This is a genomic window from Shewanella sediminis HAW-EB3, from assembly GCF_000018025.1.
In the GTDB taxonomy this organism is placed as follows: Bacteria; Pseudomonadota; Gammaproteobacteria; order Enterobacterales; family Shewanellaceae; genus Shewanella; species Shewanella sediminis.
In genome coordinates this window covers 3,229,601-3,344,943 of sequence record NC_009831.1, presented here as the reverse complement: position 1 = coordinate 3,344,943, position 115,343 = coordinate 3,229,601, and the positions used below count along the sequence as shown (strand labels likewise).

General features: G+C 45.3%; 101 protein-coding genes, 1 pseudogene and 1 riboswitch (2 of these 103 running past the window's edge). Of the genes and pseudogenes, 68 read left to right on the top strand and 34 right to left on the bottom strand.

What is annotated here, in order from left to right; translation table 11 throughout:
• The 3 genes from SSED_RS14515 to SSED_RS14505 all read left to right on the top strand — a co-directional run.
• Positions 1–16, top strand: the final stretch of a protein-coding gene (locus SSED_RS14515) for a methyltransferase domain-containing protein (RefSeq protein ID WP_012143111.1). It extends 785 nt beyond the left edge of the window; 16 of the gene's 801 nt are visible here — the last part of the coding sequence; the start codon falls outside the window, past its left edge; it ends in the stop codon at positions 14–16.
• 10 nt (positions 17–26) lie between these two features.
• Entirely contained in the window at positions 27–707 is a 681-nt protein-coding gene (bioD, locus tag SSED_RS14510; protein WP_012143110.1) for a dethiobiotin synthase, read from the top strand.
• 544 nt (positions 708–1,251) lie between these two features.
• Positions 1,252–3,246 carry a bifunctional metallophosphatase/5'-nucleotidase gene (locus SSED_RS14505; RefSeq protein ID WP_012143109.1) on the top strand — a complete coding sequence of 665 codons (1,995 nt, stop codon included), beginning with the start codon at positions 1,252–1,254 and terminating at the stop codon, positions 3,244–3,246.
• A 71-nt stretch (positions 3,247–3,317) separates the two neighbouring features.
• On the opposite strand, the gene pepE is transcribed toward SSED_RS14505, so the two are convergent.
• Complete coding sequence (pepE, locus tag SSED_RS14500; RefSeq protein ID WP_012143108.1) at positions 3,318–4,061, bottom strand: dipeptidase PepE; 744 nt, start codon at positions 4,059–4,061, stop codon at positions 3,318–3,320.
• Positions 4,062–4,340: 279 nt separating this feature from the next.
• Here pepE and htpX point away from each other — a divergent pair, with 279 nt between their 5' ends.
• The 9 genes from htpX (at position 4,341) to SSED_RS14455 (ending at position 15,809) form a co-directional block, all read left to right on the top strand.
• Positions 4,341–5,204, top strand: coding sequence for a protease HtpX (gene htpX / locus SSED_RS14495; RefSeq protein ID WP_012143107.1), 864 nt, complete (start codon positions 4,341–4,343; stop codon positions 5,202–5,204).
• A gap of 393 nt (positions 5,205–5,597) precedes the next feature.
• On the top strand, positions 5,598–5,945 hold the full coding sequence (gene cctA, locus SSED_RS14490) for a tetraheme c-type cytochrome CctA (protein WP_012143106.1): 348 nt from the start codon (positions 5,598–5,600) through the stop codon (positions 5,943–5,945).
• 353 nt (positions 5,946–6,298) lie between these two features.
• Positions 6,299–7,159, top strand: coding sequence for a uroporphyrinogen-III C-methyltransferase (cobA, locus tag SSED_RS14485; RefSeq protein WP_012143105.1), 861 nt, complete (start codon positions 6,299–6,301; stop codon positions 7,157–7,159).
• Entirely contained in the window at positions 7,156–8,328 is a 1,173-nt protein-coding gene (locus SSED_RS14480; protein ID WP_012143104.1) for a glycosyl transferase, read from the top strand. The genes cobA and SSED_RS14480 overlap by 4 nt, the downstream gene beginning before the upstream one ends.
• Positions 8,329–8,400: 72 nt before the next feature.
• Positions 8,401–8,997, top strand: a complete 597-nt coding sequence (locus SSED_RS14475; RefSeq protein ID WP_012143103.1) for an ANTAR domain-containing response regulator — start codon at positions 8,401–8,403, stop codon at positions 8,995–8,997.
• Between the two features lie 430 nt (positions 8,998–9,427).
• Positions 9,428–12,100 carry a nitrite reductase large subunit NirB gene (gene nirB / locus SSED_RS14470; protein WP_012143102.1) on the top strand — a complete coding sequence of 891 codons (2,673 nt, stop codon included), beginning with the start codon at positions 9,428–9,430 and terminating at the stop codon, positions 12,098–12,100.
• Entirely contained in the window at positions 12,097–12,432 is a 336-nt protein-coding gene (nirD, locus tag SSED_RS14465) for a nitrite reductase small subunit NirD (RefSeq protein ID WP_012143101.1), read from the top strand. Before nirB ends, nirD begins: the two co-directional genes overlap by 4 nt.
• Positions 12,433–12,435: 3 nt before the next feature.
• Entirely contained in the window at positions 12,436–13,902 is a 1,467-nt protein-coding gene (locus SSED_RS14460; RefSeq protein ID WP_041422192.1) for a NarK family nitrate/nitrite MFS transporter, read from the top strand.
• An 86-nt stretch (positions 13,903–13,988) separates the two neighbouring features.
• Complete coding sequence (locus SSED_RS14455) at positions 13,989–15,809, top strand: bifunctional protein-serine/threonine kinase/phosphatase (RefSeq protein ID WP_012143099.1); 1,821 nt, start codon at positions 13,989–13,991, stop codon at positions 15,807–15,809.
• 187 nt (positions 15,810–15,996) lie between these two features.
• Here the strand turns inward: SSED_RS14455 and SSED_RS14450 are convergent, their stop codons facing one another.
• A complete protein-coding gene (locus SSED_RS14450; protein ID WP_012143098.1) occupies positions 15,997–16,428 on the bottom strand; it encodes an SRPBCC family protein in 432 nt (143 codons plus the stop codon).
• A gap of 309 nt (positions 16,429–16,737) precedes the next feature.
• On the opposite strand from SSED_RS14450, the gene SSED_RS14445 reads away from it, so the two are divergent.
• The 4 genes from SSED_RS14445 (at position 16,738) to SSED_RS14430 (ending at position 19,816) form a co-directional block, all read left to right on the top strand.
• On the top strand, positions 16,738–17,916 hold the full coding sequence (locus tag SSED_RS14445; RefSeq protein ID WP_012143097.1) for a tetratricopeptide repeat protein: 1,179 nt from the start codon (positions 16,738–16,740) through the stop codon (positions 17,914–17,916).
• A 320-nt stretch (positions 17,917–18,236) separates the two neighbouring features.
• A complete protein-coding gene (locus tag SSED_RS14440) occupies positions 18,237–18,872 on the top strand; it encodes a LuxR C-terminal-related transcriptional regulator (protein ID WP_012143096.1) in 636 nt (211 codons plus the stop codon).
• Positions 18,873–19,105: 233 nt separating this feature from the next.
• Positions 19,106–19,459 carry a hypothetical protein gene (locus SSED_RS14435; RefSeq protein ID WP_012143095.1) on the top strand — a complete coding sequence of 118 codons (354 nt, stop codon included), beginning with the start codon at positions 19,106–19,108 and terminating at the stop codon, positions 19,457–19,459.
• A 9-nt stretch (positions 19,460–19,468) separates the two neighbouring features.
• On the top strand, positions 19,469–19,816 hold the full coding sequence (locus SSED_RS14430) for a hypothetical protein (protein ID WP_041421712.1): 348 nt from the start codon (positions 19,469–19,471) through the stop codon (positions 19,814–19,816).
• A 389-nt stretch (positions 19,817–20,205) separates the two neighbouring features.
• Here SSED_RS14430 and SSED_RS14425 read toward each other — a convergent pair whose 3' ends face one another.
• Positions 20,206–20,619, bottom strand: coding sequence for a TetR/AcrR family transcriptional regulator (locus SSED_RS14425; RefSeq protein WP_012143093.1), 414 nt, complete (start codon positions 20,617–20,619; stop codon positions 20,206–20,208).
• A gap of 571 nt (positions 20,620–21,190) precedes the next feature.
• On the opposite strand from SSED_RS14425, the gene hinT reads away from it, so the two are divergent.
• The 9 genes from hinT to SSED_RS14375 all read left to right on the top strand — a co-directional run bounded on the left by hinT (position 21,191) and on the right by SSED_RS14375 (position 29,229).
• Positions 21,191–21,547: a purine nucleoside phosphoramidase gene (gene hinT, locus SSED_RS14420; protein ID WP_012143092.1), complete on the top strand. Its 357-nt coding sequence runs from the start codon at positions 21,191–21,193 to the stop codon at positions 21,545–21,547.
• A gap of 16 nt (positions 21,548–21,563) precedes the next feature.
• Complete coding sequence (locus SSED_RS25180; protein WP_012143091.1) at positions 21,564–22,568, top strand: PaaI family thioesterase; 1,005 nt, start codon at positions 21,564–21,566, stop codon at positions 22,566–22,568.
• Between the two features lie 53 nt (positions 22,569–22,621).
• Positions 22,622–23,014 carry a YcfL family putative periplasmic lipoprotein gene (locus SSED_RS14405; RefSeq protein WP_012143090.1) on the top strand — a complete coding sequence of 131 codons (393 nt, stop codon included), beginning with the start codon at positions 22,622–22,624 and terminating at the stop codon, positions 23,012–23,014.
• A 137-nt stretch (positions 23,015–23,151) separates the two neighbouring features.
• Positions 23,152–23,271, top strand: a riboswitch (TPP riboswitch).
• Between the two features lie 65 nt (positions 23,272–23,336).
• Complete coding sequence (locus tag SSED_RS14400; protein WP_012143089.1) at positions 23,337–25,547, top strand: TonB-dependent receptor; 2,211 nt, start codon at positions 23,337–23,339, stop codon at positions 25,545–25,547.
• Positions 25,548–25,654: 107 nt separating this feature from the next.
• The gene (locus tag SSED_RS14395; protein ID WP_012143088.1) at positions 25,655–25,915 is read left to right on the top strand and encodes a hypothetical protein; all 261 of its coding nucleotides are present in this window, start codon (positions 25,655–25,657) and stop codon (positions 25,913–25,915) included.
• 102 nt (positions 25,916–26,017) lie between these two features.
• Positions 26,018–26,659, top strand: a complete 642-nt coding sequence (pnuC, locus tag SSED_RS14390) for a nicotinamide riboside transporter PnuC (RefSeq protein ID WP_012143087.1) — start codon at positions 26,018–26,020, stop codon at positions 26,657–26,659.
• Positions 26,660–26,777: 118 nt separating this feature from the next.
• Positions 26,778–27,815, top strand: coding sequence for a phosphotransferase (locus tag SSED_RS14385; protein WP_012143086.1), 1,038 nt, complete (start codon positions 26,778–26,780; stop codon positions 27,813–27,815).
• Positions 27,816–27,954: 139 nt separating this feature from the next.
• A complete protein-coding gene (locus SSED_RS14380; RefSeq protein WP_012143085.1) occupies positions 27,955–28,551 on the top strand; it encodes an HvfX family Cu-binding RiPP maturation protein in 597 nt (198 codons plus the stop codon).
• 129 nt (positions 28,552–28,680) lie between these two features.
• Positions 28,681–29,229, top strand: coding sequence for an NAD(P)H nitroreductase (locus tag SSED_RS14375; protein WP_012143084.1), 549 nt, complete (start codon positions 28,681–28,683; stop codon positions 29,227–29,229).
• Between the two features lie 92 nt (positions 29,230–29,321).
• On the opposite strand, the gene SSED_RS14370 is transcribed toward SSED_RS14375, so the two are convergent.
• Complete coding sequence (locus SSED_RS14370; protein WP_012143083.1) at positions 29,322–30,056, bottom strand: oxygen-binding di-iron domain-containing protein; 735 nt, start codon at positions 30,054–30,056, stop codon at positions 29,322–29,324.
• 75 nt (positions 30,057–30,131) lie between these two features.
• Positions 30,132–30,761, bottom strand: coding sequence for a hypothetical protein (locus tag SSED_RS14365; protein ID WP_012143082.1), 630 nt, complete (start codon positions 30,759–30,761; stop codon positions 30,132–30,134).
• 58 nt (positions 30,762–30,819) lie between these two features.
• On the opposite strand from SSED_RS14365, the gene SSED_RS14360 reads away from it, so the two are divergent.
• The 10 genes from SSED_RS14360 to SSED_RS14310 all read left to right on the top strand — a co-directional run bounded on the left by SSED_RS14360 (position 30,820) and on the right by SSED_RS14310 (position 41,957).
• On the top strand, positions 30,820–31,347 hold the full coding sequence (locus SSED_RS14360; protein WP_012143081.1) for a GNAT family N-acetyltransferase: 528 nt from the start codon (positions 30,820–30,822) through the stop codon (positions 31,345–31,347).
• A gap of 101 nt (positions 31,348–31,448) precedes the next feature.
• Positions 31,449–32,048, top strand: a complete 600-nt coding sequence (locus SSED_RS14355) for a GNAT family N-acetyltransferase (RefSeq protein ID WP_012143080.1) — start codon at positions 31,449–31,451, stop codon at positions 32,046–32,048.
• 285 nt (positions 32,049–32,333) lie between these two features.
• A complete protein-coding gene (locus SSED_RS14350) occupies positions 32,334–32,705 on the top strand; it encodes a hypothetical protein (RefSeq protein ID WP_041422186.1) in 372 nt (123 codons plus the stop codon).
• A gap of 990 nt (positions 32,706–33,695) precedes the next feature.
• Positions 33,696–34,382: an ABC transporter ATP-binding protein gene (locus SSED_RS14340; protein ID WP_012143077.1), complete on the top strand. Its 687-nt coding sequence runs from the start codon at positions 33,696–33,698 to the stop codon at positions 34,380–34,382.
• Positions 34,372–35,403 carry an HlyD family secretion protein gene (locus SSED_RS14335; protein WP_012143076.1) on the top strand — a complete coding sequence of 344 codons (1,032 nt, stop codon included), beginning with the start codon at positions 34,372–34,374 and terminating at the stop codon, positions 35,401–35,403. Before SSED_RS14340 ends, SSED_RS14335 begins: the two co-directional genes overlap by 11 nt.
• Positions 35,400–36,599, top strand: coding sequence for an efflux RND transporter periplasmic adaptor subunit (locus SSED_RS14330; protein ID WP_012143075.1), 1,200 nt, complete (start codon positions 35,400–35,402; stop codon positions 36,597–36,599). Before SSED_RS14335 ends, SSED_RS14330 begins: the two co-directional genes overlap by 4 nt.
• Entirely contained in the window at positions 36,596–37,858 is a 1,263-nt protein-coding gene (locus SSED_RS14325; protein ID WP_012143074.1) for an efflux RND transporter periplasmic adaptor subunit, read from the top strand. Before SSED_RS14330 ends, SSED_RS14325 begins: the two co-directional genes overlap by 4 nt.
• Positions 37,855–39,111 carry an ABC transporter permease gene (locus tag SSED_RS14320; RefSeq protein WP_012143073.1) on the top strand — a complete coding sequence of 419 codons (1,257 nt, stop codon included), beginning with the start codon at positions 37,855–37,857 and terminating at the stop codon, positions 39,109–39,111. Before SSED_RS14325 ends, SSED_RS14320 begins: the two co-directional genes overlap by 4 nt.
• Before the next feature lie 370 nt (positions 39,112–39,481).
• A complete protein-coding gene (locus SSED_RS14315) occupies positions 39,482–40,546 on the top strand; it encodes a hypothetical protein (protein ID WP_012143072.1) in 1,065 nt (354 codons plus the stop codon).
• 346 nt (positions 40,547–40,892) lie between these two features.
• Complete coding sequence (locus SSED_RS14310) at positions 40,893–41,957, top strand: M43 family zinc metalloprotease (protein ID WP_012143071.1); 1,065 nt, start codon at positions 40,893–40,895, stop codon at positions 41,955–41,957.
• 152 nt (positions 41,958–42,109) lie between these two features.
• Here SSED_RS14310 and SSED_RS14305 read toward each other — a convergent pair whose 3' ends face one another.
• The 4 genes from SSED_RS14305 to SSED_RS14290 all read right to left on the bottom strand — a co-directional run bounded on the left by SSED_RS14305 (position 42,110) and on the right by SSED_RS14290 (position 46,763).
• Complete coding sequence (locus SSED_RS14305; protein ID WP_012143070.1) at positions 42,110–43,342, bottom strand: iron-containing alcohol dehydrogenase; 1,233 nt, start codon at positions 43,340–43,342, stop codon at positions 42,110–42,112.
• Between the two features lie 533 nt (positions 43,343–43,875).
• Positions 43,876–44,781 carry a SphA family protein gene (locus SSED_RS14300; protein ID WP_012143069.1) on the bottom strand — a complete coding sequence of 302 codons (906 nt, stop codon included), beginning with the start codon at positions 44,779–44,781 and terminating at the stop codon, positions 43,876–43,878.
• Positions 44,782–44,842: 61 nt separating this feature from the next.
• Positions 44,843–46,366 carry an FAD-dependent oxidoreductase gene (locus SSED_RS14295; RefSeq protein WP_012143068.1) on the bottom strand — a complete coding sequence of 508 codons (1,524 nt, stop codon included), beginning with the start codon at positions 46,364–46,366 and terminating at the stop codon, positions 44,843–44,845.
• Positions 46,367–46,403: 37 nt separating this feature from the next.
• Entirely contained in the window at positions 46,404–46,763 is a 360-nt protein-coding gene (locus SSED_RS14290) for a cytochrome c3 family protein (RefSeq protein WP_049772122.1), read from the bottom strand.
• Between the two features lie 289 nt (positions 46,764–47,052).
• On the opposite strand from SSED_RS14290, the gene SSED_RS14285 reads away from it, so the two are divergent.
• The 11 genes and pseudogenes from SSED_RS14285 to SSED_RS14240 all read left to right on the top strand — a co-directional run bounded on the left by SSED_RS14285 (position 47,053) and on the right by SSED_RS14240 (position 60,437).
• Positions 47,053–48,660: a sigma-54-dependent Fis family transcriptional regulator gene (locus SSED_RS14285; RefSeq protein ID WP_012143067.1), complete on the top strand. Its 1,608-nt coding sequence runs from the start codon at positions 47,053–47,055 to the stop codon at positions 48,658–48,660.
• A gap of 121 nt (positions 48,661–48,781) precedes the next feature.
• Positions 48,782–49,345: a phosphodiesterase gene (gene yfcE, locus SSED_RS14280; RefSeq protein ID WP_012143066.1), complete on the top strand. Its 564-nt coding sequence runs from the start codon at positions 48,782–48,784 to the stop codon at positions 49,343–49,345.
• 115 nt (positions 49,346–49,460) lie between these two features.
• Positions 49,461–50,153, top strand: coding sequence for an aspartate/glutamate racemase family protein (locus SSED_RS14275; RefSeq protein WP_012143065.1), 693 nt, complete (start codon positions 49,461–49,463; stop codon positions 50,151–50,153).
• A 719-nt stretch (positions 50,154–50,872) separates the two neighbouring features.
• Positions 50,873–52,696: an ATP-dependent nuclease gene (locus tag SSED_RS14270; protein ID WP_012143064.1), complete on the top strand. Its 1,824-nt coding sequence runs from the start codon at positions 50,873–50,875 to the stop codon at positions 52,694–52,696.
• Between the two features lie 93 nt (positions 52,697–52,789).
• Positions 52,790–52,915 (top strand): annotated as a pseudogene (locus SSED_RS24995) (transposase); the annotation flags it as partial.
• Between the two features lie 279 nt (positions 52,916–53,194).
• Complete coding sequence (locus tag SSED_RS14265) at positions 53,195–53,731, top strand: ribonuclease H family protein (RefSeq protein WP_041421709.1); 537 nt, start codon at positions 53,195–53,197, stop codon at positions 53,729–53,731.
• A gap of 262 nt (positions 53,732–53,993) precedes the next feature.
• Positions 53,994–54,671, top strand: a complete 678-nt coding sequence (locus SSED_RS14260; RefSeq protein WP_012143061.1) for an ABC transporter ATP-binding protein — start codon at positions 53,994–53,996, stop codon at positions 54,669–54,671.
• Positions 54,671–57,154 carry an ABC transporter permease gene (locus SSED_RS14255; protein WP_012143060.1) on the top strand — a complete coding sequence of 828 codons (2,484 nt, stop codon included), beginning with the start codon at positions 54,671–54,673 and terminating at the stop codon, positions 57,152–57,154. Before SSED_RS14260 ends, SSED_RS14255 begins: the two co-directional genes overlap by 1 nt.
• A 64-nt stretch (positions 57,155–57,218) precedes the next feature.
• Positions 57,219–58,355: a type 1 glutamine amidotransferase domain-containing protein gene (locus tag SSED_RS14250; protein ID WP_012143059.1), complete on the top strand. Its 1,137-nt coding sequence runs from the start codon at positions 57,219–57,221 to the stop codon at positions 58,353–58,355.
• A gap of 119 nt (positions 58,356–58,474) precedes the next feature.
• The gene (locus tag SSED_RS14245; protein ID WP_012143058.1) at positions 58,475–59,176 is read left to right on the top strand and encodes a response regulator transcription factor; all 702 of its coding nucleotides are present in this window, start codon (positions 58,475–58,477) and stop codon (positions 59,174–59,176) included.
• Positions 59,166–60,437 (top strand): sensor histidine kinase, encoded by a 1,272-nt coding sequence (locus SSED_RS14240; RefSeq protein ID WP_012143057.1) that lies wholly within the window; start codon positions 59,166–59,168, stop codon positions 60,435–60,437. Before SSED_RS14245 ends, SSED_RS14240 begins: the two co-directional genes overlap by 11 nt.
• A gap of 4 nt (positions 60,438–60,441) precedes the next feature.
• Here the strand turns inward: SSED_RS14240 and SSED_RS14235 are convergent, their stop codons facing one another.
• Positions 60,442–61,185: a hypothetical protein gene (locus SSED_RS14235; protein WP_012143056.1), complete on the bottom strand. Its 744-nt coding sequence runs from the start codon at positions 61,183–61,185 to the stop codon at positions 60,442–60,444.
• 709 nt (positions 61,186–61,894) lie between these two features.
• Between SSED_RS14235 and SSED_RS14230 the strand changes: the two genes are divergently transcribed.
• Entirely contained in the window at positions 61,895–62,320 is a 426-nt protein-coding gene (locus SSED_RS14230; protein WP_041421708.1) for a GNAT family N-acetyltransferase, read from the top strand.
• A 121-nt stretch (positions 62,321–62,441) separates the two neighbouring features.
• Positions 62,442–62,855: a nucleotide triphosphate diphosphatase NUDT15 gene (locus SSED_RS14225; protein WP_012143053.1), complete on the top strand. Its 414-nt coding sequence runs from the start codon at positions 62,442–62,444 to the stop codon at positions 62,853–62,855.
• Positions 62,856–63,201: 346 nt separating this feature from the next.
• Here the strand turns inward: SSED_RS14225 and SSED_RS14220 are convergent, their stop codons facing one another.
• Complete coding sequence (locus tag SSED_RS14220) at positions 63,202–64,221, bottom strand: adenosine deaminase (protein WP_012143052.1); 1,020 nt, start codon at positions 64,219–64,221, stop codon at positions 63,202–63,204.
• Positions 64,222–64,814: 593 nt separating this feature from the next.
• Here SSED_RS14220 and SSED_RS14215 point away from each other — a divergent pair.
• On the top strand, positions 64,815–65,300 hold the full coding sequence (locus SSED_RS14215; RefSeq protein ID WP_012143050.1) for a VOC family protein: 486 nt from the start codon (positions 64,815–64,817) through the stop codon (positions 65,298–65,300).
• Between the two features lie 673 nt (positions 65,301–65,973).
• Complete coding sequence (gene ltrA / locus SSED_RS14210) at positions 65,974–67,446, top strand: group II intron reverse transcriptase/maturase (protein ID WP_012141785.1); 1,473 nt, start codon at positions 65,974–65,976, stop codon at positions 67,444–67,446.
• A 331-nt stretch (positions 67,447–67,777) separates the two neighbouring features.
• Here ltrA and SSED_RS14205 read toward each other — a convergent pair whose 3' ends face one another.
• The 3 genes from SSED_RS14205 to gloA all read right to left on the bottom strand — a co-directional run bounded on the left by SSED_RS14205 (position 67,778) and on the right by gloA (position 70,394).
• Positions 67,778–68,680: a DMT family transporter gene (locus tag SSED_RS14205; protein ID WP_012143049.1), complete on the bottom strand. Its 903-nt coding sequence runs from the start codon at positions 68,678–68,680 to the stop codon at positions 67,778–67,780.
• Between the two features lie 212 nt (positions 68,681–68,892).
• Positions 68,893–69,993 (bottom strand): alkene reductase, encoded by a 1,101-nt coding sequence (locus tag SSED_RS14200; protein WP_012143048.1) that lies wholly within the window; start codon positions 69,991–69,993, stop codon positions 68,893–68,895.
• A gap of 17 nt (positions 69,994–70,010) precedes the next feature.
• A complete protein-coding gene (gene gloA / locus SSED_RS14195; protein ID WP_012143047.1) occupies positions 70,011–70,394 on the bottom strand; it encodes a lactoylglutathione lyase in 384 nt (127 codons plus the stop codon).
• 659 nt (positions 70,395–71,053) lie between these two features.
• Here gloA and SSED_RS14190 point away from each other — a divergent pair.
• The 4 genes from SSED_RS14190 (at position 71,054) to SSED_RS14175 (ending at position 74,902) form a co-directional block, all read left to right on the top strand.
• Positions 71,054–71,464: a cytochrome c3 family protein gene (locus SSED_RS14190; RefSeq protein WP_012143046.1), complete on the top strand. Its 411-nt coding sequence runs from the start codon at positions 71,054–71,056 to the stop codon at positions 71,462–71,464.
• A 20-nt stretch (positions 71,465–71,484) separates the two neighbouring features.
• Positions 71,485–72,714 carry an NADH:flavin oxidoreductase gene (locus tag SSED_RS14185; protein ID WP_012143045.1) on the top strand — a complete coding sequence of 410 codons (1,230 nt, stop codon included), beginning with the start codon at positions 71,485–71,487 and terminating at the stop codon, positions 72,712–72,714.
• 94 nt (positions 72,715–72,808) lie between these two features.
• The gene (locus SSED_RS14180) at positions 72,809–73,906 is read left to right on the top strand and encodes a putative porin (protein WP_012143044.1); all 1,098 of its coding nucleotides are present in this window, start codon (positions 72,809–72,811) and stop codon (positions 73,904–73,906) included.
• A 93-nt stretch (positions 73,907–73,999) separates the two neighbouring features.
• Positions 74,000–74,902: a LysR family transcriptional regulator gene (locus SSED_RS14175; RefSeq protein WP_041421706.1), complete on the top strand. Its 903-nt coding sequence runs from the start codon at positions 74,000–74,002 to the stop codon at positions 74,900–74,902.
• A 69-nt stretch (positions 74,903–74,971) separates the two neighbouring features.
• On the opposite strand, the gene SSED_RS23675 is transcribed toward SSED_RS14175, so the two are convergent.
• Positions 74,972–75,910, bottom strand: coding sequence for an eIF2B alpha/beta/delta subunit family protein (locus SSED_RS23675; protein WP_012143042.1), 939 nt, complete (start codon positions 75,908–75,910; stop codon positions 74,972–74,974).
• Positions 75,911–76,395: 485 nt separating this feature from the next.
• On the opposite strand from SSED_RS23675, the gene SSED_RS14165 reads away from it, so the two are divergent.
• Together SSED_RS14165 and SSED_RS14160 are read left to right on the top strand one after the other, a co-directional pair.
• The gene (locus tag SSED_RS14165; RefSeq protein ID WP_012143041.1) at positions 76,396–76,911 is read left to right on the top strand and encodes a DUF2087 domain-containing protein; all 516 of its coding nucleotides are present in this window, start codon (positions 76,396–76,398) and stop codon (positions 76,909–76,911) included.
• Positions 76,912–77,021: 110 nt separating this feature from the next.
• Complete coding sequence (locus SSED_RS14160; protein ID WP_012143040.1) at positions 77,022–77,444, top strand: GNAT family N-acetyltransferase; 423 nt, start codon at positions 77,022–77,024, stop codon at positions 77,442–77,444.
• A 147-nt stretch (positions 77,445–77,591) separates the two neighbouring features.
• On the opposite strand, the gene SSED_RS14155 is transcribed toward SSED_RS14160, so the two are convergent.
• From SSED_RS14155 to SSED_RS14135, 5 genes are all read right to left on the bottom strand, one after another.
• Positions 77,592–78,893 (bottom strand): anaerobic C4-dicarboxylate transporter, encoded by a 1,302-nt coding sequence (locus tag SSED_RS14155; RefSeq protein ID WP_012143039.1) that lies wholly within the window; start codon positions 78,891–78,893, stop codon positions 77,592–77,594.
• 317 nt (positions 78,894–79,210) lie between these two features.
• On the bottom strand, positions 79,211–79,531 hold the full coding sequence (locus tag SSED_RS14150; protein ID WP_012143038.1) for a YdbL family probable chaperone protein: 321 nt from the start codon (positions 79,529–79,531) through the stop codon (positions 79,211–79,213).
• A gap of 27 nt (positions 79,532–79,558) precedes the next feature.
• Complete coding sequence (locus tag SSED_RS14145) at positions 79,559–79,720, bottom strand: YnbE family lipoprotein (protein WP_398355961.1); 162 nt, start codon at positions 79,718–79,720, stop codon at positions 79,559–79,561.
• Positions 79,721–79,937: 217 nt separating this feature from the next.
• A complete protein-coding gene (locus tag SSED_RS14140) occupies positions 79,938–83,555 on the bottom strand; it encodes an intermembrane phospholipid transport YdbH family protein (protein ID WP_012143036.1) in 3,618 nt (1,205 codons plus the stop codon).
• Between the two features lie 539 nt (positions 83,556–84,094).
• A complete protein-coding gene (locus SSED_RS14135) occupies positions 84,095–84,943 on the bottom strand; it encodes a D-hexose-6-phosphate mutarotase (protein WP_012143035.1) in 849 nt (282 codons plus the stop codon).
• A gap of 267 nt (positions 84,944–85,210) precedes the next feature.
• Here SSED_RS14135 and SSED_RS14130 point away from each other — a divergent pair, with 267 nt between their 5' ends.
• Positions 85,211–87,001 (top strand): acyl-CoA dehydrogenase C-terminal domain-containing protein, encoded by a 1,791-nt coding sequence (locus tag SSED_RS14130; RefSeq protein WP_012143034.1) that lies wholly within the window; start codon positions 85,211–85,213, stop codon positions 86,999–87,001.
• Positions 87,002–87,150: 149 nt separating this feature from the next.
• Here the strand turns inward: SSED_RS14130 and SSED_RS14125 are convergent, their stop codons facing one another.
• The 4 genes from SSED_RS14125 to SSED_RS14110 all read right to left on the bottom strand — a co-directional run bounded on the left by SSED_RS14125 (position 87,151) and on the right by SSED_RS14110 (position 94,120).
• Positions 87,151–88,404 carry a YibE/F family protein gene (locus SSED_RS14125; protein WP_049772121.1) on the bottom strand — a complete coding sequence of 418 codons (1,254 nt, stop codon included), beginning with the start codon at positions 88,402–88,404 and terminating at the stop codon, positions 87,151–87,153.
• A gap of 93 nt (positions 88,405–88,497) precedes the next feature.
• A complete protein-coding gene (locus tag SSED_RS14120) occupies positions 88,498–90,633 on the bottom strand; it encodes a bifunctional metallophosphatase/5'-nucleotidase (RefSeq protein ID WP_012143032.1) in 2,136 nt (711 codons plus the stop codon).
• A gap of 584 nt (positions 90,634–91,217) precedes the next feature.
• A complete protein-coding gene (locus SSED_RS14115; protein WP_012143031.1) occupies positions 91,218–91,823 on the bottom strand; it encodes a DUF938 domain-containing protein in 606 nt (201 codons plus the stop codon).
• A gap of 116 nt (positions 91,824–91,939) precedes the next feature.
• The gene (locus SSED_RS14110) at positions 91,940–94,120 is read right to left on the bottom strand and encodes a M3 family metallopeptidase (protein WP_012143030.1); all 2,181 of its coding nucleotides are present in this window, start codon (positions 94,118–94,120) and stop codon (positions 91,940–91,942) included.
• Positions 94,121–94,399: 279 nt separating this feature from the next.
• Here SSED_RS14110 and SSED_RS14105 point away from each other — a divergent pair, with 279 nt between their 5' ends.
• Positions 94,400–95,914: a dipeptidase gene (locus SSED_RS14105; protein WP_041421705.1), complete on the top strand. Its 1,515-nt coding sequence runs from the start codon at positions 94,400–94,402 to the stop codon at positions 95,912–95,914.
• Between the two features lie 288 nt (positions 95,915–96,202).
• Positions 96,203–97,777: a methyl-accepting chemotaxis protein gene (locus SSED_RS14100; protein ID WP_012143028.1), complete on the top strand. Its 1,575-nt coding sequence runs from the start codon at positions 96,203–96,205 to the stop codon at positions 97,775–97,777.
• Between the two features lie 69 nt (positions 97,778–97,846).
• Here the strand turns inward: SSED_RS14100 and ggt are convergent, their stop codons facing one another.
• The 3 genes from ggt to hppD all read right to left on the bottom strand — a co-directional run bounded on the left by ggt (position 97,847) and on the right by hppD (position 101,643).
• Positions 97,847–99,595 carry a gamma-glutamyltransferase gene (ggt, locus tag SSED_RS14095; RefSeq protein WP_012143027.1) on the bottom strand — a complete coding sequence of 583 codons (1,749 nt, stop codon included), beginning with the start codon at positions 99,593–99,595 and terminating at the stop codon, positions 97,847–97,849.
• Positions 99,596–99,856: 261 nt separating this feature from the next.
• Entirely contained in the window at positions 99,857–100,474 is a 618-nt protein-coding gene (locus tag SSED_RS14090; RefSeq protein ID WP_012143026.1) for a LysE family translocator, read from the bottom strand.
• 128 nt (positions 100,475–100,602) lie between these two features.
• A complete protein-coding gene (hppD, locus tag SSED_RS14085) occupies positions 100,603–101,643 on the bottom strand; it encodes a 4-hydroxyphenylpyruvate dioxygenase (RefSeq protein ID WP_012143025.1) in 1,041 nt (346 codons plus the stop codon).
• 222 nt (positions 101,644–101,865) lie between these two features.
• Between hppD and SSED_RS14080 the strand changes: the two genes are divergently transcribed.
• Both SSED_RS14080 and SSED_RS14075 read left to right on the top strand, forming a co-directional pair.
• Positions 101,866–102,759 carry a LysR family transcriptional regulator gene (locus SSED_RS14080; RefSeq protein WP_012143024.1) on the top strand — a complete coding sequence of 298 codons (894 nt, stop codon included), beginning with the start codon at positions 101,866–101,868 and terminating at the stop codon, positions 102,757–102,759.
• A gap of 426 nt (positions 102,760–103,185) precedes the next feature.
• The gene (locus SSED_RS14075; RefSeq protein WP_012143023.1) at positions 103,186–103,542 is read left to right on the top strand and encodes a DUF6508 domain-containing protein; all 357 of its coding nucleotides are present in this window, start codon (positions 103,186–103,188) and stop codon (positions 103,540–103,542) included.
• Positions 103,543–103,635: 93 nt separating this feature from the next.
• On the opposite strand, the gene SSED_RS14070 is transcribed toward SSED_RS14075, so the two are convergent.
• Positions 103,636–104,628: a cytochrome-c peroxidase gene (locus SSED_RS14070; RefSeq protein WP_012143022.1), complete on the bottom strand. Its 993-nt coding sequence runs from the start codon at positions 104,626–104,628 to the stop codon at positions 103,636–103,638.
• A gap of 230 nt (positions 104,629–104,858) precedes the next feature.
• Positions 104,859–105,086 (bottom strand): PGPGW domain-containing protein, encoded by a 228-nt coding sequence (locus tag SSED_RS14065; RefSeq protein ID WP_049772120.1) that lies wholly within the window; start codon positions 105,084–105,086, stop codon positions 104,859–104,861.
• A 237-nt stretch (positions 105,087–105,323) separates the two neighbouring features.
• Here SSED_RS14065 and SSED_RS14060 point away from each other — a divergent pair, with 237 nt between their 5' ends.
• Entirely contained in the window at positions 105,324–106,031 is a 708-nt protein-coding gene (locus SSED_RS14060) for a substrate-binding periplasmic protein (RefSeq protein ID WP_012143020.1), read from the top strand.
• Positions 106,032–106,090: 59 nt separating this feature from the next.
• Here SSED_RS14060 and SSED_RS14055 read toward each other — a convergent pair whose 3' ends face one another.
• Positions 106,091–106,498 (bottom strand): YccF domain-containing protein, encoded by a 408-nt coding sequence (locus SSED_RS14055; RefSeq protein ID WP_012143019.1) that lies wholly within the window; start codon positions 106,496–106,498, stop codon positions 106,091–106,093.
• Positions 106,499–106,703: 205 nt separating this feature from the next.
• Between SSED_RS14055 and SSED_RS14050 the strand changes: the two genes are divergently transcribed.
• Positions 106,704–107,624, top strand: coding sequence for a 1-aminocyclopropane-1-carboxylate deaminase (locus SSED_RS14050; protein WP_041422171.1), 921 nt, complete (start codon positions 106,704–106,706; stop codon positions 107,622–107,624).
• A gap of 328 nt (positions 107,625–107,952) precedes the next feature.
• Here SSED_RS14050 and SSED_RS24465 read toward each other — a convergent pair whose 3' ends face one another.
• On the bottom strand, positions 107,953–108,126 hold the full coding sequence (locus SSED_RS24465; protein WP_012143017.1) for a hypothetical protein: 174 nt from the start codon (positions 108,124–108,126) through the stop codon (positions 107,953–107,955).
• Between the two features lie 988 nt (positions 108,127–109,114).
• Here SSED_RS24465 and SSED_RS14040 point away from each other — a divergent pair.
• Complete coding sequence (locus SSED_RS14040; RefSeq protein WP_012143016.1) at positions 109,115–110,053, top strand: chemotaxis protein CheV; 939 nt, start codon at positions 109,115–109,117, stop codon at positions 110,051–110,053.
• A 35-nt stretch (positions 110,054–110,088) separates the two neighbouring features.
• Here the strand turns inward: SSED_RS14040 and SSED_RS14035 are convergent, their stop codons facing one another.
• Together SSED_RS14035 and SSED_RS14030 are read right to left on the bottom strand one after the other, a co-directional pair.
• The gene (locus SSED_RS14035) at positions 110,089–110,754 is read right to left on the bottom strand and encodes a hypothetical protein (protein ID WP_012143015.1); all 666 of its coding nucleotides are present in this window, start codon (positions 110,752–110,754) and stop codon (positions 110,089–110,091) included.
• A 117-nt stretch (positions 110,755–110,871) separates the two neighbouring features.
• Positions 110,872–111,231, bottom strand: a complete 360-nt coding sequence (locus tag SSED_RS14030) for a DUF2750 domain-containing protein (RefSeq protein ID WP_012143014.1) — start codon at positions 111,229–111,231, stop codon at positions 110,872–110,874.
• A gap of 308 nt (positions 111,232–111,539) precedes the next feature.
• On the opposite strand from SSED_RS14030, the gene SSED_RS14025 reads away from it, so the two are divergent.
• The 4 genes from SSED_RS14025 (at position 111,540) to SSED_RS14010 (ending at position 114,591) form a co-directional block, all read left to right on the top strand.
• A complete protein-coding gene (locus SSED_RS14025; RefSeq protein WP_012143013.1) occupies positions 111,540–112,673 on the top strand; it encodes a lytic murein transglycosylase in 1,134 nt (377 codons plus the stop codon).
• 171 nt (positions 112,674–112,844) lie between these two features.
• Positions 112,845–113,717, top strand: coding sequence for a WYL domain-containing protein (locus SSED_RS14020; RefSeq protein ID WP_012143012.1), 873 nt, complete (start codon positions 112,845–112,847; stop codon positions 113,715–113,717).
• An 83-nt stretch (positions 113,718–113,800) separates the two neighbouring features.
• A complete protein-coding gene (locus SSED_RS14015) occupies positions 113,801–114,283 on the top strand; it encodes an FKBP-type peptidyl-prolyl cis-trans isomerase (RefSeq protein WP_012143011.1) in 483 nt (160 codons plus the stop codon).
• Positions 114,284–114,369: 86 nt separating this feature from the next.
• Entirely contained in the window at positions 114,370–114,591 is a 222-nt protein-coding gene (locus SSED_RS14010) for a DUF3389 domain-containing protein (RefSeq protein ID WP_012143010.1), read from the top strand.
• Between the two features lie 72 nt (positions 114,592–114,663).
• Here the strand turns inward: SSED_RS14010 and SSED_RS14005 are convergent, their stop codons facing one another.
• A protein-coding gene (locus SSED_RS14005) for a glutathione S-transferase family protein (protein ID WP_012143009.1) crosses the window boundary here: on the bottom strand, positions 114,664–115,343 show its 3' portion. 334 nt of this gene lie beyond the right edge of the window; the window shows 680 of its 1,014 coding nt (coding positions 335–1,014); its start codon lies off the right edge, out of view; the stop codon is at positions 114,664–114,666.

The window sequence follows — 115,343 nt, the reverse complement described above, 5'->3', positions numbered from 1 at the left end:
CGCAGTAAAGAGATAAAAGGTAAATCATGATCTACTTTGTCACGGGGACCGATACCGATTGCGGTAAAACATTCATCAGTGCTGCGCTGCTTAATCGGGCCAAAGAGATGGGGAGCCATACTCTGGGACTTAAGCCCATCGCTTCTGGCTGTGAAAGAACTGAACATGGGCTTAGAAACAGTGATGCGCTGAGTTTAATGGCAGAGTCGACTATCGAGCTCGATTATGCCTTGGTTAACCCCGTTTCATTCGAGCCGGCGATTGCCCCCCACATTGCCGCCAGCCAAACTGGCGTCGATATCGGCCCCGGGTCGGTACTCAATCGATTGAGTGGTGCACTGGAAGGCTTGAATGGCAGTGAACTATGTATCATTGAGGGAGCGGGAGGTTGGCGCTTACCCTTAGGTGAGGGGCACTTTCTCTCTGAAGTGGTTCAGCAGCTTTCGGTGCCTGTTATCTTAGTGGTTGGAGTTAAGCTTGGCTGTTTGAATCATGCTGTACTCACACAGGAAGCAATAAAGGCCGATGGATTAGAGATGGGGGGCTGGATTGCCAACATCGTCGATGGCGACACCAGTTGCCTTGAGGAGAACCTGGCCAGCTTACAGTCATTGATGAGTGGACCCTGTTTAGGTGTGGTGCCTCACCTGAAGGAACTGAGCATAGAGACGGCCGCAAGCTATCTGAATATCGACTCTCTGATATGAGCTCATCGAAGGGATTCAACGCCATATCGAACTCTGCTATCTGGGAGTAAGCTAACTGTATAGCGCTCACCCCTGTAATACCTTTGCTAGTTCTGCAACCATATACGGTGATGCCTCCGTCGCATTAGATTGTTAATGTTATTAACACTGATGAGGTAAAAAGTTGAATTCTTATAGTGTGATGGACTTTGCTGGATAGAATTCGTTAACTATTTATCATTTTTGCGATATGGCTAGTGAATAATGAATAAATTAATTGTTACCAAATCAGCGGTTGAATTCCTTTATTAGAAAAACAAGAAAAACATTTATATGCCTTTTGAGTATAATTAAATTTGTTTTTATTTCTCTTTGATTTTAAAAATCATTTCTTTGATACTAAATATTATATATGTTGCACAGGGTTGATCATTTGTGGTTTGACTTGTGCGTTTCTCGTTATCGGTATTGTGATTAAGTTGCTGGTTGTTAAGGTTTTTTGTTGTGGCTCACTCTTTTTTATTCTGATATTTTCATTTCGGGTCTTAATAAAGAAGAAATAACAATGAAACTACAGAAAACGATATTAGCTGTTGCTTTACTTACTGCATTATCTGCGTGTTCGAGTGACGATGATAATAATGCGGCGTTTAGCCTCACTATTGCACATGTCAACGATACTCACTCCAACTTCGATCCGGTCAAATCCAGCTTTTCCATGGGAGAAGAGGGCGACGTTGTATTTAACGAGTTTGGTGGCTACCCAAGAGTGCTCGAGGCAGCCAACGACATAAAGGAAGATGCTGCAGAAGCTAAGGAACCCTTGCTATTCCTGCACGGTGGTGACGCTTGGCAGGGAACCGCTTATTTCAAACTAAATGACGGTATGGCCAATGCCGATCTGCTATCACAGATGGGCATAGATGCGATGGCTCTGGGTAACCATGAGTTCGATCTGGACACCACTAAGCTGGCTTCATTTATCGATGCGGTAAACTTCCCGCTGCTCGCCAATAACATGAATGCAGACAACGATCCTGCACTCAGTGGCTTGTCTAACCTATTACCCTATCAGCTGTTCGCATTTAACGGTGCCGTAAAACGTAAGATCGCTACGATTAGCGATGCAACGGCGAGTGAGCAAGTGGTTGCCGTCGTCGGTGTAGTACTCGAAGATATGCCTACGATTGCAACAGGTACCGGTGAGGCGACATTCTCAAGTGAGATTGAAACCACTCAAAAGACGGTCGATCAGTTAAAAGAGAAAGGGGTTAACAAGGTTATCGTCTTGTCCCATATCGGCAATGCCCGAGATGTTGAGCTGGCGGCCGGTACAACGGGTATCGATGTGATCGTTGGTGGTCACTCACATACCTTGCTGGGGGATTTTACCGAGCTTGGACATGGTGATAATGGTCAGTATGCTCAGCTTGTCACTCAAAAAGATACAGTGGGTAAGACCTGTATCGTTCAGGCCGGACAATACGCACAAGCCATAGGTCAGGCGAGTGTAAGCTTCGATGATAAGGGTGAACTCCTGACATGTAACGGGCAGAATACGCTGCTCTCTAATGAAACCTATTACAGCGATGCCATGCGTGAGCCTGGTAGCCTGCTTACCGGAGATGCCCATCAGAAGGTTGAGAGCTTCATCGACTCCAGCATTCAGATCGATGATGTAGACGAAGATGTGGCTCTTCGAGCGCATATTGACGCGACCTATAAGCCGGCGGTTGAAGAGGCTTATGGTGAAGTGGTTGCTACTGTGAGTGAAGATATCATTCATGAGCGCCGCCCGGGCGATAAGGGCACCGACATGCATGGCTCTGATGTCGCACCGCTTATCGGTGAAGGCATGGTTTACTGGGCAAACCAGGAAGGCGTTAAGTCGGTCACCGGTAAGACGGTTCAAATTGGCCTTGTCGGCGCCGGTGGTGTCAGAACCAATATCGATGCCGGTGAGTTCAGAGAAGGTAATGCAAGTCTTGAGATGTTACCGTTTTCTAACTACCTTTCTGTCTTGACCATTAACGGTGTGGTGCTGAAAGATCTGTTAACCACGACCATAGATGCGACACTGCCCGAAGGCAGCCATGCCGGTAAATTCCCTTATGTGGGCGGCATGCGTTATACCTTCACCGAAGATGTGAAACAGCAAAGTGGCCACATCAGTCAGCTTGAGTTAAATACCGGCACCGAAGTCGAGCCTAGCTGGGAGGTGATTCAGGACTCGGGTGAATATGTCGTTATCGTTAATAACTACAATGCCAGCGGTAACGACGGCTGGAATGCCTTGGGTGAGGCACAGCTTAAGTCAACCGATCGTGTCGACATAGTGATAAGTGGCGATAACTACAAGTCTTATGCGGTCGATCATCTGACCTTCGATGAGGCCAGCGGCAAATTCAGTGTCGTCTATGAGGGCGCTGAGCCGAGCTGTGATGATGGCGGAGCAGATATCTGTAATACCGATGCACGCTCTTTCATCGATTATGCCGATCATAAGAAAGTGTTAGAGGCGCTTCCATTCGAGTCGACGACTGTGATCTACAAAGACTAAACGGGTTCTGAACCACTCAGAAAGCCTCTAAAGCGCATTCATCCGAATGCGCTTTTTTATTTCCGGTTAATTCATTTATGAGGCATCAATAGGTGGGAAAGCTCACTACCGATGGGTATCGGTATCTCCTGCTGCAGGCCGCAAAACAGGAAGGCTTGTTTGTCGCCGATAAGGGATAGCTTGTCTCCCTGTCTCCATAATGCCGTTCCCTCCTGAATGGCGACGATGGGAGTGACAGGATCGACACAGGTAAATTCGAGTAATCGCTGCGCTCGAGTCTCACCATTGTGACCCGGGGCCTGGAAGTTGGTGTAATGTGGATTGAGTTGAAAGGGGAGTATCCCCAGGCTATTAAAGGAGCTTGGCTCAACGATAGGCATATCATTGGTGGTTCGAATGCTTAGGCCGGCAATATTTGAGCCAGCACTCCAACCTATATATGGCTTACCTTCACTTACCTGATTAGCTATGAGTTTTACGAGATCGTGCCTGTACAGCTGATGCAGCAGATTGAAGGTATTCCCCCCTCCAACTAATATTCCATCGGCTTGCTGAACCGCCTGTCTGGGATCTTCATATTGATGGATCCCGCTTATTTCAATATTGAGCTCACCTAAGCTGGATATCACCCTTGTCAGATAAGCGTCGTGGCTGATACTGACGCCTGCATAGGGGATAAACAGCCACTTTTGATTTTGCGGTTCGATCTGGTTCGCCAACTCAGCGATCAAGGGCTTAATAAAGGGGATGGCGTGGGCAAGATACGGCGTGTCTCCAACACGTGAGCTGGAGAGAAGTAAGGCATTCATAGTCATATTCAGTCCCTTGTTAGCTAAATTTAAGTCATATTAACAAAGATTAATGCCTATCTGCATCTGCTGCCAGTGTAGAGCTCAAATTTTTAAGATTAGCTTAATGTAAGCCTCCTAGACTGCACACTCTTTAAATTTATGGTTTTGTCGTGAGTCCGAATTGAGTTGAATTTGTTCAGTTATACATATTCTTACTCTTCATCCCTTGAATTCTCGCTTTTTGGACATATTATGTCTTTAAGAACGCAAAATCTGGTACTCAGGTACTCTACAGGAGCTTAAATGAAGCGTATTTTTTTATTGATTGCGACGAACATGGCAATCTTACTCGTGGCCTCTATCGTGATGTCGATTCTAGGGGTTAATACATCGACCATGGGCGGCTTACTCGTGTTTGCTGCTATTTTTGGTTTTGGCGGCGCATTTATCAGTTTGGCTATCTCAAAGTGGATGGCGAAGAAAACCATGGGTTGTGAGGTTATTACCACACCTCGTGATAACACCGAGCGTTGGTTAGTTGAAACCGTTGCCCGTCAAGCGGAGCAAGCCGGTATCAAGATGCCTGAAGTGGCCATCTATCAATCTCCCGAGCTTAATGCTTTTGCTACCGGCCCGAGTAAAGATAACTCGCTGGTCGCTGTGAGTAGTGGTCTGCTATATGGCATGAGCCAGGATGAGATCGAAGGTGTCCTCGCCCATGAAGTCAGCCATGTCGCTAACGGTGATATGGTGACCCTGACCTTAATTCAGGGCGTAGTTAACACCTTCGTTATCTTCGCTGCACGTGTCGTTGCCGGTATCATCAACAACTTCGTTTCCAGTAACGATGAAGAGGGTGAAGGCCTGGGGATGTTTGCTTACATGGGCGTCGTGTTCGTGTTGGATATGCTATTTGGTATTCTCGCGTCTATGATCGTAGCCTACTTCTCCCGTATTCGAGAGTTTAAAGCCGATGAGGGTGGTGCTCGCCTGGCGAGTAAAGAGAAGATGATTGCTGCACTCGATCGTCTACGTCAGGGCCCGGAAACCGGTGCGATGCCGGCTCAGATGGCCGCATTTGGTATCAACGGCAAAAAGTCGATGGCCGAAATGATGATGAGTCACCCACCTCTTGAAAAGCGCATCGCTGCATTGAGAGCGAGCTAATTCTTGAGTCAATAAGGACCGGCATAAAACCTGTCCAATAAAGAATAAACGGGAGCCTTGGCTCCCGTTTTCTTTGGCCATAACTGCATATTTATTGATTAGTCTGTGCACTGATATAGAAATGTTACGCTTACTGACATTATTCAGAATTGCATAGTGATAGCGTGATCAAGGTCACTTTAATGGCTTTATTGTTTGATTAAGCAAGGAGTTATTTGATTAAGCGCACATTTTCTTCTGAGGGCACTTGCTAAAGTATTATAAGCAGAAAAGTTGCGGTTTTGCAGTTCCTTAGCTATTTTATGCAAGGTCGTGCTAAGACTTTTGATAGCAAGATGGGGTTAGATCAAGAATAAAACTCCACTATGTTGTCTCTTAAAGAGGATATTTATAGTGAGCAAGAAAATTTTAAGTGCGTTATTTGGTGCTGGTTTAGCCGCTTTGGCTTTATCTCCGGCGGCTATGGCTGAATCACAAGAGCTTGCAGAGATGCACGCTGAGATGGATGGTTGTGAAGCATGTCATGCCGATGGTGAGCCGTCTGCAGATGGTGCATATGAGTTTGAACAGTGTCAAAGCTGTCACGGTACTCTAGATGAGATGGACGCCGTTCATCAGCCACACGAAGGCAACCTTATGTGTGCCGATTGTCATGCTCCACATGACATGAACGTGGGTGACAAGCCAGCTTGTGATAGCTGTCACGATGATGGCCGTACTGCAGAATCAACACTTAAGTAATATACTTAAGTCGTTTTCTACGGAAATTATTTAAAACGCCAGCCTGGAGCTGGCGTTTTTGTATCTGGGATCCGGTAAAACTCTTCTGTCTTCTGTTGTTTTTGTCGATATTTTAAATTCTGCCTGTACTGTTTTGGTGCAAAGGCATGCGCTTTTGTTGTTCAATCTATCTAGCCTCCTTCCTCTCTCGATTCTTTAGTTGATATAAAACAGTTGTTTAACTTTTGGTATACCGGTTGCAATACTCCCTTTATCGAACTTGTAGATAACACTTTCGTCGACTGAATGAATCTTTATACCGATTGGTATTAAATGTTCAGCGAATGAGGGGAATGCATTAGCGGAGGCCTGTTTTGAAAACTGCTGAAATCCTTGAACTGACTGGTGTACCTAAGGCGGAAACCCGGTTGCAGCGCACCTATAAGCTGGCTATCGTCGGTGCGGGTTGTGGTGACATCGAGTTGCTGACACTTAAAGCGGCACGGTTAATTTCATCGGCCGACGTCATCGTCTATGACGCACTGGTCAGTGACGACATTCTGAGTTTGGCACCCGAAGCGTGTGAGCTACATTTTGTCGGAAAGCGCTGTGGTCAGCCCAGTGCGAAGCAGGATGATATCAATGAACTCCTGCTACGGTGCGCCGTTAGAGGCTTGAGTGTGGTGCGCTTAAAAGGGGGGGATCCTAATGTCTTTGGCCGAGGTTGTGAAGAAGCGCTGTTTTTAGCCAGAAATGGCTTCGCCAGTGAGTTCATCCCTGGTGTGACCGCAGCGCTTGGGTGCGCCGCCAGTGCGGGGATCCCGTTGACACACAGAGGGGTGGCCAGATCTGTGACCCTGGTGACCGGCACTGTTTTTGATGACAGTGCTGTGTGCTGGCAATCTTTGCTGTCGGCTCAAACCAGTTTAGTCTTTTATATGGGCAAAGAGCAGGCAGCAAAGATAGCCCATGGTTTGTTGAATGCCGGTGCGAATGTTCAACTTCCCGTGGCATTTGTCAGTAATGGCGCACGGGCCAAGCAAATATTAACCTATACCAACTTAGGCAATATGGCCGACACGGCGAGAAAAATAGGGGTTGCCGGGCCCACGTTAATTATTGTTGGCGCAGTGGTCTCTGTGGGTAAAGAGCTATCCGGTTTAATGGATAGCATTAGCGATACAAGAGCTGAACCTGCTCTTGGACGCTTGGCGGAAGCCGGGAAACCGGTATGAAACAAGCATATCAGGCATTGATAAAAGCCTTAGGCCGTGGAGCGAAGGGTGCCAGATCGTTAAGCTTAAAAGAATCAATATTTCTTATCTCAGGTTTTCATACCGGCATAGGGAGCCAGGCACAGCTGGCTGCGGCGTTAATGTTAATGCGGGTTAGGGGTGAGAGTGCGACAGAGGTCGCCGGCGCCGCAATCGGTATCAAGTCTACAACCTGTGAACAGTGGCGTGAAGTTAAACCAACAATAGATTGGCCCTGTTATGCCGGTAAGCGTGAGTTGTTGCCCTGGCTATTGTTGGCGGCCAAAGTGTTGGCCGCTCAAGGTGAGCGGATACTGCTTCATGGCGATCCAAAATCACTGAGTCACCGCAAACATATTGCCGCCTTTGTCTCTGATTTGGATATCCCAAGCGTATCGACAGCGGATGAAGCCAAAGATGCGTTGGACCATGGGGGGATCTGCTATGTCGGTGCTGATAGTTTCTCGCCTCTGGTGGCTAAGTTTCGAGATTTGCATCAAGAACTTGGCTTGCGCAGTCTTTTCCAGACGGCGATACGCTGCATAAATCCGTGTAACGCTCCCATTAGCGTGAGAAGCTACTTTCATCCGGGCCTGGACGAGTTACACGCTGAGATAGCCAAGCTGATGGCCAGACACTCAGCTAATCAAGACTGTGACTACGGGCTAAGTTCTCTACATGAAAGCGTGGTTCAGGAGCGAGTCGGAGTTTTTAAAGGGGTGCAGGGTGAAAGCGAAGTCAATCCAAGGATCACGACTGAGTTGACGATTGTCTCTACTCATATCGGAGAAAATCAGAGGAGGGAGAAAGTTTCAATTCCTACCCTGTTAGAAGGGGTTATCGGGCTCAACACCTTAACTTCACATATTCAGTTGGAGTCAGGGCAAGCCTCCGCACTGCTTGCCGATGTGTGGTTATCGAACCCGGGAAGTGATGAAGTTTGTCTGTCTGGGTTTGAGCAACAAGAGAGCACAGAAAAGCTGATGCAGATAGCAAGTGCGAGTGTGATCGGGACCTTAGCTATGGTGTATCTGCTAAAGGGACGATGTGAGCATTTCAGTGAAGCCGAAGAGTTAGCGAGGACTAGCTGGTCTAGCCGTCATGGTGTTTTGATTAAACCTGCAGTGCATACGTGTGCTGAGCTTTCTTAACCGGCTTTATTGAATTAAGGGCTGCTTGAAAGTTTAGTTTGATCCATGTACTCACTTGATAAGGAAAGCGAGATGCGAATTTTCACTTTGTTCGATTCAACCTTTTGCCAAGGGCTTGAATCGCGTGGCCTGACACTGGCTAACTATCTGTATGCTTTGCAACCAGTTCTTGAGGTGAGTGTAAACAGTGAGCCTGATGAAATCATTCCACTGACTTCATTGCGAGCCTTGGAAAGTATCTCTCTTTCCCCTGAAGGTGATCAATTGCTGTTTTTCACAGCGAGTCTGACGGAGAAAGATATCTGTTTCTTACTCAGGTTGTTGCGTTTTTCCGCGATCCCTTTGATAGTGAACACTGCCCATTGGGAGGATGCGGGGCTGGCGAGATTACTCGAGTGCGGACGTGTTACTTTTGTTCCCGGAGAGCTGGACCACCTGAGAATATTGAGCATCATTCAGCTTTCCCGTCTGAGGTTTTCGCTTGCAACTATGCAGGTAAATAAAGTGTTGGCGCTCGAGTCATCTCTGGAAGCACAAAAGTTGTTGGCGAAGGCAAAAGCTGAGCTTCAGCGTCACGGCTTGAGTGAGTCAGAGGCACATAAGACCTTGCAGAGACAAGCTATGGAGAAGGGCATCTCCATAGAAAAACTCGTTTATCAGTTATCTTAATCTCGACTCGCTTCCTCGCTTCCTCGCTTCCTCGCTTCCTCGCTTCCTCGCTTCCTCGCTTCCTCGCTTCATCAAGTGTATCCCTCCATTTATGTAATTGGAGTACCAGCACCAAAATGGTGCTCCGGGGCTTTTTCAGTGCGGGATATTTTATAGCTTTGTGTAGGGTTATATGTTTAGTCGATTTTAATCAGTTAGTTATGGCATTTCCCTTTCTGGCATAGTCACTGCAAGTCTCTATATAGGTTACGACATAGTGTATCTTTAGCTGCAATCTAGCTTTGGTTGCATCGTACCTTTAGTTGTAATGCAAGTAGCGGCTGCAACCAACAACAATTCAGATCTTACCGGCAATGGCGCCATGTTCTCATAGAGGAGCATGGCGCCTTTTTGTTTTTAACGATCATCACTGAATAATGGAGAGTGCTTTATGGGGTGTATAAAAACTGAGCTAAACCTAAAACCAAAATTACTCGTTATAGGTAATGGCATGGTCGGTCATCACTTTATCGAGCAACTGTGCGATCAAGGGCTGAATGAGCAGTTTCAGGTGGAGGTGTTTGGCTGTGAGAATCTCCCGGCCTATGACAGGGTTCAGCTGTCAAAGTACTTTGAGACAGGCAGCCCTGAGGCGTTGATGTTGGCCAGTGTGGATGAATATGCGAAGCAGGGAATAATGCTTCATCTGGGTAAAGAGATCGTTCGTCTGGACACCGAAAATCGAACGGTCTACAGCTCTGATGATGAGATTTGGAGTTATGACAAACTTGTACTCGCCACAGGATCCTACCCTTTCGTTCCGCCAATCCAAGGTAAAGAACGTCCACAATGTCTGGTTTACCGCACTATCGACGACCTCGAGCAGATAAGTCAGGCAGCGCAGAGTGCCAACTCCGGCGTGGTTATCGGTGGAGGTTTATTGGGTCTGGAGGCCGCGAATGCGCTGTTAACCCTGGGGTTAGAGACTCATGTCGTGGAGTTTGCGCCACAACTGATGCCCGTTCAACTCAATGATAAGGCGGGTGAGCTGCTGTGTGAAAAAATTCAGGCCCTGGGTGTGTCGGTGCACATCAGCAAGGCGACGACCGCCATCATTGACGGTGAACATGCCCGCCATCGAATGACGTTTAACGACGATAGTTACCTTGAAACGGATCTCATCGTCTTCTCTGCAGGCATTCGTCCGCAAGATACCTTAGCGCGCCAAAGTGGCATTGAAGTGGGTGAACGCGGTGGTATTAGTGTGGACAACCACTGCTTAACCTCTGCACCGGATGTGTATGCCATCGGCGAATGTGCACTCTGGCAGCAGCGCATTTTTGGCTTAGTGGCGCCGGGTTACCAGATGGCGAGAGTCGCGCTGTCCCATATAGCAGCGGGCATTTCAGGCTCAGTGGCAACTCAGTTTAAAGGCGCTGACATGAGCACTAAGCTTAAGCTTCTGGGCGTTGATGTGGCTTCAATCGGTGAGAGTCGTGGGTTTGAAAATGCACAATATGTGGAACTCAATGATAACCAAAGTGGTACCTACAAGAAGCTCTGGTTGGATGAAACAGGACAATACCTCAAAGGCGCCGTGCTCGTCGGCGATGCCAGTGATTATAGTCTGTTGTTAAACCAATATCTGTCCGGTGAAAAAATTGAAACGCCGGCGATATCACTGCTGCAGCAAGATAGTGATGCACCTATGACGTTAAATGATGATGCCATCATCTGCTCCTGTCATCAGGTGACCAAAGCGGACATCGTTGAGAGAGTCGTCGCAGGTGACCACAGCCTAGCGGCCATCAAGGCATGTACTAAGGCCGCATCGGGCTGCGGTGGCTGTGGTGCTTTGGTTCAAGAGATCATCAGCCAGACCATGGAGGCGCAGGGTTTAGAGACGCAAAAGGGCATATGCAGCCATTTCGAGCATGACAGGCAGGCACTGTTTCACCTGTGTCAGGTCGACGGCATCTCAAATTTCTCCAACCTGATCGGTAAACATGGAACGGCTGACGCTGCCAAGTTGGGTTTAGGGTGTGATATCTGTAAGCCGCTGGCGGCATCGATTTTCGCATCATTAGAAAACGAGTACGTCCTCGTTGTTGAACATGCCAACCTTCAAGACAGTAACGATGCTTATCTGGGTAACCTTCAAAAAGATGGCTCTTACTCTGTCGTGCCCAGAATTGCCGGTGGTGAGATCACCCCGGATAAGTTGATCGCTCTGGGGGAGATCGCCAAGCGCCATGATCTGTATACCAAGATCACCGGTGGACAACGTATCGATCTGTTCGGCGCCGCCCTGTCTGACCTGCCCACAATTTGGCAAGCATTGATAGAGCAAGGGTTTGAGACGGGCCACGCCTACGGTAAATCACTCAGAACGGTTAAATCCTGTGTAGGAAGTACCTGGTGTCGTTACGGAGTACAGGACTCAGTGGGTATGGCAATAGAGCTTGAGAATCGCTACAAGGGGCTGCGGGCACCCCATAAGATTAAGTTTGCCGTTTCCGGCTGCACTAGGGAGTGCGCCGAGGCGCAGAGTAAGGATATAGGGGTGATTGCAACGGACAAGGGGTGGAACCTTTATGTGGGCGGCAATGGGGGTATGCGTCCACGCCATGGTGATCTGTTTGCAACCGATCTATCAACCTCTCTGTTGGTGCAATACATAGACAGGATATTGATTTTTTATACAAGAACGGCCTCGAGACTGCAGCGCACCTCTGTTTGGCTTGAGTCTTTAGAGGGGGGATTAGATTACCTTAAGTCGGTGATCATCGATAACAGCTTGGGTTTAGCTGATGAACTTGAGATCCAGATGCAAAAGGTGATCTCGACCTATCAATGCGAGTGGAAAACCAGTCTGGAAAGCCCCGAATTTCTGACCCGATTTAGCGAATTTATTAACCCCGCGCAGGAACCCAATGCAGATGTAGAACAATACCGATATTCGAGAGGGCAACGCTTTCCCGTCGATGCAAAAGGGGGAGCGGGGATTATTCCTGTGATGAATATCGGTCTCTGCACCGTCGATAAAGATCTGGATGGTTTAGCCGTTCAAGTCAGCTCGGTAGCTCTTGTTGAAGAATCGGCCCAAAAGGAGTGTGAAGTATGAATTGGTTAGCTATTTGCGAAGAGAGTGCGCTGCCGGTGTTTGGCGGGATCGCAGCATGGGTAGAGGGTAAAGCCGTTGCCATTTTCAATCTGGGCGAGCAGGGCATATTTGCCATGGATAACACAGACCCTGCGACTGGCGTCGGCGTGCTGTCACGGGGCTTAATCTGCGATCTGCAGGGGGATATTTTTGTCGCTTCACCTCTGCATAAACAACATTACAGCTTAACAAACGGGCAGTGTATGGAAGATGAAAGCTTAAGTGTTGAGCTGTATTGGATCAAATGTGAACAGGGCAAGGTGTTAATCTGCACCGCAATTGTAGGGGAATAAATGATGAGTAATGAAAAATTTAACCTATTTTCCTTCTCCGGAAAGATGAAAATCATGCATCTGAGCTGGATGGCATTTTTTATCTCGTTTGTGGTTTGGTTTAATGCGGCGCCATTGATGGGTGTGATAGCCGAAAGTCTGGGTTTGAGCAATGGACAGGTAAAGACCTTATTGATCCTCAATGTGGCTTTAACCATTCCGGCGCGTGTGATAATCGGCATGGTGACGGATAAATTTGGCCCCAGACTCACCTATTCCATCTTATTGGCCGTCTGTAGTCTGCCCTGCTTTATGTTTGCACTGGGAGATAGCTTCGAGCAGTTGGCGTTAGCCCGGTTCCTGCTTGGATTTATCGGTGCGGGCTTCGTGGTTGGTATTCGCATGGTCAGCGAGTGGTTTCCGGCAAATGAGCTGGGTACCGCGGAAGGAATTTATGGTGGCTGGGGCAACTTCGGCTCTGCGGCCGCGGCCTTTACTCTACCTGTTATCGCCATCTTCTTTGGTGGTGAAAATGGTTGGCGATACGCCATAGGGCTCACGGGATTACTGAGCTTAGTGTTTGCCTTTATCTATTATTTTAATGTCACCGATACTCCTAAGGGCTCAACCTACTTCAAGCCTAAGAAAATCGGTGCTCTGGAGGTGACCAGTAAAGGTGACTTGCTCCTGCTGATCATAATGAAGCTGCCCATGTATGCCACGCTGGGCCTGCTGGGATGGAAGTTATCGCCCTCGGGTATCAATATGCTTACTCAGGAGGCGGTGAACCTGATTTACGCCGGCCTCGGTGTGGTGCTGCTGATAGACCTTTATCAAACTTATCAGATTAATAAGCACCTCTTCGATGGACCGGTACCTGAATTCGAGCGCTACGCCTTTAAGCAGGTTGCGGTACTTAATGTGCTCTATTTTTCGACCTTTGGGTCTGAGCTCGCCGTGGTCTCTATGTTGCCGCTCTATTTTGCCGAGACCTTCGAGCTTGGTCTGGCGCAAGCGGGGATGCTGGCCTCTACCTATGCCTTTATGAATTTGGCCTCTCGCCCGGGGGGCGGCTGGATTAGCGACCGTTTCGGCCGTAAACCTACTTTGATGCTCTTAACAGCAGGCTTGGCGCTGGGCTATTTAGGCATGGCTCAGATCACCAGCGAATGGTCATTACCCTTAGCCGTGGTAATGGTGATGGGATGCTCCTTCTTTGTGCAGAGTGGTGAGGGCGCCGTGTTTGCTGCCGTACCTCTGATAAAACGTCGCCTTACGGGGCAGATAGCCGGGATGACGGGGGCCTATGGTAACGTCGGCGCGGTATTTTTCTTAACGGTTTACTCTCTGGTATCGACTCAGGCATTTTTCTATGTCATTGCTGCGAGCGCCGTATTGGGGCTGATAAGCTTGCTGTTTTTGACTGAGCCCAAAGGGCATATATCCGAGGTGAACGATAAGGGAGAGGTGACCCTGATTAGTGTGAGTTAAGTTCAGCGTAAATCAGTGCTCAGTGTGAATTGGCGGGCAGTATAAATTAGCGGTCAGTGTGAATTCAACAGTACATCGGGAGTGATATGACAGCATCGGTACCAGTAAAAGCCTCCTTATATGACGCTGCCTTGCCACTTAATGGAGCATTATCTATCGCAGCGGGTCAATATTCATGTCGAGGCGTGAAGCCGAGAAATGAAGATGCCATCGGGATCCGTATTCCCGATGGTTTGATGCTAACCACCAAAGGCGCCGTGACGGTTATCTGTGATGGTGTGAGTGCTGCAGAGGCCGCTGAGCAAGCCAGCTCGATCAGTGTGAGTAACTTTATCACCGATTACTATTCCACCCCCGACAGCTGGAGTGTAAAAAAATCCAGTTCACAGGTGATCACCGCATTGAATCGCTGGTTATTCGGTTTGGGACAAGATTATCGAGAGGCGCACCGGGGCTATGTCTGCACCTTTACCTCGCTCATCTTCAAGTCTTGCACCGTGCACCTGTTACATGTGGGAGATTCGAGAGCCTATCGCTTTCGAGCGGGAAAGTTTGAGAGATTGAGTCGCGATCACGTCACCGTGCTCGGCTCTGATAAGCGCTATTTGGCAAGGGCGTTGGGTTTAGATGTGAAACTCGATGTTGATTATAGAAAACTGGATATGAAGGTGGGCGATCTCTATTTGCTGACCACAGATGGTATTCATGATGTGGTCAATGATATGGAGATCAGATCCCGGATAACGGCTTTTAATCGACAATGGCAACGAGTGAGTGAGTCAGTTGCCCCTGCGGACTCGAGTCACTTCGATGAGTTTTGTCGGCAACTTAGTCATGATGCGGTCACACTTGGCAGCACGGATAATGTCAGCTGTCAGCTGCTCTCAATTGAACGCTTGCCGACTCAAAACATCGATGATCTCTATCAGTACCTCTCAGCATTGCCTTTTCCACCGCCATTGAAAGAGGGGATGAAGTTAGACGGCTACCTTATCGAGAAAATACTGCATCAGAGCCAGCGCAGTCAGGTCTATCTGGTGACTAACGAGCAGGGTGAATGGCGTTGTATCAAAACCCCTTCGGTGAATTACTCAGATGACGCCGCATACATAGAGCGTTTCATGCTGGAAAGTTGGATTGGACATAGGATCAATAGCCCCAACGTGGTCAAATTACTCGATAGGGACAGGCCGAAGTCTTCGCTCTACTATGTGACGGAATACCTTAAAGGTATGCCATTGAGCCTCTGGGTTGACCGCAACCCTAATCCATCGGTACAAGAGGTGTTGGTGTTATTAAAGCAGATAGAGGCTGGTGTCAGGGCATTTCATCGCAAGGAGACGATACATCAAGACCTTAAACCGGATAACATCTTATTGACCTATGAAGGCCAGATTAAAGTTATCGATTTTGGTTCCTGCCATATCAAGGGGATTGCCGAGATATCCACCCCATTGCAACGAGATATCATTCTTGGGACGGCCGATTACTCTGCACCGGAAAGTGTTTTGGGTTACAGAGTTACCAATAGTGCCGATCTTTTCTCTTTGGCGGTGATAGCCTTTGAGATGTTAACAGGACAGCTGCCATTCAAAGGAAAATTAGCTCAGTGTCGCAGCAAGCGTGATTACCAAAAATTACGTTACATTCCCTGTTATGAGCTCAACCCTATGATCCCGCTGTGGATGGATCCTGTGATAAAGCAAGCCTTGAGTATCGACCCCGACCAGAGACAAGGTGATACCAGTGAATTTTTATATGAGCTTAGTCAGCCCATCAATTCGATGAGTAAGAGGGCGGCTAAATTTGATCTGTCTTTGTCTCTGCTCGATAGAAATCCGCTTCGTTTCTGGCAAGGGTTAACGGTCTTTTTTGGTTTGACCAGCTTACTGCTGTTATTAATATAAGGATGCTAGATTCGAGCTGCCTGAGGTTCTAGAGTGTAGGAGTGGCTTCAGCCGCGAAGCTGTTTGATGCCGTCTCGAGATGATGCCGGAAGTTATAAGGCTCAATGTTGAATGCAGCCACCCAGGCAGGCAATGCCTGAGTGTAGGAGCGGCTTCAGCCGCGAACCCTGCTAAATACCGGTTATGATCAACTGGACGATAAGGTGTCTTTAAGTCCTGCCAGTAGCGCCCCATAAATAGGGTTACAGAAATCGGCGACCTCATTTTCATTTTCAGACTCGTAGGTCGAGCTCCACTCAACCTGCGTGCCTTGTTCGGACTCGGTGAGTTTCACAACACCGACATAGTTATTCACCGCAGAGCTGGATACTGGGCCTGGTCCATCATCGATACTGTAAGAAAAAGTAAATGCATCGGCATCGAGACTGAGTAAAGTTTCATGAAACAACTCATTCAGCACTCTTTTTGCGCCTACTTCATCTCCATTTTTATCGCCAACTTTAGCCACTGAGGTAATAACCTGTGGGGCCCAGGACATATCATGAAAATCGCAGATCGTTTTCCATACTGTTTTGATTGGGGATTTTATCTCTATTTTGTTGTAGCAAGTTCCCATCATATTTTCCTTTGCGTATCTCGAAACTAAAAGGGTACTTTTAAATATAGATGAGATTTTATTGAAGCTAACGGCTTTAGGGATTGATAAGGGAATAATGGTTGGCTAAATTTGAATCAATCTTGCTTTTACTATACTGTAATAAATCTAATATTAGTCAATGCTTTACTAGTGATAAGTGATAAGTGATAAGTGATAAGTGATAAGTGATAAGTGTATAAACCACTCGATGGCGGCTATTTTAGAGTGAGCACTTATCTCTTTGTGAAAAAGAGCTTGCATGAAAAAGAAAATATAATCAGGAGTTGTATCATGAAACGGATTTTTCATCGTGTCGTTCCGGCCATTGCCGCTTTAATGTTAATGACAGCGTGTTCGAGTCATATTTCATCCGTTAGCTCGGCTACACCCGTTATGCCGCAGATGAATGATAATCTGTTTGTATCGGGCAGTGATGTCACATCTACACCCATACCTGGATTCGAGCGTTTAATGGCGTTGACGCCGGAACAGATAGAAGATCTTCACCAGTTTGTTAGTCGTGACGATATTGCTCAGTTACCCAAAAATAAGCAAGTGCGTGAGTATCTGTTCACTAAGTTGGTCAATTTCAATTATGAGGGAGAGAATTACTCGGCAAGTGTAGCACTCGAGAAAGGGAGCGGTAACTGCATGACATTGGCGCTCCTAACCTATGCGGTAGCGAGAGAGTTGGGGGTTAAAGCCGTGTTTCAGGTGATGCATACCCCGCCTATGCTGCTGGAGGTCACCTCAGATCTTGCTGTTACTTCGGACCATGTCCGTACTTTTCTTTATGAAGATGATACCGACAATAAAGGATTTTATTTTTCAGGACGTACATATGTCATTTTGGATTATTTTCCGGATAGATACGATAGGGGGGGGAGGAAGATAGGTGAGCAGCAATTTATCGGTATGCTCTATCGAAATTTTGCAGCCGATGCGCTGTTGGATGGAGATCTGAATCGGGCCTTCTCTCTGCTAAAAACCGGAACGCAATACACTCAAGAGTATGCACCACTGCTGAATATGTTGGCAATCATTCATCGCCGAGCTGGGGATGATGAAACGGCTAAAGAGTTTTATCGATACGCGCTCAATGTTTCAGAATCTAAGATCACTCTTTTGAGTAACTACCACTATCTATTAACCCTGAACGGGGAGGTGGAGGCCGCCCATCGCGTTAAGTTGCAGCTATTGGCTCTGGAAGACTCGAGCCCCTATAGTTGGTACGTGATGGGAAAGGAGGCCCTGGATGAGGGAGATAATCAGAGTGCTAAAATCTACCTAAAAAAGTTTCTACAAAACACGCCCTATTACCACAGGGCATATTTTGATCTGGCCAAGGCACAATATGCGCTTGGTGAGTCAGTCGCCGCAAGAAGCTCATTATCTCAGGCACTCTCTTATGCCGAGTTACCTGAAAGCCAAAGGCAATATCAAGCCAAGCTCGCCTGGTTAAATCAATAACGATTGATTACCTCTTTTGGTATAGCGCTTTAGTCTAGTCCATTGGTCGAGATCGATCCTTTCGGCTACTTTGCTTTCATACTCCCGATGGATGCTCTCTCCCTTAGTTCAAGGGATAATTACTGACAATCAATGGCATTGGTCCAAGAGAGCTCGTTGAAAAGCGGTTGGATTACCGAATAAGAATGAGATTATTAAGTTGGCCAAAGTATCTACTTATCATGTGAAAGTAGTAGCTAGATTTGTTGCCTTAATGTAGGTTGTATTGTTGCTGGTCTGGTTTGTGATAACTGCCTATTTCGTAGCATGGAGTGCGATTAATGTTCAAAGTTACCCATTGGGTTGTCGTTTCCCGTTCTCAACTTTTATGTGACCTACTCGAAACCCGCTGGCCCCAGGAATTTTTAATCAAATTGTATAGTGTCAGGCCCGAGTCGCTCGAGTGTCAGTTGAGAGAGACGCAATCATCCTTAGTCATTTTCGACCTTGCTTCGGTAGATGTGCAAGTCGCTTATCAACTGCAGCGACATATCGAACGTGAACACGCAGGATTAAAAGTCGTTTTTATTCATTTCCCGAAACAGGTCGATATTAAATTTTTAATTAACCCCTCGGTGACGGCGGGTGTTTTTTATAATGATCTCTCTCTCGAGGTTATTGGCAAGGAGTTAAACAATATCCTCAGGGGCAGGAGCTATATTCCTGCTGAGCTCAGCGTTGGCAGCAGTGACGAAGAGTTCAATCATGAAGAGAGTGAAAGTTTGACGATCCGAGAGCGAGAAGTGCTACAGGCGTTGCTCTCGGGCAGTACCAATGTGGATATTGCCAATCAACTCTTTGTTAGTGAAAGCACAATTAAGACTCATCTGTATCGAGCATTTAGAAAAATTGGTGTGTCCAGTAGGGGACAAGCTATTGCCTGGGCTCAGACCCACCTCCATGAGGTTCATGCTTGATATAGTGTGTATTAAGCAGAAGAAAGCAGGAAAGTGATGACTTTCCTGCTTTTTTTTGTCTTAAAAAAAGTGATAACGATTAATGACGAAATGAAAAAGGACAAGCAATAAAGGTTGAAGGGGGAACTGGTGATTACGCACTGCGCTATACAGTTGTGTATGCGTTGTGTATACTTGCACTCTATCATTTACTCTCAGGGTAAATATTCATCGTTTAAGTTGAGGTTTTTAAGATGGTTAAGTCACTAACGGCTATTTTAAGCATGTTTATATTATATTTTGGCACCACTGTTTCTTTTGAATCTAATGCCGCGACAGTCGGCTGTGAACGCGCCGGTGGGGTTAAGTGTCAACATGTCAGCCCTAAACGTGTAAAAAGAGGGGCCGTGATTGTTGTTCCTAAGACTCATCGCCATTATCGCTCTTATCATTCTCCTATGTTAACGGCTTTGGGAATTGCCATCATTTTGGATGCTGCGGGTAATGCGGTAACTGAGAAGGGACAGCAGGTTGTTGTACTGGGTGAGGGTAATGAAGTCAGTAATGTGTATGAGAAAGATGGCACTGTTTACTTGATTAAAGCCTAGGATACGGTGATGAAAAGTATCAATGAGTTTACGCGTAATCTCGGGACTCTCGATACGCTGCTCACGATTTCATTGGCTATTTTGACTATGGGTGGTGGATTTACGCTACTGACCATCTATGGTTATCAAGATTCCCTATGGGGCATATTAGCTCTGCTAACCCTATCCTTTAGTTTGTACATCATAAAGGTCACACTCTTTGGTATGGCGGCAACGTTAATCACCATCGCAAATAATTCGGCCCCGGAGAGTGATGGAAGAGATGATACGTCGAAAGATGAAACCAGATTGAAGATCATCAAGGTCAAAAGTTTTGGTCTATGTTCATGTTGTGATGAATTATACCAATCGGTATAAGAAAGTGATCTACTCAGAGCTTTTTTGGCAAACTAATTCAAGGCGAATGGATGAGAGAATGGTGATCCCTTCTGAAGTCATTCAACGCAGAAGTAGGCAGCCAAAAACACTCCTGAAAGGCAAGTTTTAGCGCATCCGATGCTGTGTTAACGAGCTTAAACGTAGAGTAACTATGCTCCTCACTCGCTGCCTTGCCTCGAAAGCGCTAAATTCTAGCTGAGCGATCACATCTTTATACTGATTGGTATATACAAAAATACTCTGGATGGAAAATATGTTTGCTCTGCATGCCAACATATTTTGATCAAATTAAAGGGTATAGATTCTATTATTTAGAGTTTGGGCAAGATAAATGGGCGAGTTTCAAACTGCGCCCAGAGATGTTGGTGCTAGGCTTTTTGAATTCTTTCGGTATTTAAGAAATCAAACCCTTGCTTGAGGAAAGAGAACTCTTCTACATCAGGCAGACTCTGTACTGATTTGAACATCTGCTCAAAGGCGGAATCAATCATGAGTCTATCGGCCAGTTTCAGGTAGTTGTAGACCACAGGCCTGAGTACAACAGTAAAATCACCGGTTAACTCTTTATATCTTTGCTCTTCAATCGCACATGTATTTTGCACCAGCTCACGCATGCATAATGCGGCAAGCAGAGAGTTTTTATCGCTGAAGGATTGATATTGAGCCGCTCGTGAATACCCAGCCTTCTTATGAACATCTGACATGTTCAGTGCTATCATTCCATGTTCTCTAATCAGATCGGTAGCGGCATTAAGTAACGCGGTTTCTTTATCGGTAAGCATGATGTTATTCCGGAAAAATTTTATCTATTAAATGCCTATCCACAACTCTTGTCAATATATATGTATACACAATTGTGTAATTGTTGTTTTTCTGTTTGGTTGCCGTTGTTTTTGTGGGGGGGCTGGTTGTAGTTGATTGTAATTAGTTGTTCGTTTAGCCAACAAGTTCAGTCAGATATAATACCAAATCCTGGATTCGCATAATAATACCAATCGGTATAAGAAAGTGATCTACTCAGAGTTTTTTTGGCAAACTAATTCAAGGCGGATGGATGAGGGAATGGTGTTCCCTTCTGAAGTTATTCAACGCAGAAGTAGGCAGCCAAAAAGACTCCTGAAAGGCGAGTTTTAGCGCATCCGATGCAGTGTTAACGAGCTTAAACGTAGAGTAACTATGCTCTTCACTCGTTGCCTTGCCTCTGAAGCGCTAAACTCTCGCTGAGCGATCACATCTTTATACCGATTGGTATAAGTGGATGCTTTTAAGAAAGATGAATCTAGTGTGCTATCGATCATAAACCCATAAATATAGGTATACTTCTATTATTCCCATCGAGTCGAGGACATTATAGTGGCCGAAGAAACCATTTTCAGTAAAATTATTCGTCGTGAAATCCCTGCAGAGATCTTGTTTCAGGATGATTTAGTTACCGCTTTTCGTGATATCAGTGCGCAAGCACCGAGCCACATTCTAATTATACCCAACCATCTGATCCCGACCGTGAATGAAGTTAAGGCATCAGATGAGAAAGCGCTTGGCCGTATGGTGACCGTTGCTGCTAAGTTAGCTGCGGAAGAGGGGATCGCAGAAGATGGCTATCGCTTAATTATGAACTGTAATAAACATGCCGGACAGGAGGTGTTTCATATACATATGCACCTGCTTGGCGGTGAGCCCTTGGGGCGTATGTTGAATCCTGACAGATAATGGTGAGTACGGAGTCATGAAGGTTAACCCTGAGTTTTTCCCCTTAACACAAATAGCGACTCGTTTCGTCGATCAGCTTGCGCAGTGTCGTCGGCTGAATTTGACTGTACATGAAGCGAGTGAGCACCATGTATTGATAGAGCTGCCCTATAGCAGTGAATTGATTGGTTATCCCGATACCGGCGTTATCCATGGTGGTGTGATCACTACCTTGATGGATACGGCGAGTGGCAGTGCTGTAGTCTGTTCTATCTATGATCACTATCATAGTTTAGAGCTATCACCGACTCTGGATTTGCGTGTCGATTACATGAAACCGGCACAGCCCAATAAGCCTGTCTATGGGTTTGCCGAGTGCTATAAAATATCGTCGAGCGTGGCCTTTACACGCGCTATCGCGTACCAAGATTCAATCGATGATCCGATTGCTCATGCCGTCGGTTCATTTATGCGGATAAGCCCTGAGATGATTGGCGATAATTTTCGTCAGGCGTTGCTGGGCAAGGCAATTGAGCAGCCTAGGAATGTTTCGCTCTCGACTGAGTGCCAAAGCCAGAACCAAACACACACTCCCGAACGTTCAGCCTTGTTGGACGTAAAAGAGATAGTTAAACAGGCCACCGAGCTCAATGACTTCAGTCACCTGTTAGCGCATGTCCCCTATACCAACTTTATCGGTATGGCTGTCGAGCGTTTCGGTGACGAGTTGGTATTCAGGTTACCCGCGAAGGATGACAATATCGGTAATCCGACCCTGCCTGCTATTCATGGTGGCGTGATTGCCGGATTTATGGAGATGTCAGCCATCGTTCAATTGATGGTGTTTATGAACACCTCAAAAGTCCCTAAGGTTGTTGATTTTTCAATCGATTATTTAAGGGCTGGTTACCATAAAGATACATTCGCCGAATGTAAGATCACGCGACAGGGTCGCAGGGTGGCTAATGTTAGTATCGATTGTTGGCAGACAAGCAGGAAGAAGCTTATCGCCACGGCGCGGGCACACTTCTTGATTGATTAATTTCGAAATCGGTTACTTCGATTGGAACCATTTCTGTGACAGAGAGAAAATTTATGAAGAAAAAATTAGTACTGGCATTTGCCGCAGCACTTCTAATTACCGCCTGCGCTCCACATACCTCAGGTATCATGGGAAGCTCGACCGGTGAGGTAAGAGTCGATAACCGAAGCTTTGGCAGTGAAGTCAGTGTCAATCAGATACAGGCCCGTCAACAGGGCGACTTACTGCAGGGCTCAGGGATCATACAGAGCAAAGTTGCCACCGATCTGCGTCTTCAATATAAATTCACCTGGTATGATGTCAGCGGGTTTACCATAGAAGATGAAGCGAGCGCCTGGAAATCGTTAAAACTTCACGGAAAGCAACGTATGCAGGTGACGGCGCTTGCCCCGAATGCGAATGCGGTCAGGTATGAGCTCTATGTGAGAAAAGCTTTCTCTAACTAATCTCTGTTTTTGACTGGTTTTACTTGTGACTGGTTAAAATTTTTACAAAAAACGTCAGCTATGCTGACGTTTTTTTATGAAAATTCACTTAATGATGACATAAGTATGTCAATCACTTGTTTAACTCATGTATACTTGCCGGCGCCAAGGGGTGATGCTGTGCTGATAATATTAGTGCCGTGTCTGAGATGTCATAAGACAAACCCTTTGAACCTGATCCGGCTAATACCGGCGTAGGAATGGGCCAATAAGTACAATTGTATTTGTACCACCTTTCTCGCTTTTCCAGTTGCCGGATCTCAAAATATTAATTTGGGGTCCTATGTCTATTTTTAAACCGTTTACTTTTAAACCATTTACTTTTAAATCACTTAGTTTCAGATCTGATACGTTAAAACGCGTATCACCAGTCGCACTTGCCATCTCTACGGCATTGACCAGCGGCTATGCCTTCTCTGCCGAACCAGCCAATGAACCTACCACCTCCGATGAGATGGAAGTGATTGTGGTTACTTCCGATTTCAGAGGCGCTTCCTTAGACAAAATGCCGTCGAGTATTACCGTTATCGATCAACAGCAGATTGAGGATGAGGGGGCTCAGCATTTTGAAGAGGTGCTCAACTCGATTGCTAACTTCAACTGGTCCGGTGGAAGTTCGAGACCTAAATACTTCCAGATCCGAGGTGTCGGAGAGCAGGAGGAGTATCAAGGGGCACCTAATTCTTCGGTCGGTTACATCATCGATGATATCGATATGTCCGGTCTTGGCATGATCTCCAGCATGTATGATCTTCAGCAGGTTGAAGTGCTTCGCGGCCCTCAAGGAACGCGCTACGGTGCTAACGCATTAGCAGGCTTAATCTACCTTAAGAGTAATGATCCCACCGATGTCTTTGAGCATGGCGCCGAAGTGTCGATGGGTGATGATGACCTCACTACATTCAGTGGTTTTAGCTCGGGTCCATTGACTGATTCGGGCAAGTTACTCTATCGGGTATCTTTGCAGCAACATAAACAAAACGGCTATAGAGATAACCTCTACCTGGGCCGGGATGATACCAATGGGCGTGATGAGTTTACCGGACGTGCCAAATTACGCTGGTATGCGACCGACCATCTTGAGCTCGACCTTACCCTGCTTCATGCCGATTATGATAATGGCTACGATGCCTGGACATTAGATAACAATGGCTTCGATACGCTCACCGATGAGCCCGGTGTCGATAAACAGCGCACCACAGGTAGCTCGCTGAAGATGACCTATTCCGGAGCCGAGTCATTCGAGCTCGTCTCTTTGACCTCTTATGCGCAAACTCAGCATCATCATGGTTACGATGGCGATTGGGCTAACCCGGATTATTGGGGGGATCTGACCTGTTATGGCGAGGCTTGCCAATATGACTACACCTGGAACAAAGAGGGTGAACGCAAATCCGTTAGCCAGGAGTTCAGACTGAGTTCAACCGAAGCCGGACGGATCTTTGCCGGGAGTACCGACTGGTTAGTGGGTCTCTATGGCATGAAACTCGATGAAGATAACGACACATTAGAGATCTATAACGGTTGGGAAGATCCGTTAACGGCAGAATATGAGGCTGAAAATCTGGCCGTCTTTGCTCAAATAGACTCAGACTTAGGCAATGATTACTCCCTCTCTGTTGGTGCCAGAGTCGAGAGCCGTGACAGTGAGTATGCCGATAGTGCCGGCGATGCGTTTAACCCGAGTGAAACGATGTGGGGCGGGCATATTGCTCTGAGTAAGGCTATAAGTCTCACTCAGCAGGCCTATGTCAGAGTCGCGCGTGGTTATAAGGCGGGTGGCTTTAATATGTCGCTGCCAACCGAGCTGTCGGACAAGAAAGAGTACGATACCGAGACCCTATATAACTATGAAATAGGACTTAAATCCAACTGGTTAGAGGGGCAGGCGTCAACCAATTTATCATTTTTCTATATGGACAGACGTGATCAACAGGTGTCGGCCTCACAGCAGAACCCTGATGAGCCACAGAAATTCATCTTATATACAGAGAACGCGGGAAGCTCGCACAATTATGGAGCCGAGTTAGAGGGGAACTGGTACGCGACTGATAATCTAAAGCTTTATGCCACTCTGGGCTGGCTTGAAACTGCCTATGGTGATTATGAGTATCAGGATAAGTATGGCGGAACCGTCGACCTGTCGGGCCGTGAACTCGCTCATTCTCCTAACTTTACCTATAGTGCCGGTGCCACCTATCGCACCGATTCAGGCTGGTTCGCTAACCTGACGACCAGTGGTAAGAGTGATTTCTACTACTCAGACAGCAACGAGTCTAAGTCTGATGCCTATACTATCTTTAATGCGCGTATGGGTTATGAGACCGATCTCTGGTCAGCCTACCTGTGGGGGCGTAACTTGTTTGATGAACAATATGGCACCCGTGGCTTCTACTTCGGGAACGAGCCGGATCAGGATTGGGCCGATAAGCAATATATTCGTTATGGGGATCCGCGCCAGTTAGGATTAACCGTTAACGTCAAGTTTATGTAATTTACTACCTGCGGGATTAAATTGCTAAAACATGTGCAAGCAAACAAGAAATTAACTTAATTGTGGCGGTTTTCTTCTTATAAAGAGGGCTGCCTGAGGTCAATGAAATGAAATTAACTGCCGAGATAAGCTGTTACCCTTTACAAGATAACTACCTGGATCCGATCAGATGGTTTATCGGTCGGGTCGATAGTTATTCAAATATCGAGCGTAAAACCAATGCGATGGCGACTCAGGTCTGTGGTGAGTACAGCGATGTGATGTCTATGCTTGCCGTTGAGATGCAGGCCGCCCATGAGAAGTGGGGCAAGGCCGTATTTGTGTGTAAGTTTATTGGTGGTGAGCTGGATCTCTCTCACAGCGAATAACGGGTATTACCCAAGATACGCCATGATAAACTCATATTTACTCAGGTAAATGTGAGTTTATTTTTTTAGATGACTAATCAGAAATAGAAAGCGGATAGCGTAATGACAGATTTTTGGGCTGCATTGTTGAATACGATCAGCGGTGCCTTGATTGAGGCAAACGCCTTAACGGCGTGGGAGGCCGTCGCGGTCGTTCTTGCGGCGGGATACTTAGTACTGGCGATGAAAGGCAGTATATGGTGTTGGTTTGCTGCATTTTTCAGTACAGCCATCTATACGGCGCTTTTTTGGAAGGTATCGCTGCTGATGGAGTCGGTGCTGAATGTCTACTATATGGCCATGGCCGTGTATGGTTTTCAGCAATGGTCGAAGGGGAAACAGGATGAGCTTGGCAGCGCGGTTGTCTCCTGGAGCCTTACCCGCCATACCCAGATAATCCTTGTGACGGCAGCAATCTCTGGTGTGGTCGGCTACCTGATGTCTAACCATACTCAGGCTTCTTACCCTTACCTCGATGCGGCAACGACCTGCTTTGCGGTGATGACGACCTACCTGGTGGCCAAAAAAGTGCTAGAGAATTGGCTATACTGGGTCATCATAGATCTCATCTCTATCTATCTGTATTTACAAAAAGGGCTGATGCTAACGTCATTGCTGTTTATTCTCTATGTCGGTATGGCTATCGGGGGATATTTTTTATGGAAAACGACGATGCGAGAGCAGAGTCGGGCACTCTCATATTAGACAGGTATATTAAGTCGTTTTATAAATAGTCTTATTGATTGGCTTTAACCTGAGTCAGTATGATGGCAGTTTTGCACAGAGGGCGTGATTGCCTGGAGCGTGAGAAGATGAGTAAACCATGAACCCAGAAAAACGCCTCCATGCAGTGCTGTCAGCATCGGTTATCGATGAACTTAAGCTTGCGGGTTTGAACTTTACTTCCGAGAGTGTGGTGACGCCTCTCGTTCATGGCTTGAGTAATCAAAACTATCTCATTAATGACGGTGAGCGAAATTGGGTTCTCAGGGTCAACTCATCGGCGAGCAGCCAACTCTGTGATCGTCAATCTGAAGTGAGAAACTGGAACATTGCCGCAAAGCAGGGGTTAGCACCAAAACTGATTTATGTCAGTCCAGATCATGCTTATTACCTTAGCGAATATATTCAGCAAGCCCATCAAGCACAGTGGGGCAGCCTGTTAACGGCAAAACCGGCGCACCCTTTGATTGATGATGCGACACTATGGCCTGATGCCGAAACCCTGTTGTTACCATTCTTAAGAGGGGTTTCCCGCTTACCTGTCCCCAAAAATAATATTGGTGTAACTAAGCAGTGGGCGATCTACCGAGAAAAACTGGCGCTTATCGCTGCTAATCAGTCCACACTCTCCAATTCGGTGCAGGCAGTGCAATGGCAAGAGAGTCACATGGAGTTGTTGGCATTAGAGAATGATATTATTCTCTGGCTCGAACAACTCAATGCCTGTTCGCACTCAGACCAATACAGTCACAGGGATCTCAACCCCCATAATCTACTGTATAAAGAGGGGAGGATTTATTGTATCGATTTTGAGTATGCATGCAGCTCTCATCCTCTGTTCGATCTGGCGGGGGTCCTGTCGACCCATGCACTTTCCACGGCGCAGCGTCATTATTTGATAGAGGGCTATCTGGACGGTCACCCCAACTTAACCTCCGCTGCGAAGGCGGCCCTGCCCGGCGCAATAAACATCTATTGGGTCTTCGCCGCCTGTTGGTCTCTGTTGATGGCCGCCGACAGTAGCGATATTACCGGTATCTCTCTAAATAATGAAAAAAATGATGAAACTGGGGTTAATCCTCATAGTTCCCAGGAATATCTGGATTGTTTCGATAATTTTGTTGCGTTAATCGGCTGAGCCTAATCCTGTATTTCCTAAATCAAATTGGCTGCAACCCCCAGTTGTTTCGTAGGTGTTGTTATAAAGTTGGTGTTAGGTGAAAGATATTTTGTCTCGTGATGGTCTATTCTGACAATAGTGATAAAAAGGATTAGATATGCCACTCGTTAAACTATATCAAAAATTTGTAGGGTTACTTCAATACGTTGAAGGTCTGGCTCCTTTGGCGCTCAGACTCTATCTTGCGCCAGTGTTGATGCAGGCTGGATACAACAAGTTATCGCATTTTAGTGATACTGCCGCCTGGTTTGGTAATCCTGATTGGGGGCTTGGCCTGCCTATGCCTGAGGTGATGGTGGGACTCGCTGCCGGCACCGAATTTTTCGGTGGAATACTCCTGATCCTGGGATTAGCCACACGCCTGATCTCTATTCCTTTAATGGTCACTATGTTAGTCGCCGCATTTTCGGTTCACTGGGAGAACGGTTGGTTGGCCATCGCTGATGTTAACTCCTGGCTTGCCAACGAGCAGGTTCTCGCTGCGGGAGATAAATTGGCTAAAGCCAAAGAGCTGTTACAGGAAAATGGTAATTATGAGTGGCTGACGAGCTCGGGGAATTTCGTGGTGTTAAATAACGGAATTGAGTTTGCTATTACCTATCTCATCATGTTGATGGCGCTGCTCTTTATGGGCGGAGGACGTTACACCAGCCTGGATTATTTTGTCGACAGGTATTTTAATAAGAGAAATTAAACTTCCTTTTTCTCTGTCATGATAACATTTTTGTAAATCCCACCATTTTGGTGGGATTTACGTTTAAACCTTTGTTATTCTGTTTTTAAATAGACAACCGATACCAATCGGTATAACAAGGACAGCATCTTGGACGCTATCGAATTACTGCTAACCCGTCAGTCATCTCCTCGTCTTGTAGCACCTGGTCCCGACGAGACTCAATTAAAAAACATTTTGGATGCGGCCGTGAGGGTTCCCGACCATGGGGGCCTCACGCCATGGGAGTTTATTATCGCTCAGGGAGAAGGTTTATCCCGACTGGGTGAGGCCTTCCTCAATGCCGTGATAAAAAAAGGGGGGGATGAGACCCTGCAAGGTAAGGTGAAAGGGATGCCGCTACGTGCGCCTATGGTTATCGTGGTGGTGGCCAAACCAAAACCACACCCTAAGGTGCCTGAGTTTGAGCAGCTACTTGCAGCGGGCTGCGCGACGATGGCCATGCAACAGGCGGCTTTTGCTCAAGGGCTTGGTGGCATATGGCGTACCGGCGATATGGCATTCGATAAGCATCTTCATCAAGCGCTGGGCCTCGAGGGGAGTGATCAAATTGTCGGCTTTCTGTATCTGGGGACTCCCGCACTGAAGGCACCGATAAAAGCGAAACGAGAGGGGGCACATTTTGTTCGTTATCTCTGATTTTTATTTCGGCTGATAATTAGGCAATAAAAATGCCCGGTTGATTCTCATAAACCGGGCGTTTTTATTGCTAAGTTTGGTGTTGTATCGCGTTAAGAGCCCGCTTTCCCTACATCCAGTTGTTCAAACCAATCCAGAAATTGAGTGACCTGCTCCCCTCTGAATATGCGCCCATGCTGAGGGCACATAAACTCAATGTCGAGCTTTCTGACTCTCTCTATCCACTCATTTTTTGCACGGTTTGAGGGCATCCAGCGTTGATGGAAGAATTTCATCTTCTTGGTATGGGCCTCGAAGTCATCGACGAAGATATCGACATCGTGAGCTTCCAGTGCGGCACCAACGTCACCACACATCAAGACTCTGGCGGCAGGATCATATACATGCATATTTCCGGAGGAGTGCAGATAGTGTGCGGGGATAAAATGTATTTCAACTTGATCCAACGCTAAACGACTTCCTTCATCGGGTATCGGTTCATAACTGATATTACTCATGCCAAAATGTCTGATAAAACTCTCCCAAAGCCAAGGAGAATAGAGCTTTGCGTTGGGTAGAGTCTGATCCCAGAGCCCGAGGGATGAGATGATGTCAGGGTCCTGATGGGAAGCAAAGAGGTGGGTGAGCTGCTCGAGCGGAATATGTTTAACGATATTGGCTAACATGGGGGCAAATAACTCGACCCCTCCAGGATCCATCAACAGGGCTTTCTTGTCAGTGACTAGCATATACTGATTTGTATCTATGATTTTTTCCGACTTTTCCGGATCCCGGCCAAAGTAGATCCATTTATGAGTGGGTGTTTCAACGATAAGCTGACTCTTCATCTATTATGCTTCCCTGTCTGTGTGACTGAAATCGAGTTGATTACTTTGTTTATGAGCTTAGTGTATGAACTTAGTTTATGCGGCTTCTTGTCCGCTTGAACCATCGAAAAGTGCGATGGCATTATCGACTCGTTGCCGGATCAGGTTGGCAACATTGTCGACGCGATTGGCGACATCGTTAAAGGTTGCCTGATTGGCGACATCGACCCGACACGCTTCAATTCTGCATATGGATGCGAGTATGTTGGCGGTTCTCAGGTTTCTCTTTAATTCATGGAGCTGCACCTCCATTTGGTTGATGAGATGCTGAAATGAATGTTGCAGTTGTTGATAATTTTTTGATGTCTTCTCGACGGCAGGTGCGATGGTCGATGCAAATTTTGCCTCATGAGCATTTTTCTTCGCTTTCTCAAAGTGCTTAAGTGCTGTCGCTGCTCTAGCGGTATCGGCAGCTAACTTACTGGCCTTGTGAGCCAGATTGTTAATGTCAGTTGCGGCTTTCATCGTGTAACAGGCCAGGTCATCGATGAAACCGGTTAAGGCCTTAAACCCCAACGCGGCGTTACCTACCCGGGATGATGCAGCCTGGGCATTGCTCGCGGTAAGATTGATCTGTTTGCAGTAGGTTAATGTATGGTTGAGTTCGGCAGCGACAACGGCTGCAATGACGTAATATTGGCTGACTTGAGTGCGTTTCCTTGACATAGTTCGCTGCTTCCTCTGCTGGACTGAACAAAGTATAGTCTAATTATTTCATGTCAATATGTTGGAAATTCATTTGATTGTATTGGAAACATCCAGGTTAATTTTGCGCCATGTAGAGATTGCAGATGCAGATTTTATTTTGAGTTTACTCAATACTCAGGGATTTCTTGAGAATATTGGTGATAGAGGAGTCAGGGACCTTTTACAGGCTGAAACCTATCTACTCGATGGTCCACTGGCCAGCTATCATCAGAATGGTTACGGCCTCTATCTCGTTGAGCTAAAAGAGAGTGGTGAACCGATAGGTCTCTCCGGCTTGGTGAAAAGACCACTGTTTGACAGTCCCGACCTAGGCTATGCACTCTTGCCTGCGTATTGGGGGAAAGGCTTTGCGGTAGAGTCAGCTAAAGCCGTACTCCTTCATTGTAAAGTACTAGGGCTCAGGCGGGTGCTGGGTATAGTGAGTCCCGGTAACGAGGCATCACTTTCGGTGTTAGAAAAAGTCGGAATGTCTTATAAAGAGAACATACTCTGGGAGGAGGATAATTCGGAAGTACTCATCTATGAGATCGCTATCGACTCGTGAAGTCAGTCGTCAATTGTGTTAACTTTATTGATATAAATCAAAGTTGTTGTTTTTTTAACACGGTTTTTCAATTTTTGCCTAATCGAAACAGGGAGAGTGTTGTGAAGAGTGAAGTTCATGCTGAGTGTTTATCCGGAGAACATATTCTGCTCGAACCATTGAGTTTAGAGCATATTCCCGCGCTTTCTCTGGCGGTCTCAGACGGAGAACTTTGGCAGTTATGGTACACGAGCGCCCCTCATCCTGATGAGATGAAAGAGTATATTGAAACGGCATTAGCCGCAGAGGAAAGAGGAGAAGCATTATCTTTTGCCGTACGGGATAAACTTTCCGGTGAGATCATCGGCTCGACGCGGATCTGCAATTGGGATCAGGCAAACAGGCGTTTGGAAATAGGTTATACCTGGTATGCCAAGCGCGCACAAAGAACCAGTGCTAACACAGAGGCAAAGCTGTTAATGCTGGAGTATGCTTTTGAAACGTTAGATGTCATGGCGGTGGAGTTTAGAACCCACTGGCATAATCAAGCCTCAAGAGAAGCCATCACGCGTCTCGGTGCTAAACAAGATGGTGTACTGAGAAATCATAAATTGCTAAGTGACGGTACCGTCAGAGATACGGTGATCTATTCGATCATTGATAGCGAATGGGCTGCGGTGAAACAGAATTTGAAGTTCAGGATGCAGAAATATCAAATGTGATTGGTATTGTGGTTATCGCGCCTCTTCTAAGCCTGCTCTATTCGATCCTTAAACTGGATCAGCGACTCCATCAGACAACTTTTAATATCCTCACCTTGAAATTAAGTGAGGACTAAAGTAAAAATATTAACAATAAGTATTATCAATAACTGTCATCAATAACTGTTATCAATGATAAATAACAATTGCAGCAAGGGATCCTAAATGCAAACTTCAGCTTCTTACTTACAGACGGCAAACAAATCCGGAGTCAGGAATGGCTTACTCCTTCTCTCTCTATCCCTTATGGTTCAACTGCCGGCGGTTGCAGCGCCAATGGCTTCAGAGGCCGAAATTGCGTTTAATCATGAAGTGCTCGAGTGTGCATCCTATTACCAAATTAGCTCGGATGCGATCTCACAGATGAATGCCCCACAGATGAAAGTCGTCGGTGAGCGTTTGTTGCACTCTTCACAGGATGCGATAGCGCTGGCAGAGAAATATCAGAGTAAAGATCAAGTCGCAGATACCCTATCGAGTATCAGAGAAAAGCAGCTGGCATCACTACCCAATAGTAAAAGTTTAGGGGGCTTGATGGGGAAATATAAAGACAGATGTAAGTCTCTGCTCGCCGAACCTCAAAAACGACTCGATTATTGGACCATGGCCACCATGTAGAGTTTGCTTGTTCTCCCACCTATAGATATAGGCGGCCTTATTAAGCATTACCTTATCTGATAGACGATAAAATTTATTTGAAAGATTTAGATTCACTCTCCTGTCTATTAGGCAAGGTCAACCAATTAATGAGCGAAGGGAAGGTTAGATAATTTCCATGAATCTATATTTTATAGCTGCTGCGGGGATGGGGCTTCTTGCCTGTATTGGACATTTTACTTATGGTGTTAAACATTTTTTAACCCCCATGTTGAATGCTCAGTTTGAACTTGTGGCTAAAACTGTTTTACATTGCTTTTTTCACTATTTATCTGTTTTTCTTGTGTTATCGACCTTGGTGCTAGCATCATGTGGCTTCGAAATAGTGTCTAAAATGCAAGGGTTGAGCCTTGTCTTGTTTGTGGCGTTAAACTTTGGCATATTTGCCATTTGGCAGATCTATATTGCCTTTGTTAGCGATATAAAAGCACCATTCAAACACCTTTTTCAGTGGGCCCTTTTTTTAGGGATCGCGACTTTGAGCCTGATGGGAGTGTACCTCTAACTGTTCACCTGGTTAATCAATCTGATTAACCTTTGCAACATCCTTTCTTTATTTATTGCAGTTAGTTGAGAGTCATTCTTAACTAATTGCAAATTAATTAAATTCAATTGCTATTTCATTCACATGTCTGTCAATCTGTTGTTCAATTTCTCTGATACATTTTCTATTTATCCTGAACTCCGATGCCTATTTTAGGTCGAAACTGGGTTGGCAGATATTCGTATCTGTGAAGGCCCTAATGCAGGGGCTAATGTTGGATCAAGGGTGGATGAGTCATTTTCAAGATTTGAAGCGTTAGCAGATAAAGGGTTAACCGATAGTTGTGACTAATGGATGAGTTATATACCCAAGCTACCTCAAGATACTGAATCCTGCATCTTGAAGTGGTTTGGGTATAGTTACTCGTTTTTTGTAGAGCTGAACATGGGTGTTAGTAAGAGATTCTTATGATAAAAGTGAGCGGATTAAAAAAAAAATACCGGATGGGAGAGACCTCTGTTTTCGCCCTCAGGGGGGTAGATTTTACCATCAATGAAAATGAGTTTGTCGCGATTATGGGGCCCTCAGGCTCCGGCAAATCGACACTGATGAATATCATAGGTTGTTTGGATAAACCCAGTGAAGGGAGTTATCAGCTTAATCAACAAGAGGTCGCAAGCTTAGACGATGATGCCCTGTCGGCAGTGCGTAATAAGGAGATAGGCTTCGTCTTTCAAAGTTTTCATCTTTTACCCAGGATGACCGCACTGCAAAATGTCTTGTTGCCACTGCGTTTTTCTAACCCTCCAAATGATGACAGAACCTATGCCAGTGAACTATTAACACGGGTGGGACTCGGTACCAGGCAAGAGCACCGCCCAAACCAGCTTTCCGGTGGGCAAAGGCAGCGAGTCGCCATCGCACGTTCGTTAGTCAATCGCCCCACAATCCTACTCGCAGATGAGCCGACCGGGGCGTTAGACAGCAAGACATCGGTTGAGATCATGGCACTGTTTACCGAGCTGCATAAGGCCGGCCAGACCATTATCTTAGTGACTCATGAAGAGGAGGTCGCAGCCTATGCGCAGCGGGTGATACGTATGCGTGATGGAAATATTGTTGAGATTGAGCAGCGAGGTGAGTATGCGGCTTAATCGCAATCCCGGGGGAGTAAGCCGATGTCAGACCATGCTGATGGCCGCGCTTTTACTGTCTTTTATCCAAATGTGCGTAGCGAGTGAAGATATTGGTACAGCCTCGAGCAAACAGATGGTGCCTGAACGCCTGTTATTGACAGGTAAGATATCATCGGTGAAATCACAGTCCTTTATGGTGCCCAAAGCCGGTGATGCCTGGCGCTATCAAATTCAATGGATGTTGCCCGAAGGCTCGATAGCGACGCCGGGTGATACCGTGGTTATCTTCGATAAGAGTCAGCTCGCCAATCAAATTGAGCAGTTAGAGGCCAGTCTGCTGCGGGTGACGGCTCAAGAGCAGAGTCAGTCTATCGAGCTGACCTCGAGCGTATTACAGGCCAAATTTGATCTTAAACAGAAAGTATCAGAGCTCGATAAGAGTCAGCTCGATGCCGATGTTCCCGCCGATTATATCGCTGCCAAAGATTATGCCGAAAATCAGTTTAATTTGATGAAGGCAAAAAGTGAGTTATCTAAGGCCAGGCAATCCCTTAAAGAGGTATTAGACAGACAAACGGCAAGTAAGGCCCAGTTGGCCATAGATAAAAACCGTGCAAACCTCGAGTTGGCACAAGCCCTGAATGGTTTAGAGCAGTTAGCGCTGAAAGCCGAAATAAAAGGTCCGCTGCTCTATAGCAGCGATCCCTGGTCGCAAAAGAAGTATGCCGTTGGCGATACGGTGCAGATAGGCAGGCAGATAGCGAGCCTGCCAGCCATGGAAGAGTTAGAAGTTGTGGCGTGGGTGAATGAGGTCGATGTCGATAAAATCGCTATCGGACATCCTGTGACATTACGATTAGATTCACAATCTGATATCAGTTTTAGTGGTGACATTAAGCTCATTGGCCGACAGGCTCAGAAGCAGGTCGCCTGGGGCAGCAGTAACTGGTTTAAGGTGGAGATCCGTTTTGAGCCGGATGAGCGAGTCAAAATCATCCCCGGAATGAGTGTATTAGTCACCGCAGCGGGGCAGATATGATGGTTTCTACAATGAATAACAAGCGTCACACTCGACTCAGGCGACTCCTCCCGGCAGTAACGCTACTCATGCTGAGCGGCTGTGGCGGCGCGGCCGTGACCAGCGTGGAGCGAGGGGTATTGAGCCAGAGTATCGATGTCACGGGTGAGCTTGTCTCGGCCGATACCATCTCCATGATGCCGCCATCGCTGCGCCGGGTGTGGCAATACCAGGTTAAACAACTGGCACCGGAAGGCTTAGAGGTTAATCAGGGCGACATGGTCGCTCAACTGGATACTTCGGAGCAGACTCAACGTCTCTCGGTCAAGACGGCCAAGCTTGAGGCAACGATTCAAGATATTGAAACCTCTAAGTTACGCAATGCAAAAAGGCTGGAGGAGTTGAGGCTCGAACTGGCGGAAGCACGGATGAACTTTGAGAAGGCCCAGAGAAAATTCAAACTCTCCGATGACACGGTTGCCGCAATCGACAAAATAAAATATGAAAAAGATGCAGAGATCGCGAAAGATAGAGTCGTTCTGACCGAACAGAAGCTGGATCTCGAGGCCCAAAGTGCCAGACAGAGAGAGGCGATGTTGATGGGAGACCAGCAAAAATTTGCCTCAGAGGTCGATGCGCTCAAACGTGGGATCGCATCCCTGACTCTGATTGCGCCGAGAGCCGGAATGGTGGTGTACGGCAATGACTCTCAAGGTAATAAGATCAAAGAGGGTCAGTCTGTGTTTATGGGTGATGCGGTCTTGAGTATTCCCGATCTCAATAATATGCAGGTGAATATGACTATTCCAGAGGTCGAGGCGAGGCGGGTAAAGCTGGGTCAGACACTGAAAATTCGTCTCGATGCCAACCCGGATCGTCTCTTTAGCGGAAAGATCATCGAGCTCGGCGCTGTTTTTCGTAATAAAAACCAGGATATTCCTTTGGTTATCTTCGACGCTGTCGCCAGCATAGATGAGGCTGATACCGAACTGATGCGACCGGGCATGACCGCTAAGATATCGATAGATATTGCCAACGATGAAGAGCAACTGCTGCTGTCGTTGGATGCGGTGCATTATGATGCCGGTCAAGCTTACGTATTAACGCCGGGTCTGTTTGGTGAATCAAAACAAAGCGTGACATTAGGCGCGATAGGCAAGGAGCTGGTGTCAGTCACTTCCGGCCTCGAAGTGGGTCAGGAGGTGCTATTGCCATGATAGCCATATTCACACTAAAACAAACAGGAATGGGTACCACGGGTTGGGGGGTATCATCTCAGCTATCTAAGGCAATAGCCTTAATCGGGCTCTTGAGCTTGTCTGCCTGCAGTCAACAGGCCGCCGATGGGGTGTTGACTATGGATGTACAACGCTCCGACTTTAATGTCGAGATCCCTGCCGTTGGTGAGTTAGAGGCCAGTCAGTCGACCGCGGTGACTGTGCCGTCGGGTCTGCGAGGTCCTCAATCATTAGCCTGGATCCTGGATAACTTTACGCCGGTTAAGGAAGGTGATGTTGTTGCACGTATGGATCCTACCCGGGAGACCTATCGTCTTAAGATGGAGCAGTTTGATTTCGATAAGCTAGGTTACGACAGTCAGATACAGACAGAGAAAGACAGGACGATCAGCCAGACACTGTCGACCGGAACGGAAATGACGAGCCGGGAAAAGGCGTTGGCCGAACGTTATTTCAGTGAAGATGAACGCGTCTACACTAAGATCGAGATTATCGATCAGATGCGAAATCAAGATTACCTGGTCGCCAAGATGCACTATTTCGATTGGGGACTGGATAAACATGGTTCTCAAGCCCAAGCGGAACAGGAGCTTATTAAGCTCAAGCAGAAAGGGCACTCGGCAAAGATTAATCGTTTCGAAAACAATCTAAACCAGATGGAGATCACCGCTCCCCACGATGGACTCTTCGTCTATCAAGCGGGTTGGGATGGCGCATCTCCTGTGGTTGGCGACATGATGTGGTCTGGCTTCCCCATCGGTCTGCTACCCGATACCTCGGTGATGCAAGCCAAGCTCTACGTACAGGAGTCTGAAGCGGCGGGGCTCTCTATCGGGAAAAAAGCGACCGTCTATCTCGACGCCTACCCGGACAGAGCGTTCATGGGTAAGGTGACCCAGCTCGATGCATTGGCTAAGCCCAAAGAGAAAGACAGTCCGGTGAATTACTTCCAATTTACTATCAGCCTTGACCATACCGCTGCCGATATCATGCAGCCGGGTCGCCAGGTAAGGGCGCAGGTACACTCTCTCAACCTGGAAGATGTGGTGACCGTGCCCAATCAGGCGCTGTTTCAAAAAGAGGGACAATATTGGGTCTACCTGAAAACCGCTAAAGGTTTCATCAAGCAGGCGGTCACTCCGGGTAGCCGCAGCCTGAATCGTACCGTTATCGCTGATGGATTAGTCTCAGGCGATGTTATCGCCCTGACAACGCCGCCGAAAAGGAGTCGGGTATGAGCATCGTCAATGAGAGCAGAGTCTATATCGAGGGTATCAAGCAAGCCTTCGATGAGATGCGTCACCATAAGCTTCGCACCGCACTAACTTTGCTGGGTATGATCTTCGGGGTCGGCGCCGTGATTGCCATGTTGAGTGTCGGTGAAGGTGCCGAGCGTGAGGCCCTTAAGATGATCGAATCTATGGGGGTCAGAAACCTGGTTGTTAACGCCAGACTCGCCGATGGCGAGGCGCTGAAATCGATTCGTGAGCACAGTATTGGCCTTAGCTTAAGAGATGTAGAAAGCGCTAAGGATACTCTGCCATTTGTTGAAAGCTGGAGTGCCCAGAAGCAGGTAAAAACCTTCAGCCTGTTTAGTCTCGAGGGGCGCAGTGACGCACAAGTCAAAGGTGTGACCCCGAGTTACTTCTCGCTCAGTGCACTGAAACTCAGCGGTGGGAAAGCCTTCGATAGTACCGATGAGAGCCATTATCGACAAGTTGCTGTGCTCGGGCCTGAAGCGGCGAGAAGCCTGTTTCCTCAGGGGCAAGCTATCGGCAGTGTGATCAAGATAAATCATCAGTGGTTTACCGTGGTTGGCGTGTTAACCGACGCCGAGAGTGGCAAGTCAAAGATACAGGGGGTGAAGCTGGGCGGTGAACGTAACCAGGTCTTTATTCCATTGGCGACGGCGCTGAAGAAGATGAACTTTAAGTCACTGGAAGATGAGTTGGACTCGTTTAAGGTTTCAATTACTGAAAATGTGGATCCGTCACTTGCAGCTAAGAGTCTGCGCCACCTGATTAATCGCCGCCACGGCGGTGAAAAAGACTATGACATTGTGGTGCCGGCGGATCTGTTGGCGCAGCATCAGAAGACTCAGCAGATCTTCAATATCGTTATGGCCTGTGTCGCCGGGATCTCCTTGCTGGTTGGCGGCATAGGGATCATGAATATCATGTTAGCTACCATCATGGAGCGCACGGGCGAAATTGGTTTGTTGCGGGCTCTGGGAGCGAGGCGTAAAGATATTGCCCGTCAGTTCTTAATCGAGAGCATCGCGATCTCGGCGACGGGAGGCATCATTGGCATAGGTGTCGGTTTGCTGCTTGCCGTGGTGATATCGGCGGCTGCCGGTTGGCCTGTAGCCTGGTCACCCTTTGCCATCATTCTTGCGCTCGGTGTCTGCATGACAATCGGTGTCGGTTTTGGTCTGTATCCTGCCAAGAAAGCCGCCAGATTAGACCCGATTGTCGCCCTGCAACGAGATTAATAACCTCTTATGTTCTCCATTATACCGGTTGGTATAATGGAGAGCTTAATTTAAGCCAAGCCAATTCAAGCAAGACAATTCAAGCCAATTCAAGACAGGCAAGCCTCGCTCCTCTTTTTACTCTCTCAATCCCCGGCTAACCATCACAATCAGAAATGTTCTGATGATTAGCGAGTGCTTTATAAGCAGAGCCTGAACACCTTTTAGACACTTGCAAAAATGACGTTTGAAATTCCGGCAAAAGCGCTCGGTTGCTTATGTTTTATAAGGGCATAACCGATTTTTTGATATATCCTTACGCACCATTTTTTTGCCTGACGATCCCGTTGACAGGTTTTGAGCACACCGCTCACCGATAAAGAAGTCCGTTATGTTTTACACCGAAAACTCAGCCGTTAGATACCCGAAAGGGAATTTTGCCATGTGGAGCGTATATAGCTTTACGGGGGCATCCATCCTCGCCTCAATCGTCTTCTCCATGTTGTTATTTTTGTCCATCGATGACGATCCCTTTATGCAGGTGATGTTTGGCTCTCTTGCTGTGATTTTTGAGTTGGGTAAATTCTTCGCCTGGTATGAAGTCGGCGAACGCCAGGCACGGCGTAACTATAGCGGGATGATATTTGCTTTAGTCTTCTATGCCGTACTGGCTGCCATCTCCATAGGTGGTTCGGTGGGGGGAATAAACAGCGCTACCAATAAGGCTCAGGAACATGCAAATGTCCACCAGAGCAAAGTGAACGCTTACAACATGCAGATTGAGTCGATAGAGAAGCAGATCGAACTTAATAACGTTGCGGCTGAGAAATATATTCAGATGGAGCGTATCGCAACGGGTGTGAAGCGTATTCAAAAAGAGAACGATAAACTCAGGAGCGAGCAGCAGCGCTTAGCGATGGAGCGCGACAGCCTGCCTCTGATAAGTCAGGGTTCTGTCATCGGCTTAATCGATAGTTTGGCCAACTCCCTGAATGTATCGGCGCAGACAGCACAACTTGGCTTAGTGGTGTTTCTGTCGGTACTGCTCGACTTCTTTGCCGCCTTCTTCGTCGGACTCATAGGTGAAGAGAACCGTTTCAGATATCAGTTCCGCCACACTAACCCGGTCACCATAGAGGGGTTAACTTTGCAGGAGATGAAGGCACCTGATCTGCTCAGTCACTTCAAACCCCATGAAGCCAGTTCGATGCAATATGCCAGCGAAATAGAAGATGTTACTGCTGCGCCCGTAACGCCAAAGAGCGCCTATGAACTTACGATTGATGCATTGAGCACAAATCAGGTTAATTGCAGTAAGCGCGCGGTCAGTAAATACCTCAATATCTCTACCGATGAGGTGGATCAGATATTTAGCCAACTGTTTAGCGAAGGGATTGTCAGTAAGAAACCCAACAACCACTTTCAGTGGCATGGTGTGAGTGAGTCCATTGCTTAGTTATTGATTTATAATACGACTTTGCCAGCCGGTTGGGAACACTTGGGCTGGTTGAGTCGTCCTTTCTCACCTTTCTCACCTTTCTATAATCCTCTTCATTTTTACTGCCTTCTCAGATTAACCGAACGCTAATTTAGTCATCATGCTTTACAAAGTATCTTTGATCTGTATATTGAATATTGGATATTTTATCTGATTTGGTCGCAGAACAGATAATGCAGTCATTCAATACCGCTGTGGGGAGTCGTTACTCTGCTGCAGTGCTCACCTACAACTCCTTGCTTTAAATGATTTTCATAAAATGTTTAACAAGGCAGGTTTAAAAACAATAAGAGAAACTATTGATATGATAAATAAACTGACCCTTTCGATCTGTGCCGTGCTGATAGGTACATCTTCATACGCACAGGCTAAGCAGCCCGAGTTCGCCGCTCACCACTGTAAAGCAGCAGAAATTAATGCCCAGCACTATAGGAATTTTCCCGATGCCTTACTGGAAGCTCAAGCGCGGCAAGAGAGCATAACCGCAGTAAAACAGGCGAGGCGGGATAACCGTCACCAGACTGGTGAGAGTGTTACCGGTGTAGATATGTTGGCGATTTCAGACTCTCCCGGATATGTCATTCCTGTGGTATTTCATGTCTATGGCACGGTTCATAATGGTGACACGGTTACTGATGCCGTCATCCTGGATGCGTTATATAAAACCAATGAAGACTTTCAAGGCCAGACTGCGGATTACGCCGATATCGATCCTGAGTTTACCGGTGTTAAAGACAGCCTGAATGTCGAATTTCGTCTAGCCAGTATTGACCCTGACGGTAATCCGACCTCGGGTATCGTCTATCATCCGAACTCTTCGGGGGCTGGTAACTATTCCAGCAGCGATGTGAAGAATGATCATTGGGATAACTATAAGTACATGAATGTGTATATTCAAAATGATCTCTATGCCGATGGTGTGACCAATAACTCAGGGGTGGCCTGGTACCCTGACTCTGGCATGTCTGACGATGGCTTGGCCCGAGTCACCTACAATGGGGCTTATCTGGGCACGAACACAGATGAGAACTTTCGCTCTGTGCTAACCCATGAATTTGGCCACTTCCTCGACTTGATCCATACCTTCGAAGGCGGATGTAAGCGAGGCGCGGCCAAGCGTTGTGGTAAAACCGGAGATAAGAGCTGTGATACGCCCCAGCAAAATAGCTGGCAGATGAACCCGGGAGATGGTGGGATCTTAAACTGTCTGGGTGAGACGATTAACTGGCAGAACTTTATGGCCTATTCGGATCAGTATGCTAATTACACTCAAGATCAGGTTGACCGTATGGTTAACGGCTTAGCCAGCCCGGCACGTCAAACACTCTGGTCTGTATCTAACCTGGTGGCAACCGGTACCGCCGATTGAACCTTGTTGCCATGCTGTCTATAAAATAAGTTACGGAAAATTTTGACCGCAAGGATGCGGTTTTTTATCTCATCCCCCGAGCATTTTACTTTCAATAGCAACTGATACACTCAAGCTCATCGTCAAACGTTAATCTTGCGCATGCACTCAGGTTATGACACCAGCATCTGTCCGATAAGTTTCTCACATTGTGTTTGATCCATATACTTAGGCACTGGATAGTTAAAATGCGCCTCTTTGAGTGCCGCTTGGGCGATCTCTGCCACATCCTCAATCTTTAACGCATCGAGCTGTGAAGAAATTCCATATTCCTTCAACATACTTCGAATGTGATCGATAAATAGTTGAGCCAGTTCTTTATCTGAGTCTCCAGCAGTTCCTAATCCACAAACTCGTGATAATTTGGCCAAACGCGGTGCGATTTCGGCCTTTGAATATTCGAGTACATATGGCAATACAATAGCATTAGCCAAGCCATGCGGTATGCCATACTTTGCCCCCAGATTATGAGATATTGCGTGAACATAACCTAAACTCGCTTTCGTAAACGCCAAACCCGCATAGTAAGACGCCATTGCCATATTCTGCCGAGCCTCAAGATTGGTTCCATTGTGGACAACGATTGATAAATTTTGACTAATCAATTTCGTCGCAGCAATGGCATAGGCATCGGTATCGGAAGAGGCGTTCATCGAGATAAACGCTTCAACCGCATGGGTTAATGCATCCATGCCCGTCGCGCTCGTCACATGAGCGGGCAAACCTGTCATTAACGATGCATCCAGTGATGCCATCATAGGGACGAGTTTGGGATCTATGAGTGGTGTCTTTTTATGAGTGACTGGATCGGAAACCACAGCAGCTATGGTGACTTCAGAGCCCGTTCCCGCAGTCGTCGGAATTGCAAATAAGGGGGCTGGGGCTTTCCAAACTTTAAATAGACCTGTTAATTTTTTTATCTCGCGATGGTTATTAACCCGGGCGGCAATAACCTTAGCCGCATCGATCGGAGAGCCACCGCCTACAGCCAGGATTGCATCGCAGCCACTACTTTTATATAGGGCTAAACCAGATTCTACCTGCGCGTAATTCGGATCGGGAAGTACCCCATCATATACGGCAAATTGAACATTGTTGTCCGTTAACTTCTGTTGAATATTGTCTAGAAGGCCTAGCTTGATCAGAACCGTGTCGGTAACAATCAACACCTTACTAGTTCCCATCTGAGCGATAGCTTCACACAGTTTCAATGAGGAACCGGAACCGGTAAACAGCGTTGGCTTAGGCATCGGAATGATCTTGGCTGCTGTTTTTAAAACATTCATATAGCCCTTGTAGGCGATAACCTGAAGAGAAAATATCATACTTTTAGTATTTTTATTCATAGTGAATGTCCCGGTATTAATACCTGTTCATTGTTCTGGTAGGGCTATGCCAGATACCAAAAAACTTAATAATTTTCAATGAATATCCACGGATATCCATCAGTGTGCCGAGTATCTACTCTAACAGGTTAAGAGACGTTGAGAAGTGAAATTGAAAAATGAGTTCAGAGGCTGGCGAGTTTCTTGCGATAGAAGCAAATTACGATTTTTGACTGATAAAATAAGCAAGTACAAATATAAATATATACATCTCTGATCATTTATATCTGTAAGTCATAATGTTGATTGCCCCAATGGTTGTAAGGTGAGACATAAGAGAGGGGGCTGAAGTGGCCAATCAGATATCGAGGTGGTTTATCTTTAGATAGAAGACGGCGTGAGCCGTCTTCTATGGTGGAGTGATTTACCAATTTTGAAGGGAGAAGACTGTTATCACAGTTACCCTAACGGTGATTGGTTTATTCAGAGGTTGTTTTAAAGTAAAAGTTATCGGTTTGTCTTAAAACTTGTACTCCGATTATTTCAAGACTTTTTTATAAAGGTAAGCTCATTTTAAGCCATAACTTGTTACCTTCCGGCCTGTTTTCGACCCATATCTCCTCCTGATATTTGGCTTCGATGCTCAAACCGGCAAGATCATATTTCACGCTTGGGCCTATCGCCAGTACCTGTCCCTTGTTGCCATCGGGGTCGGTAACCCCCGCGCCACTGTCTGAGGTTGTTTGCTTGTAAACGTAACCGCCGACACCTAATGTCCAGGGACCTGTGTGGTATGCCACTGCGTAGTCAACATGAAACTCCTGACCGGATTTGTAATCGGTATCGCTATTCTCGGTATTAAAGTCGTACATAAACTTACCCGACAACTCCAGCCCATAGTCAGTGATATAGGTCGCTGCAAAAACAGGCTCAATTGTCCAATAGTTTCGACCCAAATTAGCCAGGTTGTGCTTGTCATAATCTCCGGTTGGAACGACAAACTCCAGGCCTGTGGCAACATGCCAGTTTTTTGAATGCCAGGCGAGAACAAGCGGCGAAAATGCAATGTCCCCCAAACCACTCTCAGTGCTGCTGATAGTACCGGCAGGTGAATGGGTATCCAGCATGGCGCTGACATGGAGCAGTGGCACAACCATGTAGGTTCCGTAATCGGCACCGAACAGCTTATGTTCTGTCATATAAACAAAACGGGAGACATTCGCCGACACATCGAGTTTCAGATCGACAGGCAGTTGCGCACCATCGGCGTTATAGTGAGTCGCGTAGTTGACGTAATAAAATCCCGGAGGCGGCAAAGCCCCCGCCATGATGCCTTCCGCACCGTTAGGGTAAGCGCCACCACCACCTTCGGTTGCACTGGCGAAACCAGTTAATAGTCCTCCAACACCAGCGCTAAGCAGTAATATATTAAGGATATTTTTAGACAATTTATTATGCATTTTATTGTTATTCCTGAACATGATAAATGATTCAGGGAGGGGCGGACCCTCCCTGATACTACTATTTAATGGCTTTCAGTATGCTGGCACCTGCGGTACGTCCCGAATGAATGGAGAATCCATAAGCATGTCCCGAAGCCCAAAGGGTATAGGTGTCACCATACAGGCCACCAACCTCAAGCCCACCGGCATAGAGTCCGGAAATGGGTTGATTATCGTGTCCCAACACTTGCATCTTAGTGTTGATATTGAGTCCGCCGATTGAGGCAAAATGATTAGGCATCATTTTGATAGCGTAGAGATTTCCATGATTAAGGGGTCTAAGCCATTTGTGATCTTTAACAAACTGAGGGTCATAGCCATTTTTACTATAGGCATTGTAGTCGTGGTAACTTTTTATAAGTGTATCCATTGGTACATCAATTTGTTTCGCAAGTGCTTCGATTGATTCGGCTGTTTTAACTCCATCACTGTTCACTGCAAGCGCGTTATTGATTTCATCGCGAAGTCCCGTCAATTTCGTTGTCGTTGGGATAATCACACCTATACCTTGGTCAATTCCTTTCTGTGCAGCATAGTCGACGCTGGCATCATCAAAAATGGCCCAAGCCATGTTGCCATGTTGTCGGCCAACTGAGTTCGCGGCCTGTCCAAAAGAGAAGGCTACGGCCTCATTGGTGAAACGTTCGCCAGAGCTATTTACCCATAGATTAGTGGGCTGCCATGTCATGGCATTTATGCCCTGCATAGGGATAATTCCAGTGCCTCTGGCTCCGAGGTATACCATAAGGCCTTCCCCTTCAGTTTTAGCACCAACATCTTTTGCCATCTGTATGCCGTCGCCAGTCTTATTTAACGGCAGCGCGGGTAAAAATGTCTCAGGATTATAGTTAGTCCACTTGGCAATTTTCTCTTTGCTGTTTCCAAAACCACCTGTTGCAATAACAACGGCCTTGGCCTTCAAGACAATCTTGTTGCCCTTATGGTCTACCGCCTCAACTCCAGTGACTCTGTTATTACTGTAAATCAGTTTTTTTGCCGGAGTTCTTAGTAAAAATTGAACTCCTAATTTTTTCGCTTTCTGTTGAAGTGTTGTGATCAGGGCTCCACCATGAATGTAAGGTTTTTTATCTTCGATGATATGCCAGACTCTGGGTTCTTCTGGGGAGATTTGAATAAGCCTGAAGTCCACACCTTGCTCATTTAACCAGTCGATATTATCGGCTGCTTTGTTGACATAATTTCGGATGATGGTGTTATCAATTTTATTATGATTAAACTCAATAATATGTTTGAAGGCCTCATCTTTGGTTAAGCCATAAGATGCTGCACGCTGATATTCAGACTCAACGGCAAAAAGCCCTTCGGCAAAATTTGAGGACCCACCCAGGTAAGGGTTTTTTTCTAGCACGATTACCTTGGCTCCACCTTCAGCTGCAGTTAACGCAGCAGTGAGTCCGGTCGAGCCACCACCAACTACAACAACATCCGTGGTGATTGTTTTTTCAGTAGCATAAGTGCCGGCCGATAGGGTGGACATGAGCATGGCAAGGGTAAATGTCATAAATCTAGTGCGTTTTTTCACTGATTCGTTTCCTTTTAATAAATGGTGTGTTTACTTTTTAGTGTCTGGTGACTGGACCGTGGCAATCTTGGCAGATGTTATTAAGGACCTTATGCCCCTGATGACATGAAGTGCATTCAACATCGAGAAAATGTGGACTCATGTGTGGGTTAAGATGCATATCAGTGGTTCTCTTACTGATCTCTGTATATGACTCATGGCATGCCAGACATCTTTCGTTAGGAATGATCGCTTTCTTATCATTCACGTGACAGGATTTGCACTCTACCCCCTGCTGTTTATGGGTTTGTTTAAAATTGTATGCATATAGCGGATTACTCAGCGTTAACATGGATATGAAAACGACTAAACCTGCTGTCAACGGCTTCTGTTTTAAAAACTTGCGCTCTTTTTTCATTGATATCTCGCTTTGGCTAATACCTTTAAGTGTATTGGTTGATGAAACTATTCATCGTTTGCCATATAGCAGGTTATATGCCAACTACCTATAACTGGGTATCTTGGCGTTAACTAACTGATATCGTGTTTTTTTATCAAGTTCTAATATTGGAAGGTAATTTCTAAATTCTATTTTTTGTAAATGCAATTCCATTTTTTAGAATTCGGTCCAAGTTTAAATCGTCATTATTAAGTAAGATTTACACATCTTCCCTGGTACTAAGTGGTCGCTAAATAAGGCGTTAATAATGAAAGCTTCAGATTTAGATTTAGGGCGTGTTTTTTCTTTTAATCCTAAAGGAGGAAACATGCAGTTTATGGGGCATCGAGCCCTTATCGTCGATGCTATGGCGATGGGCTTGTTGCGCAAAGAACTCATCGAGAATATCGGGACTTTCGCCGCCCGCAATATATTAACCAGAATGGGTTATGCCCATGGTTGGAGTACGGCAGACAATCTGGACCGGGAGTATAACGACTCACTCCAGGATCCGGACTTTGGACCTACCCTGCACAAATTGCAGGGAATGGTGAATATCGCCAAATGTGATTGGACTTTTGAACCCGTGTTTCATGCTGATATTTTTTGGGAGGACTCCTATGAGTCTGAGCAACAAATTTTGCATCTGGGCATGGCCAGCGAGCCGGTTTGTTGGACATTGACAGGCTACGTCAGCGGTTATTGTTCACGCATGCTCGGGGAAGAGGTGTACTGCATCGAGCATCAATGTCACGCCAAGGGGGATGCATTGTGCCATGCTGAGGTCAGAACAAAAAAAGAGTGGGGAGAGGAGATCGAACCGTACTTACCCTTTTTCCAGGCAGACACAATAGATAAAGTGCTGCATGAAGTCACCACCAAGCTTACCAACGCCGAAAAAAAGATAAATTTGCGCACACAGTTCGCAGAGAGTGAGAGTGCAGGCGGTATTGTTGCCAGAAGTAAGGCAATGCGCAAAACCCTGGATTTTGCCAGACGAATAGCCAAAGTTGAGTCTTCGGTGATCATCACAGGTGAAAGTGGCGCTGGCAAAGAAAAAATAGCCAAATTGATCCACGGCGAATCGGGCCGGGCACTCAGATCATTTGTGGCAATCAACTGCAGCGCTGTTACAGAGACGCTGCTTGAGAGTGAGTTTTTTGGGCATGCTAAAGGTTCATTCACCGGCGCAAACAAAGACAGGATTGGTTTATTTGAAGCCGCCAATGGCGGTACCCTGTTTCTGGATGAGATAGGCGAGCTCTCGGCAAGTATGCAGGCGAAGTTACTTCGTGTTCTGCAAGAGAAAGAGATCCGAAGAGTGGGGGAGAATAGTCCGCGCGCGGTTGATGTACGGATCGTCGCAGCAACCAATCGTCATCTTGCTAAAGAGGTTGCTGCGGGCAATTTTCGTGAGGACCTATATTATCGGTTATGTATATTCGAGCTCGAGGTCCCGGCGTTACGAGAACGTCCCGAAGACATTTTAGTGTTATCCCGTCATTTTCTCGAGCGGACATCACATAAAATTGGCAAAGAGGTTATCGGTTTTTATCCGGAAGTTACCGAACGTCTATTGCAATTTAATTGGCCCGGTAATGTCAGACAGTTGGAAAATACTATCGAGCATGCTGTTGTTATGTGTCAAAGGAAAAGGATCAAACTTGAGGATCTTCCACGGGGTCTGGATATGGTTGAGATATCTCAGCCAAAGGAGTTGTCTATTAGAAGAATTGATGACATCGAGCGCGAACAAATACTCTCAGCGCTTAAGCTGCTTAACGGTAATAAGGCTGAAGTGGCCAAGAGATTGGGGATTAGTCTTTCTTCTTTATACCAAAAAATCAAAAGATATAAATATCAGGGGCAAGAATAACCTTGTCGTCGTTTATGGCATGACCTCTGTATCCTGAAGTCGGAGGATATAGAGGTCATTCATAGAAAAAGGGGATGAATAGGCGTAATATACCGTTCCTGTTTTTTATGGTGCACCTCTTATGAAACTTTTTTTTGCCTCCGATCTCCATGGCTGCTTCGATAGCACTTCACAAATGATCGCCGCGTTCGAGCGAAGCGGCGCCGAACATCTGATCTTATTAGGGGACATACTCAATCACGGTCCCAGAAATGCGCTGCCATCAGGCTATGCACCGATCAAGGTGGCAGAACTGCTGAACCAATACGGTGATAAAATTATCGCCGTAAGAGGAAACTGTGACAGTGAGGTTGACCAGATGCTACTCGATTTTCCTATGATGTCTGACTATAACTTGGTGCTGCTGCCAAACGGTCGACGTCTGTTTTTGACCCATGGTCATCTATATAACAGTGATAGCTGTAACAGTAATAAGCATCCACGTTTGTGCCCTGGTGACATCATCGCCTCCGGTCATACTCATCTTCCTGTCGCTGCACCAAAGGGTGATTTTATCGAATTTAATCCAGGCTCTGTGACCATCCCCCGTGGCGGACATGTTGCCAGCTATGGATTACTTGAGGACGACACCCTGTCGGTAATGAGCTTCGATGGAAAAGAGCTCTGCTCTGTGCGCCTCGATTAACCATAGCGGCTGCGACATCAATTAACTCATTGACCCAATTGTTTTTTCTATGTTACTTGTTAATCACTGTTTGTGTTTAGGTTCGTGTTTAGGCTCATATATAGAAGGAGTTAGAGTGAAAACAATTGGCATGATAGGCGGAATGAGTTGGGAGTCTACGGTAAGTTACTACAAGGCGCTCAATGAAGGGGTAAAGCAAAACCTTGGTGGGCTACACAGTGCGAAAATAGCACTCGTTAGTGTCGATTTTGCCGAAATAGAGCGGTTGCAACACTCAGGCGAGTGGGGCAAGACGGCGGATATTCTTAGCGATGCTGCCGTTTCGGTCGAAGCAGCCGGCGCCGATTTTTTCATGATATGCACTAATACCATGCATAAAGTTGCCGATGAGATCAGTGCTAAGGTGTCTATTCCGCTGCTGCATATTGCCGATGCCACGGCTGAGCAGTTAGTCAGTGACGGGGTGAAAAAGGTTGGCCTGCTGGGTACCCAATTTACCATGGAGCAAGAGTTCTATCGTGGGCGTCTGACGGACAGGTTCGGTATCGAAGTGGTGATCCCAGATAGCGCACAACGAGAGCGTGTGCATCAGATCATCTATGAAGAGCTTTGTCAGGGCCAAGTGAATACCACATCTCGTGAAGCCTATCTCGCTATCATTCAAGATCTACAAGCACAGGGAGCCGAAGCCGTCATTCTCGGTTGCACCGAAATTGCCCTGTTGGTGTCTCAACAAGACACCGAAGTACCGCTTTATGACACCACAGAGATCCACGCCAAAGCCGCAGTTCAACTGGCGCTCTCATAGCCGAAGTTGAAGCCTTCGAATGAAGGCTAATTACATTTTGTCTTTGGTTTAGCTGGTATTTGAGTGTGTGTTTGAAGGTCGCACCTTCATTGCTGTTTATAGCCTGCGGCTCGCCTAAAGTGCAGATACTTCTGTGGCTCGCTGTGAATATATCTGACCGCCATGGATGGTGGGAATGCCGTAAAATGTAGGGAACATTTTCGGCGCTGTGGGCTCGACGATGACAAACAACGTCCATGTTTAACAGCCAGTTCGATATCCCTATCTCTCGCTCGAAGAGTTTCACCTTGTGAAACCTCGCCTTGCCATCGAAGCTCTCAGTCGCATCTACACCTTTAAGTTATCTCTTCAATTTAGCCTTATATCGTTAACTCCTCATATTTGATCTGGTCGATTTTTTAGTCAGATAATTGTTAATTATGCAGGTTTTGCTATTGAGGTAAGATAAAAAGGGGAGTAATTTCAGGTAACTAAATGCATGTGTTTGCAGAAAAAACACAGGTAAATAAGCGTTGCTTCCCTCATGTCGCCGGGAGCTTCAGTTATGTACCAACAGCATGGCAATGGATATGGAAAGTAAACTCACGGATAGAGTAGCGACAACCTCCTCTCTCCGGCATTAACTCATAAAGAGTAAGAACAACTCGTTACATGAGGCCTGCGGCTTATGAACCATGATCATTATGTCATTTTAAGTAGTACGTCAGTAGGTAATAATAATGAAATTAAAAAAACTAATAATTAACAACTTTCGTGGTATCGGATTTGCCGAAATTGACCTTGAGAACTTCACAACTCTTGTTGGGCCAAATAATATCGGTAAATCAACTATCCTCAATGCGATACACTTAGTTTTAGATAATAAAAAACCGAAGCTAGAAGATTGGCCTGCTCAGCAAGCGTCAGAAGAAGTTATGGATATTATCTGTGAATTTGGAGACCTTGAAGATTGGGAAAAGAGAAAGTCAGCAATTTCAACTTTGCTACACGAAGACTATTTAAAAGTAAAAATGTCAGCATGCTGGAACGCTGAGCAAACCGATTATTCTTATGAATATTCGGTGTACTGCGTTGAAACGCAGTACCCGTGGTCGGAACTCAATTTTACTAAGGCCAAAGCTGATGAAGTGTGTAAACCTATTTTCAAAGAGCTAGGTATTACAAAAGCAGCAGAGTTTAACGAGAGACAAGTAGAGTTAGAGTCTTACATCGCTGAAAATTTGCCTGAATTAGTAAGCTCTGTTAAGGATTGGCATGTCAAAAAGTTCGCTAACTCTCTACAGCAAGCTGTTCCTCATGTGATGTATGTTCCGGCAAGTTTTAAAATAGAAGATGAGTTGAAGGCTACAAATAATAGTCCTTTTTCGTTCTTATTTACTAATAAGCTATTTCCGAAAGTAAAAGGAGATGAAAGCTATTCAGCTTACATCGAAAAAGCTACGGAACTGCAAGATAAGTTAAAGGGAAAAGCTGAAGATGGTTCTGAAATTGAGGGGTTAGGAGACGCCTTGGGGGAAGTATCAAAAACACTTAACCAGATATTAGATTTTGACTCTAAGGTAAAACTCGCTGTTGGTGACATAGATGTTGAACCTTTGTTTATGAAAGCTGCTACTTTCCTAATTGACGACGAAATAGAAACAAGCTTGCAGTATCAAGGAAGTGGTGTGCAGAGAGCTTTAGCATTTGCAATGCTAGAAGCAAATGCAGAGGTTGAATCATCTGTTCAAGGGGATCAAAGAACAGTTGTGGTTCTATATGAAGAACCAGAGCTATACATTCATCCCCACTTAATGCGTAGGCTTAAAAATACTCTGCAAACACGCTCAGAGTCACCTAAGTGGCAGGTAATCTGCTCAACACACTCTCCTTTCTTAATTAATATTGCTGACAAACCCGAATCATTGAAGCTCATAAAGAAAAACGCTGGGAATGCTCGTGCTGTACATCAAGTGTCTTCTACCATTTTTGAGACCACTGAAGATTATAACGAAAGAGATATATTGAGGGCCGCGTTAGATTTCCACCCAACTGTTTGTGAAAGCTTGTTTGCTAAACGAGTAGTGATTGTTGAAGGCGACACTGAGGTCGCAGTTTTCAGTATGATTTCCGAGCTTGCGAACAAATTAGATGTTCAAGACAGTCTTGATAAGGACACCACTGTTATATCTGCGGGTGGTAAATGGACAATTACTGCCTTGATAAAGGTATTGAATGCACTAAAAATAGACTATCGTGTAATCCATGATACTGATCGTAAAAACCTTTCTGATGCAGAGTTGTTAGAGAAAGCAGCAATTCACCCATTCAAGGCCAATGCCAAAATTGCTTCTGTCGCAAATGCTGGTAGTGTTTTCTTGGTTGATGATACTTTTGAACATGTTTTATGGGATCAAGTAGAGGGTGAAAAAGCTAAATCAACCGATAAGCCTTATAACTCATGGAAACGTGTTCGAGATTATATTGATGGCAAAGTCGAACTCACTGCAAGGTGTGAAGCTACTTTAAAAGAGATTGTGACATTTGCATTTGCAAAACAGTGACATAATATCCAACTAATAGGCCACCCATGTTAGTTGGCGAGCATTGACATCAACACTTGAAAGATTCGATTTTGGATGTTTCAGGAGGCAAGGATGCCTAAACCTCGTTCTAGTCAGGTTAGTTTGGAATATACGCCCTTTTATCATTGTGTGAGCCGCACAGTGAGAAGGGCGTTTCTGTGTGGAATAGATAATTACTCTGGCCAATCTTTCGAGAATATCTTTAGAGGGGGCTTGGTAGTTCTGTTATGAGCGTTTGATGACAAATTTCTCCTTTGTGTTAGGTTTGTCAGGTTATTCAGTCATATAAACGGTTAGAGTGTACGTCTCAGAGTGCTAACTCTTAATTCAGACGGAATGTGTTCGGGCATAAATCTTTAGATGGATGACTTGGTCGTTGTTGCTTCTGCCGCGAAGCGGCTTCGTTCAATAAGGCCTTTAAACGAACAAAGTGCAGCTGACAATCAAAAGTAACTATCAGGGAAGTAAGGGACAAATATGAAACGAATGTTGGTTTTAGGCGGGTGTATAATTGTATCGGCTGCTGTTTTTAGCATGGACCAGATTCAAAATTATATGCAGTTTGGTAATACAATCGAATTATCATCCGGAAAGGTAAGACTTGGTAAAGTCTATCGTGAGACGCTAACTTCAAGCTATGAGGTGACCTTTAATGACGATGAAGGGCCATCAACAGCTGTAAATGCTAATACCAAAGAGCTTTATTCATCAGCCTACGATGATTTGGTAAGCATGATAGAAAAGATCAATAAACAAAAAGAAAAAAATAAAGAAGATCCTTTATCTATTGAAAGTGTGACTTGGGTAAAGGATGCTAAAATCCGATTGGTTACAAAAGTTACATATCAATCTGAATTTCAACCTGCCTTTGTATTAACAATTGATCAAACCACGATAGAGCATGATGCAGATATTGAAAATGCGAAAAATATTTCTGAATATCTTACGGATTTAAAATCTTACTCTAAAAAAATGGTTTCGACATATGAACAGAGAAATTCCTTCATCAAATAGCTAAAAAGTTTTCAAGCGGACAAAAAAGCTAATTGGCCACCCATGTTAGTTGGCAAGGATGCCTAGACCTCGCTTTACTCACCCTTTATTTAGAGAGAGCCCTAGAAGATACGCCCTTTTACATTGTGTGAGTCGCACGGTGAGGAGGGCGTTTTTATGCGGTGTCGATAACTATTCCGGGCAATCCATAGATCAATTTCACATCCGTTTCACAAGTCTCTACTTACATTGGCGGTACAGCTTAGTAAATAGAGTCTTAATCATGTCTTGCTACATTGAACTACAAAATATTAGTCAGTCTTTTCAGGCTACTCAATCAAAAGTAACCTTGTTTAACAATCTAAATTTGCGAGTCGAGCAAGGTAAGTCTTATGCGATTACGGGACCTTCCGGAGCTGGTAAATCAAGTTTATTAATGTTGATGTCTGGTTTAGAGCAGCCAACTTCAGGCCAGGGAATCTATTCAAAAAATGGCCAAAGCCATTCATTAGCCTATTTAAAAACAGACATTGGCTTTATTTTTCAACAGTTTCATCTGTTGCCGGAGCTCACCGCACTAAATAATGTGGCATTGCCGTTAAAGCTGCGAGGTGATAAGCGGGCTATGAATAAGGCAAAGATATGGCTGGAAAAGGTTGGTTTACAACACAGAGAAAATCATAAGCCAAGTGAATTAAGTGGGGGTGAGCAACAACGTGTGGCGATAGCGCGGGCGCTCGTTTTCGAGCCAAATTTTATTTTTGCCGATGAACCAACAGGGAATCTGGATAAAGATAGCGCGGCCAGTATTGCCGATATTTTGTTTGATTGCTGCCGGGAAAATAACGCTGGGCTGGTTATTGTTACCCACAGTGACGCGCTGGCCAATCGTGCTCAACAGGTATTCTCATTAGCCGATGGCCAACTTAATAACCCGCTGGCAAATGTTGAGGTGGCATAATGTTATCCCAAAATATTCAGCTTGCGTGGCACTTTTTTCAACAACAAAAATCGGCATCCTATCAGAGATTGTTACGCTGGACACAAGGCATATTGATGATATTTATCATCACGCTAAGCTTGACGAGTAACAGCATACAAGATTATCTGCAAAATAATTTACAGGGTTTACTGGGCGCCGATGCGGTGATCAGTCAGCAGCAAATGCTGACACCACAGCAGCTATCAGCCCTGTCAAAGTTAACCAATAAGATAGCGACAACCCAACAAGTTAGCACGACTCTGACCCATGGGGCTCAATGGCAACAGGCGAAACTAAAAGCCGTTGATGATAGCTATCCTTTGCAGGGAGAGTTATTAACGGCGACAACTCTGCACGGAGAGGGACAAGTAACCAAAGGTGGCCCCAATACTGGAGATATCTGGTTAGACGCTCGATTGTTTGCAAGTTTGTCATTGAATATAGGTGACGTGATCGTCATCGCAGGGCAGGACTTTATCGTGTCTCGGGTGCTGGTGCACGAACCTGACCGATTAATGGAAGGGCATAGCGTCGCTATGCGCGCCATGATTAATCCGGCAGACATGAACGGGTTAGGGTTTTCGGCAGAGCTTATCCGCCACCGCTACTTAGTTAACGCCGATACCGAACAAACGAACCAGCTGATAAAGTGGCAACAAGAATACTTACCCGCAGCACAGGTTTATCACAAGAAGGGCAATCATCCTCTCGCCCTGTTTTGGCAACGAACCGAGAATTTTTTAGGGCTGGCATCCATCATTTTGTTTTTTATGGCAGCTATCGCTATTGAGCAGTTAACCCAAATACATATGAAAAAAGACCAGTACTTTTCGGCCATATGTATGAGCCTGGGCGCTTCTAAAATCACAGGGGTTCAGGTGTCGATGTTTAAGTGGTTATTGGGCATTGCTACCTTGTTGCCAGCCGTTTTACTGTTATCAATCGCAGCTCACTGGTCGATTGTTAACTGGTTAGGAGGCACATTTTCTGACCTGCAATGGAGCTGGGATTTATGGCCCGTTGTGAGATCTGTCGCTGCTATTTCGCTTGTTTTCGCCGTATTTCACGCACCGGTGTGGTTTTCTCTGTATAAAAACTCAGTCGGCAGATTATTTCATAACAACAATTCCGGCCTCAGCCATTGGTTCAGTAAAATGTGTAGCGTGCTGGTGCTATCAGGCGTTGCGGTAAGCTATTCAGATAACGGCCTGCTAACCTTGATGATGGTCAGCGCAATCGTCATTACCATAGGGTTAATGATAATCATGAGTTGGAGCTCTCTGACCCTGGGAGAGAAGCTCACTCAGCAGATTTCGGGGTTGATTCCTTTTGCGCTATTTATGATGAAACAGCGCATTCTCAGTAAGAGCACACAGATCATTGGCGTGGGTCTATCTGCATTTATGTTGTTATTTACCTTAATGCTGCTAAAAGACCTGGGGGCCAGCATGTCCTCTTACCAACGAGAGCACGACGGTAACGTCATTGTCTCCCAGGCAACTCAAGGTCAAATGACCCATATTCAAACCTGGGCGAAGCAAAACGCCATAAACATTCGTCAGAGTAAACCTTATATGTACGCCAAGCTTATTGCAGTTAATGAGCAAAGCTTAGCTGCGTTTACGCAAAAACCCAGCGATAGCTTAGCCACGTTATCCAATGCCATTCGACTGCATTGGACTCAGGTTATTCCGGCCAATAATCGTGTTGTTAGTGGGCAATGGTGGCAAAGCAACACTCAAGATTGGCAACAGGTATCAATCGAACAGGAGATAATGACAGATTTGGGGTTAACCCTTGGCGATTCGCTAACCTTTGTTGTTGGCCAGCAAAGTATCAAGTTTACCATAGCCGCCAGTCATGAATTTAAACCCGGTGGCGGCTCTATGACCTTTTGGGTGCAGATGCCACCTGCGGCACTCGCGCATATTGATGGGGCTCATTTCAACATGGCGAGTATGGAGTTAAATGATCAGCAATTTCATCTGTTGACGCCGCTGTGGCAAAAATTCCCCACATTGCGTATGACGTCGCTAAAAGAGATGACTGCTCGGTTCGATAACATTCTGGCCATGATCACTAAGGTGATTAGCGGGTTTTCGCTGATGATTATATTACTGGCTAGTGTTGTTATTCTCGCATCGGTTAATGCGCTGGAATTAAAAGAAAAAAAGAAAAACAGCATTATCATGAGCTTCGGTTTTACGAGGGGTACCTGTTTTAAACTCAATATTATTGAATGGTTAGTTACAGCGGGAATTACAGCCGCCGGGGCAATATTGGGCACCTACATAGCCGGATTATTGATCTATCAGTCTCAGTTCTCGTTGACTTATCAACCTGACTTTATCTGGTTGCTGCTTACGCTTTCGCTCGTTTTATGTTCGGTTACTTGCTTCGGTATTTATGCCAGTAGGCATAGTTTGCGCAGCTCGGTGCGAACATTAATGTCTGAGGCTTAACTATTTCACATCTGTTTCACGGTGAAGCCGTAACACTGTGCATAAATCATTGGAGGAGATATTGATGAAAGCCCTATTAAAACGAACCAAACAACTGACAATTAAGCTGGCGATGTTTATCACATTAACCGCTATATCCATACAGCCTGGTGTTGCCGCCGAGACTAAGAAAATTGTGATGGTGATAAGTGGCTATGGACAGCAGCAAGGTGAACCAAAACCGGGTTATGAATTTGATGAGTTTGCCAAAGCCTATAGGGTATTTAGGGACAATGGCATTGCGGTTGATGTGGCAAGCCCCCAAGGCGGCAAAGTTGTTGCCGACAAATATGACCCAGGCAAACCTTATAATGCCAAAGTGTTAGCGGATGCTGAAGCGATGGCAATGCTGAACAACACATTAGCAACCACAGCACTTAACGCGCAAAATTACGATGCAATATTCATTGTTGGTGGTAAAGGCGCCATGTTTGACTTACCTAAAGATGAAGCATTAAAAACAGCCATTGCTAACATCTATCAACAAAAAGGCACTGTAGCGGCAGTGTGCCACGGGCCAGCGGCGTTAGTTGATGTAAAGTTAAGTGACGGTAGCTACCTGGTTGCCAATAAGGCGGTTAATAGTTTTACCAACCAAGAAGAGCAATTATTTGGCAAAAAATGGTTAAGCAAGTTCGAATTCATGTTGGAAGATAAACTCGTTGAACGCGGCGCTAAATTTCAATCGAGTGATATGATGTTAAGCCATGTTGCGATTGATGACCGCCTAATCACAGGGCAAAACCCGGTATCTACTGTTGGTGTCGCAACAGCCTTGGTAACAAGCCTGGGATTAACCCCGGTTGATGCTGAACAATATAGCGAAGATAAAACCATGACGGTCATCGCTAAGTTTCTGTCAGGAGAGACTGAAGCGATTAATGAACTGGCGAGTAAACCCGAGCTGTATCAACTACCACTCGTTGGCATGTATGGTTTCTATTATCAAAAGTCATCACAAACGGATCAGCAATTTGAACATGCATTAACGTTAATGATAGTTGCGCAAAAAACAATTAATAATCCGAAATTAGATATGCAAATCGCTAAGACACAGCATAAATTGGGCAAGGTTGATCAAGCTAAAGCAACGCTCAATCAACTACTAATAACTAAACCTGATTTCAAACCCGCGTTAGACATGTTACAAACAGCATTCTAACAATAGACATATAGCAATGAGACAGGTGCCTCGACAGCCAAGATTGAGGAACTTGTCTTTTGTGTTTTTGCCTGGAATTGGAATGTCGGGAGTTTAACCAACCATGTTTGGAAATTGCTATGACAAGTAAACCTGCTTCACTTTCGATATTACTCGTTGAAGATCAACTCAGTGTCGCACGCAACATATCTGAGTACATGGAAGAGAAAGGCCATGTATTCGACTTTACCGGCCAAGGTCAGCATGGGCTCGATCTCGCCTTAGAAAATTACTATGACCTGATCATACTCGACCTGAACTTACCCGTGATGGACGGTCTTGAAGTCTGCCAGCAAATACGAGCAAAGTCGGCGCGCCACATCCCCATATTAATGTTAACAGCAAGAGATAGTATCGAAGATAAGGTGTCTGGCTTTACAGCTGGGGCTGACGATTACTTAACAAAACCTTTTTCCTTACAAGAACTTGAAGTTCGATGCTTAGCGCTTTCCAGACGTCACCTATTGCAGACTAACGACATACTCACCTTAGGTTGTTTAAGCGTTGATCGAAAGCGACAACAGGCCACGCGTGATGGAAAAGTGCTTAATTTGCATGCCATGGGCTTTCGTATTTTGACAGAACTCGCAGAGGCTTACCCACAAGTGGTTAGCCGTTCAGTTTTATCGCAAAAAATATGGGGCGACGAACCTACCGAGTCCGATGCAATGCGCTCTCATATTTATCAGTTACGTAATGTATTGGACAAACCGTTTGATTATCCGATCTTGAAAACGGTACATGGTATTGGTTTTACTTTGGATATCAACAATGAAGAATAGCTCGGTGAAATTCCATAGTCTCAGCAGGCGAATCGTCGCCCAGTTTTGTATCTTCACCTTAATAATGTCAGTTATTTATGGTTTGTTTAGTTTTGTGCTTTTATACAGCATCGAAGACACTTTTATTGAACGAGAAGTTACCCAAGAGGCTAGTTATCTCAGCAGTGAATACCAAAAAACCGGGGCGTGGCCGATAATCAGACATGATTATCTAACGCTACATTTCTCAAAAGACAGTTTTCCTCAAGATCTAAAACAACAATCTATCCATCAACTGAATCGGGCTGAGTTTTATGGTGAAGAAGGGCGCCATTACCACTTGTATCAGTTTCCACAATACCCGGGAACTTATCTGGTAGCCGAAGTAAGCCAAAAATTATTAGTGCGTCCTATTCGTGGCGAAGTGGTAACGTTTTTAGTATACAGCGGCATAGCGTTAACATTAATTGCATGTTTGATAGCTTGGCTGCTTGGCCGAAAAACGGCAAAACCACTGCGGGATCTTGCTGAGCTGGTTGATGGCGTTGCCCCCGAGAATATTCCTGACAGTTTCGCTCACAATTACCCGAATAATGAGATTGGTATTTTGGCACGTACCCTTGAGCAATCGATGCGCCAAATAAGTCAGGCGTTAGAACGAGAAAAGTGCTTCACTCGCGATGTCAGCCATGAATTAAGAACGCCGGTGGCCATCGTTAAAAATGCAGTTGAGCTTTATAAAGAGAAAAACCCTATTACTGATGAATCCCACCGTCTCATCGATCGCATAGCTGACGCCACGATACAGATGGAACAGACGGTAACCACCTTACTCGTGCTTGCAAGAGAAGAGCACACCAATGCAGTTCAAGATTCAGTCAAGCTGCTGCCATTGATAGAACAAGCGATACTGGATCACCACTATTTACTGGCACAAAAATCTGTTGCAGTAAAAGTGGATGATAATTGTGATGCGAGCGTATTTGCTCAACAAGGAATGCTAAAAGTATTGCTGGATAATTTACTGAGTAATGCCTTTCAATATACAGACTTAGGTGAAGTTAATATTCGCTTTGTTGATAAGAAGTTAGTCATTGAAGACACGGGCCCAGGAATTGAAAAATCAATCACTTCACATATCACTGAACCCGCTGTAAAAGGGAGTCAAAGCACGGGCTATGGTTTTGGTTTATCTATTGTCAAACGCTTGTGTGAACACCAAGGCTGGCAACTAAACGTATCGAGTCACCAGGGCACAAAAATATCAATCGCATTTGTTTAGCTGCTTATTTGCTTAAACTCTTATCTGGCTTGCCGGCATACTGATAATCTGAATAGGTATCTGTGGAGGTTTCATCTATTTCGGAAAATAAAGCAAAGCGTCCTTTCATGTCCATCTTATGCTGATAAGGTAAAACGGCGCTATCAATCTTAATAAAACTAAAGGTCAGCGTGAGCTCAGAAATAGATGCACTAAACATCGGTGAAAACTCAGCACTATTGACGATCATTATCTCCTCTATGAACTGCTCTTGCTGGTTGTAAGTTAATCTCCCTTGCAGCTTGCCTACGGCATCATCGCCCAACCTGGCTAGCTGCACGGGAAAGCTCATAATAATAAGGTTATCTTCATCGGTAACCAGCTGAAGTTCATCCAGGTTGATTAGCTCTCGTAGTTTTAGCGAAAAATTGCCGCCACTTCCTTTACTCTCCGCCTGTTTGCGTTTTTTCTTAACGAACTTCTCTTGCTCTTTCGCTGTAGGAACCCCGCCATTATCACTGACTAACACCCAAGGATTATCTATGTCCGCAGCTGGCGTATAGCGCTCAATACTCTGGGTAATATCACCTTCTTCATTTTCATAACGTGATAGTTGATAAGACCAATATTCTCTCGGCGTTTGCTCAAACTCAACAATGGCCTGTTCTATTTTTTGCTCAAATTCTTGTTCAGAAGAGGTTGTTTCTGTTGAGTATGCAGTAGTGATAAACATTGGCAGAGTTAAAGTAAGCCAATATCGGTAACGCATAGTATTCCCTTTTTCAATATAGAGAAAATAAGCGTATTGGCAGCAGTGTGAAACCGATGTGAAATATATGAAATTGTAATCTGTATCGTGGCATAGTTAATTTTTCACAAGATTAGAGTAATTAATAGCCCACCCATGTTAGCTGGCAGGCTTTTGCATTGACATCTACACTTGAAAGATTCGATTTTGGATGTTCAGGAGGCAAGGCGAAGGTCGAATGAGCGTTTTGAGTGACAGGCTAGGTCTTTCTCATGCGTCCTTGCATTCAAGGCATTCAGGTGTCCTACCTATCAGATGCCGAACTGGCTTTTTCAGATGGATGTAATTTGCCTAGACCTCGTTCTACTCACTCTTTATTTACAAGCAGGCCTTGAAGATACGCCCTTTTATCATTGTGTGAGTCGCACGGTGAGAAGGGCGTTTTTATGTGGAATAGATAATTACTCTGGCCAATCTTTCGAGAATATCTTTAGAGGGGGGCTTTGTAGTTCTGTTATGAGCGTTTGATGACAAAATTCACCGTTGTGTTAGGTTTGTCGGGTTATTCAGTCATATAACTGTTTAGAGTGACAGTTTTAGCGTGTTTTTCTCAAACCGCATAAGGTGAGTTTGAGAGAGAATCTTAAAATGGGTGGCTTCTTACTTTCTTCTTACTTTAAGTGAACCACGATCGTTACAGCTCACCCTGGTTTTAGTGATGGAGTATCAATTGAAAGTAGAATTATCAGTTTCACCTTCAGAAGAAGAGCTGAAAGCAATCGGTGATGGTATTGCAGCATTCAATGAGCCATTTTTGCCTAATGATGGTGCTTTTGATTCGGGGTTTCGTTTTGCTCTCATTGTGCGAAATGACAGTGGCGATATAGTTGGTGGGATTCAAGCAAGTGTAGTTTGGAGTTACTGTGTCCTTGAGTTGCTCTGGTTGTCAGAAGGAATGAGAGGTAGTGGTGTTGGATCAAAACTAATGCATCAACTAGAAGATTTCGCAAAAGAAAAAGGTCTTAGCCAAATTCGTACAGAAACGCTAGATTTTCAAGCTAAGCCATTTTACGAAAAGTTAGGTTACCGTGTTTATGGTGAACTAGAAAACATACCAAAAGGGCACACTACTTACTTTTTGGCTAAGAATCTATAACAAGCTGTTAAATAAGGATAAAGTTAAGTTGGCCTATGTCACTTTGTTCCAGTTTTAGTCAACTATATTTTGCCTGTTAAAAGGGTGTTAGGCAACTTGACCGTTCAATAAAGGGTATAAAATGAACAAAGAAGTACGAGTTGGAGTTGCATCGGTTATTCTACGGGAAGGCCTCATTCTGCTTGGAGAACGCATCGGTTCTCATGGGGCTCATACTTGGGCCACACCAGGCGGGCATCTTGAATTGGGTGAGAGCATTGAAGAGTGTGCAAAACGTGAAACATTCGAGGAAACAGGTTTAGTCGTTGACTCGATGAAGAAGTTAGGTTTTACAAATGACATTTTCGAAAAAGAGAATAAGCATTATGTGACGTTATTTGTCCTTGCCTCTTGTACAGATGGTGAGCCTCAGGTTAGTGAACCAGATAAATGTAAGCAGTGGAAATGGTGTAAATTAGATGACCTTCCACATCCGTTGTTTTTGCCTTTGACTAATTTGCTGCAAGAAAACCCAAACCTCAGTGAAGTTACCTAACAAGCTATTTTATCTGAAAAAATACAGTTGTCTGTGTTTCGTTCCTTAACAATTTTAGCCAGTAACTAATAGCCACCCATGTTAGTTGGCAGGCTTTTGCATTGATATCTACACTTGAAAGAATCGACTTTGGCTGCATCAGGAGGCAAGGCTAAGGTCGAATTATCGTTTTGAGCGAGAGGTTGGGCGCTTTCTTATACGCCCTTTTATTACTGCGTTAGCCGCACGGTGAGAAGGGCGTTTTTATGTGGAATAGATAATTACTCAGAACAATCTTTCGAGAATACCTTTTGATGGGGGACTTGGCAGTAGAGTACAGCCCACTGTAGAGTGACTTTTGCTGATTTCACAATATTGGTCTGAGCTGTTGATCTACATATTGCAGTAACACTTGCTTTAAACCCGCCTTTTGTCTGGCATCAAGAAAACTGGCTTCAATGGCATTTTGGCTGAACTGCGCCATTTCCAACTTTGAAGCGTCGAGCGCATGGGCTACGGCAAGATAATTATCCGTCATATACCCGCCGAAATAGGCTGGATCATCAGAATTAATGGTGACACACAAACCTTCGCGCAGTAATTTTACCACATTATGTTCGGCCATATTTTGAAATACTTTGAGCTTCACATTCGATAGCGGGCACACAGTCAATGGGATACGGTTTTTCGCCAGATGCTTAACCAATGACTCATCCTCAACACAGCGCACGCCATGGTCAATACGCGCGATATGGAGCATTTTAATGCCATCCCATATATTACTGGCAGGTCCCTCTTCACCGGCATGGGCAACGGTGAGATAGCCCAGCTCTCTTGCTTGTTCAAACACACGACTAAATTTAGCCGGCGGGTGCCCCTGCTCGGATGAATCCAGCCCTACCCCAATGATTTGATCTTTGTAGGGGACTGACTGCAGTAGGGTTTCAATGGCATCCTGTTCACTCAGGTGACGCAAAAAACACATGATGAGGTGGCTGCTGATCTGTAATTGATCTTTGCCATGTTGCAGCGCTCGGGTAATACCATTAATGATGGTATCAAATGAGATCCCACGTGCGGTATGTGTCTGCGGGTCAAAAAATATCTCAGTATGAACAACGCAATCCATTTTACAACGTTGCAAATACGCCCACGTCAAATCATAAAAGTCTTTCTCGGTTTGCAGTACCTGAGCACCTTGATAATAGAGGTCAAGAAATGACTGTAGATCGTCAAACTCATACGCCTGGCGTACATGCTCCACATTCTGATAGCGTAATTTTATTTTGTTACGCAGTGCCAGTTCAAACATCAGTTCCGGCTCTAGTGTTCCTTCAATGTGAATATGCAGTTCGACCTTGGGCAAGGATTTGATAAATCCGTCCATACTCATCCCTCTCACTCATTCAATCTAAGGCAACAAAGACACCTTTAAGATTTATTTTATTAACATATAGTGTAGCTAAAAAAAGATAAAAGAAGGGCGCTAAGAGAGCATAGGAAGAATAAATAGCATAGCTCTTAGGCTCGTGCTTTATTGTTTAATCTCATCTAAGACGATGGTAGCGTTGTGTTTTAGCATTCAATCAGACTGCCTTGGAGAGGAACGCTTGAATTAAGTGAGGTGTCCATATATGTAATTTGTCCGGACCTTGTTCTATACACTCATTATTTCCAAGCAGGTTTGGAAGATACGCCCTTTTATCACTGCATGAGTCGCACTGTGAGAAGGGTGTTTTTATGTGGAATAGATAATTACTCTGGCCAATCTCTCATACTCATCCTGTTCATCTGTTTTGCTATCCCCAAGCTAATCAATATACAAACTACAAGAACTGATGATGTCTGTATCTATCTCACTGATATAATTTTAAGTTATCACATCGATAATTAATCATAATTTCAATTTATTTAAAAAGCACCATATCATTACCATATCGAAACGAGTTACAAATTAGTCACCTGAATTTGGGGTAAGATATGAAAATGAATCATGTGGGCATAATGGTAGGCAATATGGATAAAGCTGTTGAGTTTTATACTAATGCTCTTGGCCTTAAAGTAGTGATGGGCAATACCAAAGTTGAAGAAGAACGCGAAACCGCAATAGGTAGAATGTGTGTTGCAGTTTTTGGCGAAGGTTTTAAAGGTTTTAACATTGCACACCTGGTAACTACTGATGGTATTGGTGTTGAACTGTTTGAAATGAAAGAGCGCCAAGAGCGTCACGAAGTTGATTTCTCTCGAATCGGTATCTTCCATTTTTGTCTTCAAACTGATGACTTCCATGGTGTTATCGCACGTACTGAAAAATTTGGCGGAAAAGTACGCATGGATATTATGCGTTACCACCCAGAAGATGATAACAAGCAAGCAAAAATGGTTTATCTAGAAGACCCGTTCGGCAACCTATTTGAGCTTTACTCACATACTTATGAAGAAACATACTCTTCTGAATATGAGTAATAGGTTTAAAAGATACTGATAAAGGGTTGGCCAAGTGCCAGCCCTTTTTCATGCTTACTTTTCAGCATTCAATCAGTTCATTCTTGCTAACGCGAAAGTGTCCGTGCGACCTGAAGTCGTATGAAGCGCTGTTCACCGCGATAAGAGTGAACCATCTGTATCACCAGATGACCCTAAGACTCTGAATAAAGCAGCGAGTCTGACAATGTAACGAAGTCCATTGGACGGGAACAGAATCGTGAGAGGATGTTCCTCCTGATAACCACAATCGGGTAAGTGCTAGGGTGTCAGTATGATGAACGTAAGTGAATCCATGTAAGGTGCGTTATATGCGAAACAGCGGAAGTGGTTTATACGCTGTGGCCAAAAGGCAACGAGAGTTGGAAAGAAATTGGACAGTATTCTTTCGTGATCAAATAACTCTCCGCACTATAGTGGGCATCTAACCTGACGTTGCGCGACATACGGAACAGGGTAAGCCTGTATTGCTCCCTTTGGGAAAGCGGTCTGCGAAGGCTGCCGATAGTAATGCAGGTAAAGGAGGCTAGAAAAAGCGAAGGCCGCATTGTAATGATGCGGATACAGGTTGTTATCTGGCGCGAAAGCGAGCTGACTTCTAGCTGGTCTCCCGTTGCAAGATGATTTGAAGAACTTTATTCAAGGAGAAACGCAAATGATGACTTCAATCGAAGTTAGTGCACCTCCTGACAGCGCTCAATGGCAATCCATTAACTGGAAAGCGGTTAAGCAACACGTATTAAAGCTTCAAATGCGCATTGCAAAAGCAACCCGAGAAGGTAAACACGGCAAGGCGAAAGCATTGCAGTGGATATTAACTCACTCTAAATCAGCTAAATTGCTTGCTGTTAAAAGAGTTTCTCAAAACAAAGGCAGCAAAACACCTGGAATCGACGGGATCATTTGGAACAGTGATGCTCGTTGTATAGGTGCGGTCAATCAACTGAGTAGAAAGGGCTATCATGCCAAACCGCTCAGGCGTATCTACATCCCCAAGAAAAACGGCAAACTCAGACCTTTAGGCATTCCCTGCATGATAGATAGAGCGCAGCAAGCGCTTCATCTTCTCGCCTTGGAGCCTATTTCGGAAACGGTGGCCGACCTCAATAGCTATGGCTTTCGACCTAACCGAAGCGCAGCAGATGCAATTGCACAGTGCTTCAAATGTTTATGCATGAAGTGCTCTAGCCAATGGGTTCTTGAGGGTGACATCAAAGCTTGTTTCGATAAGATAGGTCATCAATGGCTCATCGACAACATTCAATTAGATAAGCGAATGCTGAAACAATGGCTTGGATGTGGTTATGTTGATAAAGGATTGTTCTACAAAACAGCAGAAGGAACACCGCAAGGTGGGATAATCTCCCCAACGCTGATGTTGCTGACGCTGGCTGGGTTAGAGCAGTTGGTTAAGTCTATTGCTTGTAAAACAGGGAATAGAGTCAACTTTATCGGATATGCAGACGATTTTGTTATCACAGGTTCTTCGAAGGAAGTGCTCGTTAATGAAATCAAGCCGCAGCTAATTGGTTTTCTACAGGAAAGAGGCTTAACACTCTCTGATGAGAAAACGCACATAACTCATATCGATGATGGTTTTGACTTTCTGGGATTCAATCTTAGAAAGTACAAAGGCAAACTGCTCATTAAACCGAGCAAGAACAACGTTCTATCATTTTTGAGTAATCTACGTGAATTCATCAGAAAACATCCAACAATCCCCGTTAACGATTTAATCAAAATATTGAATCCGAAACTGAGAGGATGGGCGAACTATTATCGCCACAGTGTTGCTAAGCAAGTTTTCGGTTATGTAGGCCATCAACTTTTCTGGTTGTTATGGCGTTGGGCAGTTAGGCGTCATCCAACTAAAAGTAAAGACTGGGTGAGGCGTAAATATTATTTGGACGGTAAGGGACAATGGCAATTTCATGGTTGGCATAAAATAGCGAACATGGATTGTCGATTTAACCTTGTCCAAATAGCTCAAACGCTCATAAAAAGACATGTAAAAATCAGAAGCGCAGCCATACCTTACGACCCAGAATACGAAGCTTACTTAAGTAAGCGGAAATGGGCTAAGCAAGGCAGAAACTCTTGGTTCGAACCTGTTTTAGCTGCGATGTAGGGTGCTGGGTAACAGAACACGCCTTAGTGGAGGCTTGAGCCGTATGCAGTGAAAGTTGCACGTCCGGTTCTTAGGAGGGCGGCACTTGGTAACAGGTGCCGCCTATCCGACAGAAATGAGCATGGTTGGCTATAAAGTTTTAGTTAGCTACTACACCGTGGCCAAAAAAGGTTGAGCACTAGATACGCCCTTTTATCACTGCGTGAGTCGCACGGTGAGGAGGGTGGTTTTATGGGGGGAGCATTACTCTGGGCAATCTTTCGAGAAAACCTTTAGATGGGTTGCTTGTTGGTCCGCTTTCCACCCTTAGTCTATTTACTGCTCGCACTGTTTATGATGTATTTATTTGTGCTTTACCAGCTTCAGGGGTAATTAATGATTTTGATAACTTGATATAGACAAATAAGGATAAAAAAATAATCCCGCCGCCCATCAATTTTTGTATCTCTACCTGCTCTCCAAGCAGGCTGATACTTAATACCAGTGTCCAGATGGGTTCTAAGATCATAATCAAAGATGCAGTTTCTATTTTTACTGAAAACTGCCCAACGGTTTGCATTAGGTAACGCAGCGCAGTTGCGACAACAGTTGATATTGCAAACCAAAACAAAATATGACGATTGAGTTCAAACGCTTCTGGTGACATTGAGGTGAGCGAAACCGCGCCGCCAATGCCAACCATAAACAGTTGCAAACAGATCGATGCTAAGGGGGTAATGGTGGATACCACTTTTTTATTAAACACAAAATGCAGTGACAGCAGCGCCGACGCTAACAGGAAGTACCATTGGTTTGGCTCTACATGCCAACCATTAGTCAAGGTTAATAGTGTCATTCCGGTAATGGCAATCGGGAGTGAAATCCAGAAGGCACGATTTGGGGGGATTTGAAATAGTAGCCATGAAACCAATGGCGCAATAATCATCGCCAAACTCATGATAAAAGCCCCTTCAGCCAAGGTGCTGGAGATAGAGATCGCATGAACCCATACCTGAACCGAGGCGGCTAAAATTACGCCGACGGCGCAAACAGAAACAACTTGCTTGAGAGTGAGTGCAAGAATACGCCGATAACAAAATGGCAGTAGAATGAGGCTGGCAAGCAAGAAGCGAGCAGTGATAAATACCTCTCCCGGTACTTCTGATATGATCTCTTTGGAGGCTATCCAGCCAACGCCAGCGAGCAAGGTCGCCAGCAGTAGATAGATTTCTCCGCGCAGCGTTTGTATTTTCATTATGGTTTTTCTTCTTGATTATTGTACGCTAAAGCGCACTCCCCCCTACGGTAGTGATTAACTATCGCAATGAGCTATCGCAATGAGCTATCGCAATTATCTATAGCAATAATCTATAGCGTATAACCGTAGGAGTTCGCTTGCAGGCTTCAGTGTTATAGCCGAGTAATATTGTTGAGTAATCTAGTTACCAGGAAATACTTATAAGCTCTTTAGTAAGGATTGTATTTCAGGTAGTCGGTCAGTCCTTGCTCTGCACCACCAAACAGGGTTTCTGGGGTGTGCAAAGCTAATGGGTAGCCGTTCTTGATTCGGTTTGGCAGATCAGGATTGGCGATAAATGGGCGGCCAAAGCCAATCATATCCGCTACGCCATCTTCGATTGCCTTAACACCTTTCTCTTCGTTGTAACGACCCGCATAAATAAGCACACCTTGGTACGCTTCACGAACCGAAGTTTTAAATACCTTCGGTGTTTCTGGCGCATCATCCCAATCAACTTCAGCAATATGAATGTAAACGACATTGAGAGTATTAAGCAGCGCTGTCGCGGCAATATAGGTTTCTACCGGTGTGGCATCCACTGTACCGTTGAGTGATGTGAATGGTGCAAGACGAACGCCCACACGATCGGCGCCAATGGCATCTGTCATTGCTTCAACCACTTCACCTAGAAAGCGAAGCCTGTTTTCGATAGAACCGCCATATTCATCGGTACGCATGTTTGCTTCTGAATCGATAAATTGATTAATCAAGTAGCCATTAGCCGCGTGCAATTCAATACCATCAAAACCGGCTTCAATTGCATTTAGTGCAGCTTGGCGATACTCACCAATCACCTGCTTAATGTCTGTCTTGGTCATCTCTCGTGGCTCAACCACATCGACAAAACCGGGTTCTTCGGTGCCGTTGTCGATAAACACCTTTACCCCATCTGCCTTTAGCGCAGAAGAGGAGATAGGCTGCTCACCACCAATATTATCAGGGTGAGTTACGCGGCCTACATGCCAAAGTTGGGCAAAGATAACTCCCTCTTTGGCGTGAACCGCATCGGTTACCTGCTTCCATCCGGCTATCTGTTCTGGCGTATAGATACCAGGAGTCCACGCATAACCCTGACCCATTGCTGAAATTTGCGTGCCTTCGGCTACAATCAGGCCTGCTGATGCCCTTTGAGCATAATAAACTGCCATCATCTGATTGGCATCATTACCCGGTTGTCCGGCGCGAGAGCGAGTCATTGGAGGCATGACGATGCGATTTTTTAGCGAGAGGTTACCAAGTTGAATCGGTTGAAATAGTGCATTTTCCATCTTGTCATTCCTCTGAATTAGCGAACTTGGATCAGTTCAATTTGGTAACCATCCGGGTCGGTAATAAAGGCAATATGTGTTTCGCCACCTTTTACCGGTCCCGGCTCACGAGTCACGTTACCACCTAGGGCTCTGATGTTGTCACAAGCGGTATATATATTTTCTACACCCAATGCTAGGTGGCCAAAAGCATTACCATGATCATACTGATTGGTATCCCAGTTGTAGGTCAGCTCAATTGTGGTGCCACCGGCTTGATCCTCATAACCAACAAATACTAAGGTATAGCGGTAATCATTGTTCTCAGTTCTTTCAAGTACTTTCATACCCAATACATGAGTATAAAATTCGATTGATCTACCTAGGTCGGTAACTCTTAACATGGTGTGTAAAAATTTCATATATCGCCCTTTGAAACGTATTACCAAATCTGGAAGTAAACAGTATGAGTCGTCCGTTTTGATGATGAGTTATTTTCGATGTAGAGAATGTACAGTGAACTAACAAGAACGTTAAATTATCAATGGTTATCAATGTAATAATATTTTGTTATTACCTAGGGCGTAATATAAAGGCTTCTAAGTGAAGATAGGCTAGAAATGCGGTTAGACCTTAAACCGACATTTCAGTCAATAAGTATATTTCGTTACTGGAGAGGGATAAAAGTGTCTATGTTGGGTTTTTCATTTACTACTGTTTAAAAAATTACAAAAATAATTTGTTTTCCCAGTCTTCAATAAGCAGTCATGCCTAGTTAAAACGCAAAAAAATCAACAATTGTGATACACCTCAATTTGAAGGTATACATTGTGTTGAATCGCACTAAAATTTTGCGAACAAAAGTGCATGTTTAGCCAATCTTTAATTAGATTATTCATATGGTCATTATGCAGTTTATATAAATAAAAATAGAAAAAAAGCCTCAACTTAATTGCTGCAAAAGTGCTTTGCGCCACTTGCCTTGAGCCAAAAACAGAGCCGTGGTGAAATATTTGTGACAATCAGGTGCTGCCCGTAACAATTTGGCAGCACTTGTGAAAATCAAATATTGGGAAGCCTTATGAAAGCCAAATTAGCCATTGCGTCTGTAATTATTGCAGCCATCTCTATGCCAGCCTGGTCGGATACATTTAAGCAAGAAGTGCCACAAGCTGTTCTACCTATGCACGAAACATCCAAGCCTGTTGAGTTTGATCACTTACGTCACACACAAGTGGAATGTACTCAATGCCATCATAAAAATGAAGAACGCGGAATGAGCTTCACCTCGTACAAGTGTGCAAGCTGTCACTCTACCGCGAAGAAAGACAAGTCTATTGATAGCTCTTACTTCAAAGCCATTCATGGTCGTAAAGCTCTGCCGGGTGATCTTGGTACTCGTTGCCTTTCTTGCCACGTGAATGAACAAAAGACCCGAAGTAAAGACAAGCCAAGCTTAACTGGATGCACTAATTCCAGCTGCCATAAATAGTAATTAGAATTGAGGTAATTATGAGTATTGACCGCCGTACGTTAATCAAGTTTATGGGAATGGCCGTTGCAGGCGCTCCTGTCGGAGTATCATTCGCCAACAGTAACGCCGATTCATCGAAGCGCAAGCTCTTTGAAGAGACAAAACTGGGCACCTTAACCCTGAAGAACAGACTCATCCGTTCAGCAACATCACAATATCGCGCCACGGTTGATGGTGATCCCACTGAAGATTTAATGCGGGTTCATCGCGAGCTGGCAGAAGGTGGAGTCGGTCTTATTATCACTGGTCTGACTTATATCTTAAAAGAAGATCAGTATGGTCAAGCCGGAACAGGGTTATACGACGACTCTCAGATAGAACTGTACAAAAAAGTTGTTGAAAATGCCCACGAACACGGCTCAAAAATCGCAGTTCAGTTGGCTATGGTTGGTCCGCAGAGTGATTATCGAATCGATCACCGCGATGTATACGGTGCATCGAAAGTACCTCATCCAATCTATGGCACTGTGCCAAACAAAGTCATGACCAAGCAAGACATTGAATATTCGCTTCAGGCATTTATCGATGCAGCCATCAGAGCTAAGAAAGCAGGATTCGATGCCATTGAGTTGCACTTCGCCCACAATTATCTGGTGAGTCAATTCTTATTCCCTTATTACAATGACCGTACTGACGAATATGGTGGCCCAATAGAAAATCGTGCCCGCTTTGCGTTTGAAATTTTAGAGGCCGTACGTGGAGCTGTCGGCCCTGACTACCCAATCATTGCAAAGGTACATGGCCGAGACTATCTGGGTAGCCAAGCTGGCGGTAACACCCAAGATGAAAACCTTTATGTCATTAAAGGTTTAGTTAAGCGGGGTATCACGGCATTAGATATTAGTGGTGGTAATAAAGTACGTGGAATGGGGGAGTTCCATCCGGAAATCCAAGACGAAAAAGATCAATCCTACTTCGCCAATGATGCCAAATATATCAGTGAGCATGTGGATGTTCCAATGATGGTGACAGGTGGTAACCGTTCGCCAAAACTAATGGAAGAAATTCTTGCTGAAGTTAAAAATGTTGAAGCATTTGGCTTCGGTCGGACCATGTTGTCAGAGCCAAATCTAGCTAATAACTGGAAACAAGATCCAAATCATAAGCCAAGATGTTTGTCGTGTAACTGGTGTATCGCCAATTACGGCACGCAAAAATCTCAGTGTGTTTTAAATGTATCCCGCGCCTATATTCCTGCTGGACATTAATGACTTGCCCAATCATTTAGTTGGTATATCCAATAGGCCATACACATTACTAAATTTGTAAGGCCTACCTACATAATTTCATGGAATTTTAAAAATGAACAATACAAGTGTATTTGCTCTGATTTGCAGTGCAATGATGTTAAGTGCCCCCGCGGTAGCTGAGAGTAATTATGATATGGGCGGTATGGTCCGCGTGAATTACTCCTATGTGGATTATGACGAGGCATCTAAAGACAAGCTAGGTGATCTAAAATTTGAGGTTGCTGCATTTTCGTTTAACGGCGAAATGGATGACTTTGGTGTATCGATGGAATATCGTTTGAGAGCTGATTTTGATGCGATTAAACATGGATATGCTTACTATACTCCCAATGACAACACGATGATAAGAGCTGGTGTTACTAAGGTACCGTTTGGAAACATAGGCTTCATCTCTAATAGCTTCTGGCTAAGTTTGCAGTACTACGTCGGCTTTGAGGATGACTATGACACAGGTTTTTCAGTTCAATTTGATGGTGAAAACTCTCGAACCGATGTGGCTTTCTTCAAAGGTGCAGAAAACCCTGCATCAATGACCAATCGATTCGCAGCGGATCTCTATACAGGTACTGTCAATGGCACCGAATATACGGCAGAGGAATCCAATCAGATTAACCTTCGTCAATCATTCTTTGTCGACACCCTTGGTATTAAATCTACTATTGGCGCATCAGTTGAGTATGGCCAAATGTATGACAATGCTACAGGTAATAACGACAATCGTTATGCATATGCAGTCCATTATGATGGTACATTAAATGGTTGGAACGTACAGGCTCAGTACCTAAAATACGAATTCGATACAGCTCCAGAACAAAACGCGGTGGCATTGAGTGTGGTTGGTGCGGCTTATGAGATAGCTTCAGAAGCCTCCGCCATTACGGCTAACGTATCCAAAACGGCAGAGCTAAGTTGGGGCACAGTTAAGTTCTACAACGACTTTAACGTATTGATGCCTGAGCATGATGATTTTGATGATAGCTACCAAAACGTCACCGGTATGAGTGTTGCAAACGGACCGCTCCTTGCTTGGTTTGATTTTATTGTGGGCAAGAACATGCTTTGGTCTTCACGTAGCAACCATGTAGGCTTACAAGATGAATTCGGAGATTGGGACAAGAAAATAAACATTAACCTGGGTTACTACTTCTAAATAAACTGGGTTACTTTCTCAACAAAATGGGCCAGTCAACTCGATTGGCCTAATTAATTATGTGATAGATAAAATACACTGCAAAGGCATAACATGATAAATGAAAACGTTACATTAGATGAGCTTAGGATCTTAATGGCAGTGTATGAGTCTGGCTCAATAACCTCGGCATCAGTTGATTTGGGTGTAATGCCTTCAACCATCAGTCGCAGCTTGTCCAGACTTGAACTTAAGCTAGACACCTCGTTAATCATGCGTAATACGAGAAAGATAGAATTTACTAATGACGGACTAAAATTACTTGCCCATGCCAAGGAGATAACTGCATCAGTTAACAATATTGAACATGAATTCAGAACTAACGACTCAACGCCATCTGGGACCTTGCGAGTTAATGGCGCTTCTCCAGTCTTAGTTCATCTGGTTTGCCCGATTATAAAGAAGTATTTGCAACTTTATCCAGACGTGAACATTGAATTGCAAAACAGTGAAGAGATAATTGATATTATTGAAAGCAAAGCTGATATCGCGTTACGAGTCGCTCCCATAACTGAGTCGAGTTACCACGTTACTCATATTGGCTCAAGCAAACGGCGTTTATTAGCCAGTTCGGAGTACCTGCGTAGGTATGGCTTCCCAAGTTCAATTGAAGATCTTAAAAATCATATCTTGCTAGGCCTCGAAGGCCCATCCATATTAAATACATGGCCAATTGAAGATGGTAAAGGAAAAAAGTTAAAAATTTGCCCTCGAGTTGTAGCGTCCAGCGGTGAAGTATTGAGGAAGTTGACTCTCTCTGGTGCTGGCATTGCCTGTATCTCTGACTTTATGACCAAATCAGACCGGAATAATGGAAAATTGATCGAGGTATTGAAGGAGCAAACTGTACATGATAAACGAGATATCAGCGCTGTGTGCTATCGCGGAACCAGTCCTTCAGCCAAAGTATCGACATTTATCGATTTTTTAAAAGATGAATTACCTATACTTTTATAGCTTTATCTCTTTAAGAATTCTTAGGGCTATGGAGTAGTTTAGGTACTGATTTCTGCTTGTTTTTATTCGTCAAGTTGCTCTTGAATAATCTTTATCCGTAGTAGGTTTTGTTAACCCTATCTCCAAAATCGTAAGCGTTTGTACACCATGTTCATTTATCCATCCGCTGATCAGTCTGGCCGGGGTGACATCAAAATAGATATTTCTCGGTTCGATATGGGGCAGAACAGGTAAATTTATTTCGGTGGTATCCATCTCTTCCAAATGAATGGTTTCGCAGGTTTTCCTGCTTTGCTTAAAGTTTTCTGCACAGATATAAAGCGGGATACCGACATCATGGGCCGCCAGGGCGGTAAGATAAGTTCCCGCTTTATTAACGACTGAACCGTCCGCCAAAATCGAATCGGCACCCAGTAGAACAACATCTGCTTTTGGCATGAACAAACCCAATTGTGCGTCAGTGATGTATTGCGTTTCTATGCCTGATTTCGATAGCATTTCGGCGACTAAAAGGCCTTCATTACCCGGTCTGGATTCAGTGATAATCGCGCTTATCTTTTTCTTTGCCAGCTTAGTAAAGCAGTTGATAATCGTAGAGCTGATACTATGAGTGAGAACGACACTCTTGTCTGCAATCAGATCGCAAACATGTTGCACTATGCGATCATTGGCTTGGCTGGATTGCATCATTAAACCGTTTACTTTGACCAGTGCGACTTGCTTTAAGGTCATTAGATTTGATTGCGGGTTTTTGTTCTCATTCTTATTTACTTCCTGTCGCCAGGCATCGATGATATTGGTCAGCATAGCCATGCTGGGACGCGTTTGTTGCAGCTCAAGGGCAAAGGAGTTCAAGTCTTTCAGATAGGTCGCTGGCTCTGTCATCACACTTCGCTGACAATAGTCTGCAAGGGACTGAAGCGCCACGAAGGCAATTTTAGCAGAGCCACTTTGGTGGTCCGCAATGATTTTTTCAAGGCATGCTTGCTTGAATTGATTGTTCTCCATAAATCAATATTAGTTGATACTGCCCACTTCATCATTGTTTCAGGGCCAGGGTTTCAAGAGCTGAGTTTCAGGATCATTGTTTCAGCATCTGGGTTTTAGCATCGCTTTGTATGTAGTGCGGTTGTTTGCTGCAAGCAATAAACACCGATGACGCTAGGGTATCTGGCAAACAAACTATGTACCAAGCCTGCCCAATGAACCCAACCCCAAAAGATATTTGAAACTTGTTATCGGACAAGTGCCTAATCTTGAGTATTGCAATTTATCCTAACACCGTTAAGATAATCCCCGGGTCGGCAGTTCACCCAGGCATCGCCACTGCACTTTTTATTGAGCGCAGCGCTAAACCTGCTGATAGCACTATGGATATCAAATTAATATTTCAGGCTACCTGAAGATTTGTGTGCCTTGTTTGGAATGGCGATCACTGACCCTTGAATGCTGCTGCATTCGATTATTAGGCACCCAGAAAACGGGTAAATCCTATGTCAAAAAATCTGACCCCTTTTAGCTGTGACGATATCTCTTCGTTGGCTAAATCGTTACGTAAACAGTTGCAACAACATGAGTCGTTTCCTAGCCATGTAGAGATGCTAAATATCCTGGCCAAAGCGACGGGTTTACAAAACTTCCAGCAATTGCGTCAGCAGCACGCTGAACAATTACCTTCGCAATCCAGTCTATCTGTCCCTATTCCTAAACGGCTGATGCCCTTTATGAGTGGGGACTACATCATGCATACCTGGCCTTCGAAGTATGCTATCCAGCAACAAAGTTTGTGGTTTTTCTGGTGTCGGTTTCAGTACCAACAAAGCTACAGCGAACGGCAAGTTAATGAGATCTTAAAGAACTTCCTCGACTTTGAGGATTTTGCTCTGATCCGCCGAGAGCTTTGCAACCATAAACTGCTTAAACGCACCGATGATGGCCGCACTTATTGGCGTGCATCGGCAACGCCTCCCGAAGGTTTTGAGTCTCTGGCCGATTTTTGGCCTAACTAAGTCTAAGTGCTAAGTGCTAAGTGCTAAGTGCTGAGTGTTAAGTGCTAAGTACCATTGGGCTAAGTGCAATTGGCCTGGCCAATTGCAGCGTGATAGCCGAGGAGCGTTAAGTGAAGTTTCAAGTGATCAATGAAGAAGATCCCGTACTGGTGAATGAACTGGTTGACGGCGTGCGGGTGCATGTCCATGAACAGTTGGGGGATGAATTAACGCTCCCGCTGTCGGTCATCAGTCGGGATGATAATGGAGAATTAATCGGAGGAGTTTCCGGGCGGACCATTTACAGAAACTTCTTAATTGGGGTGGTTTGGGTCGATAAAAAATACAGAGGCACAGGACTGGGGCGTCAGCTGATGGAGTTAGCCGAAGACGAGGCAATAGGGCGAGGCTGCTTAGTTTCCCAGGTGGATACCTTGTCAATCCAGGCACCGGTGTTTTATCAAAAACTTGGGTTTGAGATTATCGGCTCAGTACCTGAGTTCCCGGGAAGCCCTGCGCGCTACTTTCTGATGAAAACCTATGGTGAGACATAAGTATTTAGCGAAACATAAATAATCAGTGAAACAATAGTTATTGAAATATAAGTAATGGGACAAGGCCCCTGTCGCTTGGCAGACAGGGGCTGATTGCTAAGCTCATTTATATTCAAGAATGACTTTAGCTTTAGTGTAACTCTCCGATTAAAGCATTATTCCACCAAACGCAAACCCTAATGCCACTGAGGTCGATATAGTGACGAGTCCTGGGATCAGGAATGGATGGTTAAATACCATATTTCCGATGCGTGTCGAACCGGTATCATCCATCTGCACTGCGGCTAACAGTGTAGGGTAGGTTGGCAATACAAATAGGGCGCTTACGGCGGCAAATGAGGCGATAGCCGTGATGGGGGCGACGCCAATGGCTAAGGCTGCCGGCATCAATGCGGTAGTGGTCGCGCCTTGGGAGTAGAGCAGCATAGAGGCAAAAAACAGGGTCACCGCCAGCATCCAGGGGTACTGATTAAGCACATCTGCAGAGAGTGCTTTGATATCGTTAATGTGGCTGGACACGAAGGTATCTCCCAACCAGGCGACACCTAACACACAGATGCAGGCACTCATACCGGACTTGAAGGTAGCGGCATTGGCAATCTCAGAGGCATCAATTTTGGTGAATGCCACAATCGCAGTAGCAGCCGAAAGCATAAATACCATGATGGCTTCATTACGGCCCAGAGATGGGTTTGGAATAAGGTTTACCGTGTCTGAGATTAAGGTGGCGTAAACAATGACGCCGATAATGGCCGTGATAAAAATATAGGTTGCGGGTTTGGCCGTGGGGAGAATATCCCTTTGAGTTTTGCCCTGCAGTTTAATTAATCCCTTCTCCAGGCGCGCCTGATATACCGGGTCATCTTTCAATTCACAGCCTAAGAAATTAGAGACGAAAGCCCCGACCATACAGGCGATGAAGGTGGTGGGGATGCAGACAGCCAGCAGCGTCAGGTAACTCACTCCGATGGGTTCTAAAATCCCGGAAAAGAATACCACTGCAGCCGATATCGGGGAGGCGGTAATGGCGATTTGCGAGGCAACGACTGAGATCCCAAGGGGTCTCGATGGCCTGATGCCTTGTTCTTTTGCCACTTCGGCGATGACCGGCAGTGTTGAAAATGCCGTATGGCCGGTACCCGCCAGCAGCGTCATAAAGTAGGTCACGACAGGGGCATAGAAGGTGATATGTTTAGGGTTCTTGCGCAGGAAGGTCTCTGATAGATCGACCAGCCATTCCAGGCCTCCAGCCACCTGCATTGCAGCAATGGCTGCAATCACCGACATGATGATAAGAATCACATCGACCGGAATGTGGCCGGTATCGACGCCGAGAAATAGTGACAGAACCAGCACGCCGGCGCCGCCAGCCAGACCAATACCTATTCCGCCAATTCTGGCTCCAAGATAGATAAACGCGAGGACAACGAATAATTCAACAAAAACCATAAAGAACCTAATCTGAATCAAAGGGGGAGATACATGCCTGCCGGGCAGGACGCAATGAATGTTCAGGTGAAGCTTATTAGGAGATTTGGTAGCGCTTTTCCCTGGGACATCGGATTTTACTATCCTTGTTACTTATATAGGGATGGTTAATTCACTATTTGTTAAAGCTGTGAGTTTGCTCACGTGAGGGATGTCTGCGGTAGGGGGAAGGTGCACAGTTATGGGCTGTATGTGGCATTGGCGCAATAAAAAGGCCCGCAGTGCGGGCTCTTATATAAATCGGGATTATCACTTGTTCATTATGAAGATGATCGGCGTTACTTTTTTACCCATTTACCACTCGAATTTTTGATGTACTGACCTTTCTTGGTCGCTTTCATCGCTTTTTCGGCGGCCAGTTTGGCTACATCATCCACTGAGATACCATTTTTTCGGGCGATCTTCTGATAGTGGGTTTTGCGCTTAGCGTTGACCTGCTTAGCGACGGAATTAGATTCCGGGTTACTCTTTACTACGCCAAGGTAACCATTAGGCTGTTCGCCAACGAGCCCCTGAGACTTTGCGTCTTGAAGGGAGATAGCAAACGCATTAAGGCTCAGCAGCAGACCTGCGGCGAGCACCAGTAATTTAGTTTTCATTCTGTACTCCTTAATTAACCGAACCGATTAAAATAACTCATCGTTGGTGAGTAATTCATCCAGGTCTTTATCAACCTTTATCTTGATCTCATGTTCAATCTTGACGTTGAGATTGATCACTATGGGTTTATCGGGTGGCTCAATTTTGACTGTGGGGGTACAGCCAGTCAGAGCCAGGAGTGCAATCATTGCGCTTACGGACGTTCGTAAAACAGGCAATCTTTTCACTGGGAGTTCCTTTTATCCTAATCGGCTCAGTCAGATGACAGCCGACGTTTCATTTAAGTCTATTATATTGATCGAAAGATGACACTAAACTGAACGTTTTTTTGAACATAAAATATTGACCGCTATTATCGCACTAACTATATAGATTCAATGGGTTGATTCGATAATCAATCGATTATTAGTTCATCGATTTTTCAATTTGAGTCTGCAGTTTATCACCCACTTGCAGGCTCTTTAACAGTTGGAGCATGTTCTCCTCTTGAGAGTAGTTCAAGTGAATAGGTCGTTCAATTCCTTTTCCTCTGCCTTTTACATTGACCTTAAGCAGGGCATCGCCAGAGGGCTCCATATCGAAGGTGCTCGCCAATTCAGTATATTGAAGATGTTCCATGGTCGAAAATGCAAAGTCGAGATAGGGTTGAGACAGCCTCATCTGCTCGACCGCCGGATTGCCACTCACCGAGATAAGCCCCCCCGGTGCTCGCGCCGCTAATCGTCCCCCTGTGACCGAGACTCTGCCGTCAATAAGATCTACCGGCAGTACGCCATCGAATATCCCATCAGCATAGAGTCCCACCTGAGGTTGGATGGCGATGAGCTCCTCTAAATTCAGGCCCTGCAACACCAGGTAACCGTGGGATCTGTCATGCAGTTTCAGGCTGAATTCTGGCAGCAAAATCTGGCCTCCCAGGAGATCACCTGTGGCATTAAGATGAATTTCGGCATCACTTAAGTTAGCTGCCACACTATTACTGACCTGGGTATCGTGACGTAATGGCTCACCGTCTGATGGTGTCAGGAGTGGCACCTCGAGTCGAGCATCATCACGTGAGAGAGAGATATCCCCTTCGGCTTTGAGGTTAGTGATTAACACCCCTGGATTAAATGCCGCGGCAGCGAGATCCATCTCCGGACAGGCAAAGGTGCTCCTGTTCGAGCCATTGCTATCTTGTTTAAGATTGATGTGACAACGGGCAGAGATATCGACACCTTCGAAGGGAAGGTCGCTAATACTGCCGTTTAGAGATGAAAGTTGTGGTGAAAAATCAATGTTGAATTGAGTGTTTCTACTTTCTTGAAATAATTGATAATTTGCCTTTAGCTGAGTCTGTCCGTCCATATAAATATTGGTTGGCAAGGCGTAGCTATTTTTAACCAGGAAGAGGAGTGTGCTGAGATCGGTATCCAGATCCAGTTTTCCCTGCAATAGAGCTTGGTTTTCAACGCCGGGGCTCAGGCTGTGTTCACTCTCAAACTCCAGACCATCGATTGACCAGTGCTCTACCGTATCGAGGCGATAGTCATCCCACTGTAGTGCCTGCGTCAGGGTTGCCTGATAGAGGTGCAGTAGCTTCTGTTTTCTTTTACGCTTATTTTTAATATAGGTGTGATTAATTTCCAGCCCATCGATTTCATAGCTGAGCCTATTCTCTATTTGTGACGTTTTTAAAAATCGTTCGAACTCTGACTCATCACTTGGCTCTGAGGCGGCTATAGGCTCTGCTTCAACTGATTCAGAGTGAGAGGCAAGCTCAACCGACGCCGAGCTTGGTTTTTCCAATTGAATGACAAAACGAGGCAGGGAGAGAAAATAGTGATCCTCTGAGCTCGTGGGAAAGGGTTTGTGGCTCAATTCTGTTTGTGTTTGCTCCAGTGATAGTCTGGGGAGCGAAACCTCGAGCGCCTTGCTGCTTTTATTATCGAGCGGCCCTTGGTTTTGACGATTGCTGAGCGTTAATCGTGTATCGCCCTGGCTCTTAAATTGAATCTGTTCGGTGGTGATCAGGCTATCGCTACTGTTATCTTTACCATCCTGGTTAAGGTCCGCGTAGCGGATGGATGAGGAGCTCAGTGTGAAGGGAGCGCCGGTAAACTCGAAGTTCGCGTCAGGCTTGTCACTGTTTCTATTACTATCTATATCGAGGTCAACTTTGATATGACTCGGCCCCGATGAGCTGAAGGTAAGCGCTTTAGCATCAAATTCGATAGTTTTAGACTTATAAGAGGGGCGAAGGTGACGGTAAGAGAGCGGCCCCAGGTTTATGGTCAGCTTAGGCAGCGCTATATCGACTAGACCCGTTTCGTCGTAACTCAGAGAAAGTTCGTCTTGTAGAGTAAGCTGAGCCATTTGATTGCTGAAGGAAAAATCGGACTCGGCTTGGCCAGGTGGCGAACTCTGTTGCTGCTTCACCATTAACTGACGGGCGTTAATTAGCGCATTTTTATCGACCTTAAGTTCAATGGAGAAAGGCGAGGGCATTACCTTATTAAGAGGATTATTAAGGGTATTATTGAGGGCATTATTTGCAATTATGGCGAAACTCCCTTCGAGTGCCAGTGAAGCGGCTCCCAGCGTAATATCTGCAATGGAGCTCTCTGCGAAGGGCTTATCTGCAATGGGCTTATCTGCAATGGACTTCTCTGTGACGGACTGGGCTTCAACTAAGATCTCATTTATCGACACTGCTTGGCGCTGCTCTGCGTCGATTTGCCATTTCCCATTCAGACTCAACTGCTCTCTGTTCGCCTCTCTGTTTCGGTTGGGCAGAGTCAGTGAACCCTCATTTAATGAGATGGTCGCCTCTATTTTCGATTGAGCGATACTGAGCTGAAGCTTATCCAAGTTTATTCGCTTATCTTGCAGTGAATAGGTGAGAGGTTGTTTGAGGCTGAGCTCTATCTCTGGGGATGAATCGGCAGTCAACGCCTGAATGAACTGCTTTGTTTGAGCCTTAACAACATCATCTTGGATGAGATTGAGCAAGACCTCTTGCTGAGCCGGGCTGGGGGCAATGCCCAAGGTGAATGGAAGCAAACTCAGGGATAGATCGGCAAGATGTCCATTAAGCTCGAACTCGAGGTTAACCCTGTTGTTCCCCTTTGGGCTCTCTTTTGCCGTTTCAGCATTCTTAGTTACATTTTCTGTTATAAGGCTCGAATGTGGTTCGAGTGTCAGCGATTCCAGGTTGCCAAGGACGAGTTGGGACCCGGTGAGTGCATGATGTGACTTCAGTTGAGCGGTTTTCAGGTTAAGATCGACAGTCGAATTCAGGCTCCCGCTAAGTTCGATGTTTGCATCTTCTATCCGCTGCTTTAGGCTGAGTAGGGGGAGGAGTGCACTATCATTTATCTCTTGAGTCGATAATCGGCTCAGGAATGAGGTTAGCTCATCGAACACCAAGCTGGTTGATATCTTCCAACGTTTATCTGTTAAATTAGCCTTTAAATTAAATAACCTATTCCCCTGATGGCTCAAACTTGTGTTGAGCTGCCCAGACTCATCGAGTCGTAGCTTCTCCATGACAAGACTCAGCCGCGTCGGGTCGATGCCTACCAGTGTCAATGAGGTTTTGCCGATATCTATCTCAGGCAGCTGGTTGAGATCTAGTGCCAGTGTTGGCCCCTGTTCATCCAGGTTTCTCCCCTGCTCGGTGAGCACGGCCGGATTGAGCGCAACCTCCATTTGAGCCAGTGATATCTTATCTATCTGGTTTAGCGATAGCTGGTTTGTAAAGAGCTGAAAAGGCGAAAACTCTCTGTCTAAGCCAATTACCAGATCTGTTATGGCGATCAAAGAGCCGTGAACCTTCAGGGTTAACCGGGGAAAATGCCAAACGTTAAGTGAATCAGGCCTGATGCGGAGCTCGGTTATCTGAGTGTCATATTCAACGAGGTACCGGTTTGCCAACTTGATGGTCAGCTGCTCGTAGGTATTCGCCAGGACGACGAAGAGAGTCAGTAATATGAGAGTGAAAGCCAGTGTGAGTCGCTTTGCACGAGATAATTGCCGCAGCATCGATAGCGTGTTTCGGTATTGATTGTAATTATGTTTGAGTTTAGCACGGTATAAATTCAAATAATTGATATTTAGGTCTATTCGGTGAGCCTAACTTGGGGGATATTGCGAGAGTATCTAATACCAATCAGTATAAAGATGTGATCGCTCAGCGAGAGTTTAGCGCTCCTGAGGCAAGGCCATTAATTGCTCCTGCATAAATGGCATTTGCAACATCCATGTTGCTCGCAGCGAGTGAAGAGCATAGTTGTTCTACGTTTAAGCTCGTTAACGCAGCATCAGAAGCGCTAAAACTCGCCTTTCAGGAGTGTTTTTGGCTGCCTACTTTCTCGTTGAATAGCTTCACAAGGGATCACCATTGCATCATCTATTCGCCTTGAATTAGTTTGCCAAAAATAACTCTGAGTAGATCACTTTCTTATACTGATTGGTATAAATTCGCCAGCATTAAAAAAGGCCTTTTCAGTTAGTGAAGCAGGCCTTGTTTGATTTGTGTTTGCTTGAGTTCTGCTTCTACGTCAGGTTTATTTTCCTGGCGATCACGCTTTCCAACCAATCTTAGTGGTTAATGTGTGGGACTCACCGGGCTTAAGGGTAACCTTGTCCTCAAGTACGTTGGCCGCTTCAAGACACACCATGCTGAGGTAGTCATCACTATTGAAGCGTGACAGGCGCTGTGACTTATCTATCCATGGATTCCACAGTACCGCCGACTGACTGTTTTCGCGGCTGACCTCGATAGTTCCATCCGGTGTATGAAGCCGTTGATTTTGGCCAAGCTGGGTATAAACCCGGTCAGTCTCTCTGTCAAATTTCACCTCATCTCCGGGCTGTTGATAGGGCCCTTCACCGAACTCTATGTACTGTGAGCCTTCAAAGCCGCTCGCGCTTAGCCGATGAATATCATCGATCGGGAAGTAGGTATGCAATGCCTGAGTCAGGCTGACTGGCTCGTTACCCAAGTTAGTATTGATTAAGGAGACCGTTAGTGTTTCTGCCAGGGTAAATATTACCTCTACCCGGGTGTCGTGTGGCCAATATTGATTGTTTTCTTCAGTGATCGCCAGCGCGAATTTAAGCTCTACCGCTTCTTCGCGCATCTGCACCGACTCGAGTGTCCACAGGCTGGTACGTGCAAAGCCATGTTGCGGCCAGTCAGGGTTGTCACTCATGCCAAACCAGGGCCAGCAGATAGGGATCCCGCCTCTTATACCACTGCCCGGCTGATAATCGTCGGCAGAGGAGACCCAGAGTAGCGGCTTTTTCCCTTTAGGTTGAAAGAGATCAATCTGAGCGCCTTGCATAAAAATTCTCGCCTTGCACAGTGGCGTATCAACGTCCACATATTCTAATCCGCTGGCGTGTTTTTTTGTCGTTACAGAACCCATCGACTTCTTCCTCATTTCCTAATGTCATACTAATTAAGCGTTAGCTTACAGCGTTTTAATGCCTTTCATAAGGGGGAGTTATCTTCATTTTACGGTTACGCTGTTCGAGATCAAAAACAAACTGAGGAGAACAGGCTAGTTTATCGATTAGTTCTGTTTAATAAGTAGACGCCTCTTGTAAAAATTACAATTTAAACGCATGATTGAAACCATCGTATGAAAGGTCAGAATATTTTCGTCTTAATATAAAAATAAAAGGAACAGGGAATGCCGACATATCAAGCCCCACTTCGTGACTACCAGTTTGTATTAAATGAACTTCTTAATATCTATGAGCGTACAGAGCTCAAAGGTTTCGATGAAATTGATGTCGAACTTGCCGATGCTATCTTGCAAGGTGTAGCCGACTTCTCAACTGAAATTATGCTACCACTCAACAGCAGTGGTGATGTTGAAGGTTGCAAACTGGTCGATGGTAATGTCATTGCCCCTAAAGGATTTAAAGAAGCGTACCAACAATATGTCGATAATGGTTGGGGCACCTTGACCTGTGATCCTGAATATGGCGGTCAAGGTTTACCCGAGGCCATCGGGGTATTTGCGACCGAGATGAAAACCGCGACTAACATGGCCTTTGCCATGTATCCCGGACTCACCCATGGTGCCTATGCGGCAATTCATGCCCATGGCAGTGATGCACTTAAACAGAAATACTTAGAGAAGCTGGTGACTGGTGAATGGACGGGTACCATGAACCTGACTGAGTCTCATGCCGGAACCGATCTCGCTTTGCTACGCACTAAAGCAATCGAGGCTGGAGAGGGTCAATATGCGATCTCCGGCGAGAAGATATTTATCTCATCGGGCGATCATGATCTGGCCGAAAACATTGCCCATCTGGTGCTGGCCCGATTACCCGATGCGCCGGCGGGTGTGAAGGGGATCTCTCTGTTTGTCGTGCCTAAGTTTTTAATCAATGAAGATGGCAGTCTGGGTGATGCCAATACTCTGTGTGCCACCGGACTCGAGCACAAGATGGGTATTCATGGTAACTCAACCTGCGTGATGAACTTCGATGGTGCCCTCGGTGAGTTGGTGGGTGATCCGCATCAAGGTCTAAGGGCGATGTTCACCATGATGAACCAGGCGAGACTCGGCGTTGGGGTTCAAGGACTGGGCGTGTCAGAGATCGCATACCAAAATGCACTCGCCTATGCCAAAGACAGAATTCAGGGACGGGGACTCAGTGGCGTTAAAGCGCCGGAGATGGCGGCGGATCCTATCTTAGTTCATGGTGATGTAAGGCGTATGTTGATGTCGCAAAAATCCTTCAATGAAGGGGCGAGAGCGATGATAGGTCAACAGGCGCTATGGCTCGATGAGGCCGAGCGTCACAGCGATCCGGAAAAAGCCAAAATGGCAAATAAGTTGGCCGCGTTATTTACACCGATAGTCAAAGGGTTTGTAACCGATAGAGGCTTCAATGCCTGTGTCGATGCCCAGCAGGTATTTGGTGGTCATGGTTACATTCACGAGTGGGGCATGGAGCAATTTGTACGTGATATTCGTATCTCTATGCTCTATGAAGGCACTAATGGCGTACAGGCGCTGGATCTTGTCGGTCGAAAGATATTGTCCGACAAGGCTGCAACCTTGATGAGCTGGTCGGCTCTTGTGAAACAGCTTATCGAAGAGAACATGAGCAATGACGCAATGAAGCCCTATCTTGCCGGTTTGATGGATGCGTCAAAGGATCTGGAAAAATCCACGCAATATGTCGCCATGAATGCGCCGAAGAATTCGGATATTCTGGGGGCTGCATCTATGCCCTATATGCAAATTTTGGGGATCACAGCATTAGCCTGGATGTGGACTCGCACGGCGTCGATAGCACTAGCGGCGCTGGAAACAGATACCGGCGACAGAGAGTTTTATCAGGGCAAACTGAAAACAGCCCAGTTCTATATGGGGTATTGGGCGGTACAGACTCGCAGTTTGCGTAAGCAGATAGAGTCGAGCAGTGAACAACTGACCGAACTCGATGAGGCCGATTTTTAGTTTCTTATACCGGCGTCTGGTTGGGTTTAGTTTGTTACATAAACGAATTAAGACGTTTAGACAATTTTAAGTGACAAGAAAAAAGAGAACAGAGCTGATTGCTTGTTCTCTTTTTTATTTGGCTGGTTATTTGTTTGTATTAATAACTATTAAGACTCTAACGCTTGAACTTTTACAGTAACAGACGGTACTGTGATTGGCTGAGCTGTCTCAGACTGTTCTGAAGCGACTTTAGGTGCTTCGGTAACGCCCTCTTGATCATTGAGCATGTACCTTGCGAGCCAAGCTGTAAGAGGGATGGTCAGTACGATGCCGACACTTCCTGCAAGAGCGTGGATGATACTCAAGGCGATTACTGGGGTATTGATAAATTGAGTCAGCGGCATATCCAGTCCCCAAACCATCATGATCGTGGTTAAAGAGCTACCGGCAAACGCTAATATCAGAGTGTTAGTCATGGTGCCCATGATATCACGCCCGATATTCATACTCGCCTTCATCAACTGCCTCGGGCTAAGCTTAGGATCGGTAATTTTAAGCTCGTTATAGGCCGATGCAATTGATATGGCAACATCCATTACAGCGCCAAGCGCCGAGACCATGATGGCAACAAACATCAACCAGCGGATCTGAATTGGTTGAGTGGCCAGGTAGATAACGTCTTCGCCCTTATCTAAGTAGATGCCGGAAAGGTGCGCAAACTCACCAAATACTTGCGCCATGATGCCTGCCGCGATAACGCCGAGCAGGGTGCCCCCCATGGCACAGAAGCTCTTTTTGTTATAACCCGATACCAGAATAAAATTGACGACAATCTTTAATCCCATAAGGACAATGGTGACCAGCACCGGGTTCCAACCGGCAAAAATTGCCGGGATCAAGACGCCAATGATGAGCGCCGCGGTAAAGTAGAGTGAGATAACCGAATTCAGTCCCTCCTTCTTACCGAAAGAGAGCAGCAACAACAGGAAGGCAAAACACATCCAGTAGATGGCCGTCGAGCGCTTGTGGTTATAGGCCCAATACACAGTGCCATTAGACGTATCTCTGATCATCATGATGAAGATATCGCCTTTGCCGACCAGTACATTATGTTGTCGGCTAAGAGGATTTTGTACTTCGACCACTTTACCGATTTCTTCTCCCTCTAATATCTCGGCGGTGAATACCTGCTTGCCGGTTAATATGGAGGGGACTCTGGCATCGGGAGCCAGATGATTTGAGATGACATCGACGACACGAGCCTCTACAAACTCTTGCTGCAGCGGCGTCTTAGGTTTTAGACTATCGCTCAAACTGGGAGAGAAGTAGAAAATCAATGTCGAAATTAGCGCGATAAACAGGGTAAATCGATAGTTTTTTAACATAGCTTGTTTGTAACGACAGTTAGCAAAAATAATCATCTTGAGGCAGTTTAACACACCAGTAAATATCGATAATGCCAGACGAACCAAAGCAAAAAAAAGGCCTGTTACCAGGCCTTTATTGGGTGCGATTTACTCAGTTACACAACCTGCATAATCTTTTGTCGGGTTGACAAAGTATGAGGTCGCGTCATTAACATTAACCGCGTCCAAAATTCCTGGATATTTAGGATTATCCGGGTCAATCTTGACACAGATATCTTTGCTTACCAGTCTATTCCACAGTGTCTGACCTGCGCCATTGTCTGTACGTAGTAGGGTGATAGCGCCATTATCCTGGTACTGTTTAATCTCCCAGTTAGGATTAGTGAAATCACTGGCGTTAACGCCTTGGTTGGCAGCAACATATTCTGTGAGCATGTCACGGATAGCGTAAACTGGCTCGTTGACTGAATCATAATAAACATCATCACCGGTTGCCCAGCCAAACTTCTTGATATTTGATCCCCAACGGTAGCTGTTCAAGGCGACCTTGTAGGTTGCTGTAGCATCGAATGGCTTACCATCGAGCTCGATGATTTCGATACGGCTACCTTCATTTGTTACCGTATAGTTCTCATCCATAGCAAATGAATCGCCAGTCAGGTCGACAACGAAGTCAATCTTACCGTCGAACTGATCGTACATGTAAGCTTTAGCACCTTTCTTAAAGGATACGGTAATGTCACCGTCTTTATAGGTATTAAAGTAAGTGTAAGACCACTCCATGTAGCGCTTGAGGTTTGCGCCAGTCATGTTGATACCGATAAGGGTATTGTCATACTTGTAGAGATTAGTCGAATCTTTCTTAGCGTACTCTTGGCCATCAATCAGGTTAGAGCTATCAGAGAATAGTGACGCTGCAGAGACTACGGCTTCAGATTTCTCAAGCTGGATCTGGTTGATGAAGTCCATCAACGGCGTATCCATGACTTTAGCGGTATGAATCGTTGAATATAGACGACCGGTTTCGTGATCGTAGTCTTCATGTACGGCTTCATCGGCACCGGTACCCGGTGTAAAGTCACCACCGACCAGGCCAAGAACTAGCTGAGCATCGGCCTTAGAGATGTCATGAACATACTGGAACTGCGAACTTGTAGTCTGACTTTCTTCGATATTTTTAGATGTGACATTGCTTAATGTCGTATCGACCATCTCCCACTTGCCATCGGTGTTCTTCTTAAGCTTGATGTCAGCCTTAGCCAGCGCCCAACCCCATTTACCTGGTTCGATGATCTTAACGCTTTGAGCGCGGTTAGATTCATCATAGGTACCTGAAAGTGTCTTATCTTCGGCAGTATCACCACCTTCGACGGAGATATCGGTAGAAGTGATATCTTCACCTTCAGCTGCTTTTTGAATGCTTTCGATATAGGTCGCATGTTCGTGACCAGCTAGAATCACGTCAAACTTATCTGCCATCTCTGCAGCAATCTTGTGAACACCGGCACCGCCTTCTGAGCTACGTCCGATATGGAAAGCACCGACGATGACATCAGGGTTGAATTTTTCGATCAACTCATCAACTGCTGCACGGGTAGAGGCCAGCTCTTCGTCAAACTTTAGACCGGCAAAGTGTCCGGGTGCAGAAGCTTCCCAGTTAGGCACGTTAGATGGTGTCACACCAACGATGGCAACCTTAGCGCCATCGACTTCAAAGATCTGGAAAGCACGAATGTAGTTCGCACTGTTCTCTTCCCACTTGATGTTATTCGATACAACTGCACCGTTGAAATGGTTCAGGTTACGGTCGATAAAGCTGCGTTCGAAGTTAAATTCATGGTTACCTGGAACCCATAGGTCGAAACCCAATGAGTTTAAGGTAGAAACGACAGGGTGAGTTGGGTCATCGTTGAAGAGTTGAGCCGAGTTGCCTTGAACGGTATCACCGATATCGATCAAGATCATATTTGGATTATTTGCTTTTTCGGTTTCAAGCAAGGTTGAGATACGTGTCAGACCTGCATCTGAATCGACCGCATCGAGAGCATAGTCATATCCAAAGATACGACCGTGAAGATCCGATGTTGCACCGATAGTAATGGTGACTTCGTCGACTTCGTTTTGACTCTTAACTACGATATCGGGTGTGTTAGTCAGTGTTTTACCTTGTGTTACCACAGGTGCATAACCACTGTCCGTATTAATTATTGTCTCATCATCCGAGCACCCGGCTAAAGCAGCGAGTACGGCTAAGCACAGTACACTGCGATTAGTTTTTTTCATTATCAACCCCGTATTATTTTTAATTGTGCATTAATTGCACATATATTGACTAAGGCGAATTGTGACTGGTTTTAATACTGTGATTGCAAATCAATCACAGTATGTTTTTAAACTTCTCGGAAAACATTGCTAATCAATTTATGTAAACTTTTGCATATCAGAAAGCTTGAAAATAGATTGCGCAAAATTGTTCCGAAATATTTAATAAGACGCCTCAGCGTATCGGTTAATTACCACATGATTAATTAGCTACTTTTTAATAACTTTTAATTAACCGAACTGGATTATATCGGCTTGAGCATTAATGATAGTGATCGGTTTCACACAAAATGTGCTACAAAAAGATACATTTGCGTTGTAAAAATACACAATTGAGTGTTCGGCAACCTATTTGATAGGTGAAAGCGAGTGAGTCAGACATTGAAATGATGATATTAGAAATGTTTTATACTAATTGTAATTGCCTGAACATTTTGGGTAATTTACTTATTTATCTTGCACTGTTCTGATTCGTAAACAGTGAGTGAATTCATTTTGAACTCATAATATATTTTATATAGTCAGATTATTGCTCAAAATATTTTTCATACTATTTTTGTCAGGTGAAGTAATCGATTATTTGCCGGCATGGGATGATCTGCACAAAATTTAAGCCCATGCATGTTAGCCAGCTCATGTATCCATTCGATATTTCGAATCGCACTGCGATGATCTCTATCTTTTAACCATATGTCGAATCTGGCATTACTCTCACTGCTGTACTCGCCTCCATAATTAAATGGACCGTATATACACAGTTGTCCTTTTGGAGCTAAATATTTGCCTATACCGCAGAAGAAAGCTTCAACCATCTCTTTCGACATGATATGTAGGGTATTGGCGGTAAAGATAGCATCGATACTGTTTGAATTAGCTAATGGCCACACCTTGGAGACATCCAATACCAATGGGTCTTTTAGGTTGGGGAGGTTTGTCTGGGCTAAGCGCATCTCTATCCCTTCTAGATAGGCCGCTTGATCGCTGGTTTGCCAGATAAGATGAGGCAGATGCCTGGCAAAATAAGTCGCATGCTGTGCGCTGCCGGTGCCAATCTCTAAGAGATGGGTCGATTGCGCAAAAGCACGCTTAATGACCTCCAGTATCGGGCCTTTATTGTTTTCACATGATTGAGAGAAGGGGAGTTGGTTCATAGGGACAGCTTACTCAGATTATTTGAGGGATAAAAAAGCACGGCAATAGCCGTGCTTTTAAACTTTCCATCAATAGCTAAATCGATGGCTAAATTGATAGCGATACTAAGGAAAGCTTACTTAGCGAGTAAACCACGGCTACGAAGCAGAGGATCGATTCCTGCTTCTTTACCACGGAACTGCTTGTAAAGCTTCATTGGATCTTCGCTTCCACCTTGTGATAACACGTTATTTCTAAATGCATCGGCGGTGGCTCTATCGAAAATACCGTTTTCTTTGAACGCTTCGAAAGCATCGGCTCCTAAAATATCAGACCATAGGTAGCTGTAGTAACCTGCCGAGTATCCACCAGAGAAGATGTGTGCAAAATAAGTGCTGCGGTAACGCGGCGCAATTTCGCTGATCAAGCCCATCTTGTTCAGTGACTCAGCTTCGAATGCTGCAGCATCTTTTGGCGTGAAGTCTGTGACAGTGTGCCAATCGAGATCGAGTTTAGTTGCGGCCATATATTCAACGGTAGCAAAACCTTGGTTGAACTTACTGGCTGCCTGGATCTTCTTAACAAGTTCCTGTGGGATCACTTCACCTGTTTTGTAGTGCTTAGCAAATTGTGCCAATACTTCAGGTTGTGTCATCCAGTTTTCCATCACTTGAGATGGGAACTCAACATAGTCACGTGGTACAGAGGTACCCGCTTGTGAGCGATACTTAACATCGGAAAGCATACCGTGCAGTGCGTGACCAAATTCATGGAATAGGGTGCTGGCTTCATCGAATGTTAAAAGTGCAGGCTCATCGCCGACCGGACGAGGATAGTTCAACACGTTTACAATGATAGGCTTAGAATCTACGCCATTCATGTTGTATTGCTGACGGTAGGAGTTCATCCATGCTCCGCCACGCTTAGAGTCACGTACGTAGTAATCGCCCATGAAGATGGCCATTAGTGAGCCGTCTTTGTCGAATACTTCCCATGTACGTACTTCATCGTTGTACTTAGGCAGGTCGGTACGCTCTTTAACTGTTATTCCGAAGAGACGGTTAGCCGTGTAGAATACGCCCTTAAGTGTATTCTCCAGTGAGAAATACGGACGAGTCTGCTGTTCATTAAAGCTGTACTTAGCAACACGGATCTTGTCTGAATAGTATGCCCAGTCCCAACCTGCCAACTTGAAGTCACCGCCTTCAGAGTCGATAAGTTCCTGCATTACGGCGACTTCAGCTTTCGCTTGTCCCAGGGCTGCAGGCCAAACCTTATTTAAGAGTCCATATACATTTTCAGGTGTTTGGGCCGTACGCTCTTCGAGCACTAGATGTGCATGGGTTTTGTAGCCCATCAATTGTGCACGTTCGGCACGAAGTGCAGCCATCTTGGCTAGAAGCTTTTTATTGTCGTTAGCGTTGTCGTTATTACCGCGCTCGATGTAACCGTTATAGATTTTTTCGCGTAGCTCGCGATTATCTGCATAGGTTAAAAACGGTGTGATAGAGGGACGTGATGTGGTGAACACCCATTTCCCTTCATGGCCGCGCTTGGTCGCAGTTTGCGCTGCATTGCTGATAACATCGGCTGGCAGCCCTGCAAGGTCGGCTTTATTGTCGATGACCAATTCAAATGCGTTAGTTTCTGCAAGCAAGTTATCGCCAAATTCAAGGCTCAGCTTGCCAATCTCTTCATTCAATGATCTAAGCTTGGTCTTATCCGTTTCGCTTAGGTTTGCTCCACCACGAGTGAATGACTTGTAGGTGTCTTCTAAAAGCTTAGCTTCAGCAACGTCGAGGTTTAATCCATCACGCTGTTCGTATACCGCTTTAACTTTTTGAAATAACTGATCGTTTAATAGGATGTCGTCACCGGCAGCCGAGAGTAGTGGTGAAATCTCTTTAGAGAGCTTCTGTAACTCATCATTGGTATCTGCGCCGGTCAGGTTATAGAAAACGCTAGCGACTTTCGTTGTCAGCTCACCGGAAAACTCCATCGCTTCGATGGTGTTAGCGAAGGTCGGTGCATCCGGGTTATCAATAATGGCTTGAATTTCAGCTTTATGTTGTGCAATACCAGCTTTAAAGGCGGGTAGATAATGCTCAGTCTTGATCTTATCGAAATCTGGAATACCCATATAGGTATCGTATGGCTTAAAGAAAGGATTCGTTGCGTTATTTTCAATAATCTGTTGTGCAACGACATTCGGCGCCACGTTAGCTTCATTTGTTGCAGTAGTAGATGAGCTACATGCGCCAAGAGCAAAAGTCAGTGCGATAGCTGACACGAGTGGTTTGAGGGTTAATCCCTTCATATTTATATCCCCGGTTGGTTATTTATATTCTGCTTGTGTTAATAGGTTTAATCACTGCGTTGGTGATTACGTTCAATAATAATGATTGCTTCTTACCTTACGTAAAAAGTCTTAATCTGACGTTAAAGTCTTTTAAATATCATGGTTGAAGGTGTTAAGGCTATCAATTTATTGTTTTGTTTGTAACAAATGTTTCGAAAAGGCTGTTTTTATACATCAAATGGCTATTTTTGTGGCAAACTGGCTCAGATACTTGAAAACAATAACAGATGGAAATGTATGAAAAAGTTAGCTCTCTCCTTGCCTCTCGTCCTCACATCACTATTTCCTATTTATGTAAATGCTTTGACCTCTGAAGCGGAGTCAACGGCTGACTATGCCGTAAAAACTTACGAAGCGGAAATGTTAGATTCATTATCAAGCTTGGTCAGTTACAAGACTGTTAGCGCTGAAGGCCTTACTCCGGATACTCACCCGGAATTCATCGGTTTTAAGCATGAACTGAGTCAATTGAGTCAAAAGCTTGGTTTAGACTACTCTGATCATGGATATGTGATCTTAATTGGTCTGGGTAACAGCCAAAAGAAGTTAGGTGTCATCACCCATGGGGATGTGCAACCTGCCAATCCTCAGTTGTGGAGAGGTGATCCTTTTGTTCTCGATATGACATCAAAACCTGGCAAATTAATTGGCCGGGGGACTGAAGATGATAAAGGTGCCATCGTCACCGCCATGTACGCGATGAAGTCGATTCAAGACAAAGGATTGAAATTAGATAGACGGATAGAGTTGATGGTGTACCTCGCCGAGGAGACCGATTGGGATCCGCTCAGAACATTCTTGAAAAACTATACTCCGGCCGATATCAATATCACCATCGATGCCGAATATCCTGTTGTTACGGCTGAGAAGGGGTGGAGCAAGATTAATTTCGTTATCCCGCCTCAAGAGCTAGCTCCTATGGAAGATAAGCGAGCACGACTGGTCTCATTCTCCGGTGGTGTCTTTTCGAGTCAGGTGCCACAACAGGCCGTTGCAGAGATGTCCGGGGTAAGCGGTGAGTTACAATCTGCACTAAAAACGCAAGGGCTGCGACAGCAAGGCATGCGGTACCGCTTCGAATCCGATGGCGATGCTCTCACTATCTTTGCCGACGGGAAGGCGGCACATTCATCGACACCCGAAGATGGTGTCAATGCGGTTACTCACTTAGCGGAGTTACTCTCTATTCATAACTGGCCGAGATCTCAGGCGGCCCTGACCCAGAGCTTTATTCACGAGATGGTGGGGCTGGGGATTTATGCCGAGCAGTTTGGTGAGATAGCTTATAAAGATAACTTTATGGGGGCGATGACGTTGGCCCCCACAGTGATCAAACATACTAAAGATGGCACTGAAGTTGTGATGAACCTGCGTAGACCCACTGGAAAAACCCCCGAGTTACTCGATAAACAAACACTCGAAGCACTCAATAACTGGCAAGAAAAACATCAAACACAGCTCACCGATATCGATACTTATTGGGGGACACCTATGGTGATGGATGATGCGCCTCATCTGGATACCTTACTTAACGTGTTCTCACACTTTACAGGTGTGAAAGATCCTAAACCCGTTGCCATCGGCGGTTCAACCAACAGCAAGCTCTTTCCAAATGCGTTGAGCTTTGGCCCTACCATGCCAGGCGTCGAGTATACGGGGCACACAGAAGATGAATTTATGACCCATGAACAATTTATGTTGAATTTAAAGATGTATACGGCTGCATTTATTGAGTTAGCAGTCGAACAGTGAGGGCTTAAATTCCTGAGCCGATAGAATCGCTACTTTTACTTTCCTGGTTTATGCCAGTCTTAGTTTGAATCGAACGCTAAGACTGGTTTTTTAGATGTGTAAACCATCTGTGCGATATACCCAAATAACACACGGCTTATCATGCATTTAAATTGAACCTTACACTCTGGTACGTGAGTGTTAATTAGTTTGTTTTTCTACATGTAAATTGACAATAATCAATTATTTACTAATCCACATTTGTAACAATGCTGCTCATTCCTTCATCAGCTAATAAGAATTATATCTATGCGCAATAATCAGCCTGTGACGCAAAAGGAAAAGACGCTAACCGATAACTGTATCTTACTCTCTACGACCGATCTCGATGGCAACATTAAATATGCCAACGAAGGGTTTACCAGTGTCAGTGGTTACAGTTTCGACGAATTACACCGCCAGCCTCACAATTTGGTGCGACATCCTGATATGCCTGAAGCTGCATTCAAGTCGATGTGGGAGAGAATAAAACAGGGTAAGCCTTGGATTGGGGTGGTGAAGAACCGCGCCAAGAGTGGTGACCATTATTGGGTAAATGCCTATGTGGCCCCCGTTTATGAAGATGGAAAAATTCACGAATACCAGTCTGTCAGAAGGAAGGCAACCGCCGATCAAATTAATAGTGCCACGCGTATTTATGCCGACTTACAAGCTGGAAAGAAGCCTAAGGCACTCAGCAAAGGGCTACTGGGGTTTAGTGGCAGGCTATTTGTCTGTCTACTGCTTACGGTACTATTAACTGCGGCACTTGCCAGTTACTCGCCCCTTGTGGCAGTCATTGCGGCCGCTATTTTCGGTGCTATCGGTTTGAAGCTTATTCTTGCGCCTTTTAATGCCTTGCTCGAGAAGGCGGTGAATATTATTGATGACCCACTCGCTACCGGGGTGTATGCGGGCAGGCAAGATGAGTTAGGCAAAATCAGTTTTGCCCTGCAATTTCTCATTACCGAAACTGGCGGGGTAGTTGGGCGTATGGCTGATTCAGCCGGCTCAATCGAAGGGCTCAGTGGCAGTTTAAACGATACGATATCCAATACCCGTGAACGCGCCGACAGCCAGAGTCAGCAGACGAGCCAAGCCGCGACAGCCATGGAGGAGATGAGCGCAAGCTTTGCCGAAGTGAGCAGTAATATCCACAATGCGGCCGAAGAGATGGCAACAAGCTATGAGTCGGCCGAGAAGGGGCATGAGAGGATGGAGATGGTGATTGAAGCCATCAATCAATTAAATGATGAAGTCGGCAACTTCTCTACCGTTGTGGCTTCTATCGAACAAGATAGTCAAGATATCAATAATGTACTCGAGGTCATTCGCGGCATTGCCGAGCAAACTAACTTACTTGCCTTGAACGCCGCTATCGAGGCTGCTCGAGCAGGGGAGTCGGGGCGTGGGTTTGCCGTTGTGGCAGATGAAGTGCGTCAACTTTCGAGTCGCACGAGCGAGTCGACCTCTCATATCGAAACCATAGTGAGTAAATTCCGCGAGAGTACGCTCAAGGCAACTCAAACCATGGAGTCTGGTCAACGCAAGGCGGAGCAGTCCGTAGGACTAGCACAGCAGGTCGATGAGTCTTTTGAGGAGTTACGCTCATCGATAGGTAAGATGAATGTGATGAGTGATGAAAATGCGTCTGCCATGTCACAACAAACCACCGTTGCGAATGATATCAGCCATTCTATTCAGGTGATCAATGAGTTGGCTCTGGAAAGTCTCGAACAGACACAAGATGCGACGGAACGTGGCCAACAAGTGTCGAGGTTGTCGGCTAAGACGCATAATTTATCTAAACAGTTTTGGCGCCAAAGTGTGCAGAGAAACTATTAAAGGTACAGACTATTATTGAAATATAGATGGGGGAAGCATAATGCTTCCCCCATTTTTTATTCTTGTTGATTAATACCCTGCCGTTTCGCTGCCGGCACGTCTGGGATCCGAAGCGCCGAAAATACCTTGCTCTGTGACCATGATCGATTGGGTCGAACCTGTGGCATTGTTGACTTTCACCTTGTGCCCTTTGGCTTCCAGAAGTTCTATGGTGTCTCTGTTGAGACTCTGCTCGACTCTGAGGAGGTCGGGTAGCCATTGATGATGGACCCGCGGGGCTGCGGTTGCCTCGGCAATATTCAGATCATGATCGATAACATTCATGATGACCTGCATCGTGGTGGTGATTATCCGTGAGCCTCCGGGACTACCCGTGACTATAAATGGCTTGCCATCTTTCATCACTATGGTCGGGCTCATGGAGCTCAGTGGGCGTTTACCTCCTTCGACCGCGTTTGCTTCACCGCCAACCAGTCCATAACCATTCGGTGTATCCGGTTTAGCGGAGAAGTCATCCATCTCATTATTAAGCAGTATGCCCGTGCCTTTAGCGACAAGGCCGGAACCATAACTGAAATTCAGGGTATAGGTGTTGGAAACGGCATTGCCCCATTGGTCGACAACGGAGTAATGAGTGGTTTGATCACTTTCATAGGGCACTAAATTGCCAGGTTTAATATCGCTGCTGGGTGTTGCCCTGTTGGTTTTGATTTGGCTGGACAGTTTCTTGGCGTAATCTTTGTTGATCAGTGCCTGAACCGGTACGTTATAAAAATCAGGGTCGCCCAGATACTCACTGCGATCCGCATAGGCACGTTTCATCGACTCAGTCATCAGATGGAGTGTGGCCGCGGTGTTGTGGCCCAGCTTATCGATAGGAAACGGTTCTAACATGTTGAGCATTTCGATGATGTGTATGCCGCCCGATGAAGGGGGGGGCATTGAGACCACCTGATAGCCCCGGTAATCGCCTTGCACCGGTTTACGCTCGACAACCCGATAGTTTTTCAGGTCCTCGAGTGTCATAATCCCGCCAACCTCTTGTATGGCAGAGACTATCTTCTGCGCCGTCTCGCCTTGATAAAAGCCCTTGCTGCCATGTGCGGCGATAAGGGTGAGGGAGTGAGCCAACTCAGGCTGCTTGAGTGTCTCCTTGACGCGATAATCACTGCCGTCGGCTTTATAAAATATCTCCGCAGAGCTAGGCCATTGGGCGAGGCGCTTCTTCAGGCCCGTGAGTGAGGTCGACAGGTCTGGCGTCACTTCTATACCCTCTTTGGCCATTTTAATTGCTGCCGTCGTGACCTGTTTCATCGTCATGGTGCCATATTTTTGCAAAGCCAGTTCCATTCCCATTACGGTGCCTGGTACACCAACGGCTAAGCCATGTTCGCGACTTAAGCGCGAGTCTGGATCGCCTTTTTCATCGAGGAAAATGTCTCTATGAGCCTTAGCGGGTGCCATCTCCCGATAATCGATGGCGATAGTCTTGTTGGGCTCAGCAAGATGTACCATCATAAAGCCGCCGCCACCCAGATTCCCGGCTCTGGGCAGGGTCACCGCAAGGCTAAATCCCACGGCAACGGCAGCATCTACCGCGTTTCCTCCCTGCTTTAATATCTCTACTCCTGCGCGCGTCGCCAGGGCTTCCTGGCTCGAGACCATGCCATGTTCGGCCCATATAGGTTGCACGGTGGCCATATGGCTATATATTGAAGGTTCAGCCGCCTGTATAGATGGCACATGCAGTGCTGCAGATATACTGAACAGAGGTACGGCTATGGACATGGCGACAAATAGGGTCTTTAACGGGCGCATGAATTATCCCTTTTAGTTTTTTTAATTAGTTATCAGTGCAATGTGACGCGAAAAAATAAAAAATGCAAGTCAGCAATCGAGGCGTTTACCCATCAAGAAACTGAGCAAAATAGACGTTATACGGTAGAGGCGGCCAAGTCACTGCCGTTTAAAGGTGAGATTTGAGTGCGTTATCTTTTAGCCGTCACTCTGAACTCATTCTTTGCAAAGAGCCGAATCCATGGCTTTCTGTGCTGTTTCTTGAGTCTTGCTATATAAAAGTTAACCCAGCGCCAACCAGAAGCCCACGCCCACCATGAGTGAACCCGCTATACGGTTCATCCATTTGATGTTATCGCCTCTGGTCAGGAATACTTTCAGGCTCTTCCCGCCGGTAGCATAAGCCGTCATGCTGACAAACTCGGTAAACATGATCACACTCAACAGGGTGATGAACTGAGGGGCGAGAGCCTTATCGACATTAATGAAGGGAGGCAGGAGAGATATCATGAAGGCCCAGCCTTTGGGGTTGGCGATGGCGGTGATAAAGCCTTGAGAAATGAGTGCGCCGTTGCTGATGCTGCCTGACTGGTCATCAAGCTTGGCCATCTTGCCTTTGGCACGCCACATCTGTACGCCGATATAGGCAAGGTAGAGTCCACCCACCCACTTTAACACCTCAAAGAGTTGCGGATAGTTGAGCATGATGCTGGCTACCCCCATAACGGCAGCGATGGACACTAGCGCTACGCCAACGAGCTCTCCAATCATCATCCAAAAGGTTCGTTTGATGCCGATACTCATTCCCAGCGTCATGGCAAGTGTCATACACATTCCAGGCGTAATCGATACGAAGAAGAAGGTTGGTATAAAAACGGCGAGTAGGGCGAGATCTGGCATCTGTATGATGGTGTCTTATGTTTGATTTGGTGGCTCAGTGTAGATAAATAATCGCTGAGTGAAAACAAAAAACCAGCCAAGTTGGCTGGTTTTACATCGGCTTAACCTGATTTAACTTTCTATAACAGTTACAGCACACCGCGGCGCTGTTGATCCCGTTCGATAGACTGGAACAGGGCGGTAAAGTTACCCTCTCCGAATCCCAGGTTATTCTTGCGCTGAATGATCTCGATAAAGATGGGGCCGAACAGGTTCTTAGTGAAGATCTGTAACAGGTAACCCTCTTCGTCGCCATCGACTAAGATCTGATGATGTTTAATTTTTTCTCTGTCTTCTGTCACCTGTGGCAATTTTTCGAAGATGGTGTCGTAATACTCGGGGATGATATCTAAAGTTTTTATCGATGAACCTTCCATCGCATCTAGTGACGCGACGATATCCCGGCTTCTGAATGCCAGGTGTTGAACGCCGGGTCCATCATACTCTCTGAGGTATTCATCGATCTGATTCTTGTCACTGCCTTTGCCTTCATTAATCGGGATACAGAAGCTGCCGTCGGGTGAACGTAGCGCATAAGAGATTAAGGCCGTTTGGGCCCCTTTAATATCGAAGTAGCGCACTTCGGTGAAACCAAAGATATCTTTGTAGAAGTTGGCCCAATGTTCCATCGTCCCTTTGTAAACATTGTTGGTCAGGTGATCGACTTCGATAAAGCCTTTCTCCTGAGTGATCACAGGCTCTTCAAGATCGACGAAATCATTCTGGTAGATATTACTTTCACTGCCGAACAGGTCGATAAAGTAGATCAGGCTGTCGCCAATACCGTAAATGGCGGGGTAAGGATGGTCTTTATTTTCTTCTGTTGCAGGTTTAGCACCGCGTGCCACTGCGCCTTCGAAAGCAAACTGGGCATCTTCTACACGCCAGCCCATCGAACAGATCGCGGGGCCGTGACTCTTAGCGAACTCTGCCGAAAAGCCGCGAACTTCATTGTTCAGCAAAAAGTTAATGTCGTTCTGCTTGTAGTAGCTAATGTCTTTAGTTTTACTTTTCTTTAGCTTAGAAAAACCGAAATCAATAAACACTTGATGCATGAAATCAAGATCTGGGGTGGCAAATTCTGTAAATTCTATGCCCAATAAACCCAGTGGATTTTGTTCGCTCGCCATTGTCTTGTCCTCGTTTAATTTGTTGCTACTCGCTGCCATACTTCGATGACTTGCGGGTGATGCTATTCTGGTCAACTGCTATTGGTGGACTTGGCAGTTTTAATTAATTTGTGACATACCTATCAATTTAGTTGCTCAAACCAGCAAAAAAAAGAATAATAATTACTTTAACTTAATCGAAATTTTAGATTGTATTTCAAGGTTTACACGAGCGAGGTGAGTATGCGGGTCGATGTGGATGCATTTAAATTGCTGGAGGTGTTGGTCGAAGAGGGAAGCTTTTCAAAGGCTGCAGAGCGATTGCATAAGGCTCAATCTGCGGTGAGTTATCAGGTAAAAAAACTTGAACAGCACTTAGGTGTAAACCTATTTTGTCGCGATCAGTACCGGGCAGAATTAACACCTGAGGGGAAAGTCATCCTTGCCGAGGGGCAAAAGTTACTGCAAAACCTCGCAAATATTGAACATTTAGCAAGCCGATTTAGTGAGGGATGGGAAGCTAAACTTGAATTGGTTGTTGATGGTGCGCTCCCAATGGAGCCGATAATGAAGGCCCTGAAACGAATGGCATCTCAACAGGTTCCAACCAAGATCCAGCTAAATATGGAGTTTTTAGGTGGCGTTCAGGCCAGGTTTGAGCGAGACAATGCCGACCTTATGTTGGTCAAAGACTACAGAACCGGGCCTAATTACCGTCCTCAACCACTTCCGGATATTAAGAGTGTATTAGTGGTCAGCAGCGATCATCCACTCGCGGGCGAAAAAAGCGTGTCACTGTTCGATCTGCAACGATATGTCGAGCTGACGATTGAAGATTCATCACCCGAGATCAATTATCGAGATGACCTTCAGTTTGGTGGTGATAAAGTGTTCTACCTTTCTGGCTTTATCATGAAAAAAAATGCACTGGAGATGGGGCTGGGATTCGGTTGGATGCCTGATTTTCTAATTCATGAAGAGTTGAATCGCGGAGACTTGGTTGAGGTCGACTTTCAAGGAGGTAGCCGATATAGCTTTACGCCGAAGTTAGTATCGACGATGGAACGCCCACTGGGTAAGGCTGGTCGGCTTTTTACAGACTTAATTCTCGAAGAGTTCGATATCGCAAATTTCTAACCACAACTTAATAGCCACAAACTTATAGCCAGAGATCTAAGCGACGCGTTATCGATATTTTAGCGTTTCACGGTTCATTGCAATTTTCATGGCAAAGTGAGAATTGAGGGGCTGCTGGCATTATTCAGTTGGATATTGAGCAGAGTGTGTAATTTTTTAATCGCTCACAAAAAGAGTCTCACCGGTTGATTAATCGGTACCTTTAAGTGATTGTAAACCTGCTGATTTGATTTCCCTCATCATCTTTATCCCTATGCCATACCGTTAAGCCTGAGTACAGATTAGTACCGATATAATTGGTACTAGTTTAAAAACTCGGATGAGTGGTACGGCATATGCAGCACCTGTTAAAACACTACAGAGTGTTGTGAATATGCCGATAGTATTACATAACACTGAGTATTCCGAGATCCTTGGAGGTGTTAGATGAACCATCAATTTTTGAAGCATACATCGAGTCTTTATGCTAAATACGTTAATGATTTAGCATGTGGAGAGAGGCCCATTTCGGTCTGTCGGATTAATGAGTTTATGGATGATCTAGCTAAAAGCTCAATGCTGTTGAGTGAGTTTAAGTGGGCAGATTGGTACCAAAATAGCCATTTAGTTGACAGGCCTGAGTATATCGCAGATGCGACGCTGCATGAGTGTAAGTTATTGTTAACTGCCATGACAAGATTAGAGCGCTTTAGTCCGGGGGTGATGGATAATATGCGTCGCCAGGGAGTACTACTTGCCATAATTGAACGCTTTAATAGCTTTCCATTTAAGCTCGTGGGTTAAAACTCTAGATTTTTTGAATAAAACGCCAGCATATTGCTGGCGTTTTGTTTTAACAGGCATTCTCTAATGATGCTATCTGCTATTTAACAAATACTATTTTTCAAAAGGGACGGGCTTAGGTGTATTCGCATTCGATGGTGGCAGGATAGGTAACACTATCTGTGGCTGCTCTCCGGTGAGCGACTTAAGAAATGCCACCATCTCAACTGTCTCTTTCTCAGATAATTGCTGACCAAGCTGAATATCAGCCATCGTGTTGACCGCTTCCTCTAAGGTCCAGGTCGCACCATCGTGAAAGTAAGGGTAGGTTAGTTCGATATTGCGCAGTGTCGGAACTTTAAAGACATATTTATCGGCCTCTTTTCCAGTTACAGCGATGCGACCCTCTGCCGGGTTTTTAGTGTGGAACGGTTTCACTAGTCCCATCTTCATATACATGGTGCCACCAACCGCGGGTCCATTGTGACAGCTGGTACAACCTTTATTTTTAAAGAGCTGATAACCTGATTTTGCTTCGGCGGTGATCGCGTCCTGCTCTCCTTGAAGATAGAGATCGAAAGAACTGTTCGGCGTAACCAGTGTTTTTTCAAACTCGGCGATGGCATCGGTAATATTGTCAATGTTGACCGAGTTCTTACCATAAATGGCTTCAAACTTTGTCTGGTAGGCTGGCATGGAGTTTACAGTTGAGACGGCAAGCTCATGGGTATAACCCATCTCTCCAGGATTAGCGATTGGCCCACCGGCTTGTTCTTTGAGATCTTTTGCACGCCCGTCCCAAAATTGTGCCAGACCGTATTCAGCATTCAGGACCGTAGGAGAGTTAATCGGGCCCTCTTGCCAGTTGTGTCCAATAGAGGTTGGAAGTGCATCGACACCGCCAAGCGATAGGTTATGGCATGAGTTACAGGAGATAAAACCAGACATTGAGAGCCTTGGCTCGAAGAACAACATCTTTCCCAATTCAACTTTTTCTGGTGCCGTGATCTTTGCTGGTTGGATAATTTCAATTGGCTCTTTTGCTGCGGCAGGTGCTGCGCTCATTGCAGCCAGGATTGCAAGAGAAAGGGGAGATAATAGTTTCATTTTAGACCTCACATTAAGACTTGTTTTTTATGTGGTTATTTAATGTGGACATCATATTAATCTGAACGGAATATAGATAACGCATTGTTTCGATAGAGACTATCGTGGATTTGGATTGGGTTTTCGTGAAGAGTGTCTCGGTTCTGGTTGCCATTCTCAGGCAGGCTAGCAGTTTAACCTCTAAAGATTTACATTTCCGTGAACTGCGTCGGAGATGGAGGGGCTACAGATTAAGATTTCATTTTTCTTAATAGGATTTTTCTATCAAGCCAGGCTGCCGAAGCATGAAGTTGACGTTGACTCTTTCGCAACCACACTTTCGCCCAAGGATATTCCAGACTCAGGATGGCCAAACCAACGGGAAACAGCAACCAGGCAGGCCCGGGCAAAATTAACAGAGCCGCGCCCGCTAAGGTGAGTACACCCCCACTTATCGTTATCACTGTTTTACGTAACATTGCCTCTCCAGATTTGGGGTTCAAGTTATTACTCTCTCACTATTGAACGCGTTTAGACCAGCCAACAATTGTAACAAAGCTTAATTTGTCTGCCTGATATTGCAGCTATACTGAGTATTAGTACTTTTTGAAGGGGCGTTAGACATCGGTCGGAAGAGGGCGTTAAGCGGCGTACGCAACTACATACTTTTTATCGCTATTCTGTGTCAGTTTTTGCTGTTCGCCGGAAGCTTTGCCGTGCCAGAGGCAAAAGCCGACACTCTTCACTTGACCTCGCTTCACTGGCCTCCTTACTCGGGCAGTACCTTAGAAAAGCAGGGAGCGACTATTGCAATTACTCGTGCGGCAATGAGAGCGGTGGGGCATGAACTTATTGTTGGCTTTTTCCCCTGGAGCAGAGCCATAAGGATGGTAAACCGCCCCGAGTCTAAATATATCGGATATCTACCGGCTTATAGCTATCCAACTGATGAATTTATATTTTCGGATCCTTTAGGTGCCAGCCCTTTAGGCTTAGTTGAACAGCATCTGCATCCCATCAGCTGGTCCAGTCTCGCAGACCTTAATCAGTATCGGCTCGGTGTGGTGAGAGATTACACAAACACGGCCGAGCTAGATGCCATGATTAAGCTGGGAACCCAAAGGGTCGAAGTTGTCAATTCTGATGAACATAACGTAAAAAAGGTGGCAACCGCTCGCATCGATGCCGCAGTCATCGATCTGCACGTTTTTGGCTACCTGCTATCTCAAAAAGAGCTGAAGTCACTCGCAGGAAAGTTACAGATAAACAAGAAGACCCTCGAAGAAAAGCAGATGTTTATCGCGTTTAGAAATACGCCTGAAGGTCATTACTGGCGAGATATGTTTAATGTTGGCTTATCGAAAATTGATGCTGCATCGATTCTGGATGAATATATGTCAGAGGTGAAAACAGGCAGCAAATAGGTTTGTTACATATAGTAAAACGCCGAATTAAAGTTAATTCGGCGTTTTTTATTGTCGTTTTATGCCTTAGTGACAACAGTCTGCCCAATAGGGGTTAAGCTTAAAATTGCTAATTTCAGGTGCTGAATACCAAAAGGTATCCCGATAATGGTAACGAAACATGCCAACGCGTGAGTAATGTGACCTATTGCAAGCCAGATCCCAAATAGTAAAAACCAGACGATATTGCCAACGGTACCAAATGCACCTGTACCTATATCCTCACTGCCTGTCAGGCTGCTTCTACTCATATGATCTTGCCCGAATGGCCAGAAGGTCATTTCACCGATGACAAAACAGGCTCGCCCAAATGGAATGCCGATAATACTGATATAACAGAGTAAGCCTGCGATCCACCAGGCTAACCCCATAACAAATCCGCCGAGAACAAACCATGCAATGTTAAAGATTAAACGTAATACTGCCATTAAAAACTCCTCATAAGGGCAAAAGAAAGAATGCGCTATACAGTTAATAAGCTAAAAACATGCCAATTAAGCAACCCTGTGAAATATATGCACTTTCTATTTTTTACAGATTGTCGGATAGTGAAAATCACCAGCTTTTAGTGGTTTTGCTCGGTAGGCCGACAGTGATAAACTTGTCTGTTCAATAGTTTAGGTTTCCAGAATGATGAAATTATCCCATACCCCTGTAGATTCCATTGAGATGTTTGACAGAGAGATTTTTGTTAAACGAGACGATCTTCTGCATCCGGAGTTTTCCGGCAATAAGGCCCGCAAATTTGCCTATTTTCTCGAGCATGACTTCCCGGATGTTCATAAGGTTATCGGCTATGGTTCTGCTCAGGCTAACTCACTCTACTCTATGTCTGCGCTCGCGAAGTTGAGAGGATGGCAGCTGGACTTTTATGTCGATCATATCGCCTCACACATAAAAACACAGAAAGAGGGCAACTATGTCAGTGCTTGCCAAAATGGCGCCAATATCATTAATCTCAGCGAGCAGAGTGATCGAGAGGGACGTGATACCTTGACCTATATTGAGGAGCAAGTTTTGCCGAATCAAGAGCATGCTGTGTTTGTTCCTGAGGGGGGAAGGTGTGGTTATGCTGAATTTGGCGTGTTTAAACTTGCCGAGGAGATCTGCGAGTGGTTTAAGGAGCAGGCTCTTTCATCTCTCATCGTATTTCTTCCTTCCGGTACCGGTACAACTGCTTTATTTCTGAATAAATATTTTGTTGGCTCGGGGTTAGACATTCGCGTCTTAACTTGTGCTGCCGTTGGTGGTGATGGATACCTGAAACATCAATTCGAAATGCTCAGTGGTGAGGTGGCGCATCATCCTGAGATTGTTGCTATGCCCAAGAAATTTCATTTCGGTAAGCTCTATCGAGAGTTTTTTGATATGTGGAAACGGGTCTGCAATACAGGTATCGAATTTGAACTTCTCTATGATCCCTTAGGCTGGATGGCACTAGAGCATTATCTGAATATGACGATGGATAAAACACCTATCATGTACCTTCATCAGGGGGGGCTACTGGGCAATGTCAGTATGTTGCCTCGATATCAACGTAAATATGGCTGCTAATTCAACATCTGCAGGGCGGTCTTAAATTGAAGTAAGAAGCTAGATATTGTTGAGAGGATAGGATAAATCATTGAGGTTTTTACCGTTTGGTCAGGCTGGGTATCTGTGAAATTGATACAGCCTGAACCAAAGGTAGATGTTACTTTACTGCCTGATAGCTGATTTAATGATGTCAGTCCTATCTGTTCCCATTCTCCGGTGGAAGTTTGGGTCACTCGATACCAGTGAGAGGTAGTGTATCGATTGGCATTAATTTTTAACTAATTGTATTGCTTTGTTTTATTGCAAACAGACTATTTATCATCATCCATTTCTTTTTCGCTATGATTTATTTGTTGCTTGATAAAAGCCATTTCATAAACGATAACGCTTCGGTGCGTTTAGAGAAGGTTTGTCTGTTTTTCCCTTGGCTATCGGTGAAAGCGATAGAAGACTTATTTAAAGAGATAGAGTCTACCGGGAAATTTACTGTGATCTCATGACCATTGATATTGTACGACATATGTCATATTCCTTTTTATATTACTGCAAACCTTTGCAGCATGTATTTAACTATAAAATATCCTTAGCATTTTTGCGAAAGATGAGTGTTATTTGTGTTTCGAGACTACTCATCTTTAACGGCTTAATCAAGCATTTATATTATCTTCAAATGTTAACGTTTGTAACAAATGCGAATTAGATATGCTTAATCGAGTCAAATTAAATCATAAATTTATGACAGTAAAATGACGAGCTATTAGATGTTGAACCGGGTGTATTAATGTGTTTTGTGAGGCAGTGACGAGAGGAGTCGGACTAACAAAAGAAAATTACAAGGGTATCTCAAAATCGGTGGCTATTATATCGTCAACGCCGGCCTTGTCAACCCGTATTTTAAATGAATGATGCTATTTACTGGCTGCAGGCTAATACCAGTTGCATTAAGTATGTAATCAATTCAGAGCCCCTCAGGTTTTTCAATTCAAGGCGCATTGACGAAGAAATGGTTCCCCCCTTTTTAGGCAATGCAAAGCAGAAGTGGAAATCCTGAGGTGCTCACGTAGTGCGGGTTTCAAAGCCCTTTATACTGCGTTGGGGGCTTTAGATATAGAATAACTATTAGCTTCAATCCCCCGCCTTGCCTACAGGGTTTTGAACTCCCGCTGAATGGTCAGATATTTAATGCAATTGGTATAAGTTAGAAAAACTGTCACTTATGATTATAAGTGTTAGAATTTGTGAGTCTTTTGGCCGTTTCTGGCGGCTTTTATCATAGTCACCCGATTTACCTTGGCTAGTGTGAAGTTCCCTTGGGATCCTTCAAACTGGGGTTAAAGCAACGTTGGATAGCCGAAGGTAATCAACAGGGTGTCTCACTTCTGCGGCCTTTGACTACTTATTTGTTTTAATTAGATCTGTAACTCAGTTCTGTGGGTAAGATAAAGGCTATAATTAATAAGTAATATTTTGGTTGCTAACCATTATCCCTTCACCTTGAGAGTTGTATTATGGCAAAAATTCTTGATTCGGTTGATCAACGTACAAAACTCGTTGGTGAAAATAGGTTAGAGCTTTTATTGTTTCGAATAAATGCCACTCAACTTTTTGCAATTAACGTTTTTAAAGTCAAAGAGGTGGTTAAACTCCCTGCATTAAGCGCTGTGCCGGGCAGTCATCCCCATATCAGTGGGGTTGCCAATATTCGAGGCACCTCCATTCCGGTTATCGATCTGCGTGCGGCTATCGGTTTTCAACCTATGTCAGACGATCAAGAGTCAAACTTGATTATTACCGAGTACAATCGAAGTGTACAAGGCTTTAGAGTTGGAAAGGTCGAGCATATTGTCAACATGACTTGGGGGGATATCTTACCTCCACCTAAGACCGCAGGAAGTAATAATTACTTAACCGCCATAACTCGCATCGAAACGGAAGGTAATACCCAGTTAGTCTCAATTATTGATGTTGAAAAAGTGCTGGCGGAGATCATTCATTATGATATTCGTCTCTCTGAAGGGGTTCTCGATGAATCACTGGTCAGCGAGATGCATGGTCGCAGAATATTGATCGCCGATGACTCGTCTACCGCTCGTAGACAGATTAAAGAGACATTAGAGCCTTTAGGGATAGAGATCTTAGAAACTTCAGACGGGTTGCAGGCTTTGAATGTCTTGAAAAAGTGGTGCGATGAGGGGAAATCTGTTCAGGATGAGATCTTAATGTTGATCACAGATGCCGAGATGCCCGAGATGGATGGCTATAAACTGACTCATGAGATCCGTAGTGATAAACGTATGAGCGATCTGTTTATTACCTTGAATACTTCATTGAGTGGCAGTTTTAACAAGGCCATGGTCGAAAAAGTCGGTTGTGACCGATTCATATCTAAATTCCAACCCGATCTACTCGTGGATGTGGTGCAACAGAAGTTAAGAGAGATAGTTTAAGCTGTACTGCTTAAAGGCCATAGATAATGGCCTTTTTAAAACCAAGTGTCATTTTGCAGTGGCTGCCCTTGCTCCAGAGCGATATCTTTCAGCACCTGTTGCTTGACCCTTTTATGGGAAGCGATATTAATTCGGCTGATTCGAACGGCATAGCCAAATCGACTTCTGCCCACCTGTGACAGTACGGCTTCAAAAAACAGTTTATCTAACCCTAAGATGCGACTGTAATGGCTCACCGCTTTTGAAAGAGAGCGATATTTGACTCCATCAAACTCAAAGCCCATCTCATAGCCCCCGTTGTCCAACGGGATACCATTAACGCTCAATGGCCAACCCGGTGCATTGACTCTTTCTTTGGCGATCAGGTACATCATCCAAGCACTCTTCTTGAATCCTTCGAATACTTTACAGGAGAACTCAGAGTCGATGAGCTCTTGCTCTGTCCAATTGATACCGATCGCCAGGTGTTTAGCGTAGATCCGCATAAGCTCATCTTTCACCGCGACCTGACAGTCCCAAATTGAAGTGAGTTGATTCAGCTTAGCCAGTTTTAAGCACTCTTTACAGGCAGGGATGCTCAGACTCTGATGTGGAGTACTCGCCGTGGCGTGGTATTCAAAGGTACAGTTACAGGGCTCAGCGCAAAACCAACAGGTATGGCGATAATCGAATGGTATATCGACAAGAGATAGGGAAGGCATGGATATTAAGCTCGAGCATGGGGGAGGAGTCAGGCTTCTTAACCGTAATTTATCCTGTGAGGAGTGTGGTTAAGGTTAAGAAGCATCTTTCGCTCAGTAAGCGTTACTCAGCTTGTTTTATTCTTCTTCGATATTAACCAAAGACTGAGCAAGTACGATCGGATCAATTTCTAAACACTCTTTTTCGGCTTGCCAATCGGTGCCGATAAGTACGCCATCGTCGTTAAGATCTGACACCCAAAACTCCAGGAACTCAACCAGAGTGATAGAGACTGGCTGGTAGTTAGCCCACTCTTCACTGCAATGTACTTTTGCATGCGCTTCAGTTGACCATAACGGCATAACATCAGTGTCTTCGTATTCAGAAGAGTCACATACAACCCAACCTTCACCAGTTTCATCCTGCAGTCCCCAGACGGCTTGGTGTTCTTTTACGTTTTCGATAAAGCTGGTAAGTAATGGATTTGTTTCAGTCATGTTAGGTCTCTTAGGTATGAATATTTAACCGCCTCATTATACGGCATGAGCCGCAATCTCCAAGAAAATCTTTAGATTTAACCTGGCTATTTTTTGCAGAATAGAATAATTGCAATTTAATCTCACTTAATCGGGATAAATACTTAATATCTGCTGTCTCTATCGTTATTATGGTCTGTACTAACGGCTACAGGCCATAGCCCTGACTTTCTTTTAGGCCGATATCTTTTTTATGCATTCTTGGAGTATTCATTTTGATTAAACATGTCCCGTTAGCCTCCCTGTTATTTTTTTCAAGCTTATCAGCAATGCCGGCCAGCGCCGATGACTTTGCCTCTTGTGTTATTAAACTTAAAGAGACCGCGCAAGCGCAAGGGCTATCGAGAGACACCATAGACAACACCTTGGCAAAGGTAAAATATATCTCTCGAGTTATCGAGTTAGATAAGAAACAGCCGGAGTTTAGCCAAACGTTCGATAACTATTTCAGCAAAAGGGTGACCGACTGGCGCGTGAAGGAGGGGAGAAAGTTACTAAAAGAGAACCGAGAACTCCTCAATGAATTATCACAGAAATACGGAGTACCGCCACAATATCTGATGGCGTTTTGGGGGCTGGAAACTAACTTCGGCTCTTATAAAGGGAAAATGCCGGTACTCGACTCTTTAGCTACACTGGCCTGTGATCCTCGCCGTAGTAAATATTTCACCGGCGAATTGATGAAAGCCTTGAAGCTTAAAGAGGAGTATCAGTTTGAGTCCTCACAGATGGTTGGCTCATGGGCCGGTGCTATGGGCCACACACAATTTATGCCTAGTGCTTATGCAAAATATGCCGTCGATGGAGATGGCGATGGTAAAGCCGACCTTTGGAACAGCACCACAGACGCATTGACCTCAGCGGCAAACTTTTTAAATCAACTCGGCTGGCAACGTAATGAACGTTGGGGCCGTGAAGTCAAACTGCCAAAGGATTTCAGTTATGGATACCTGGGTAAGGACAAGGCTCAACCTCTGGCCGAGTGGGCAAAGCTTGGGGTGACTAAGAGTGATAAGACCTCTTTGTCTACACCGGATATGAACGCCGCACTCTATCTGCCAGCGGGGCATACCGGTCCGGCATTTCTTGGCTACAAGAACTTTGATGTGATCATGCGATGGAATCGTTCTGTGTATTACGCCATTGCGGTTGGGCATCTGGCTGACAGAATCAATGGGGGGGTAAGTTTGGCCGTTAAGCCACCCAAGCAGGACAACTTAAGTCGAGCGCGTGTCAAGTCGTTGCAGGCTAAGTTAAATGAGAAAGGGTTCGATGTAGGAAAGCCTGACGGCGTGATGGGCAGGAACTCCAAAACCGGATTAAGAGCGTTTCAACTGAGCGTTGGGCTGGTTGCAGATGGTTTTCCAAGTGAAGCTACCTTTAAGGCTTTAGGCGTTATTTAAGCAAGTTTGCATTAACTATTCTCCATAATTAAGGTGTAATCAAAATGATTGCACCTTTGGGTTTTATCCATTACATTATCCCTTTAGCCGCAGTTAAATAACTAGAATTTAAGAATATTAATACCTATCGGTATAATAACTCATATCTGAATATGGAAGCTTGCAAAGCCTATGAACTCAATGGATAACCTCTCTCACGCTCAAAAGCAGCGCCTCGCTTTTATCGACTTTAGTTTGCAGTATTTTGGCCAGGTATCTCGTCAGGATCTTATTAAGAAATTCGCAACGGGCCTGGCCGCAGCGACGCGTGACTTTGCCAGTTATCGGGAGTTTGCGCCGGATAATATGAGCTTGGTTCACCAGACGAAGAGTTACCATAGAAAACCGGAGTTTAAAGCCCTGTTTCAGCATGAACCCGAAGGCATTTTACATGGTTTAGCGAAAGGCTTTGGTGATGGGCTATCTCAGCCTATTTCGCCCAGTGAAATATGTGTCGATGCGATACAGTTGATCCACCCGAATACCGAAATTATTGCGGCATTGATGCGCGCGATTCAAAGTAAAAGGGCCTTAAAAGTTAAGTATGTCTCGGTCTCCTCGGGTGAAAAAGATCGCGAGATAGTGCCTCATGCTCTGGTTAATAATGGTCAGAGGTGGCATGTCAGGGCATTCGACAGGACTCACCAAGTATTTACCGATTTCGTGGTGACCCGTATCAAAGCTATCTCAAGTGCAAGTTGTGAACCTAAGTTCAATGAGACTCAGGTAAAAGACACTCAATGGGATAATATGATCACTTTAAATCTTGTCCCTCATCCAAGTCTCGACCACCCTGAAGCGATCGCACTAGATTATCAGATGCAGGATAACAAGTTGGAAGTGGTGACAAGAGCGGCGTTAGCGGGGTACCTGTTAAGGCAATGGAGCGTAGATTGTTCTGCAAAACATCAAATTAGCTCAGGAGTGTGCCAATTAGCCTTGTCGAATCTGGACGTTCTCAGCCAGATTGAACACCTTACCATAGTGCCAGGTGGCGGGCGATAATTTAGGATAGCGCTAGAGAGTACAAATGAGTTTTGCTAAGCTGCGACTCAAAAATACAGTCAGCAGACAGTTAAGGACATTTAATGAGCATTAAAAACGATATGGTTGTTCAGTTTAATTACACATTACGTGATGAACAGGGTGAGGTGTTGGAGACAAATGAAGGTCTCGATCCTATCGCGTACCTGCATGGGCATGACAACATGATGCCGGGTGTGGAAGATGCCATTAATGGTAAAGAAACCGGTGAGAAGTTTTCAGTCACTTTGCCTGCGGCATTAACATACGGCGAGCGTAATGAAGATAGTGAGCAGCGCGTATCGGTTAAGCATCTACAAGGCGCAAAGGTTTGGAAGCCTGGGATGCGTGCGCTGATCAACACAGATCAGGGACAGCGTCAGGTGACCATTATTAAAGTGGGTAAGTTTATGGCAACGGTCGATATCAACCATCCGTTAGCGGGTCGTGAATTGACGTTTGACATTGAAATTGTCGATGCCCGTGATGCAACTGATGAAGAGAAGGCACACGGTCACGCCCATGGTAAAGGCGGTCATCAGCACTAAGCTATGTACGATGCATAGGCGTGTGAAGAATAAACCAGCAACTCTTTGCTGGTTTTTTGTTTTTATGAGGATATTAAGGTTAGCGTATGGTCATCGAATTTTCACAAGGTAAAATTATCCTGACCCCTTTCGAGGTTCAAGTGAGGTTATCCACTTCAGGTACGACCATGTATGCCATGGTGGAGGATATTAAGTTCGTTGATCAGGCATTGATTATCAATGCCGATGCCGGCGCCGTCAGGTGGAGCCTGAGGCTCGACACGCTGGAGCAGCTTAACTCAATTCGTGAAGAACTCGGTATAGGGTAACCAATATACGAGACCCTAGGGACGATTCAGAGTCGAGCAACTTAGCTTTATTGGTGAAGAACTCGGCATCGGTTAGCCCTTGTCGACAAGATCTCGTCCATGGGGACTATGGTAATCAATAAACGGACCCTTAGGTACGATTCTGCTCGGGTTAATATGAGCGTGGCTGAAATAATAGTGTTGCTTAATATGTTCAAAATTAACCGTCGCGGCGATCCCCTCTATCTGATATAACTCTCTCAGATAAGCTGACAATGCCGGGTATTGCTCGATAGTCTGTCTGTTTGCTTTAAAGTGACCTACATAAACAGAGTCGAATCGGATCAGGGTGGTAAACAGACGCCAATCGGCTTCGGTTATCATCTCACCCGTTAAGTATCGCTTCCCTTGTAATATCTTTTCTACCTTGTCTAAAGCGTTAAACAGACTGTCAAAGGCTTCATTATAAGCCTCCTGACTGGTTGCAAACCCGGCTCTGTAGACGCCATTATTGATAGAGGAGTAGATCCAGTCATTGACCTCATCGATATCATCTCTGAGCGGCTCGGGGTAGAGATCTACTGTATTCCCGGTGAGGTGATTGAAGGCGGAGTTGAAGATTCGAATGATATCCGAAGATTCATTGTTCACAATTGTCTTGGTTTTCTTGTCCCAGAGTACGGGTACGGTTACCCGTCCTGTGTAATCAGAGGACGCTGCCTGATAGATTTGATATAGGAAATCTTTGCCATTGAGCCTGTCGGTTTCAGCCC

Coding starts and splice junctions, on each gene's coding strand:
- SSED_RS14215 (WP_012143050.1), top strand. CDS start 64,815: ATGAAAATGAATCATGTGGGCATAATGGTAGGCAATATGGATAAAGCT.
- SSED_RS14325 (WP_012143074.1), top strand. CDS start 36,596: ATGATAGCCATATTCACACTAAAACAAACAGGAATGGGTACCACGGGT.
- SSED_RS14070 (WP_012143022.1), bottom strand. CDS start 104,628: ATGAAACTATTATCTCCCCTTTCTCTTGCAATCCTGGCTGCAATGAGC.
- SSED_RS14430 (WP_041421712.1), top strand. CDS start 19,469: ATGAAAAGTATCAATGAGTTTACGCGTAATCTCGGGACTCTCGATACG.
- SSED_RS14320 (WP_012143073.1), top strand. CDS start 37,855: ATGAGCATCGTCAATGAGAGCAGAGTCTATATCGAGGGTATCAAGCAA.
- SSED_RS14335 (WP_012143076.1), top strand. CDS start 34,372: ATGCGGCTTAATCGCAATCCCGGGGGAGTAAGCCGATGTCAGACCATG.
- pnuC (WP_012143087.1), top strand. CDS start 26,018: ATGACAGATTTTTGGGCTGCATTGTTGAATACGATCAGCGGTGCCTTG.
- SSED_RS14270 (WP_012143064.1), top strand. CDS start 50,873: ATGAAATTAAAAAAACTAATAATTAACAACTTTCGTGGTATCGGATTT.
- SSED_RS14505 (WP_012143109.1), top strand. CDS start 1,252: ATGAAACTACAGAAAACGATATTAGCTGTTGCTTTACTTACTGCATTA.
- SSED_RS14010 (WP_012143010.1), top strand. CDS start 114,370: ATGGTCATCGAATTTTCACAAGGTAAAATTATCCTGACCCCTTTCGAG.
- SSED_RS14235 (WP_012143056.1), bottom strand. CDS start 61,185: ATGCGTTACCGATATTGGCTTACTTTAACTCTGCCAATGTTTATCACT.
- bioD (WP_012143110.1), top strand. CDS start 27: ATGATCTACTTTGTCACGGGGACCGATACCGATTGCGGTAAAACATTC.
- nirD (WP_012143101.1), top strand. CDS start 12,097: ATGAATTGGTTAGCTATTTGCGAAGAGAGTGCGCTGCCGGTGTTTGGC.
- SSED_RS14030 (WP_012143014.1), bottom strand. CDS start 111,231: ATGACTGAAACAAATCCATTACTTACCAGCTTTATCGAAAACGTAAAA.
- SSED_RS14245 (WP_012143058.1), top strand. CDS start 58,475: ATGACAAGTAAACCTGCTTCACTTTCGATATTACTCGTTGAAGATCAA.
- SSED_RS14365 (WP_012143082.1), bottom strand. CDS start 30,761: ATGTCAAGGAAACGCACTCAAGTCAGCCAATATTACGTCATTGCAGCC.
- hppD (WP_012143025.1), bottom strand. CDS start 101,643: ATGGCGAGCGAACAAAATCCACTGGGTTTATTGGGCATAGAATTTACA.
- SSED_RS14175 (WP_041421706.1), top strand. CDS start 74,000: ATGATAAATGAAAACGTTACATTAGATGAGCTTAGGATCTTAATGGCA.
- SSED_RS14260 (WP_012143061.1), top strand. CDS start 53,994: ATGTCTTGCTACATTGAACTACAAAATATTAGTCAGTCTTTTCAGGCT.
- SSED_RS14190 (WP_012143046.1), top strand. CDS start 71,054: ATGAAAGCCAAATTAGCCATTGCGTCTGTAATTATTGCAGCCATCTCT.
- SSED_RS14110 (WP_012143030.1), bottom strand. CDS start 94,120: ATGAAGGGATTAACCCTCAAACCACTCGTGTCAGCTATCGCACTGACT.
- SSED_RS14185 (WP_012143045.1), top strand. CDS start 71,485: ATGAGTATTGACCGCCGTACGTTAATCAAGTTTATGGGAATGGCCGTT.
- SSED_RS14145 (WP_398355961.1), bottom strand. CDS start 79,720: ATGATTGCACTCCTGGCTCTGACTGGCTGTACCCCCACAGTCAAAATT.
- SSED_RS14405 (WP_012143090.1), top strand. CDS start 22,622: ATGAAGAAAAAATTAGTACTGGCATTTGCCGCAGCACTTCTAATTACC.
- SSED_RS14250 (WP_012143059.1), top strand. CDS start 57,219: ATGAAAGCCCTATTAAAACGAACCAAACAACTGACAATTAAGCTGGCG.
- yfcE (WP_012143066.1), top strand. CDS start 48,782: ATGAAACTTTTTTTTGCCTCCGATCTCCATGGCTGCTTCGATAGCACT.
- SSED_RS14285 (WP_012143067.1), top strand. CDS start 47,053: ATGAAAGCTTCAGATTTAGATTTAGGGCGTGTTTTTTCTTTTAATCCT.
- SSED_RS14290 (WP_049772122.1), bottom strand. CDS start 46,763: ATGAAAAAAGAGCGCAAGTTTTTAAAACAGAAGCCGTTGACAGCAGGT.
- SSED_RS24465 (WP_012143017.1), bottom strand. CDS start 108,126: ATGTCGTACAATATCAATGGTCATGAGATCACAGTAAATTTCCCGGTA.
- SSED_RS14130 (WP_012143034.1), top strand. CDS start 85,211: ATGCCGACATATCAAGCCCCACTTCGTGACTACCAGTTTGTATTAAAT.
- SSED_RS14395 (WP_012143088.1), top strand. CDS start 25,655: ATGAAATTAACTGCCGAGATAAGCTGTTACCCTTTACAAGATAACTAC.
- SSED_RS14305 (WP_012143070.1), bottom strand. CDS start 43,342: ATGAATAAAAATACTAAAAGTATGATATTTTCTCTTCAGGTTATCGCC.
- SSED_RS14255 (WP_012143060.1), top strand. CDS start 54,671: ATGTTATCCCAAAATATTCAGCTTGCGTGGCACTTTTTTCAACAACAA.
- SSED_RS14050 (WP_041422171.1), top strand. CDS start 106,704: ATGAAATTATCCCATACCCCTGTAGATTCCATTGAGATGTTTGACAGA.
- SSED_RS14165 (WP_012143041.1), top strand. CDS start 76,396: ATGTCAAAAAATCTGACCCCTTTTAGCTGTGACGATATCTCTTCGTTG.
- SSED_RS14180 (WP_012143044.1), top strand. CDS start 72,809: ATGAACAATACAAGTGTATTTGCTCTGATTTGCAGTGCAATGATGTTA.
- SSED_RS14300 (WP_012143069.1), bottom strand. CDS start 44,781: ATGCATAATAAATTGTCTAAAAATATCCTTAATATATTACTGCTTAGC.
- SSED_RS14435 (WP_012143095.1), top strand. CDS start 19,106: ATGGTTAAGTCACTAACGGCTATTTTAAGCATGTTTATATTATATTTT.
- SSED_RS14475 (WP_012143103.1), top strand. CDS start 8,401: ATGCGAATTTTCACTTTGTTCGATTCAACCTTTTGCCAAGGGCTTGAA.
- SSED_RS14225 (WP_012143053.1), top strand. CDS start 62,442: ATGAACAAAGAAGTACGAGTTGGAGTTGCATCGGTTATTCTACGGGAA.
- SSED_RS14200 (WP_012143048.1), bottom strand. CDS start 69,993: ATGGAAAATGCACTATTTCAACCGATTCAACTTGGTAACCTCTCGCTA.
- SSED_RS23675 (WP_012143042.1), bottom strand. CDS start 75,910: ATGGAGAACAATCAATTCAAGCAAGCATGCCTTGAAAAAATCATTGCG.
- SSED_RS14205 (WP_012143049.1), bottom strand. CDS start 68,680: ATGAAAATACAAACGCTGCGCGGAGAAATCTATCTACTGCTGGCGACC.
- SSED_RS25180 (WP_012143091.1), top strand. CDS start 21,564: ATGAAGGTTAACCCTGAGTTTTTCCCCTTAACACAAATAGCGACTCGT.
- SSED_RS14220 (WP_012143052.1), bottom strand. CDS start 64,221: ATGGACGGATTTATCAAATCCTTGCCCAAGGTCGAACTGCATATTCAC.
- SSED_RS14015 (WP_012143011.1), top strand. CDS start 113,801: ATGAGCATTAAAAACGATATGGTTGTTCAGTTTAATTACACATTACGT.
- SSED_RS14140 (WP_012143036.1), bottom strand. CDS start 83,555: ATGCTGCGGCAATTATCTCGTGCAAAGCGACTCACACTGGCTTTCACT.
- SSED_RS14480 (WP_012143104.1), top strand. CDS start 7,156: ATGAAACAAGCATATCAGGCATTGATAAAAGCCTTAGGCCGTGGAGCG.
- SSED_RS14105 (WP_041421705.1), top strand. CDS start 94,400: ATGAAAAAGTTAGCTCTCTCCTTGCCTCTCGTCCTCACATCACTATTT.
- SSED_RS14315 (WP_012143072.1), top strand. CDS start 39,482: ATGTTTTACACCGAAAACTCAGCCGTTAGATACCCGAAAGGGAATTTT.
- SSED_RS14040 (WP_012143016.1), top strand. CDS start 109,115: ATGGCAAAAATTCTTGATTCGGTTGATCAACGTACAAAACTCGTTGGT.
- SSED_RS14065 (WP_049772120.1), bottom strand. CDS start 105,086: ATGTTACGTAAAACAGTGATAACGATAAGTGGGGGTGTACTCACCTTA.
- SSED_RS14460 (WP_041422192.1), top strand. CDS start 12,436: ATGAGTAATGAAAAATTTAACCTATTTTCCTTCTCCGGAAAGATGAAA.
- SSED_RS14080 (WP_012143024.1), top strand. CDS start 101,866: ATGCGGGTCGATGTGGATGCATTTAAATTGCTGGAGGTGTTGGTCGAA.
- SSED_RS14115 (WP_012143031.1), bottom strand. CDS start 91,823: ATGAACCAACTCCCCTTCTCTCAATCATGTGAAAACAATAAAGGCCCG.
- SSED_RS14400 (WP_012143089.1), top strand. CDS start 23,337: ATGTCTATTTTTAAACCGTTTACTTTTAAACCATTTACTTTTAAATCA.
- ltrA (WP_012141785.1), top strand. CDS start 65,974: ATGATGACTTCAATCGAAGTTAGTGCACCTCCTGACAGCGCTCAATGG.
- SSED_RS14075 (WP_012143023.1), top strand. CDS start 103,186: ATGAACCATCAATTTTTGAAGCATACATCGAGTCTTTATGCTAAATAC.
- SSED_RS14100 (WP_012143028.1), top strand. CDS start 96,203: ATGCGCAATAATCAGCCTGTGACGCAAAAGGAAAAGACGCTAACCGAT.
- SSED_RS14445 (WP_012143097.1), top strand. CDS start 16,738: ATGAAACGGATTTTTCATCGTGTCGTTCCGGCCATTGCCGCTTTAATG.
- SSED_RS14120 (WP_012143032.1), bottom strand. CDS start 90,633: ATGAAAAAAACTAATCGCAGTGTACTGTGCTTAGCCGTACTCGCTGCT.
- SSED_RS14350 (WP_041422186.1), top strand. CDS start 32,334: ATGGTTCAACTGCCGGCGGTTGCAGCGCCAATGGCTTCAGAGGCCGAA.
- SSED_RS14035 (WP_012143015.1), bottom strand. CDS start 110,754: ATGCCTTCCCTATCTCTTGTCGATATACCATTCGATTATCGCCATACC.
- SSED_RS14360 (WP_012143081.1), top strand. CDS start 30,820: ATGTTGGAAATTCATTTGATTGTATTGGAAACATCCAGGTTAATTTTG.
- SSED_RS14450 (WP_012143098.1), bottom strand. CDS start 16,428: ATGATGGGAACTTGCTACAACAAAATAGAGATAAAATCCCCAATCAAA.
- SSED_RS14310 (WP_012143071.1), top strand. CDS start 40,893: ATGATAAATAAACTGACCCTTTCGATCTGTGCCGTGCTGATAGGTACA.
- SSED_RS14425 (WP_012143093.1), bottom strand. CDS start 20,619: ATGCTTACCGATAAAGAAACCGCGTTACTTAATGCCGCTACCGATCTG.
- SSED_RS14135 (WP_012143035.1), bottom strand. CDS start 84,943: ATGGGTTCTGTAACGACAAAAAAACACGCCAGCGGATTAGAATATGTG.
- SSED_RS14125 (WP_049772121.1), bottom strand. CDS start 88,404: ATGATTATTTTTGCTAACTGTCGTTACAAACAAGCTATGTTAAAAAAC.
- SSED_RS14440 (WP_012143096.1), top strand. CDS start 18,237: ATGTTCAAAGTTACCCATTGGGTTGTCGTTTCCCGTTCTCAACTTTTA.
- SSED_RS14265 (WP_041421709.1), top strand. CDS start 53,195: ATGAAACGAATGTTGGTTTTAGGCGGGTGTATAATTGTATCGGCTGCT.
- gloA (WP_012143047.1), bottom strand. CDS start 70,394: ATGAAATTTTTACACACCATGTTAAGAGTTACCGACCTAGGTAGATCA.
- pepE (WP_012143108.1), bottom strand. CDS start 4,061: ATGACTATGAATGCCTTACTTCTCTCCAGCTCACGTGTTGGAGACACG.
- SSED_RS14155 (WP_012143039.1), bottom strand. CDS start 78,893: ATGGTTTTTGTTGAATTATTCGTTGTCCTCGCGTTTATCTATCTTGGA.
- SSED_RS14380 (WP_012143085.1), top strand. CDS start 27,955: ATGCCACTCGTTAAACTATATCAAAAATTTGTAGGGTTACTTCAATAC.
- SSED_RS14385 (WP_012143086.1), top strand. CDS start 26,778: ATGAACCCAGAAAAACGCCTCCATGCAGTGCTGTCAGCATCGGTTATC.
- ggt (WP_012143027.1), bottom strand. CDS start 99,595: ATGCGCCCGTTAAAGACCCTATTTGTCGCCATGTCCATAGCCGTACCT.
- SSED_RS14090 (WP_012143026.1), bottom strand. CDS start 100,474: ATGCCAGATCTCGCCCTACTCGCCGTTTTTATACCAACCTTCTTCTTC.
- SSED_RS14340 (WP_012143077.1), top strand. CDS start 33,696: ATGATAAAAGTGAGCGGATTAAAAAAAAAATACCGGATGGGAGAGACC.
- SSED_RS14455 (WP_012143099.1), top strand. CDS start 13,989: ATGACAGCATCGGTACCAGTAAAAGCCTCCTTATATGACGCTGCCTTG.
- SSED_RS14330 (WP_012143075.1), top strand. CDS start 35,400: ATGATGGTTTCTACAATGAATAACAAGCGTCACACTCGACTCAGGCGA.
- SSED_RS14020 (WP_012143012.1), top strand. CDS start 112,845: ATGAACTCAATGGATAACCTCTCTCACGCTCAAAAGCAGCGCCTCGCT.
- nirB (WP_012143102.1), top strand. CDS start 9,428: ATGGGGTGTATAAAAACTGAGCTAAACCTAAAACCAAAATTACTCGTT.
- htpX (WP_012143107.1), top strand. CDS start 4,341: ATGAAGCGTATTTTTTTATTGATTGCGACGAACATGGCAATCTTACTC.
- SSED_RS14150 (WP_012143038.1), bottom strand. CDS start 79,531: ATGAAAACTAAATTACTGGTGCTCGCCGCAGGTCTGCTGCTGAGCCTT.
- SSED_RS14370 (WP_012143083.1), bottom strand. CDS start 30,056: ATGAAGAGTCAGCTTATCGTTGAAACACCCACTCATAAATGGATCTAC.
- SSED_RS14240 (WP_012143057.1), top strand. CDS start 59,166: ATGAAGAATAGCTCGGTGAAATTCCATAGTCTCAGCAGGCGAATCGTC.
- SSED_RS14055 (WP_012143019.1), bottom strand. CDS start 106,498: ATGGCAGTATTACGTTTAATCTTTAACATTGCATGGTTTGTTCTCGGC.
- SSED_RS14025 (WP_012143013.1), top strand. CDS start 111,540: ATGCCGGCCAGCGCCGATGACTTTGCCTCTTGTGTTATTAAACTTAAA.